The sequence below is a fragment of the Paenibacillus sp. FSL E2-8871 genome, assembly GCF_038000345.1.
In the GTDB taxonomy this organism is placed as follows: Bacteria; Bacillota; Bacilli; order Paenibacillales; family Paenibacillaceae; genus Paenibacillus_AQ.
In genome coordinates this window covers 1614799-1730141 of record NZ_JBBOBV010000001.1, presented here as the reverse complement: position 1 = coordinate 1730141, position 115343 = coordinate 1614799, and the positions used below count along the sequence as shown (strand labels likewise).

The following is a 115343-nucleotide window of genomic DNA, read 5'->3' as shown; positions in this document are numbered from 1 at the left end:
ATGCCATAACGGCTACCGGGAAGTACAAAGCGCAGATTCCCTTGTTTCTGTGTTCCGTGATCACTAATGGGCTTTCTTGTCTAATATTCGTGCCTATTTTCGGGGTGATAGGTGCTGCGGTGGGGGCTAGCTTGGCCTTATTCGTTCAGATGATAGGTAGTGTGATCGTACTTTTCTTGGTAATCCGCCAGGCAAGGAAACAGGTACAACGGGAATTGGCCGCATAGAAGCAATTTCTCATAGGAAAGTAGGGGCTTGTATGACATCTGTACTCGTTGTAGGGAAACCCTACACCATGCGTAATTTATTTCTGTTTGCGGTTATGGGTTACATCATCTGCCTTCCGGCTCAAATTGATTTCGGCGGCGCATTTCGAATCGCACCCTCTGACCTTTTCTTAATGCTTGGTTTGTTTGCAGCAGGTTTACACCTCAAATTGGACCCGAGGCAGTTCAGTTCATGGCATTGGGGGATGTTGTTTATTTTCGTCCTTGCTTCATTTGTATCCATTTGGCGCAATGGATTCATTACGCAATACGCTCTATTGCAAAAAGATTTTGGGTTTATACTCCTACTGCTGACTTACATCATGCTTGTTCAGGCTGTAGACAGCTGGGATCGGTTATATAAAATGCTACGAGCTTTTTTGATCAGTGTGCTGATCTTCAATGGCGTCGCTTTGTTCGATTTTTTTAGTGGAGTAAAGGTTCCGTTTATGGTGCAAGACGGTCGCCTCTCCGGGATGCTAATTGATCCGAATGCATACGGCGGATTACTAGTTACGGCTTTTGCCATTCATATCATGACGAGTGGAGACGGGGTAAAGCTGCTTAGAGGATGGGTGAGTACGCTAGCGACGATCACCTTAGCCGGGGGCATAATAATGACTTTTTCGCGTTCGTCATGGATAGGATTGTTCCTTGTCCTGCTTACATTACTGCTGACTAATCCTTCTCGACTTCTCAAGATCGGTATGGGGTTTAGCGTCGCGTTTGGAGCATTGCTGTTGTATAAAGGTACAGCTTATCTGGATGTGCTTGGGAATATGGCCAGCAGACCCTCGCAGATTCAGTCGCGTCTAGACATCATTGGGAAGGCTGTGGAGTGGATCGCTCAAAGTCCATTATTAGGGATTGGACTCGGTAGCTATAACTATGAACTGCGGATTATTATCCATAATACTCCGATCTGGTTTATGACAGAATTTGGCTTGTTGGGCTTGATTGTGTACGGCGGATTCATGATCTGGTTCTTCATCGTTGGGATCCGTTCTTATCGCGCGGCAGATAGGGTGAACAGACCGATCATTATGGCATTATTGCTGTCTCACGCAGCGATGATTGGACTTTCGATGGGTATTGAAGCCTTATTTCAGCGGTATTGGTGGTTCATGATGGCTATGAACGCAGCTTGCATCCGATTAACGAATACGGGATGGAAAGGAGTGAAGCGATATCGAACCAAGGGCACTGAAAAGTCAACGGGTCGTAACCTACGACAACAAACAGAACAAGCGCAACAAGCGCAATAATAAGAGGTTCGGGAGCATACCTGCTGAAGACTGTGGGCCGGTAAGAGTTGCTTTTGTAGCCTCCATTTTTGGGCATTTTGAGAGTTTCCATCTACCTTACATGGCGTTATTGCAGCAAAAAGGTTGTGAAGTGCATGCTTACGCGCAGCCCGGGGAAGCGAGATTGCGATTAGAAGAGAAGGGGATCGTGTGCCATGATGTGCCCATTCAGCGTAGCCCTTTACAGATGCAGAACTGGGCAGCGCTAGGGATACTAACGGAAAGCTTCAAGGAGGAGGGGTTCCAGTTCATCCATGTACATACGCCAGTCGCTTCGATTCTCGGACGGATTGCGGCCCATAAAGCAGGTGTACCTTGCACATTGTATACAGCGCATGGTTTTCATTTTTTCAAGGGAGCTCCTTTTCTGAACTGGATGCTTTATTATCCGCTCGAGAGGTTAATGGCCCGCTGGACAGATGTGCTAATCACCATAAATAGAGAAGATTATGAACGTGCCCAGAAATTTTCTATACGGAAAAAGGTGACTTATGTGAGTGGTGTAGGACTTGATCTCCAGGTTTACGGCAGTGAACAGGATCATCCTGAAACTGCGTCGGAGAAGGCAGATAGGCGACGCCAACTGTTTGATCTGCCGAAGAGTGAGCATGATGAACCTCCCTTCGTCATCCTATGCGTTGCGGAATTGAACGCCAACAAGAACCAGAAGCAGTTGATCGAAGCGCTGGGTCAGTTGGGGTCTCAAGCAGGCAACATCCATCTGGCTTTTGCGGGTACAGGACCGTTCGAGCAGACTCTATTGGAACTTGCTAATCGGCTGGGTGTCAGCGATCGGGTGCATATGCTTGGGTACCGTAGAGATATTCCGGATCTACTCAGAGCATGTGATGTTGTAGCACTTGTGTCTTATCGCGAGGGGCTACCTCGGGCGATTATGGAGGCGATGGCAGTAGGAAAACCCGTTATAGGTACGCATATTCGGGGGATTCATGATTTGATCGAACATGAGTCAACAGGCATGTTGGTTCCTGTTGGTGATATTACCGCTACCGCTAAGGCTTTTACTCAATTACGAGATGATCCAGCATTAACTAGGGCAATGGGAGAAGCAAACAAGGAGAGGATCATTCGTTACGGGTTGCCTGCGGTGCTCCGTGAAATGGACTCGATCTATATAGAAGCGCTAAACAAGGAGGAAAGAAAGCGGGTTCCGTCTGAAATGCATGCCAGCCTATCGGGGGATTGAATATTCACTCTCACTTAAAAGGCGAGTAAATGAATTTTTAGTTAATTAGGGAGAAAGAAGTGATGAAAATGCGGATCGTCCGTTTGGTCATGTTGGATGCAGGGATTATTGCGGCTTCAGTGTGGCTTGTGTTTTTACTTCGGTTTGATTTTCAAATCCCTGAGATGTACGTGTGGATGCTTCCGTGGGCAATATTGATTCACATTGCGGTGTATGCGGCCTTCTCATTTGGATTCAAAGTGTATAACAATATCTGGCGATACACCGGAATGAGAGAGTTACTGCAGCTTCTAAAAGTGAGTGTATTAACCCTCGTTGGAGTGATTGTTGTCAACGTATCCACCCATGCAGTAATTCCTTCCTATCGACTACCGATTTCTATCTATTTTGCAGCGGGTTATGTGTTTCTGGGCATTGTTGGGTTACGAATGGTTAAACGTCTTCTAAATGATGGATTTGAGACAACGGGTGTGAAGGATGCCTTCGAAGGTAATCTTCTAATCGTTGGGGCTGGTAAAGCTGGAATCCTCGTTACGAAAGATATCAAGCATTCAAGGTTCAAATTTATGCATCCCGTTGCCTTCATTGATGATGATGCATCTAAACAAAAGCTGGAAGTAATGGGGCTGCCGATTGTGGGTAACCGAAATTTCATTCCCGAGGCCGTGAAACAGCTGGACATTGCATTCATTATTATTGCCCTTCCGACAGCGCCACATAACGACTTAATGGAGATTATTGAGATCTGCAAATCAACAAAAGCACAGATTAAGCTAATGCCTAGTATGACAGAAATTTTGGACGGGAAAATGGCAGTCAATCGAATTCGTGAAGTGTCCGTAAATGATTTGCTGGGTAGAACTCCTGTTGAGATTAATACTGAAGAGATTCATGAGAATTTAGGGAGTGAGTGTATTCTCATCACGGGTGCAGGAGGCTCCATTGGCTCAGAACTGTGCCGTCAGCTAGCTGCGTATCGTCCGAAGGAAATGTTGCTGCTTGGTCATGGTGAGAACAGCATTTACCTGATTGAACAAGAGCTACGCCAGTTATATCCCGATCAGAAGATTCAACCTATCATAGCTGATATTCAGGATGTGTCGCGGATCGATAGTGTTTTTCAGAATTTCCGACCTACGATTGTGTATCACGCCGCTGCGCATAAACATGTGCCCCTTATGGAGATGAATCCGGTGGAGGCGGTAAAGAACAACGTTATCGGAACAAGGAATGTAGCGGAAGCGAGTGCCAAATATGGTGCTAAGCGGTTCATTCTGATCTCTTCGGACAAAGCGGTTAATCCAACAAGTGTCATGGGAGCTACAAAGCGAGCGGCAGAAATGATTATTAATGATCAGAATTCATCTAGCAAGACGGTTTTTGCTGCTGTCCGTTTCGGTAATGTTCTCGGTAGTCGGGGAAGTGTTATTCCGTTATTCAAAAGACAGATCGAGAGTGGTGGCCCGGTTACGGTTACCCATATGGATATGGTGCGGTATTTCATGACGATCCCTGAAGCAGTGCAATTGGTTATCCAGGCGAGCGTACTGGCACAAGGTGGCGAGGTGTTCGTGCTTGATATGGGTAAGCCGGTTCGGATATACGATCTAGCAAGAGATTTAATACGTCTGTCGGGCTTAGAACCCGATAAAGATATCCCTATCGTGGTCACGGGCATTCGTCCCGGAGAGAAATTATTTGAGGAACTCCTGACAGAAGAGGAGGGATTGATGGTCACCAATAACTATCGCATCATGATCAGTCGGCCTCAAAGTGTTTCCAGATCCGAATTGAATTTGGTCCTTGGTGTGCTGGAGAATTTGTGCAAACGGTACGAATTTGTGCCAAGCAGTTATCAGATTAAGAAATTATTAAAGCAGCTTATTCCAAGCTATTCGGGCTTTCAGGAAGAACCACAGGTGGCTACTCATGAGCTTGAACGTATCAAATCCGAAGTTCATGCGGGGATCTAAGTGATGAAGTCGTTTATGAGTAGATGGAACAAGAAATTGCGTTTGCGTGGCAAGAGTGACAAGGAATTCACAAGAAAGCAAATAGTCATGCGGCGAATTGGAAGATTCGCCCTGATTGGTTTTCTGATTGTGATTGTAATTGGTGGCATTTGGATTAGAGGGGTATTAAATGCTGAGCAGCGATTTCAAAAGGCTGCCCTTAATCCATTAACGATACCTAACTCTAAAATTTCTGCAGTACCTGTGGGGAAGACGCAGTCGGATGGGACTACGAAAAGTCCAGCAAATTCGGATGGCGTGGTACTACCATCGACTGAACCAGCAGCATCGCCAGAAGCAACCGATAAAAAAACTTCATCCTTTAATGTTGTATTAATTGGAACAGATACGTGGGGTGGGGAAATCTCGCGTGCAGACACGATAATGGTTGTGCATGTAATGCCGGAACAGCGGAAGGTGAACATCGTCTCTGTACCGCGCGATACAAGGGTTTATGTACAAAATGTTGGATACACCAAAATTAATCATGCTCATATTGTTGGTGAATCCAAAGGTGGGAATGAGCAAGGAACGTTGACGCTCATTCAAGCGGTGAGCGACTTTATGAATATTCCCATTCATCATTACATCAAGACGAATTTCTCTGGAGTTCGTGATTTCATCGATTCAATCGGTGGGATCGACATGGTAATCGATCAGGATGTCACAATAACCCCAGAGATTACCATCAAAAAAGGCGAACAGCATTTGGATGGTGTGCATGCTCTCTACCTTGCTAGGGCGCGTTACTCTACTCCGAACGGTGACTTTAGTCGTCAAGAGGAGCAATTCAATATCGTTAGAGCTGTGGCCAATAAGCTGTTGAGCCCTGAGCATCTTCCGGATCTGGCGGGATTATTGCTCCATGAAAAGAAAGACATTATCGATACAAGCTTCAGTGACAGTGATTTGCTCAGCTTAGCTTGGTTATTCAAGGGAATAACTTCCGAGGACTTTAAATACGAGCAGATTCCAGGCAACAACAGTTTTGGTACTGATCCGCTAGTCAGAACTAAGGTGTACTACTGGAGTGCTGATTTAAAACAGGTGAACTCACTGAAGGAACGTCTTTTTACGGATTAAGAGAAAGGCGGGAGGAGTACTAACATGTATCGCCATATGAAACGAGGCTTCGATCTTGTGGGAGCGATCGTTATGTTATGTATATTTAGTCCAGTCATGGCTGTGGTGGCGTTGTTGATTCGAATGAAGCTTGGAAGCCCAATCTTGTTCAAGCAGCAACGACCAGGGCGGGGAGAGAAACCCTTCTTTATCTACAAATTTCGGACCATGGCTGAACTGTATGACACGCAGGGTCAGCCGTTACCAGATGAGCGACGATATATCAAATTTGGCGGAATCATCCGGAAGCTAAGTCTGGATGAACTACCACAATTGGTGAATGTTGTGAAGGGAGAAATGAGTCTGATTGGTCCAAGACCCTTACTCATGCGTTATAGCCCATACTATTCCGAACAGGAGAGGTTGCGTTTCTCAGTAAGACCAGGAATTACGGGATTAGCACAGGTTTCAGGACGCAATACTTCGTCGTGGAAAGACCGGCTTTCGTATGATGTCACCTACGTCGAGAATTTAAGTTTCAGACTTGATGCGCTGATATTGTGCAAGACCGTCTTGAAGGTGATTCGCCAAGATGATGTTGTAGCCAATCCAGGTCGGCATAGCCTGCCTCTGGATGAGTATAGGTTGAATAAAAAGGAGGGCCAGGCATGAGTGTGCAGTTTAGACCGCTGCATGAAGACGATATACATCATGCATGCCGGCTCTTGAAGAGCAACTTACCGGAGCATGTGTACAATCAAACGATATTTGCTTGTACGGGTTATCCAGCATATCTACAAGCGGCTTGTAAGTGTGGAGGTCATTCGGCCACATTGTTGATTGGAGCCTATATTGGAGAAGTGCTCATTGGATTCGCGGAATGGCGAAGAATGGAACAAATATTGGTTCTGAATAATTTAAACGTGGATGCGGCGTTTCGCAAGGACGGTATTGGCGGAATGCTCATGGCGTACGGAGAGAAATTAGCCAAGAAGGACGATATTAAGAAGTTGGTACTGGATGTGTTCTCGTGGAATGAACAGGCGCATGCTTGGTACCTTCGCCTTGGCTTTGTAGAAGAAGGACGTACTTATTGGTATGTGAGGGATCTGGATCGTTCATTAACGGCTAGCGCAGATGTTATTGCTTCTGGAGTGGATATAGATGATGAAGAAGTGACTTACATTATTGATGATTACCCAATGGCAGAGGCTCATCATCTAAAATACGGATTTTCTTCATTTAGGATTAGAACGAAGCAGAAGACTTCAGTTGTGGGCCGGCTCGGCGAGCAGTATTTTCGCATCCAACTGCAAAGTGGGGAGTGGGACGGCGGATATCCACTAACCGATGTGTTACTCGACCTTGACCGGGAGAGAAAGCTGTTATTGCTCTCATCCGATGCATTCTTACGTGAGAGAGACCCAGCGCTAAGCTTAAGCACTGAAAGTATACGTATGATCAAGATATTGGATTAGCAGCGAATGCTTCCAAAGTAAGTTTTGTCGAAGTACCTCAAGGAAGCGTACGCTAACATAACTTTTAGGAGGTGACGTATGAGTGATTTCATTGTGCTTAATAGCTCGCATTCTGAAGAATGGGATGCTTATTTGAATCAGATGGATAGTAAGGATATCTATTTTTCTGCAGATTTTTTTCGGCTGTTTGAGGATGATGATCATCAACAGGCAGAGCTGTTTGTTTTTAAGCAGGGTGAGAAGCTCATCATTTATCCTTACTTACTTCGCTCCATTAGCCATCTTCCCGCAGTCATCCAGCTGGGACTTGAAGGAGAATGGTATGACATCAGCACACCTTATGGATACGGGGGGCCAATATCTAATGTGCCTAAAGGAGCGGAACGAACAGAGTTGTACCGACAATTCAGTGATACGTTTACAGATTACTGCAGAGAGAAAAAGATCATGACCGAGTTTGTAAGATTCCATCCTTTCATAGGCAATGCCGCTGAATACCAAAAAGGGCTTACTACGGAGCTCAATCGGAATACAGTATACATGGATTTGACAGTTGGCTCAGAGTCAGTGCTAATCCAGAACTATGGCAGCAATCATAAAAGAAATATCCGTAAATTAAAGTCAGCTCCATTCACCATTCGAAAGTCGGATCTTAAGGATCGGATCGAGCCTTTCATCGAGTTATATTACGGGACGTTAAATGATTTACAAGCAGATCCCTTTTATTATTTCCCTCGAAAATTTATAGAAGATACAAGCCTTATGCCAGAAGGACGGGTAGCACTGTTTGAGGCGATGGATGGGGAGAGAAGTGTAGGGGCAAGTATTGTACTCCTTGATCGACCATGGATGCATTATCACTTATGCGGTTGGGATCGAGCTTATCTGCAGTGGTCACCCACCAAATTTCTCATCCACGCAGCAGCCGTGTGGGGGATGGAGAATGGATACGACAAATTCCATCTCGGTGGGGGATATAAGGGGAATGACGAGTTGTTTCAGTTCAAGCTAAGATTCGCTACTCAACTAGAACCACTAGACTATTACTTAGGTAAGCGAATATTTTTCCCCGAGGTGTATGAACGAATGATTGCACTCTGTGACACTGGGGTTGCGGGAAATTATTTTCCGCTCTACCGGCATCCATCTCTGTTGAATCAAAATATCATGGACCACGCTCTGAAGTAAGACAATAAGATATGTATTCCATTTGGATTAAAGCATCCAAATGGAGAAAGGAGCAAGGCATGAGTATTCGTCAACCACGCATTCTACCACGAATCTTGTTATCCCCACCGCATGTAAGTGGACGTGAACACGCTTATTTGGAGGATGCAATTCACTCTGGCTGGATCGCTCCCATCGGACCACAAGTCGATGCTTTCGAGCAGGAGATGGCCGACTATACAGGTTCAAAGGGTGCACTTGCATTAAGCTCTGGAACAGCGGCAATTCATCTCGCACTACGTCTAGCTGGCGTTTCTCAAGGAGATTACGTGATTTGTTCGACGCTCACGTTCGTAGCTAGTGCCAATCCTATTTTATATTTGGGGGCTACACCTGTATTCGTAGACTCAGAACCAGAGACATGGAATATGTGTCCACTAGCCTTTCAGAGGGCCTGCCTGGATTTGAATGATAGAGGGATACTGCCTAAAGCAGCTGTTGTTGTCAATTTGTACGGGCAGAGCGCAGACATGGAACCAATTGTAGAAATCGCGAATCGTTACGGTATTGTTTTAATAGAAGATGCTGCGGAATCCCTCGGTGCCTTTTATCACGGAAAGGCCAGTGGTACTTGGGGCCGCTTCGGAATCTATTCTTTCAACGGGAATAAAATTATTACAACCTCAGGTGGAGGTATGCTTGTATCGGATGATACCGATGCATTAGATCAAGCCCGTTTCTGGTCTACCCAAGCACGTGACACTGCTCCACACTATCAGCATTCCGAAATGGGTTATAACTACCGGCTAAGTAACCTGTTGGCAGCCATAGGACGAGGGCAACTGGAGCTACTTGAGGAAAAGGTCGAACGACGTAGATATATTTCTCAAGTGTACTCAGATCGATTGGGATCCATTCCGGGTCTTCATTTCATGCCGGAAGCGCCAAATTGTCGCAGTACACGCTGGTTAAGTGCGCTAACGATTGATGAAGAAATCGCAGGCTTCTCCGCTAATCAACTCTTAAAGTGCCTGGAATTCAACAATATAGAAGCTAGACCTGTATGGAAACCACTACATTTGCAACCGCTGTTCGAGAACGCCTTCTATTATCCATACATGGAGGGACATAGTGTATCTGATCAATTGTTCACAAAAGGTGTATGTCTACCTTCCGGTAGCTCTTTATCGGATGATGATCTGGTACGCGTAATGGATGCGATAGAGTCTTGTATTCAGAACCGCTGAAAAATCACTTAGCAATCCATCCGTTAGCACCGGTTCCGCTTTCCTTCACATAAAAAGTTGCTTTCGCTACACCATCTGTTCGCATAGCCAGACTGCCAATCGGAGCGGTAATCGTTCCCTCAGGCGATCCTTCCACGATAAATACTGCAGGAAGTAATGTTCCACCAACGAGTCGGACTGCCCGTTTGAAGTTACCATAGGTAGAGAACCATTCAGTTAAAGCATACGGATTATACAAGGTACCAAGAGAAGTACCCTGCATGGCAACCAATGTTTCGAATTCTAGAATGCGTTTTACCTTTACAGAACGGGTATCAAACACTGCTACATTGTTCAGGTGCAGGAAGGGCTTAGCTGCACCATAAGATGACGCTAGCACGACTTGATTGGTCCCGCTGTTACGGACAATCATATTGTCGACAGTAACCATCGCGTCAGACTCTGTTGTGAATAATTGTAAGGTACTGCCCGTTAAGTCCTGTGCATCTATCGTCCCCACATAAAGATCTCCTCCGTCGATTCGGACTCCGCTTGCTAAGGTGGAACCCGAGCCGTACATCCCTAACGAGCCGATATGCAATCTTGGTTTTCCTCCAGCAGCATTAAACGCAGCAAAGATCGCAGGACCTCCGATGCCATCGAAGCTCGCACTAGCGATATCAATAAATTGTGAATAGATCGTCTGTAGACCGTAACTAGCTTTATGATCGGTGGAACGAATAAATAAGTTACTGATTTTCAGCGTTAGTCCATAAGACAGTATAGCAGGACTCACTGATCCACTAACACGCATATCAAGTGAACCGATGTCGAGGGTCCAAAGTCTAGCGATTTCATCTGTAAGCCCTGCAGACAGATCATTCCCAAAACCAATGGTAGTCAAGGAATCGAAGCGTTGATAGAAGCTGCGAGTTCCTTTGAATTCATCGGGTTCCAAGTCTAGAGAGTTGGCTCCAGTGAAGCTAGGTGCTCCACCGCGATTGTTGTTTAGGACGGCTCTGTTGACATGAAGTTGATCTACAAAATGGATGACGAAGTTCTTTCGGCCAGCCGTTTCACAGCGCGCATACCCAATCTGCACATTAACGGATGGAATTTCTTCCGTACCTCCAATAAAAATATTATCACCGTAGCAATCATGGGAGTACACCGATTCGATGGATATATTTTGCGCAGAAGAAATGAACAAGCCGTGAAGCTGATCGTTGACGTTTGATTTCACTGTCGAAGCACTTCCATCAATTTCGAGAGCGCCCGTTATCGTGATATTAGAGGCGTTTAAGATGACAAGTACTCTTGTATCTGATGGAGGGTTCGAAGCCAGTGACAGCTTAGACCCCGCTTCAAAGCTCAGGTTAGTTCCGGTTGGAATGCGAAGACACCACCATTCAAGGCTGGAAGGATTACGCATGCGACCTGAAGATACTTTATATACACCAGGCGGGAAAATAACAACCTTGCGTTTGGTATTTCCAGCATTGATTGCATTTTGAATCGCGACGGTGTCATCTTTGATACCATTCCCTGTAGCTCCATAGGATCGAACATTCACGTAACCGTTAGTCTCAGGATCTAATTTAATAGAAGTGACCGCGCCGTCTGAAATAACGGACGTTGTTACAGAATTATCTGGAATAGGTGCAGTTGCCATATACTTCACTCCTTTATTTTTTAATTTGAAATATAAGGCTAAGTTTCACGTTGTATATCATCCCTATACTTCTACGAGTAACGGTTGTCGTCCAAAAAAGGATGGCAACATCGTTTCTTCTTAAGTATTTTATGTGAACTTTTCTACAGATGCACGGTACAAAGAGCACTCTTAAAGGGCGAAAGGAGTTTTTTATTTGAAGGTATTAGTAACTGGGGGGCTTGGTTTTATTGGGTCACATGTTGTTGATCGGCTTATCAGAGAGGGGATCGAAACTGTAATTGTAGATAATGTATCGGGTGCTTCCGGCTCATTCTATAGAAATCCTTCCGCACTTTTATATCCGTACGACATTCGGGACGAGACACTGGGTGAAGTCTTTAGCCGTGAGAAGCCGGATGTGGTCATTCATCTGGCTGCACAGATTGACGTAAGAGAATCTCAGCGCAATCCATTGTTTGACGCGAATGTGAATATTGTTGGCACACTAAACGTCCTGCGGATGTGTGAGGCCCATCAGGTTGAAAAGATCGTGTACGCCTCGTCGGCCGCTGTATACGGTAATCCTGAATATTTGAGCATTGACGAGAAACATCCCTTAAATCCTGAATCTTGTTATGGGGTATCAAAAAGCGTTCCTGAGTCTTATATTCGGATGTTTGCCAGCATGCATGGGCTGAAGTACACCATTCTTCGTCTTGCGAATGTATATGGACCTCGACAAAGCTCGCATGGTGAGGCAGGTGTCGTTTCCATTTTTCTGGATCGCATAAAGCAAGGCAAGGAACTTGTGATTTATGGGGATGGAGAACAGACCAGGGATTTTGTCTATGTTGAGGATGTTGCACAGGCGTTTGTAAATGCGGCTTGTACAGATGAGAATGCGGATAATCAGATCATAAATATTAGCTGCGGGGTGGCGACCTCCATTAATACGATTGTAGAAATGATAGGCGGTATTACAGGTCGGGAATCCCAGACAACCTATGAACAGGCTCGACCGGGAGATATTCTTCACAGCTACTTAAACAATAGTAAAGCAAACGAGTTGATGTCCTGGTCACCTCACCATGATCTTCACCAGGGACTCAAGAAGACGATTGCAGCCCGATTGACTGTAGGCAGTGCTGTGGACCATTAATCGCAAATATCGAAAGGGGTTATCCCCATGGAACGAAAATTAAATTCGGAAATGTTTGTTCTACGAAGTATTGCCTGCTTAAGTATAGCGCTGTTACATGCTTTATATCGAGTCTATGACGATGGGAACACGCCTTGGGTAGAGTCAGTGGGTCTACTGCTTACATTTGGCACACCGGTATTCGTATTTATCTCGCAATTCGTATTGTCTTTTGCATATCCGGACGGAATTCCCGCGAAATTTTGGGAGAAACGGATCAAGTATATTTTGCTTCCTTACTTTTTTTTCGGAGCTTTGTACGCAGGGTTAAAAGGATTGGATATGGCGGGCAGTGAGGGGATTCCGCTTCTTCAAGCTTTTTGGTACTTTCTCTGGCGTCATTGGTTACTTGGCGATTTTCATGGCTACTTTATCCTAATTATCTTTCAGTTTTATGCCTTGTTCCTCTTATTTCAAAAGCATGCCAAAAAATTCACTCCACGCTCTATACTGATTGCGTCATTCGTTATTAATGTGGCTTACTTAGGTTTTTTCAATTTCACCAAACCCGTAGATACGGTAGCTGCTCAATATATTTGGGATAAATTGTATTGGGTTTTCTCTCCGGGGTGGATTTTCTACTTTACTGTGGCTTATTACTTGGGGCGAAATGAGGCTTGGTTCCGGGAAAAATTAAAACAGTTCCGTTTAGCTGTCTACGTGCTTCCAGTTGTAACAGGCGCGTTTGTGCTATTCGTGAATGGGCAAGGCTGGATTACGGCACATAGTTCCAAGAGAATTGATATGTTACTTTTCGCCATGAGCATGATTCTACTACTATTCACAGTGGCTTCTTCATTGAAAAAAGTGCCGCGTGTGCTGGAGTGGAGCAGTAGATACTCCTTCGGCATATATTTGCTCCACCCGTTGTTGTTGGCTTTATTCGTCAAACTTCCTTCTTCGTTCGGGTTGCAAAACCTTGGACTATTCAGTGTGCTTCTCCAATTTGTTGGATGTGTGGTAGGATCGGCGATCATCATGAACATAGCGAATCGTATTCCAGGCGGAGCCTTTGTGTTCGGTCGAGTCGGGATTGGAATCAATCAGAGAAAACCCCCGAAACCGCTGGATAAGCCCATAAGCTCGAGTATAGGGAACATGAACTAGCTAAAAATAGACCACTAAACTTCCGTTTTTCAGGTGATTAGTGGTCTTTTAATATTGTCTTGGCTCTTACATCGCACTAGTTTCGGACCGTATAGTTGTTATTTCTATAAAAACACACATTTTGGTATTGGTTTTGAGCAAAAAGCAGCATCTGAGTCCAATAATCTCGCAAAATGGACAAAACCATTAAAATAAGGGCACCTCAGACCGATCAATAATCGAGGGGATCTGAAATAGTTGGAATTATCGGTGAATCCTATTATAATGGGTTTCTTGATTAAATGTAATTATGAATATTCAAACATTTACATCCAGAGAATAATGCATCGTGCAGAACTTTAGGAGGAAACGAAAGTGGAACTTGGAATAAGTACCTTTGTCGAGACAACGCCCGATGTCCAAACGGGTGAGACAATAAGTCATGCAGAACGACTACGTGAAGTAGTGGAGGAAATTGTACTTGCCGAAGAGGTGGGACTAGATGTATACGGAGTGGGCGAGCATCATCGTAATGATTATGCGGCTTCATCACCTGCGGTTGTGTTAGCTGCAGCTGCATCGTTGACTTCGAAAATTCGTTTGACCAGTGCCGTAATGATCCTGTCTTCAGCAGATCCCGTACGTGTATTTCAAGATTTTGCAACACTAGATGGCATTTCGAATGGACGTGCAGAAATTATGATCGGCCGCGGCTCGTTTACAGAGTCTTTTCCATTATTCGGCTATGATCTGAAAGATTATGAAGAACTCTTTAATGAGAAGCTGGAATTGTTATTAGCCATCCAAAAGTCAGAAAAAGTAACCTGGAGTGGTAAACATCGAGCGGCCATAAAGAATTTGGGGATTTACCCGCGTCCGGTTCAAGATCCGTTACCGATTTGGATTGGGAGTGCAGGTAGTCCAGAGTCTGCGATCCGCACTGGAGCATTAGGTTTACCTTTTGTATTAGCTATTATTGGAAATGTTCAGCCGCTTGATTATGCGAAGCATGTGCAGCTTTACAAAAAAGCAGCGGCTGAAGCCGGATATGATCTTTCAAGCCTGCCTATTGCCTCACACTCACACGGGTTTATTGCTGAGACTAATGAGTTAGCACTGGAGAAATTTTTCCCTTCAACGCATGCTCGGACCAATGTGCGGGCGAAGGAAAAAGGGACACCGCCATACCATCGTTCCGATTATGATGCAGCATGCAGCTTTGATGGCGCTCTGTACGTAGGTGATCCAGAAACCGTTGCGAACAAAATCATTCATCTTCGCAAGCATGTGGGAATTACGCGATTCTTTTTACATATGCCCCACGGTACAATGCCTCATGAGGATGTTATGCAGGCGATTAGACTGCTGGGAACGGAAGTAGCTCCTCGTGTTCGTGAAGAAGTAGCGCGCTGGGAAGCAAGTAATCGTTAACGAATAAGCTGCGTCCTTAGGACGTGGCTTTTTTTGTGCGGTATACTAAAATAACGAATAACGTTATATAAGGGAGGGGCAATGGAGACTATTCATTATTTATCTCAATTCAATTTGCTTCAATCGTTAGCGCTGGAAGATCTAATGGAAATGGAAGAGTTAACTCGAATAACAGTAGTTCCGAAAAATACATATATCCAGACACCGACAACCTTCTCTGAAGGATTATTTTTTGTGAAAAAAGGAAAGGTGCGTTTATACCGATTGAATGCGGATGGGAAGCAGTTTACTTCGGATATTCTGAGTGAGGGTAATGTTTTTGGTGAAATGAACGTGATTTCGTTTGGAACCAAAGATCATTACATTGAAGCCATGGAAGAGTGTCATATCTGTACAATTGATCCTGTAAGATTTGAAGAATTCGTAGCTACTCGACCTAGATTTTTGATGTCATTAATGCAAGTATTGAGTGATCGTATAAAAAGTATGAGTCAGTTAACTCAAAACCTAGCCATCGGAAATCTGCATGATAAAATATTGTGCGTTCTTTTAAAGCTATCTGATCAACTAGGCGTTAAAAGTGAGGATAATTATTATAAAATCAATGTTCCACTGTCACATCAAGAAATCGCCAATTTGATTGGTGCGAGCAGAGAAGCGGTTACTGTGGCATTGCAAGAATTGGTAAAAGCTGAGGTGCTTCAGACTGGGTTCAAAACTATACGTATCCATCATGATAAGATTTTGGAAAGAAATTTATAAAGATTATGAGTTGTAAATGAGATTACATCTTTGTGGTTAGAAATACCCGTATCCTAGATATAAGAAGAAGGTTATCCAAGCCTTTAAAATCATAGGTGAAGGGAAGATTTCTATGGAGCATAGGAAGGGAGCTCGAAAAGTTAGCGATATTCCTGCTGATGTTGTAGGACTATTGCATAAAGGACAATTACAGACTGTAAATCTAACGGAATGGCTTGCTGTCGACCATATGGTTTTGTTGGAAAATGTGCTGGACGAGCTAGGTTTTGGACAGGAATCCGAACTAATTTTACAAAGGCTTCGCGATTCATCGGAAAAGAAAATCATGAAGCTCATACCGGCTATCGCGCGGGAGTGGCAACAGGTATTGGAGTGCAAATCAGAGGTGGAACAAGTCCGAGTATTCTCAGCTTTAGCGCAGCATCGTTCCGATAGTGTCCGCTGTTGGGCTGCCTATATGATCGGTCTAAATCAATCTTTAAGTCTATCGCAAAAGCTAATGGATATCCGTCCCTTTGCAGCGGATGATCATTTTGGGGTACGTGAGATTTCATGGATGGCTTTAAGGGAATCGGTCATTGCAGAATTGGATGAATCCATTAAGTTCTTAGAGAGCTGGGTTCATGATCAAGATACGAACATAAGGAGATATGCAATCGAATTGACGCGGCCACATGGGGTATGGGCGAAGCATATTACTGCGCTAAAAGAAAACCCAGCAATAGCACTTCAATTATTAGAACCACTTAAGTCAGATCCGGCAAAATACGTTCAGGATTCTGTAAGTAATTGGTTGAACGATGCGAGTAAAAGCAATCCAGACTGGGTGCAACAGCTTAGTGAGAAGTGGTTAATTTCTTCGGATTCCAAGGAAACGAAACGGATTGTAACACGGGCAACTAGGAGTATTACTGATCTACGTTGAAAATGAATTGTCGCTTTAGAATGGATGATAAACGTCAAACACTATGGCTAATTAGCTAATAAGTGTTGGCGTTTTTTTATTGTAACGAAGAAGGGGGCTTGGATAATTAAAGATATCTAATAGTTCTGATTTATTATTTAAACCTAGAAGCGCATAAATATTTATATTGTTAATCTCGTATCCTTATGTTATACTCAAAAACACAAAATGTTATAAAAACTAACACAAAATTGAGTTGAGGAGGATTTGACTATGAAAATACAAATATTTCTGAAGGTTAGTGTCATTTTATCGGCGGTTTTGTTAGCTGACTCGTCAGTTAATGTTATTTTTGCTGACGCGATGGAAAGTGCGTATAAACCGAAAACGCATGTTCTAAAGGCGAATTCGGAGACTGTTCGCTGGGGGAATATTGGTAAAGGTGATCCAGCTTTAACAGTACAATCGGGAGATATTGTGACGGTTGAGGCCATTACGCATCATTCCGGTGATGATTACGATCGGATGATTAAAGGGGATGCGGGTGTTGAAGATGTTTTTCACTGGATAGAAGGGGAGAAGAACGAAGCGCTTCGTGGACCAGGCGTACATATTTTGACGGGACCTATCGCAGTAGAAGGCGCTGAGCCAGGGGATGTTCTGGAAGTGAAGATTCTGGACATGAAGCTGAGACCTAATGGAAATGACCAATATGCAGGCAAAACCTATGGCGTGAATGCCGCGGCGAACTGGGGTTATCTATACGGAGATATGGTTGAGGAGCCGAAAAAACGTGAAGTGGTCACCATCTATGAGATGGATACTGAAGGTGGGACGGATTATGCAACAGCTGTTTATAACTACAAATGGACAGTGCAAACCGATCCGGATGGTCAAGTGCACCCGACAATCGACTACCCAGGTGTAATTGTAGACCATAATACGATTGATAAGAACTTTGATGTATTGAAAGGTATAAAGATTCCAGTACGTCTCCACTTCGGCACGATGGGTGTGGCGCCTAAAGAAGCGGATATTGTAGATTCAGTACCTCCTTCATACAATGGTGGCAACGTTGATGATTGGCGGATTACTGAAGGTGCAACGATGTATTATCCTGTATCCGTACCGGGTGCGCTACTGTCAATTGGTGACCCGCATGCCGGCCAAGGGGATTCAGAGATTAACGGAACTGCGATCGAGACATCAGTTACTGGTGATATACAAGTTATTCTTCATAAAAAAGCAACGCTTAACCAAAAACTGAGTGGGTTAAGTTTCCCATTACTTGAAAATGAATACGAATGGGTTGTGCATGGCTTCAGCTACGCCAATTATTTGGAGGAGCTGGGGGCTAGTGCTCAGACGGATATTTTCAAAAACTCGTCCATCGACAAAGCAATGAAGGATGCCGCTCATAAAACAAAAGATTTTTTAATGGCTGGAATGGAATTGAGCGAGGATGAAGCGTACTCACTGATGTCTGTGTCCGCGGATTTTGGAATTACACAGGTGGTGGATGGAAACTGGGGTGTGCATGCTTTGATCGATAAAGGCCAATTCGGTGATTCGGAGCGCAAGGCAGTGGGATTACGTAGCAGCTTTGAAAGCTTTGGTGCGAAGGTGAGCTGGAAGCTGACTACTCAGACAGTAACTATAAGCTACAATAATAATGTTCTAGAGATGAAAGTCGGGGCGACGACAGGAATGTACAATGGAGAGATCGTTAAGCTTGTTGCTCCAATAGAAGTTGTAAAAGAGAAGGTTCAGGTCAGCGAATATTTCGCGAAATTTTATAAAGCTAAGTTATCTAAAACAGAGTAGGTTGAATTAGCAATCATTTCATAAACATAATAAGATCCAAACCAGAGAAGAACCGTCTTAAAGTCGGTTCTTTTTTTTATATATTTAGACCATCCTGATTTTTGTGGCGTTTTAATAAGATTTGGTTTTCTACACGGACTAGACCATCCAGACAGTAGATGGATTCATGCATAAACCGCTCCATCTCTTCAAGGTTCTCAACTAGAATATGAATGTGAAGAATGCATGGCCCTGTCATTTCATAAAGTACGGCTACGCGTTCATTTTCTTTTAGGACTCTGACAATATGATTTAAATGGGCAGGCTCCACTTCAAGCTCTAGATACGCCGAAATTTTCTTTCCTAATTTTTCTGCGTTGATGACGATTGAGAATTGCTCAATAATTCCTTGATTGACGAGCCGATCAATACGATCCTTAACCGCGACACTTGATAAATTAACTTCTTTAGCTAGATCGGTGTAGGAAATTCTGCTGTTTTGAGTTAGGCGTTCTAATATATGATTATCGATTGGATCAAGCATACGGAGTCGTTCACCTCTTTTTTCGTAATTGTAACAGAAAAAAACAGGCAATGACTAGTAGTGCGTCACAGCAGGAGTGTGTCTCAGCATTCTCAGCTTAAGATGTTGACATTGAAGAATTATTTCACTATACTGGCTGTAATCTTATATACGATATACGTTGAAGAAGCCCAGTAGTAGCTTAGTCCCTGTTTCAGAAAGCCGGGGGTTGATGAAACCCGGTACACACTAAGAGTACGAATTACACTTTGGAGTATCTCGGCTAACACCGAGCGGAATGGCGAACGATATCTCGTCACGAGTGGCATCAATGCTGTGTTTTAGCATTAGCGTTTCATTGGTGCAATCTGGGTGGTAACACGGTTATTCAATCGTCCCTATGTCTACAATAGACAAGGGGACGATTTTTTTGTTTTTAAATATAAGGGTTTATTTGTTTCACTTCATCAACTATCCTTATATTCGATTGGCGGACTGATGATTCGTTATAGGATATCTACTAATTTAAGGGGTGTTAGGCAATGAATATTATCGATGAACTAGAATGGCGCGATGCCATCAATCAACAAACCGATGCCGAAGGGCTTAGAGAATTGACCAACCAGAAATCCGTTTCGGTGTACTGCGGTGTAGACCCGACGGGTGACAGTATGCATATTGGTCACTTGATTCCGTTCATGGTACTCAAAAGATTCCAGCTTGCAGGACATCGTCCGGTTATGCTAATTGGCGGTGCTACGGGTACGATCGGTGATCCAAGTGGACGACAATCCGAGCGTTCATTGCAGACGCTGGAGCAAATCCAAGCTAACGTAGATGCGCTTACCGCACAAATGAAAAAACTGTTCGTTACTGATGGCGACAATCAAATTCGTATGGTGAATAACTACGATTGGACGCATAAAATCAATGTGATCGAATTTTTGCGTGACTATGGTAAGAACTTCAGCATCAATTCGATGCTTGCCAAAGATGTTGTAGCGAGCAGATTGGACAGCGGAATTTCCTTTACTGAATTCTCCTACCAAATCCTTCAATCCCTAGATTACCTGCATCTGTACCAGCATGAAGATGTGCAGCTCCAAATTGGTGGCTCCGATCAATGGGGCAACATTACAAGCGGTCTGGATCTGATCCGTAGAAAAGAAGGACCTGAAGCAAAAGCATTCGGTCTAACGATCCCGCTTATGTTGAAAGCTGATGGAACAAAATTCGGTAAATCAGCTGGAGGGGCAATCTGGCTCGATCCAAACAAAACGACTGCGTTTGAGTTCTACCAGTTCTGGGCGAACACTGATGACCGTGATGTTGTGAAATACTTGAAGTACTTTACATTCCTATCTAAAGAGCAAATTGATGCACTTGCGGAAAAAGTACAGACTGAACCGCATAAACGCGAAGCACAAAAAACACTTGCTGAAGAAATGACCAGATTCGTGCATGGTGAAGAATTGCTGGAGCAGGCTAAACGTATTACTGCTGCTCTGTTCAGTGGAGATATCAAATCCCTAACTGCTGATGAGATCGAGCAAGGCTTCAAGGAAATGCCGACCTACGAAACTACACTGGAATCTAAAAATATCGTAGAGTGGTTAATTGATCTCGGTATCGAGCCGTCTAAGCGTCAAGCACGTGAGGATATCACCAAAGGAGCAATCTCCATGAATGGTGAGAAAGTTAGCGACGTAGCACTGGAAGTTACAGCTAGCGAAGCTATCGGCGGCCGGTTTATCATTATCCGTAAGGGTAAGAAAAACTACAGCTTGGTGAAATTGTCCTAAAAATAAGAGCCTTCCTTATGAATAAGGGAGGTTTTTTGTTGTATTTTAAGTATAGAGGCGGATCATTTGCATATTAAGTGAAATTTGAAAGGTGAAATAGCGAAAATTATGGTAAGCTTAGGATTCGTGTGATTTATGGATTAACATGATATTCTACAACTATAACAGAAAATTAGGAGTGGTAATTTGAGAAGACAAAAACCAATGACCATGGAAGAATTGATGAATGAGTTACAAGGACAGAAAACGTATCAAGAAGATCCCAATCACATCTCTTTCGAGAAATTGTTTAATGAAGCGTTTATGAGTAAGTATTCCAATTACAAAAGTTTCGATGAGTTTGTAACCAAAGGAAACTTTCAAGTAAAGACAGAAGAAGATGTTGCTGACATACCTGATGAACTTTTTGATCGTCATGTAGTTAGAGAAACTAAATTTGCGGATTGGAAATCAATGTTGGAAACAGCGAATAAGGAATACGTCCGTAATTAAAGAAACAGTGTCTGGTAATGCTCTATTTATCTTCAAAGAAAATACACTCCCCATTGTTTTAACAGACAATGGGGAGTGTATTTTTTTATCTCTAGATATTCGACAAACTATGATGTTTTACTCATCGTTGATGCACATACCTATGATTTAATTGAAGAAATAGGAAATAGGTTTCATAAAGGTTGTATTTATATAGGAGGGGCAGAATCGTATGACAACTTGCATACAGACCTCGAGGCCTGAGACTCTTCATGTCATGTGGAAAACCGTCTCGGAGGATTGTAATTTAACCTGTGATTATTGCTATTACAGCACAGCAGGGGGACATCCTCATCATCCGATCCGAGTGATGGATACGGATCTTCTGGAGCGGTTTATCGCTCAGTACATGAAAAGATCATCTGGTATAGCGACTTTCTCTTGGCAAGGAGGGGAGCCGCTATTAGCCGGACTTCCATATTTTGAACGCGTGATTTCACTCCAAGCTAAGTACGCTCCACCTCATACGATGATCAGTAATGCGCTGCAGACCAACGGAACGCTAATTCATGAGAAATGGGCGAAATTTTTTAAACGGTACAACTATTTGGTTGGGATTAGTGTGGACGGTCCTGAGCCTATTCATGATGCACATCGTATAACGGGTTCGGGGAAAGGTAGTTATGATCTAGTTATGCGTGGGATTCGCCATCTACAGAATGAAGGTGTGGACTATAGTATTCTGACGGTGATTCATGAAGATAATGTGATGAAACCAGACGAATTGATGGCATTCTACCAGGAACAACAATTTCCTTATATTCAGTTTATCCCTTGCATGGATTTTGTTTCACAGAAGAGTGATATGCCTGGCCGCTTTCGAATTACACCTGAACAATACGGAGCGTTTCTATGCCGTACATTTGATCTGTGGTACAACGATGGGTATCCGGAGCTTCCCATTCGTATTTTTGAGAATATGCTTCTAGTATTCATGCATCATGAGGCGGAGTTATGCGTCCACAACTCATGCTGCCCGAAGATGATGGTGCTTGAAACGAACGGGGATGCCTATCCTTGCGATTTCTTTATAGATGAAGAGCACAAGTTAGGAAATATCGGCCATACCGACCTTGAAGCATTGCTTACCAGCCCCATATATGATGACTTTTTGTTAATGAAACCCAATATGAATGAATCATGCTATAAGTGTGAGTATCTTAGCTTTTGCAATGGGGGATGTCCGCGCAACCGGAATTGGCTTGATGTTCATGATCGTACTGAGGTTGATTATTTCTGCCGTAGTTATAAAATGTTCTACTCATATGCCTATGAACGGATGATACTGCTAGCAAACCGACTTAAATCGGAGCAGATGCTGGAGTTCAGGAAAAGTGCCAAACCACTTCCAGGTAGAAATGATCCATGTCTCTGCGGAAGCGGGAAAAAATTTAAGAGTTGCTGTCAACCACTATAGCTCAAATTAAAAAAAGGCTGTCCCAACAATCATGCAAATGGTTGTGGGACAACCTTTTTATTATGTTAAAGAACCATTTGATTTCTCACCATAATAGCCGCGCCAGTCACCACAGCTTCTTCTTTTAATGTACCTAGGGAGAAGTGAGGTTGGTATTCAGGATAACGGTAAGTGTTTCGCTGTGCCACTTCAACCGCCGTTTGGAAAAACAACTCGTGAGAGTGGATGAGCGCACCACCTAGAATGATGGTCCCAGGATGAAACAGGTTGATAACGTTGGCGAGGCCAATACCGAAGTGAATGGCGGCTTGAGTAAATAATTCACGCGCATGTGGATTACCGTCTCTAAAGGCTTGTACCAATACATCATAAGTTAGTTTCTCAGGCGCCACTTTATATCTTTGGAAGATCAGATCGTTGTCTATTTTCGCCTCTGAGCGCGCACTTTGTTCTAGCGCCTGCACAGATACGAATGCTTCCAGAGCTCCGTAGTTCCCTTCATTATTTAATCGGGGTCCATCTGTCTGGATGATCATTTGACCAATGGCATCTTCCATATCCATCGTGCCATGAACAATACTTCCATGCGACATCATCGCATAGCGGAGTCCTGCTCCAGCATGAACATAGAGCATATGTTGAATGTTAGCGTGACGGATGGACCATCGTTCTCCAAGGAGTGCGGAATTGGCACCGTTGTCGAGTAAAGCTTTGAAGCCCGTTCGTTCCTGCACCAGTTTGCAAATAGGGAGATTGTTCCATCCAGAAGAAGGGAAGTGTAGCGGTTTTAAGATTAAACCATTTTCCCGGTCAAGCGGTCCCACTGCTCCTATTCCTATCCCAATAATTTGACTGTCCTTCAGCTGATGGTCTCTAAGGAAGGCGCGTATTTGATTACTTATGTGATCCATAAATCTTTCAGGTGTGAATGCCTGATCCATTCGCCAGTGAACAATTGATTTTGGGTTCATTTGCATATCAAATAAACCAAGGGAAGAATACAGTCTGGAAATCTCTAAACCGATGATGTAGCCGTAGGAAGGATTGATCTGGTATAAAATAGGTCTTCTGCCTCCGCTAGATTCCCCGAATCCGCATTCTATCAGCAAGCCTTCTTCCGTCATCTCATCTAATATTCGGGTCATTGTGCTTTTGGTAAGTGAAAATGTCTGTAGAAGATCTAACTTGGAAACAGTGCCTTGTTCGGCGATTCGGTCGTATAGGAGTTTTTTTGGTGATGGAATGTGTGTCGAGCGCTTTTCCACGATATACCTCCAAGCTATATATAGGATGAACTAGTAAGATCGTATTTTATAAAGTTTGTATTTATTAACATTAATATAGTATAACGCATAAACCATAGATTGTATTTTACCGTTCAAAAAACTTAATTCCATTTTGGGAAAAAGTGATATAATGAAATTACGACAGAAAACATAAGGGTGGAATCCATGAGAACAACTATGAAAACAAATGTGACTACGAATACAGACCTAAGGATAAGTCTATTGTTCCAGTTGTTTTGGGTATTTGTTCGAATCGGTCCCGTAACTTTCGGGGGAGGTTATGCGATGATCCCTATGATCGAACGGGAAATTTCCACTAAACGGAAATGGCTGGCTGAAGAGGAGATGGATGAAATTCTATCTTTAGCTGGCGCAGCACCAGGTGGGGTAGGTGTAAATGCGGCGGCATTCATTGGTTATCGTCTTGCTGGTGTGAAGGGTGCGATTGCTGCAATCGCTGGGATTACGATTCCAACCTTTATCATTGTTTGTTTGCTTAGCGCCGTTTACTCACAACTGGCCGACCAACCAAAAGTTATTGCCGCCATGAAGGGGATTCATGGTGCTGTTATTGCTTTGATCCTAGTAGCAGCATATCGAATGGCCAAGAACGCTATATTTGACAAGACTACGGCTGTTACAGCGTTGGTTATACCGATTGTTTTATTAGTTTCCGGAATCAATCCCATTTACGTGATCGCAGTTGGATTGATTATTGGTTTTGTATATATGCCAATCAAACAGCTCTTAGGGCTCCAAGTTCGGACAGAGAAGGATTCCTTGAAAGCTTCTGATGAAGAATCGAATTATCCGGAGTATTACATCTAGGGGGAAGCGATGTGATTTGGAATTTATTTTTTATCTTTATAAAAATTGGACTGCTCTCCTTTGGAGGAGGGTACGCCATCATTCCGATGATTCAGCATGAAGCTATGGCTGGTGGTTGGTTATCTGAAAGGGAATTTCAAGAGGTAGTTTCCATCGCAGGGATGTCACCGGGCCCTGTTGCTACGAACAGTGCAACCTTGATTGGATATCGTGTAGCCGGAATAGAAGGAGCGATTGTGTCCACATTAGGCATGGTTCTGCCTTCATTAATCATCATCATTGTTATTTCCATCTTTTTTTATCGGGTGAGGGACAGTCAATGGATTAAAACGTTATTTTATGGTTTGCGACCAGTGATTACAGGCTTGATTGCCTATGCTGCGATTCGATTTGGATTAAATAGCATGGAACACGCTTTCATTAGTTGGCAGACCATTGGCACGTTGATCATTGTATTCGCTGCACTTTATGGTTTAATGAAATATAAGCTGCATCCACTCACCATTATCGTTGCCTCGGGCATTCTTGGTGTAGCCTTTTTTTAGACAGAGCCGGGACGATCCCAGATTGGAGGTAAGTACATGTCAGAGAATATACGGGCTTGCTGTTCAGCTAGTCGAAATCAAGTCGAGAAACAAGGTTCCATCGATGTTTGTAAGGAGAACACAACTATCCAAAGACCAGAAGGGGATAAAGATTTCTCGGACATGATCCTTATTCCTGGAGGCACTTTTCTTATGGGGACGGATGACAAAGAAGGGTTCCCCGCAGACGGAGAAGGTCCCGCTAGGAATGTTACCTTATCTCCCTTTTTGATTGATGCAACGGCAGTTACGAATAAGCAGTTTGCTGCTTTTATCAAGGAAACAAACTACGTTACAGATGCGGAGCGTTTCGGTTGGTCTTATGTGTTTCATTCTTTTGTTTCCATGGAGACAGGGAAAAAGGTGATCCAAGTAGCTACTCAAACTCCCTGGTGGTGGGTAGTAGAGGGCGCGAATTGGTGTCATCCGGAAGGTCAGGATTCTCATATAGACGAACGCCTTGATCATCCGGTGATCCACATATCTTGGCATGATGCTGATGCATATTGCAGCTGGGCCGGCAAACGTCTGCCTACGGAAGCGGAGTGGGAGTATGCCGCACGAGGGGGTCTAGTTCAGAAACGATATCCTTGGGGGGACGAATTAAAACCGGGCGGTGAGCATCGCTGCAATATTTGGCAAGGAAAGTTCCCTGATAAAAATCATGCCAGCGACGGTTATGCAGGTACGGCACCTGTGAAATCCTATCTACCTAACGGATATGGTCTTTATAATATGTCAGGAAACGTGTGGGAATGGTGCGAGGATTGGTTTACTAAGGCCTATCATTTAACTTCCGAATCCGAGAATCCGAGAGGCCCGGTAAGTGGTGTAGCAAGGTCGATGCGCGGAGGATCGTATTTGTGCCATAAATCTTATTGTAACCGTTATCGGGTGGCGGCCAGGAGCAAAAATACACCAGACAGCTCTGCAGGAAATATTGGCTTTCGATGTGCGGCTGATTATACCGGTTGAGAATACATAAAGACTACTACATTAGAAGGAGGAACTTCTTTGTCCTCTATCATTCATAGTCAGTTTGATATCACCGTGCTGGACGTCATAAAAATTCAATATCAGAAGCGGGTCTTATTCGATTACGTCCAGTCTTGTTATACCGTCTCGTACATCCAAAAAGGTGAGGTATTGACGACATCCTCCGAGGGAGAATATGTTGCTTCTGCCGGAGACGTGATGATCCACCGTCCTAATGAGCCTTTTAATGTGATCTCCAAAATGGAAGGCGTACATTATCTGTTTAATATTAACGCTAAAGTTAAAGACGGAGATGATTTCTTCAAGTTATTCCCGCTAGGCAAGGTGATTCGGATTCGGGATCAAAGCGAATATGAGCGAAGGTTTGACGAGCTGCGAAGCCTGTGGTTGCAGGAGGAGGAAGATTTCAGAAATGTTCAGGTCGGTTCATTGGCATTTTTTCTCCTTTATGAAATTATGGAGAGCACCAAGCTTGGCGGGCGCCGCTCATCACGAGATCCCTATGTCACGGACCGCTTTAACGAGGCGTTGAAATATATGGAGGAGAGACTTGATCAGGAGATTAGTAGAGAGGAGCTTTCCAAGCTATATCATATGAATCCTGTTTATTTTAGCCGGGCGTTTCAGAAAATATATAAATTGACACCTATGCAAATGTTACGGAAATTACGGCTGCAGCAAGCTAAACAAATGTTGGAGTATACGGATTATACCATCGAGCATATCTCCCAGAGATGTGGTTATTATGATGCTTCGCATTTCAGTAAGGTATTTCGTGGCGAATACGGCAGGGGTCCGGCAGAGTACCGAAAAAGTATCGAATATACAAAAACAAACATCGCTACTCCATAGCGGAGCTTTCCATATTCATTTACTCTATAAGCATGAGCAGATCATTCTGAACTGCCCGAATCGATGCGTAACCATTTCGATTAAAAGGAAAGGCAGGTTATAACTCATGAGAATCTTGTATTTGGATTTGGATTCGCTTCGCCCGGACCATCTGGGATGTTATGGCTATCATCGGAATACCTCCCCGAATATCGATTCAATCGCTAAAGAAGGTGTCACCTTTACCAACTACTATTGTTCAGATGCGCCGTGTCTACCGTCCCGTTCTGCTTTAATGTCGGGACGATTTGGCATTCATAATGGGATTGTAGGACATGGCGGGACCGCTGCTGATATGCGTAGAGAAGGGGCGAAACGCGAATTTAATGACCGGCTGGGAATGGAGAGTCTTCCCGCTATATTAAGGCAAGCAACCATGAAAACCGCGTCGATTAGCACCTTCGCCGAACGGCACTCGGCCTGGACCTTTAATGCCGGTTTTCAAGAAGTGTTCAATGTTGGTGGAAGGGGGCATGAGACGGCAGAGCAGGTACTTCCTGTGGCACTTAAATGGCTTGAGGATAATGGGGAGTCCGAAAATTGGTTTCTGCACCTGAATTTCTGGGATCCGCATACGCCTTATCGTACACCCGAGAGCTACGGTAATCCGTTCGAGAAGGAGCCTTTACCCGATTGGATCACGGAAGACGCGTTTGAGCTTCACCGGAGTAAAAAGGGGCAGCATAGTATTGAAGATATGAATGCACTCGCGAAATCGCATTATCATCAGCATTTTAGGCATCATCTGGAGATAGAGAATCGTGATGACCTGCGAGTTATCTTTGACAACTATGATGCTGGAGTTAAGTATCTGGACGAGCATCTCGGGAAAGTATTTTCTAAGCTGAGAGAACTTGGCGTGATGGAAGATACGGCTATCTTGATCTCAGCGGATCACGGAGAGAGCCTGGGCGAGCTAGGGATTTACTCCGAGCACGGCACGGCAGACGAGGCGACTTGCCACATTCCGATGATTATTCGCTGGCCAGGCGGCAAGAAGGGAATAGTGGAGGATGGGCTACATTATCACCTTGATCTCGGACCGACATTAGCAAGCCTTCTGAATTTGAAAGGGGCTCCTTCTTGGGATGGTGAAAGTTATGCTGATACCATTCTGGAGGGACAATCAGGAGGGCGTGAGTATCTCGTAATCTCACAATGCGCGCATGTGTGTCAACGCAGCATCCGATTTGAGGATTGGTTATATATACGCACCTATCATGACGGACACCATGGATTTCCGAAAGAAATGTTGTTTGATTTGAAGCATGATCCTTACGAACAACATAATCTCGCCGAAGTGCGTAAAGACATTTGTATGAAGGCTGTCTATCTGTTGAATGAATGGCATGACAACATGATGAGCTCCATGGACTGTGATATCGATCCCTTATGGACGGTACTTATGGAAGGTGGACCCTATCATGCGAAAGAGTATGCGAGCTCATCCTCAAAGGATGCTTAGCGTTGTCCCTTTGAATTAGGAAAGAAAGACAACTGAGAAGGAGGCTGCCCCTGAATGGGCAACCTCCTTTTTTATTTTCTGGCTTCTTGCTGATCAATTAAAGCCCCGGGAAGCCTCAAAACGGTTTTCGTCCCGCTACCTTCCTTACTGTACAGCAGAACGCCGCAGGGATCACCGTACTTAAGATTTAGACGGTTGTTGACGTTTAGGAGCCCGATATGATCACCGGATTCTATGTTCTTACCAGCCAGCAGCTCGGTTAGCTGTTCCAGTCTCGCAGCAACGATGCCTACACCATTATCTTCTACAGCGATTTCAAGCAGTCCCGCTTCGCTTTTCTCTACTGTGATCAGCAAGACTCCCTGACCTTGAGCCTCAAGTCCATGACCAAGCGCATTTTCGACAATAGGTTGAAGGATCATTTTAGGTACGGGAATGTGTAACCATTCCTGTGGACAGAACAGCTTGTAACTGAATTTGTCAGGGAAACGGCCTTGGTAAATCCTCACACAAGATTCTGCGATTTTCAGCTCTTCCCCAAGAGTTACCTCCTCCTTGCCTTTGATGCTGTACTTGAGCATTGTGCTTAAGGCGGTAGTCATTTCGTAGATTTCCCGATTTCCTTTTACGATCGCAACGCCTTTGATTGTATCTAAAGTATTGCTTAAGAAATGGGGATTAATTTGACTTTGCAAATACGAGTATTCGGCACGTTGCTTTTCCAGATCTGTCTGGTAAAGCTGGGTGTTTGCATCGATTAATTGGTCCGTCAAATCGTGAATCCGTGTTGTCATATCATTGAACTGTCGAGAGATGATTTCAATTTCAGCATAGCCTTTTAAATCGACCTTATTGTTCAATATTCCTAGACTTCCGCCTTTTAATTGATTCATATAGCGCATAAGCCTAGACAACGGTCTTAAGAGATTCATCATGAGTACAGAGTAGGGAATAGAGACGACCAATAAGATTAATGCTAGAAGAGCATAGCTGACCTTCTTTAATTTCTCCAGTTCTTTCATTAAATTATGGACAGGAACAGCGGTTATAATTTTTCCGGAGATCTCCGGTAAGATAAAGGACTGAATTGCATATTTCTTTCCGTTAACTGTTTCGACGATTGACTCTCCATCCCTTCCAGTTGCCCGAGTTTGAAACTGCTGGAGCATGTCCTCCGGCTCATCACTATTTGAGTAGATCAGCCCTTTATCATCCATCATAAAAAAGCTGGTTCCGACTAATCGAGGGTACTCTGAAATTTCAGTTTGAATAGCCTTCATATCCACAATAACTGCGATGTAGCCGATTTTTTCGCCATATAGGGACGTGTCACCTGAAGCAAAGATGTTCATCCCGAACAGTAATTTTCTCTTGTCGATGACCTTGTCTGGAGGACTGTATCCGCGATAATGAACGATTCCATCATCCCCAGCCGTCTTCATAAGATCGACGGCATATTTGGTTCTTCCCGCTAATGAAATACGTGTGTTAGAGCTACCAATAACAATAATATCTAAAATGTCCGTATTCATATTTCGCGCGATACTCAATAGCCCCTCTACCTTTTGGGATAGGTCGTAGCCACGAAGCTTATCATTCTCGACTAGGAACTTTTGGACGGTCGAATCGTATCCTACATTCATCATCATGGAAGAAACGTTGGCATAGTTGTTAGAAATCCGTTGCTTGAGAAGGGAGACCAGCTCCGTATTGTATTGCGTATTTTGATTAATGATGGTCTCGCTTGATAGTTGGTAGACTCGTGAAACGATGATTGGGATAATGGCAACAATAAATAAACCAAATAACAGAACCTGAGTACGGATGGATAATCTCTTAAATGTCTTCATTGCTTTGTTCCCTATATTGCGTAGGTGTCATTTTGAGATGCCGCTTAAAAATTCGTGTGAAGTAAAAATAATCCTGAAAACCGCATTTCTCACCGATTTGGTAAATGGAAAGGTCGGTCTCGACCAGCATTTTACAAGCGTATTCAATTCTTAAACGACTGATATGTTCGATGATGGTCTCGCCGACTTCTTTCTTGAATAGTTGGCATAAGTAATTTGGACTTAAGAAGAACTGATTGGCTAAATGCTGAATCGAAATTTCTTGATTGAAGTGGTTGCGGATGTACAACATGATTTCTTTGACTTTGTGGTTTGAAATTCGTGAAATATCAGTTTCGTTTCTGTTCATAAAAATATCAAGTGTCATAAGAATCAAATCATCGATCATAGCTTCAGCCGTACCGTATCGATAATAGAGCTGTTCATATCCTTCAAAAAAACGGCCGTTAACCCGAGTCCCTTCCCGAGGAAATAAGTAGAGGATCGATGTGTAGAGCAAATAGGCTTCTTTAATGGTGAACGTTCCCTCTTTGAATAATTTCTTTATCGATTCCATGGCTGCTATAAAACCGAGTCGGTCTTTATTATGAAGAATCCGGGAGATCTCTTTGAGCTTCTCGTCGATCGGTATTTCCTGTTGTGGATTCACCCGATAACATCCAGGCATCCCCGTTGCGAACATACTGAAAGCAGCATGAGAAGCGGATTCTAAAGCCGCATCCAGTTGATGTATATCCGAAATAGGAGGACCGATCCCGACCCCGCATTCTTGTACAACCTCTGTATGTTCAAGACCCCGAAGGAAGACTTCGTATTGGCACTCTTCCAATAAGTAACCATAACGTCGGCGGCTCATCGGGAAGACCAAGGAAGAGAATTGCCCGACATTTGCGGGCGAACTTAACCCTTGGATAACAATGGGGATATGAGGGCGATCTTCCGACAAGGGTATTCGCTTCTCGTCCAACCATAAGCTAATTCGTTCAAGATCTCCGGAACAAACCGCTTCATATAGTTCGAAGTCATGGACAGGGATTTCTTTAGCCACCTTCGATTCGTGTTGCTGGGCTATTCGGTTAAGCATTCCTTCAATTTCTTCGATTTCAAAAGGTTTCAGGCAGTATCCGAACGTACCATAATTCATCGCTTTTTGTGCATAAGCGAACTCTGCATGTCCGCTGAGTACGATGAAAATTGTATCAGGTGCGATGGCTTTGCCACGTTGAATGAGCTCTAGCCCATTCATTACAGGCATTTTAATATCTGTTAGAACAAGGGTGGGGCGAAGCGATTGAATTAATTGCAGGGCTTCTTGCCCGTTTTCGGCATCGTCGATCACTTCAAAGCCGTATTTCTTCCAATTCACTCCTGCTTTAATTCCCTCTACAATCCACTTCTCATCATCTGCAATAATCACTGAACGCATAAGTGAATCCCCCTTTCTATATGGAGCTCTTAGATTTATCCTAGCGATTGTGGATCAAGGGGGGTATGGACTATCTTACGCTCACTATGTCCGATATTACGTGTCACAGGAAGGTCACCCACAAAGGTGTGAAAAATCCACATGACCGGAGTTGTATCCTCTATACAAGAGAATTTACACTCCCGATATAATTTACCATATAAACCGCTTACAAGCATAAACAATCTCATACAGAAAGGTGGGGAGAAGATTGGCTGATTCTGTAACCGCTCGTACGCCTAAGCGAAGCTTAAAGACTCGTACTCCTAAGCAAAGCCTAGGAAAAACGATTTTACAGTACAAGTATTTTTACCTCATGGTTCTACCGGTGTTAATCTGGTACGCCCTCTTCAGCTATGCTCCCATGTACGGTGTAACGTTAGCATTCAAATCCTTTGATTACAGTAAGGGGATCCTGGGAAGTCCCTGGATTGGCTTAGAGAATTTTCAAACGCTGTTGACCGACCCCGATTTTCGCAGGGCATTTTGGAATACGGTCATTATCAGCTTGATGAAGCTGATCACTCATTTTCCGATGCCCATTATCCTGGCGATTGTTTTATATGAGTTTTCCAGGACAAAAATGAAGCGGTTTTTTCAGACGATCCTGACGTTTCCACATTTTATTTCGTGGGTTGTGCTGTCAGGGATTATCATCAATATTTTAAGCAAGGACGGGATTTATAACCAGATCATCATGTTGTTTGGCGGGGATCCAAATTCTCCGCTTGTAGATGAAAGTGCATTTAGACCCGTTCTGTATATCACACATGTGTGGCGAGAGATCGGTTGGGATTCAATCATTTACTTAGCGGCGCTTGCAGGGATCAATCCTGAGCTGTTTGAAGCGGCGGAAGTGGACGGAGCGAACCGGTTTCGCCGTCTGCTAAACATCGCATGGCCGGGCTTGAAGAGTACCGTCGCAGTTTTGTTAATTCTTCAAGTTGGACAATTATTGACGCAAGGTTCGAGCTTCGAGCAAATATTCAATCTGTATAGTTCACCGGTATATTCGGTTGCCGACACGATCGATACATACATTTATCGGACTTCATTCACGATTGGAGGCGACTTTGGATATATGACCGCCGTGGGTGTCGTCAAGTCCATTATCAGCCTAATCCTTTTATGGGCGGCCAATACGTTCGCTAAGAAGATGGGCGAGGAAGGACTGTATTAATTTGGCAGGAAAAGGGGAGAAGCAAGTGACCGACACAATGGTTAAAAAGAGAAAAAAATGGAGTGTCTTCGATATCGTCGCATTCGTGGTTCTGGGGCTTCTAGCACTAGTAACATTTTTTCCCTTCTATAATGTTCTTATTATCTCAGTTGCAAAGTTCGAAGCGATTAGTAAAAGCGACTTTTATATTTTTCCGCTTTCGTTTGACCTGTCGGCATACAAGCTGTTGCTTCAGGATATGAAGTTTTGGACTTCGATTTTAAATTCTGTCATCGTAACGGCGGTTGGCGTGTTGTTCAGCATGACGATCTCTGTAGCGGGAGCATACGCATTATCCAAGCGGGGCATGCCGGGAAGAAACATAATGCTTAGTTTGATCTTGTTCACTATGTTTTTCAATGGCGGTTTAATTCCCTTTTATCTAGTCGTTAAAGATCTAGGATTCGTAAACAATATACTCGTCATGATCATACCCGCCGGTCTCAATACGTTTTACCTGATCATTATGAAAAACTATTTCAACACGATTCCAGAAAGTCTGGAAGAGTCAGCTAAGCTGGATGGGGCGAATGATCTGTACATCCTTTACAAAATCATTATTCCGATCTCTGCCCCATTCATGGCGACCTTTGCTTTGTTCTATGCTGTGGAAAGATGGAATGAATGGTGGTACGCGTTGATCTTTATCAGTGACGCTTCAAAGGCCCCGCTTCAGATTTATTTACGTGAGACACTCATTACTTCGAATTCCTTGCTAAGTCAAATGGCACAGACGATGGCCGAGCAGGAGCAGACGGGGAAGGTCTACACACCTGCACTTCAAATGGCAGCAATTGTAGTTTCGAGTATTCCGATTATTGTTGTTTATCCATTCCTGCAGAAGCATTTTAATAAAGGCATTATGGTTGGTTCGATAAAAGGATAAGAAAGATTTTAAATAGATTGATTCTATCCTAAAATAGTATAAAGGGAGGTTTCAAGCATGCTTAGAAAGAAAATGATGACACTGGCATTATGCATAACTTTATTGGCTTCGGTGCTCACGGCTTGTGGTGGAGGCAATAACGACAAAGGGCAGGCGGCATCAAACGGTGAAGTATCTCCGGATTCTTCTAATTCCACGGACAACCCTTACAAGGATCCAATGACCATTTCTCTTGGTTTCTGGGACGCGGATGCTGAAATTGCTAACATCGAAAAAGACCCGATCGCCAAACAAGTATTAGAAAAATTCAACATTACATTAAAACCTGTCAATATGACCTGGGATGACTATACCCAGAAGATTCAAATGTGGGCTGCTTCCGGTCAATTGCCTGATATTTTCGCGATCGACGCTGTCGGTACGCAATATCAGCGTAAATGGGTTGAACAAGGTGTTGTCAAAGCACTTCCGGATCTTTCTAAGTATCCTAACCTTGCAAAATACTTCGAATCGCCGGACATTAAAGGTTTAGGTGTAGACGGAAAGTATTATACCGTTCCTCGCCGGATGTTCCCGAGTGTCGATTGGAGCGCGCTGGATCGTATGGTGTTCTATCGATGGGATCTTGCTCAAAAAGCTGGAATCACAAAAGAACCCGAGACCTGGGAAGAGTTTGAAGCTATGCTTGATGCAATCGTCAAGTCGGATCCGGAAGGTAAGCATATTACCGGTCTTACGACGACAACTACCAAGATGCTGGGCGGATTCTTCTGGTTGTACGGTAACCCGGTCGCCACGAGTGATGGAAGCGGCAGTGACTTTAAATGGATCAAAGAGGACGGTAAGTTTATACCTGCTGTATTTTCGAAAAATGCACTTCCGGCGTTACAAAACATGAAGAATATGTACGAAAAAGGTTTGATCGATCCAGACATCGCGCTTGTAAAGCCTGCAGAGTCTTATGACAATTTCGTAGCAGGTAAAGCAGCTGCTCTTCTAAGCGGTGGCGGCTTTATAAATTTAAATAGCGATATGTATGAAAAACGCTGGAAAACAGCTTATCCGGATAAAGATATCATGGAGAGCGTAAAGGCACTCAAGCCACTTATTGGACCTGATGGTGAACGCTCACATGCTATTTTTAAAACGTACTGGTCGGAAAGTTATTTCAGCAATAAGGTTGACGATAAAAAGATGGATCGCATCATGGCACTCTATGATTATGTGTTGTCTCCTGAAGGTAAGGACCTGTTGACTTATGGCATTGAAGGTGTCGATTACAAGATCGAAAATGGGCAGAAGGTTGTCATTGAAAAGGGTTCATTAAATGAGAAGTATCCTGCTAGCAGATTTCTAAAAAATTTGGTGGCTTATGAAACTTCAGATAGCTATAACATGGATAACCCGACGATCGCTAACGAAGGGATCCGCAAAGAAGCTGTCGATTATATCGATTGGATTCAGAACAATACGAAGGTTCCAGAATACGACATTCGGTTAACGTATTTGTCCACCCCAACAAAGGATAAATTTACTGTGCTGGACCATGATGATCTGCTTAAGATCATGCTTTCCAAAGAACCCGTTGAGAGTTACTGGAATAACATTGTGAACGATTATAAGGCTAAAGGTCTTGATAAAATGATAGAAGAAGTAAATGCGAAGGCCAAAGAACAAGGTATTGAATAATTGATGGATAGAGAAGATCCGGGCTGAAGCAGCCCGGATCTTCCGTTTAATGATTTGAAGAAGAACCAAGAATGTGCGGCGCTACTGATCGCATACTTATAATAAGATTAGGAGGGGAAAGTCTATGATACATAGCATTCACTTGACAGGGTTAACCGAGAAACAGTTAGCAGCTGTTTCAGAAGTAGCGGGAATATTGAGTATCCGAATAGAACGGTCAGGGATTCCAGTAAATTGTAAGAAACAAGGGAAGGGCATTCGAATATCTTACGATGAGATTCAGGCCACTATTGAGTATGAACAGGAACATCAGTTGATCCGGGCACTCAGCCGATTGCTAGAGAATTTACGTCGTGGTGAGAGAGTTGGAATTAATGAAATGTCGGTTTATGAACAGCTAGGTTTCATGGTAGACTGCTCAAGAAATGCTGTTCTTAACCATGAAGGATATAAGGAATTGATTCGGCGCTTAGCGCTTATGGGATATTCAACGGTTCAACTGTATACGGAAGACACCTACGAACTTGAGGGGTATCCTTATTTCGGTTATTTAAGAGGTCGATATACAGGGGAGCAAATTCGGGAGATGGACCAGTATGCCGCGTTATTTGGTATAGAATTAGTTCCTTGTATCCAGACGCTGGCTCATCTGGGCCAAGCATTGAAATGGCAAGCACATGCACCGCTAGTGGATTTCCAAGACATTCTCCTCATTGATGATCCGAGAACTTACGAGTTAATTGATCGAATGTTCGCTTTCATGGCGACCCATGTAAGCAGTCGTCGCATAAATATTGGGATGGACGAAGCGCATATGATGGGACTTGGTAAATATCTAGACAAGCATGGGTATCAAGATCGATCCTCCTTGATGTTAAAACACTTTAGTACTGTTATGGAAATCGCAAGGAAATATGGTTTCCGTACGATGATGTGGAGCGACATGTTTTTCCGTCTGGTCAGTTCCGGAGAATATTACGATGCTGAAAGTCCAATCAGCCCCGATATTGTTAAGCTGATTCCTGAAGATGTTACCTTGATCTATTGGGATTACTATTCGGAAACGCAGGAGAAATACGACGGAATGTTACGCAAACATAAGCAGCTGAATGATCATATTGGATTTGCAGGTGGTGCTTGGAAATGGATGGGCTTCGCTCCAAACAATGAATTCAGCTGCAAAGTCAGTCTGCTGGCTCATGATAGCTGTGTTAAGCATGGAATTCAAGAAGTGCTGATTACCGCATGGGGAGATAATGGTGCTGAAGCTTCCGTCTTCTCGGTTCTTCCTACCCTTCAACTTTGGGCGGAGCTGTGCTACACGGGATGTTTCGTGGAGAATCATGTCAAAGAAAGATTCAGTAGCTGCGTGCAAGGCCATTATGATGACTTTATGGCACTCGATGCGGCTAACCTGGTTCCAGGTAATTCGGTTCCGGGGGGGTGTTCCATCAATCCGGCTAAATACTTGCTTTATCAAGACATTTTGTGTGGTTTGTTCGATCGACATGTTATTCCTAGCGTGTATTCGAAGCATTATCAGCAAAGTGCGAAAATGCTCGAACAGGCGATTACTCGGAATTCGCCTTGGCAATCCTTATTCTCTGTACAAGCCAGCTTGTGTCGCTTGCTTGCGATAAAGAGCGAAATTGGGATTTCCATACGTGATGCTTATCATCGAGGGAATGTTGAGGAATTGGCTCATCTTGCCAAGGTGACTTTGCCAGAACTATCAGATTTAGCCGTTCGATTTATGGATGACTATCGGGTGCAATGGGAGCTGGAAAATAAGGTGTTTGGTCTTGATGTTTTTGATCTTCGTATGGGAGGTATGCTTCAGAGGATTAGGACGGCTATTCATCGAATCAATAGTTATGTCGAAGGGAAAGTGGAACAGATAGCTGAATTAGAAGAGGAGCTACTTACGTTCGACGGTCTCGTTGACGATGACGGCCCAAGGGCGATAAGTGCGAATTTGTGGCACACGATCGCAACACCGTCCGTCATCGCAGGAGTATAAGAAGGGAGTGAGGTTATGATTGACACTAATCTGGACCATCAAAATGGCTCAAAGCGGCCCAACCTTATGCTTATCACAGTGGATCAGATGCGTTTTGATTGCCTGAGCATCATGGGACATCCCGTCGTTGAGACACCCAACCTGGATTCTCTTGCATCAAGAGGGATATTATTTGAACACGCTTACTCAGCTACCCCGAGTTGTATTCCCGCAAGGGCTGCTATCATGACAGGAATGGGCCAACGATCACATGGGCGGGTGGGGTATCAGGATAAGGTTGAATGGAATTACGCCCATACGATTGCCGGAGAGCTTGCTCAATCTGGTTATCATACGCAGTGTGTTGGCAAGATGCATGTGTATCCTGCACGTAATCTATGTGGATTTCATAATGTAGTGCTTCATGATGGATATCTTCACTACAATCGGGACAAGAGCCAAGCCATATATGATGAACACTATGATCAAGTAGATGATTATTTACAGTGGCTGCGAAGACAAACCAATGCCAATTCGGATATCACTGACTTAGGACTTGATTGCAATGCCTCAACGGTTGCCCGCCCCTGGCATTTGCCGGAATCGATGCATCCAACGAATTGGTGCGTAACCGAATCGCTAGACTTCTTACGAAGAAGAGACCCTGGAAAACCATTTTTCCTATGGTCCTCCTTCGTTCGCCCACATTCCCCCTTGGATCCGCCGCAATGTTATCTAGATATGTACATGGATTTGGAAATTCCTGATCCTCCAGTCGGAGATTGGGTGGACGAGAATGCAGCTTTAAACAGCGCTAAGGATCCAACATCTTCGTTCACTCATTTGCCAAAGCGCAGATTGGATCGTGCCCGTGCCGCATATTATGCACTAATAACGCATCTTGACGACCAAATTGGGAGGTTGATCAATGGGCTGCAGGAATATGGAGTTTTAAATGAAACTTTGATTCTATTTACTTCTGATCATGGTGAAATGATGGGGGATCATCGTTACTTTCGCAAATCTCTTCCTTATGAAGGAAGTGCTAAGATTCCTTTCATAGTGTTTGATCCGGGAGAAACGCTTGGACTTCTTGCAGGCTCCCGGCTTGATTCCATTATAGAGCTTCGCGATATTATGCCGACGTTTCTTGAAGCTGCTGGCGTCCAAATACCAGTTACAGTAGAAGGGCAAAGTGTGTTGCCGCTGTGTAAGGGAGAACAGATAGTGTGGCGGTCTTATATTCATGGGGAGCAAGCCTATGGAGAAAAGTCTCACCACTTTTTAACGGATGGAAGAGAGAAATTCATATGGTATTCTCAGACAGGCGAAGAGCAGTACTTTAACCTAGTGACCGATCCCTTAGAGAAGGTTAATGCAATCGGATGTACCGATAATTTAGAGCGTATACGTGAATGGAGAGAGCGTCTTATTCACGAGCTGGAGGGACGAGAGGAAGGGTTTGTAAACAACGGCGAATTGATTGCCGGACGTCCAATTTCTCATATTCTAAAGGCATCCGAATTGGGGAAATGATCTTAACGAAGGACAACCTGAACATTCAGGTTGTCCTTCGTCTGTTACGGAAAGATTAAGGAGTTTAGCATGTGTTTTGATTTACCAGCTACTCCGGCGCTGAGGCAATGGGTCCTGATCTTGAATCATTCGATGGACGAGCAATTCTACCATCGAACTGCGAATTTCACTATAATCGGGATCTTCAAAACGATTGTAGTTTTCATGAGGATCCTCTTTCAGATCATATAATTCACCGTAGGTCTCTCCTGCAAAGATAACTAGCTTATAACGTGTAATTCGCAAACACTTAGCGTTTATGCCTCGATCATGAGCAATATAAGCGGTTAGGGCAGAATTACGTACATGGGACTCCCTGCCAGCTAGCACTTCCATCTGTGACACGCCTTGAATTCCGTAGGGGAATTTGAGACCTGCGGCTTCAAGCAGTGTGGGGACAATATCAACATGTTCCATCAAAGCAGAGACCCGTTGCCCGGAAGCAATCCCAGGACCACGTACGATCATCGGGATCCGTGTTAACCCTTCATAAAACCACGGTCCCTTGTAAATTAGTCCATGGTCACCGAGCAGTTCTCCATGATCGCTGGTAAAGAGGATGACAACATCATCGTACATTTCTTTTTGACGCCAAGCTTTTATAATTCGTCCGATCTGCTCATCAATGAAGGTAATCATCGCATAATAATTTCGAGTGAGTCGTTTCATATGCGCTTCATCAAGAGAATGCTCCTCACCGCCACCAGGCCAATATCCTCCCTGACTCTGACGCAGCAAATGTGGAGGACGAAGATGAACGTCGTCAGCTTTTCTGGTTGGAGACGGAATGTCAATGTCCGCGTACATATCCGTATAAACTTCTGGAGGGTCAAAAGGATGATGCGGATCAACGAAACTGGACCATAAGAATAACGGTTGCTCGGTTTTGTGGGCGAGGATAGCATCGATACTCCGTTCAGCAATCCAGTAAGTCTGATGCAGCTCCGGAGGAATTTCGCTCTCCCACACATCGTGTTGAGCATCGGAGGCTCTGAAACGGTCTTTACTGAATCGTTCTGCTACTTCCGGGTTGCGTTCCCTAAGCCACTCCATATATTCCCCGATACAATTGTCTTCAGTAATATGATGCTCATCAAATCCGTAGTACGTTCCATCGGAAGCTCTTCCGCGATCTCGATAATCAGGATCTTCATATTCTTGTGAAAAGTCCCCCTTCATTTGTGGACGGAAGTGCATCTTTCCTATACCGATGGTTTTATAATTCGCTGTCTTTAAATGATCGCACAAGGTAAGTTCGTCTTCTCTAAGCGCAGTACCGATGTTCCAAGCACCATGGACATGAGGGTACCTTCCAGTAAAAATGGAGGAACGTGAGGGCGTGCAAACGGGACTAGCGCAGTAAGCTCCAGTGAAGAGCGTGCCTTCTGAAGCAAGCTTGTCAAGCTCAGGTGTCAGTACGGAAGCGTTCTCGATACCTAGTGCATCCGCACGCATTTGATCTGTGGTAATTAACCAAATATGAGTTCTTTTTGACATCCGTAAAACCTCCTATGAATATAGTTTATAGCATCACAAAAGCCTCTAGCAACCAATGAATTCTCCATATATTTCATTAGAATTGTCCATATGGGTTGATATTTTTATTACCTATAATTGAATAGTCTATCTCAATGTTGGAGGAGAAATTATATGCGGAAGTTATCCATATCAGGGGATCATTTTATATTAGACGAACAACCCATCCGGTTGCTTTCTGGTGCGCTTCATTACTTCCGGATCGTTCCGGAATATTGGCAGGATCGTTTGCTGAAGCTGCAGGCTTGCGGATTAAATACTGTTGAAACCTATATTCCTTGGAATTTACACGAACCAGAGGAGGGGAACTTCAATTTTGATGGATTTGCTGACATCGAGGCTTTCGTTAGACTTGCTGGAGAGCTTGGTTTGCACGTGATTTTGCGGCCAAGTCCTTATATTTGTGCGGAATGGGAATTCGGTGGATTGCCAGCTTGGTTACTTGCGGACGATAACATCCAGCTGCGTTGTAATGATAACGTCTATTTATCTAAGTTGGATGCCTATTTCGATGAGTTGCTTCCACGTCTGCGGCCTTTGTTAAGCACTAACGGTGGGCCTGTGCTTGCCCTTCAGGTAGAGAACGAATATGGAAGCTTTGGGAGTGATAAGACTTACCTGCATGATCTAAAAGCAGGAATGATCGCCCGCGGCATGGACGTTCTGCTGTTTACTTCAGATGGAGCTGAAGATCATATGCTTCAAGGCGGTATGATCGACGGAGTGTTCGCCACCGTAAATTTCGGTTCACGGGCAAAGGAAGCCTTTGCTAAATTACGTGAATATCAGCCTACGGGGCCGTTGATGTGCATGGAATTCTGGAATGGATGGTTTGACCACTGGATGAAACCGCATAATGCCCGCCCCGAATCCGAAGTAGCGGAGACTTTGGATGAAATGCTGGCTCTAGGAGCCTCTGTTAACTTCTACATGTTTCATGGGGGGACGAATTTTGGATTTATGAATGGGGCAAATCTTTTTGACAAATATGAGCCCATCGTAACCAGCTACGATTATGATACACTGCTGGACGAATCGGGTAAGCCAACTGCAAAATTTTATGAAGCTCGAAAAATTATTGAGAAATACGTAACGTTGCCGCCACTGGAATTACCGCCGTTAATAAAGTCACAAGCCTATGGTAAAGTGTTGATGACAGAAGCAGCACCACTGTTCACTCAGTTAGACGTTTTGTCTCGTCCAGAACGTAGAGCATGTCCCGAGCCAATGGAGAAACTGGGTCAAGATTATGGATTTATCTTGTATTCAACGAAGATCAGTGGACCCCGCAGCAGTACGGAGCTCGTTCTTCAAGAAGTTCGCGATCGTGCGCTTGTATTCGCGAATGGGGCCTTTGTCGGTACAGTTGAACGCTGGGATCCGCGAGGAATTTCATTAGAGATCCCGATTGAGGGACTGCAAATCGACATTCTTGTGGAGAACATGGGACGCGTAAATTATGGCCCTCTGCTTCGTGATCCGAAGGGCATAACCTGTGGCGTTAGACTCGGCTATCAATTTTTGCATGATTGGACCATTCGTTCCTTGCCATTAACAGATCTTAAAGGATTATCATTCACATCGATAGATTGCGAAGAACGTCAGCGGCCCACTTTCTACCGGGGGAGCTTTCAAGTCAGTAAGCCTGAGGATACTTTTTTGCGGCTGGACGGATGGAGTAAAGGTCAAGTTTTTATAAACGGCTTTAATCTAGGTCGTTACTGGGAGGAGGGTCCGACAAAAACGCTTTACATACCGGCACCGCTTTTGCGTCAAGGCGGGAACGAACTAATCTTGTTTGAATTACATGGCGTAATGGAGCCAGTGGTTACTTTTGTAGATACACCAGAGCTCACATGATATTTAAATATTTAATGGGTGAGTAAGTATCATGATTCTATAGTATGGGTCTGATGATTTTTAATATATAATCAAAACAGCCCAACAATTTATAGGAACTGAAAATGCACGATTAGGGTGGTTTAGAGGAGGATTTTAAATGAGTTATGATTTGATGGCGTTCGAGACGTCTAAAGCACCGCAAGAGAGAGCAGCGTTTATGAAGTGGTATGAGCAGCAAGTGCAGTGGTCGGAAGACCATGCCTATAATGATCCATCAGTTTTATCGGAGGCGCTGCAACGCTTTTATAGTGAGTTGTCCGAGCAATTTCCTAATATGAATGTAGAGGATGAGATTTTTGAGGCGATGGAGGAAGCCGGAACGGATAACCGGTTGACTGACTACTCGCTTGGCACATCCGTCATCTATGCGGCGTTCGCGTATTCCGTAGCTGACGAAGCTTACTCGGCGATGCGGGAGTTGGCGATAAAACACAAAGTAGGATTTTTTGATGTAAGCAGCAACGAAGGCGATATTATTTTTCCTTGAAGCAAAATGATTTAGAGTGTAGACAGCTGGTTGCTCTCCTAGTTGTTAATGAAGTAGTGGCAACCAGCATGTTTTCTATCTTCATTACTCTACTACAGACGGAATAATACAATCCTTAATCAGAGGCCACCGGTCACGAGGCTGAAGTGTGAATTCTGAGGCGATAGCTACGACAAGTTTTTTTTCTGGAATGCAGCAAATGACATTACCACCATCCCCTAACGCTGAGTAGGTGTAAATCCCATCTTCTTCGCGTAGCCACCACAAATAACCGTAATGATTAGGGTTCATCGCTGTTGATTCTTCAATCCATGTCTCCGAAATAATCTGATTATTCTCCCATTTTCCACGGTTCAAATATAATAAACCAAAACGCGCCATATCACGTGGAGACAACGTAAGTCCCCATCCTCCTGTGGTGATACGATTGGGGTCTTCCACCCATCCCTTCACATTTACCCCAAATAAATCATCAAACCCAAATGATTTCATCTCATAATCCGGGATTTCCGTCACGCCGATAGGTCTGAATAATCGCTCGTTAGCGAACTCACGGGCACTTTGTCCTGTGGAACGAGTGATGACAGCTGACAGTAAGTGCGCCCCTGCGGTGGAATATTTAAAATCACCAACATTCCCTTGGTGGCCAAGGATATCAAGTGTGTATTTGACCCAGTCGGACGATTTACAGAGTTGCTCCAGTGGCTCGTGCCAGTCTTCAAAAGCATAGGGAGCTGTCATGGTGAGTAAATGGCGTATAGTGATTTCTCGTTTTTGTAGATTGGCAGCAGCATCGTCGGGAACATAGTAGGGGAAAAAATCCAGCACCTCCTGATCAACATGCTTGATAAAGCCGGCTTCAATGGCAATACCTATGAGGGCGGATAAGATGCTTTTCGTTACAGAAGCCACATGATGCAGATCATCCAGGCCATAGTCATTGAAGTATTGTTCATAGGCAATATATCCATTTCTCACCACTACAATTCCGTTTATATTACTATAGTCGGTTTTAATCTTAGCTTCTAGTTGTGAAAGTTGTTCAGCATCCATTCCTAAGGTAGCCGGATCTGAAGTTTGCCAGTCTTTTGTAGGCCAGTAGTTTCTGTGCATATCGATAACTCCTTTAATCAAATTTTTGTGTGAATATGAGTGTGGCTACGCTCTTTTTTTAACTGGAAAATACACCTCAGTAACAAGATCCTCAGGATCAGAAGTTTGCGTGGGGTCTGTTATATATTTTTCATAGGGTGAGTTCGCCATTTCATAACCTTCATTTTCTATCCATTCTGTGAGCTTCGCATAAACCGATGTTAATTCTGAATAAGGGCCCTTATAAACAGACTTCGCACACAGCCCTTCACGTAATTCCCTCGTTCCATTTACGATTTCCTCAATAGGTAGGGCAAACTCTGTATCATTCCCGGCAGGATTATATTCCTCACTGTGATAAATTGTTATTGGCGTGCCCAGCAAGGTCAGCTTTTCAGTGGCAATAGTTTCATACAGTTTGCTAAAATACTTACCATATCCAAGCGCATAATCATCACTGCTCAACATTTGACGTGTATATAGGATATACATTGGTTTGGTTTCAACAAGTTGCACTTCTATCTTATTTAGGTAGGACATCATCGATAAGCCTTTTTCTAAATTTAGAACATCACGATTAATTTGCTTTAATGTATATTCGTAAGTTCGTAGTTTCTCTTGTAGTTTTCTTTTTTTGAGATTTAGGGATGCACTAAGCTTCTCTTCAAAATGATCCTGCTCCCATTCCAGAATATCTTTGATTTCTTCAAGTGAGAAATGATAAGATTTCAAACGATTGATAAAGAGCATTTTTGTTAGTTGTTTGATGGAATAATACCTATAACCGTTCTCGGGATTAATCTCATCGGGATGAATTAATCCAATTTCATCATAATACCGCAGCGTTTTAGTGGACACTTCGCATATCTTCGAGAATTCTCCTATGGACAGCAACAATCACATCTCCATTTCTTCGATATTTAATGATATATAAACTTTGAATTTCGATGGTTTGTTCAATTCCACTATGCACCTTCCCCTAAGGGTAAAGTCAATAGCCAGACTTCTTATCTGGAAATAGGTTTACGGTTGTGTCTTTACAAATCGGCTTAGATCATCTAAATATTGATCTTCCACCAATTGTCGTGGAAAGAAAACAGCGGTTAAATAAGTCCTTAAGGGGGATGCGGCATTCTTCTTTGACAGCATAGAGTGGTCAGCGTTGGGAAAATAAGAGACTGAGAGCAAGCTGGCAGGTATTTTTTCACGATAAATACGTTCGGTTTCCTCAATATCTACATTGATATCTTGACCGCCGAGTACTAAATGGACAGGAGCATTGAAGTAACTAAGGTCTTCTGTGGCATCAGACTGATAGTTTTTGGCGATAAATCCCCAGCGTTCCTTAGAAATCAAGTTCTCGGAATGTGCAATACGCAAGTAATCCTCGTAAGATGCTCGTTCGTTAAGTAATTGTAATACTTGAGCATTATAATGTTCTTTCGCTTGGATCTCATTTTCCGAGAAGCCTTCTTGTTTCATTTCTAATCTTGTATTGTATTTACCTTGAGAAATCCAGTTCACCGCAGGCGATACAAGAATACTGAACGCGAGATCAGGAACTTCTTTTACAATCTTGGGAATCACCCAACCGGCCTGACTTGCTCCCCACAAGCCAATAGACTTCTTATCAATCATTGGTAAGTTCTTCGCCCAGTTAATCGCAGATATCGTTTCCTGAGCACGATCTTCCATGCTTTGCTCCAACCAGTTACCAGAGGAACCACCAATACCAGGCTTGTTAAGAGACAAAGAAGCATATCCGGCAGATGCGAATTTCTCCCATAAAGGTTTATATCCGTCATCGTATGTGTCATTTATGGGACCATCACCATGAACAAAAACTATTAGCCCTACGTTTCCAGAATAGTGCTGGGGTAGAATTAAAGTTCCTGTTAGTTTACCCTGAGGGGTTTCGATTTCTATCTTTTGCTCATTCATTGCATATGAATGCTGATTTAATACGAATAAGACTGAAGCTGCCATTAAGCCAATGATCAAGCATGCGGTTAATTTAATATTTTTTTTCATTTATTGAGCTCCTAGGATGTAGTGGTAAACGCCTCGTCATGTAATGCCAATTAGCCTCTTTAAAAAGAAGGTGTCTAATCCCGCTATAGTTTGATTGATCGATAGCAAAGTCCATCTGTTGGTACATATGAATAGCTCGTTTATTATTTTTAGCAACATGTAGCGTTAATTTGTCCACTTCGGAGTGACTGTTTACAAAATCTATTGCCCAACTAAGCAACTGCTTACCGATTCCTTTATTACGGTGGCTAGATCGAACGGCCAAATGATCGACATAACATTCTTTTGCGCGAGGCTGATAATTCAAAAAATGTAATCCAACCATTAACTTACATACATTTAGATATCCAAATTGCTTAAATAATTGTGAAAAGGAACTATGGTGAGGTGATATAAATTTACTTCTGTCTGAGGCTCGGCTGTCCTTCCACTTAATGCTGAGCGTACCGACAACCTCTCCATTTTCTTTAGCTACGATTTGTTGTGATGATGCGGACGGTTGATCATGCTCCCAGAGCCCAAAAAGTAGTTCAGCAATATCATCGTCCTCTAGTGAGATGAGGGAGTGGAACTTACCGTGGAACGCATCCACTAAAAGATTGCACACTGCTCTATGATCTTGTTCTTGGTAGTGAGCGATTGTTATCTTGTTCGGACTTATCATGCTACACCGTCAGGGTCATGCTTGATATTAATTTGGATTTCATAATGAAGCTTGTCATTGTTGAATAGGGATAGATATGATTTTTCCAAAAGGATCAATGGTCCCTGAATTGTATAGTGATGTTGTGTTATATAGTGTTCCAGTTGAGCAATCTCAAGTTCAATATCATGATCATCCGTCACGAAAAATGCTTTATATAAGTAGCTGCCTTTTTCTAGGATGATGTCCGGTAAGTGAGTGCTTTCAAAACATAAGGTTACTTGTTCAGTACCGTATAAATAATGCAGATCTGTTTCAAATAAATGAGTTGGTTGCGGCTTTTTTTCATACAGACTTCGAGCGGTGAGTGACTCATCTTGCTCTATTTCCATCCATTTTTTTAAATGACGAGTATCCAATTGTTTAATGTGATATTTGTCTTCTAGAATGTCGGAGTGCTCGTATTCCTTAAGTACCTTTTGTAAAAACTGCTGCAACAACATTAGCTGGTTTATTTCAGAGTTTATTTTACTTAGAGACTGCTCCAAAAGTTGATGGTTGTCATTTTTGGTGAAGTTATTCATGCTTTTGTTAATCGTACTGACAGGCACGTTCAATTTGCGGAGTAATAGGATCTGGGCCAACTGATAAATCTCATTAATTCCGTACATCCGGTATTGATTGCTATCGGTATAGGCTGGAAATAAAATCTCTTTCTCTTCAAAATATCGGATTTGATGTACGGATACATTCATAAGTTTTGAAAGTTCACCAATCGTAATGTAATGATTCAATGGAGGTGCTCCTAACTATATTGGTATTTGTTGATTTAACTATAAACCTTAGGTCTGACCTAAGGTCAAGCGTGGATCTCAGTTTCGTGTAATCGCTAATCACCATTTATTTTGTCGAAACATGAAGGAAAACAGAAAATTTTATAGAATTATCTATCGTTATCTATCCTATATAATCCAAGTGTTGCACGATGCCCCAAGCGTTTGCGCAGCTTAACATCACCATAGAAAAGGGGCCTACGATGCTCAAAAGGACGTTACTTATTTATTTAATTGCTTTCATCTCGTTAGCAACAATCCCACTATCCATTTTTATAGATAATGATCAACATGAGAATTATCTGCAAGTTCAGAAGGGGAGCATGGATCTTTCAACTTGGGATTATGGGCAACAAAAGATCATCAAGTTAGATGGTGAGTGGGAATTTTATTGGAACCAGCTGCTAATGCCTGAGCATTTTATAGAATCAAGCACAGACAAACCTGCTCCTACAGCATTAATGGAGGTCCCCTCACGATGGAATGGCAAAGTGGTTGATGGACAACCTTTACCTGCATTCGGTTCTGCTACTTATCGGATGGTGCTGAAAAACTTACCTGTAAACGGTGTATTCGCTTTGAAAAAAACGAATATCCGCTTTTCGAGTGCGATTTATGTGAATGGGCATTTACTCATTAAGGATGGAAACCCCACTATGAGTACTGCCGATTACCAGTCGGGGAATATTCCGCAGATTGGGCTTTTTTCGTCTGAAAAAGGTGATGTAGAGATTATCATTCAAGTTTCTAACTATGAATATGTAAATGCAGGTATTCCGGTATCTCTTACTTTTGGCGAGGAAGCCGCTATGCTGGAGAACCAGCAGAAGAGTACGGCTCGTGAATTTAGTACAGTTGCAATATTGGGAACATTATCACTTATTTTTGTCATCTGCTTTGTAGCGGCTGCTTTATACCGTAAGAAGGATTACTCCTTACTTGTATTTGCTATTATTTGTTTACTGCTTGCGATCTATCATGGCTTGATTGGAGAACGTTCGCTGTTACTGTTTTTCCCAAACCTTTCGTTCATTGTGTTATACAAAGTGAAGGATATTAGCTCCATATCGTGTTTTATTGTTCTAGCTATATTTTTCTACCAAATGCACAAAAGCATAATCTCTTTAAAACTTACGCAAGTCGTAACGATTATACTAGGCAGCTTTATAATATTGGTAGCAATCCTGCCTATTCGTACTTACACGCTTTTCTCTACCTATGTGATCATAGTATATGAATTGATGTTAATTTGGATGTTGTTTAGAGTGGCTATCTTGTATATCAGAAGTCCAGAAGTAAATCGAATCAAATCGTTGCTGCTGTTCTTGGCGATTCTTGCTATCAATCTGTACTCGATAGACATCATTTTGTTTGCTCTTTCGATGAAAGAAAACCTTTGGCTAGGACAGTTTTACATTGTAGCCTTTAATATCATTATGATCGTTCTGATTGTTCTCCGTTTTTTCGAGGCTTATCATACGATAGATGAAATGAAAAACCAACTGATCGGTCTGGACAAAATTAAGGACGAATTTCTCTCCAATACCTCTCATGAGCTGAAGACACCACTAAATGCCATAGTGAACATTACTGCTACACTACTTAATGGGGTTGAAGGTCCAGTTACCGAAAGGCAAGCGCAGAATCTAGCGATCGTAATGGGAAGTGGTAGAAGATTAACTTATATGGTAAACGAATTACTCGATTATTCCAAAATGAAGCATGGAGATATCACCTTATATAAAAGCACCCTAGATCTGAAAGCTGTTGTAGATTCTGTTATCGGTATACATTCGTTTCTGCTCGGAGAAAAGTCGATCTTTCTCGTAAACAATGTTGCTCCAGAGTTTCCACCTGTACATGCAGATGGCAACCGTTTGATTCAGATTTTGCACAACTTGGTAGATAATGCGATTAAATTCACGGAGCAGGGTGAAATAAATATTAGTTCCAGATTTACTCATGAATGGGTTGAGGTCCGTGTGGCAGACTCGGGAATCGGAATTGCACCGGATATGCAGAAACGTATTTTTATGGCCTTTGAGCAAGTGGACGAAGCTGAAATTCATAGTCATGGTGGGACAGGTCTCGGACTAAGCATTACCAAGAAGCTGGTTGAGTTACATGGCGGGAACATTAGAGTGGACTCTGTTGCTGGTAAAGGATCGGTCTTTATATTTACTCTTCCACGATGGGATCGAACATCTAATCAAGTCACGGGTCCAATCGTGGATAAGACTCTTCCTTATAGAGAAGTTTTCTTTCCGCGCCAGGAGTATCCTATATATATTCAAGGTAAAATCAATGAGCCGATTTTGGTCGTGGACGATGATTTTGCCAACCTGCAATCTATGATCAACTTGTTCAAGCTTGAGGGATATTCCATTGTTGTTGTGAACCGCGGGCAGCTGGCACTTGATGAGTTATCGAAGAATTCAGACTTCTTTCTCGTTGTACTGGACATTACAATGCCGGATATTTCTGGCTATGAGGTTCTGCAAAAGATTAGAGAGAGATTCACACCCTTTGAGCTGCCTGTGTTAATGCTAACGGCGAAGAATAGAGTTAACGATATGAAAATGTCCATGGATAATGGGGCAAATGATTATGTGGGGAAGCCGTTTGAAGCGGAAGAACTAATGGCGCGTGTGAAAAGTCTGACCCGATTGAGAGCTTCTGTGAAGAAAGCTAAAGATGCCGAAATTGCCTTTTTACGTTCTCAGATCAAACCTCATTTCTTGTACAATGCCCTGAATTCAATTGCTGCATTATGTGTGGAAGAACCTGAGCAGGCGGAAGAATTAACGCTGGAGCTGTCACAGTATTTGAGAAGCAGCTTTGACTTCAAACAGTTGGATTCGTTAACTACCTTGGAGGGTGAGCTAGAGCTGGTTAAAGCATATATTAATATTGAAAAAGTGCGCTTTGGTGCTAGATTACAAGTGGAATATGATATAACCGCAAATACGGATAGCCGGATTCCCCCACTTATCCTACAACCATTAGTAGAAAATGCTATAAGACATGGACTGATGTCCAATTTACGGGGAGGAAAGGTAACTATATCTGTGAAAGAGTCGGATCCTTCTGTGGTCAGCTTTGTTGTAGAAGATAATGGACGCGGAATGAGTGAGCACAAGCTGGAGGAAATCATGAAATCAGATGTAGATAAAAGAGGCGTAGGGCTTTGGAATATTAGTCAACGCATCAAACTTCTCTATGGAAAGAACATTCGTATTCAAAGTGTTGAAGGAAAAGGCACACGGGTTTCTTTTGATATCCCCAAACAACACATGAAGCGGATAGGAGGTTGAAGTATGCTGCGAGCCATTATCGTGGATGATGAAGAATTATCAGTAAAGCGCTTAAAAAGGATATTATCTCAGAGTGGAGAGATTGAAGTATACGATACTTTTCTGGATCCGACGGAAGCCTATGAATTTGTGAAGGGGAATTCGATTGATGTAGCTTTTTTGGACATTTCTATGCCTGACACAAATGGAATGAAGCTTTCCACCCTTTTGCATGAACTAGATGAATCGATTAATGTGGTTTTTGTTACAGGGTATGACGAATACGCACTGCAAGCCTTCGAACTGAGTGCTGTGGATTATTTGCTGAAGCCTGTAACTGCACAGCGTTTAACTAAAACTTTGGATAAGATCAAAAAAATGAATAGAGGTGTGACGGTTCAGCCCGTCATAGAAGTTCTCTTATTTAATGGACTAAAGATATACCGCCGTACGCAAGACAGAGAGCCCATCAAGCTAAGGAGCCCAAAAACCGAAGAATTGTTTGCCTTTTTGATTAGTAAAGGGACGGTTAGCCGAGATGAAATTATCGATACCTTATGGAGCGGGCTGGAGCCTGATAAAGCGTTGAAGAATCTGAACTCAACCCTATACTATATTCGAAAAGCAATCGGAACTAGCTTTATTAAAGCCAGCAGAACCGAAATTAGTATAGAGGAACGCAGTATTTATTGTGATTTGTATGAGTTTAAGCGACAGCTGAAGCAAATTAGGCAGGTCTCGAAAAAAGATTCTGAATGGTTCAATCAAGTAGAAACATTGTATACGGGGTCCTTTCTCAAAGGTAAAGCATACGATTGGGCTAGTGGGAAGACACGCCGACTTGAACAGGATTTTATTGGACTGCTGGAACTAGCTGCTAGATTTCATATGGAGCAGAACGAGCGTCAACAATCGCTGCACTACTTTGAGAGAATCTTGAAATTGGATCTCTTGAGAGAAGATATCCATCAGGAAATCATTCATTTGTATATTGAACTAGGGCGTATGAATGAAGCTTATCGGCGATATGGGCAATTGGAAGAGACCCTTCAACAGGAGCTTGGAACTTCACCTGATCCTAAGCTCAAAGCTCTGATTAAGAAGATGATGAACTAGTATAAAGAAAAAGAGAACCGACGAATCGATAAGAATTCGAAGGTTCTTTTTTTTGTTTATTTTTCGTTTATCATAATTTTGTATAATACTCTCGATTATTGTCGAAATGATGACATGATTTAAGCTAGAGGGGGAAAAAGAGTTTGAAGCCATCATTTATGAAAATAGGCATTAGTATTTCGTTAGCCACTGGAGTTGTGGTGCAAGGTGTGGGGCCGATCCACACTCAAATAGTGAGTGCAAAATCGGACTTTGGTTGGATCGTGAATAGCCCAGCTGTGATACCGTCCATCAATGAAGACGATTCTTCCAACGCAGGCGTTGTTGTGTCTAGTCTTTTGTCGGGTAAGGTAACTGACCCAGCTTCAACAGGAATTGCTGTGGTGTCATTTGATAATACCAATGGGGCCTGGCAATATTACAACACGCAAGCAAATATTTGGTATAATATCGAGCCAGTGTCTGACACTAAAGCTTTTCTGCTGCTGAAATCGGAGAAAATTCGTTTTGTCCCCGCTAAAGACTGGAACGGAACAGCTTCCATTGACTTTAAGCTATGGGACACAACAGCAGTCGGCTATCAAAATTATCAAAAAAATGCGAATACCACTGTTTCTGCAGCATTCAACCCAGATCTAGGTACTGCTACAATTACTGTAAATCCAGTGAACGATGCACCTTATCTGACAGAACTGAATGGTGGGGACTATCTTAGTTTTGACGGCAATGGGGATTATGTGACGTTCCCAGATCAACTGTTATACAAGAATTCTTTTACAATTGAAGGTAATTTAAAAGTCAATGGTTTTAATACCTGGATGAGATTCTTCGAATCTTCGATCGCAGAGCAGAACCACAATATTTTTGTGGGTTTTAACGGCAAAAAAATGCATTTCATCGCTTACACCAATAAAGGAGATATTAATGTCACAGACGATTTCCCGATATCCAAGTGGGTACATGTCTCGATTGTTTACGATCACAGTCAGAAGAAGGGGCGTATTTATTGGGATGGTGTTCTTAAGGCAGAAGGGGCTATGGATTTAAGTACAGTTGGAAATATGGCACGTCCGAACAACTGGCTTGGTAAAAGCACCTGGAGACAGGACGGAGATTACAGCGGTGGGATGAGAGACGTAAGGTTTTGGAGTAAAGCTAAAACCCAGAGCGAAATTGTTCGCGAAATGAACGTCGATTTGAATGGATCAGAGCCTAATCTGGCTTTAAACTATAAATTAGCAAATAGTAAAGATGGTAATGTTGCTGTCAATACAATCACCCCACTTAAGAACGGTTCAATCACTGGTGCTAGCTGGAAGCAGGACACAGGCTTCATGGGAAGTACTACAACGGAAAAAAATAAATCTGTATCACGCTCCTTTAAGGTCATTGATGTGGATGGGGATGACCTAAATGTATCAGCTACATCTTCTAATACTTCCCTAATTCCGAATAATGGACTGAAAGTAAGTGGAAGTGGGGATGTGCGGACGTTAGAAATAACACCAGCGAAGAATGCCTACGGAAACAGTGTGATTACTGTTACTGTAAATGATGGCATTTTAAGTAGTTTATACACCTTCAATGTGCAGGTAAACGATGTGGGAGATGTCCTCGTAACTGGAGTGACTTTGAATAAAACATCACTTAGTTTAACAGAGGGAGAAGCAGGAGATACACTAAATGCTGTAATAGAACCTGCTAATGCCACGAACAAAACCGTGATCTGGAGCTCCAGTGATGCAACTGTGGCGACAGTTGTGAATGGAGTGGTCACCCCAGTTGGCGTTGGAACGGCAACGATAACAGCAACAACAACAGACGGAAGTTATACTGCGACATCCACCGTAACTGTGAGTGCTCCAATTGTGAACGTAACCGGAGTGAAGCTTGATCAGGAGACGCTCGACTTAACTGCTGGTGAAGCAGATGCCTTACTAAAGGCGACAATAGAACCTGCAAATGCGACAGATACAGATGTGATCTGGAGCTCCAGCGATGAAACTGTTGCAACAGTCGTGGATGGAGTGGTTACACCAGTTGGTGAGGGTATAGCAATTATTACTGTAACGACTAAGGATGGAAGTTTTAAGGCTTCAACAACTGTGAATGTGGCAGCACCTAAGCCACCAATTGTTATAGTAACCGGAGTAACCTTAGACCAGCCAACACTTGATTTAACAGTTGGAGAAGGTGATAAAACGCTACAAGCGACAGTCGCACCTGCCGATGCAACCAATAAGGGGGTAATCTGGAGCTCCAGTGATGAAACAGTAGCTAAGGTTGTTTACGGAGTAGTAACCCCGGTTGGTGTTGGAACAGCCACCATTACGGTTACGACTAAAGATGGAAGTTTTACTGCTTCAACAACAGTACATGTAAGTGAACCAATTCCACCAGTTGTGAATGTAACTGGGGTGAGGCTAGATCAGGAGACGCTCGTTTTAACAGCTGGTGAAACTGTGGGAATACTAAAAGCGACAATAGAGCCTGCAAATGCAACAGATCCAGACCTGATCTGGAGCTCCAGCGATGAGACTGTAGCCAAGGTTGTGAATGGAGAAGTAACTCCAGTTGGTGAGGGAACAGCCATCATTACAGTTACAACGAAAGAAGGAAGTTATAAAGCTTCAACAACCGTTACTGTGAAGGCTCCTGCTAAGCCAATTACAGCACCGGGTATTCCAACATCCGTAACTGCAACTGCAGAAAATGGTCAAGCGATCATCACCTTTACACCGCCGGTAAACGATGGTGGAAGTGAAATCACAGGATATATTGTAACGGCTCATCCGGGAGGGCTGACGGTTACGGGTAATGGAAGTCCGCTTACAATCAGTGGTCTTACGAATGGTACAAGCTACACCTTCACGGTACAGGCTATCAATAAGGCTGGCTTTAGCGAATCATCTGCTGAATCCAATACAGTCATCCCGAGCGCACCATCCAGTGTTGATGTTCCTTCTCAACCAACTCCATCAGCAACGCCGGCACCTGTGGCAAATGATGCTTCCATTTTAATCAATGGTAAAGCGGAAACCGTGGGAACTGCGACGAATGGTAAACGGAATGATCAAACGCTAACCACCATTGCTTTAGACCAGAAGAAGCTGGAAGACAAGCTCGCCGCTGAAGGTAAAGGTGCTGTGGTTTCTATCACTGCCACTAGTAAATCTGATGTTATCGTTGGCGAACTAAACGGACAAATGGTTAAAAATATGCAGGGAAATCAAGCTGTACTTGAAATCAGAACGGGAAATGCGACATTTACACTGCCTGCTGGGCAGATTGATATTGAGGCCTTATCCGCGCAGATTGGTAAGTCTGTAGCTTTACAAGATATTAAAATACAGATTGAAATCAGCGCACCAACTGCCGATCAAGTTAAGGCATTAGGAGCTGCTGCACAAAACGGATCATTTTCATTAGTCGGCGCACCAGTAAACTTTACAGCTAGAGGTATTTACGGAGATAAGAGTATTGAACTATCCCAATTCAATACGTATGTGAAACGTACGATTGCTATTCCGGATGGGATGGACCCGAATAAGATTACAACCGGTGTGTATATTGATGCTGATGGCTCAGTGCATCATGTACCTACTAAAGTGATAGTCATTGAAGGCAAATATTTTGCTACAATCAACAGCCTTAGTGGCGGCACTTACTCTGTAATCTGGCATCCGCTTGAATTCAGTGATGTTGCTAATCACTGGGCAAAAGATTCAGTGAATGATATGGGTTCCCGTTTAGTTATCGAAGGGACTGGTAATGGTCAATTTACACCTGATCAAGCGATTACCCGCGCAGAGTTTGCGGCGATTGTCGTTCGCGGTCTCGGACTAGGATTGAGTCAAACAGCAACACCATTTTCGGATGTTAAAACTACGGATTGGTATAACAGTGCGATCAATACTGCATATGCATATCAATTAATCAATGGTTTTGAAGATGGCATGTTCCGCCCTGATGACCAAATTACCCGTGAACAAGCGATGCTAATTATCGCCAAAGCGATGAAAATTACAGCGCTAAAGGCTAACCTTCCTAATCAATCCGCTGAAGGATTCTTGAACCCATATACCGATGCCGGCAAAGCATCTGACTGGGCGATTAGCGCAATTGCTGACTGCTTGCAGGCAGGCGTAATCATGGGACGAAGCAGCAATGTACTTGCTCCCAAGGATGATATGACCAGAGCTGAGGTTGCAGCGATCGTTAAGCGGCTTCTTCAAAAGTCTGATTTAATTTAAAATTGGCTCACAATATACATTGAAAAGAAAGAGTATTCATTCGATAACCTTCGAATGAATACTCTTTTCTTTTGGCTATATTAAATTCTAATGTTGATATTTGACTGCTAATCATACATTTTTTGGCTTTACATCTGGGGCATTTTTTAATGGCTTTTGAAGTGCGTCCACAATGGCTGCGATGATACTTGTTGCTAAAAGAGCCATTAGACATAATGATGTAGGACCCGCTGGATCATCACTATCTGTAACTTTAGCAAGCACCCTTAAGCTTACTAGTCCTAACAAAATGAGGAAAATGACTGTAAAAGCACATTTCTTTATAATCTTCAAAGAGTTAAGGGATAATTCAGAGAAAGCATTGTTCTTTTCGATGTTGTTTAATAGTTTATATGCTTGGTACAGCGCAACAGAAAACGCAATACAGAATCCGTAAGCACATACTAAAAAGGGAATCAGGAAGTAAGCCGTATCTGGATGTACTTTTGCATCTCTTACCGCTATCTCAGGCAACCAGATACACAAAGCAAGCACTGCAATTCCAACCAGAAAAATAATTACTTTTAAGAAAGTGGTTGAACCTCGTTTAACATTCATTTAAAACACCTCACTTATTTAATGACTTCATGATTTTAGCATTTAATTTATTGATTTACAATAAATTTGTATTGTTTTTGTGTTTGTTATTTTACGAGAAATGGTTATCGTCTTTAAAAGACGACAACATCATTTCTTCTTGTTAGCAGGAGAATGGCTTCACTATCCAGAAAAAATAAGCTAAATCATTTCTTCATCAATTGAAAAGAGGCGAAATCTAATGGAACTACGGCAAAGTATTAATGAAGTTTTTCAGTCGGCACAACATGGCGATGCTGCACGGCTAACAGAAATTTTAGAATTCCATCCGGCTCTTGCAAATACGGAAAATAACGAGGGCCTTACACCTTTGGGATATGCAGCACATTTCGGTAAAGAAGCAGCGGTGCAGGTATTGATAGACCATGGTGCTGAGGTTGATGCAGTATCCCATTCCAAGATTAATTTCATTCCTTCTAATACTGCACTTCATGCTGCAATTGCTGGGGAGCGGAATATGGGTGTTATCCAACTGCTATTGAACAAGGGTGCTCAGACACATATTTTTGATAGCGATGGGCACACTGCCTTGCATTCTGCAGCTTTTCATTCGGATAATGTGGAGCTGATACGCTTGTTAATCGAACACGGAGCTGACATCCAAGCTAAAATTGAAGGTGGTGAATCAGTATTAGCTATAGCTATCCAACAAGGAAACCACAACGTAAAAGAATTTCTTATTGAAAAAGGAGCAATTTAGAATGCAAATCACATTAAACCGTAAAGACAATTCAACAGTAGCTTTGATTTCCAGCGAAGGTATTGTAATTAATAATGTAAATGATGCACTCGATCTAATGGCAAACGTGAGATATCAAGAATGCGATAAAATGATTCTAAGAAAAGAGCAAATCACAGATGATTTTTTTGAGTTAAAGACGGGCCTTGCCGGAGAGATTCTTCAAAAGTATACAAACTATCAGATGCGAGTTGCTATTGTGGGAGAATTTACTGGCTATAATAGTAAAAGTCTGAATGATTTTATTTACGAATGTAATCAGGGGAATAAAATATTGTTCAAGAGTACAGAAGACGAGGCATTGGCAGCACTTCATCAAAGTTAAATGTGAACTTGAAACAGAGAGGGGACTTATTGTGGAGGCTAAAATCACGTATGAATCGATCGATGACTATATTTCCAAGTTTCCATCTGAGATTCAGGAAATCCTTAGTACAATAAGAAAAGTAATAAAAGAAACGGCACCTGATGCGATTGAAAAGATTAGCTATCAGATGCCTACTTTTACACTGCACGGAAATCTGGTGCATTTTGCGGCTTTCAAAAACCATATTGGATTTTATCCAACGCCTAATGGTATTGACGCTTTCAAAGAAGAATTATCAGTCTATAAAGGAGCAAAAGGATCCATTCAATTCCCTCTTAATCAGCCGATGCCCTATGAATTAATTAGTAAGATCGTGAAGTTTAGAGTGGCTGAGAATATCAAAAAAGCTGAAGATAAGCGTAAGTAATTGGTGTGTAAAGAAAACATTGTCCACTGGCACATCTGAAGCTTTCGATCTACTCTGGTTTCAGGTGTGCAATTCTTACGTGTTATCATGTACCCGATACTGAACGACGCACAAACGACAGGATAATATCCTGTGAGTAGTCTCCGAAACCACTTCCGAATAGATTAAGTCCTCGTCTATTGAGGGCATCCTCGCGAATCTCAAATCGTACTCGAATGGGCTCATTAAATGCCAGCTTCAGTGAGCTAATTGTAGTAGGGGAAGAAGCAGTTCCATTTATTTTGCTACCCTGTTCTGAGATACTCCACTCTGTCAGCATTCCATATTCTGTACCACCCTTCCATCGTTCGGGTGTTAACTTTCCTTTCCGGTTACCGAAATCTGATGGACAAGTCCAAGTACCGACATGCAGGTCATTTATAGTTAATGTGATGTCACTTGCCCAATCTTCCCGAAATGCAGGTGCTTCAGAACAAACCTCAGCCGAAATCCGAATCTCATCAAGCTCGACACCAGGGGGTAGTGGATTGGCAAAATAGTATTCGACATAGCCAGAGTCAGCGAACCATAAGAGAGATGCATCAACTCGTTCCGGCATGTAGAATACCCGTGGATCATCCTGAGAACCGATGACTCCGCCGTCTTTTCCAGTCATACCACAAGAGGGTTGAATAGAACAGTGGGAGAACATCCCGATGGGCATATGTATTTCTTCCGTTTGATGCAGACCATCGCCTAGCTTCGAAGGAAGATCGAGATGGATGGATCGGCAGGTGACCGCACATATTTTCTCGCGATTTGCACCCTGTGTAGATGAGATTAAGTTAACTTGCTCAAGGGTCTGTACATTGATTGAAATTGTTGGTTGAGCTACGCCAAGTGTCTCGGCCAATTGACTGACACTCATGGGCTTGTCACCAAGGGCTTCAAGAATACGGACTCTGACATCTCCAGAAAGTGCTTTAGCAACATCTAAGATGCGTGATGCGGGGTACCGTATCGTTTCTTGCGAAATATCATTCATTGGTTGTATTCCTTTTCGTTAGGATAGGTTGAGGATATTGTACACTGAAGATTCTATATTGTAAAATTATAATATACATTGCGAATTTTATATACTGGTGCTAAAATGAGCTCAACTTCTTATTTTGAAAGGCTGTGCTCATATCATGACAACTTCCGTACTGAATGTTGAGAGTCTTCCGATTCCTCGTCCCGAACATCCGCATCCACATTGGCAGCGCAACGAATGGATGAATTTGAATGGGGAATGGTCATTTAGCTTTGATCCGAGCAATGAAGGAATTAGCGAACATTGGTATTCCAATTCCGAAATCGCTTACAGTTCGATGATTACTGTTCCTTTTTCTTGGGTAAGTCCATTATCAGGTATTGGCAGTGATCATAAAGGGATAGGATGGTATCGGCGGACTTTGAAATGGCAGACTACCGACTCACAGACACGACTATTTTTGCGATTCGGGGCAGTAGATTATTCATGTGACGTTTGGATTAACGGAGTGCATGTTGGTTCACACCAAGGTGGATATGGTTCATTTGAGTTCGAAGTTACTCAGTACTGGGTTGAAGATTTAGACAATACAATTGTCGTTAGAGTAGAGGACTTCGATCATGATTACCAAACGCGTGGCAAACAAGGTTATGGAGAAATTCGCGGAATCTGGCAGCCCGTATGGCTAGAATCTCGGCCTCAGACTTATATGAAAGATGCTAAGTTTGTGACCACTATTGATGGGCAAGTGAACGTGACCACAAGAATCTTTGCACAAGAAAATGGATCGGCAGATTTCACGCTGAAATTCGCAGAGAATTCTATATTGCATACTGAGAAAATAGATCTTATCGCAGGGGAGAATGAATTTAAGCTCTCTATTCATATAACAGATCCAATTTTGTGGAGTCCAGATACACCTTATTTGTACGAAGGCGAACTACAACTTAACGGATCTTTTGGCACAGACACAGTCAGTACCTATTTCGGAGTTCGAGAAATCCAAACTGTGCGTTTTGATGAGCGTGGTTATCGCTGGATTACCCTCAATGGTAAGCCGATTTATTTAAATGGTACCCTTGACCAGTCTTATCACAAAATGGGATATTTCACTTATCCGTCTGATGAAGATATGCGGGATGAAATCTATCTAATGAAACGTTTGGGACTGAACTTTGTGCGTATTCATATCAAGCCAGAAGAACCACGCAAACTATATTGGGCGGATAGACTGGGTATTTTGGTGATGGAAGACATGCCTTGCTTTTGGGGAAATCCCGATGAAAAAGCACGTAACGCGTATGAACGTGAAGCACTTGAGATTATTGAACGAGACTATAATCATCCATCGATTTTCTCATGGGTAATGTTTAACGAGACTTGGGGCTTGAAGACGAACGCTCAGGACACTAGTCTGACGAGTGATGTACAACAGCAGTACAGTTATCTCAAAGTAACACAGGAATGGGTTCGGGAACAATATCGCTGGGCAAAACGACTAGATCCATCTAGAATCGTTGAAGATAACTCGCCTTGTAACTATGATCATGTGGAATCTGATATCAATACTTGGCATTTCTACATTAATGGTTATGATCAGCTTAGAGCTCATTTGAATGAGGTTGTAGACAAAACTTTCCCAGGTTCAGACTTTAACTGTATCGGAGGTAATGTACAATCTGATGCCCCGCTGATGAACAGTGAATGTGGAAACGTATGGGGTATCGAAGGCGGTGCAGGGGATAGTGATTTAGCATGGCATTACCGCTATATGATGAATGAATTCCGGCGGCATGATAAGCTATGTGGTTTCGTATTTACCGAATTTCGCGATGTTACGAACGAGTTCAATGGTTATTATCGGTTAGACGGCAGCGATAAAGATTTTGGTTATGATGCCTTTGTTCCAGGGATGACGATTTCTGATCTGCATTCTCCGGACTTCATCGTGATCGATGCACCGCCGTGTCAGACAGTAAACGCAAAGGATGAAGTTAAAGTTCCGCTTCTTCGTTCCAGTTTCTCAGATAAATATCATGGACAGCATTTACAGGTGAAGTGGGAACTTTGGTACGACAATTTGGGAACACGAGTTGTTACACAAAGTGAGCATATGTCAGTGAATTGGGACGGATATGGAGTAGCAGATTTACCACCACTATTTATCATGATGCCCGATCAGGATGCAGTTGCAGTGCTGGCAGTTTCTTTGATAAATAATAAGGGAGAGGTAATCACTCGCAACTTCATTACGTTTGATGTAAGAAGCGGTAATCAGGGTGTAAGGTTTGAAGGGGATGGAGATTGTATTAGTATCCCTGTTGGTGCGTATAAAGAACACAACTTTGAACAACAATGGGAAGCTATTCAATGCGCAAAAATCAATGGAGCTGGGCAAGGCCGTTATGCATATGATGTAACTCTTCCAGATGGTTTGGAGAAAAAGATGATTGGCGAGATCGAAATCATGTTCGAAGCCAGCGCAAAGCGAGTATTGGCTCGAAATGTTGAAGGTGCAAAGCAAAATGAAATGGGACTTGATCTCATGCATGGTGCAGATGCTAGGGTGGAGTATAATCCGAATACGTATTATATGACCGACGAAGAACGTCATCCTTCACGTGTGAATGTTCTGATAGAAGGTCAACGGATTGGCTCCTTCTATTTGCCAGATGATCCGGCCGATAGCCGAGGTGTATTATCTTGGCATTATCAGCCATTAGCGAATAAGTTGGATGAGGCGGGCTCTTACGGCTATCTGTGTAAAGTTTGTGTACCGGGGCAGTTAGCAGCTAAACTAGATCGCAATCGTACTTTCCGTTTGGAGCTTCAAGCAGAGGGTGGAGGCTTAGTCTTATATGGTCGCAATGCGGGTCGTTACCCTATAGATTTATTGATTCGTTATCGATAACATACATGGGTGAAGTTGGATCATTCAATTTTAAAAAGCAATCCAAGCCATAAGGCAAGGATTGCTTTTTTTGTGATGAGCTTATCAGAGTATGGATTAAAGCTCTTTATCATTAATGCTGTTCAGCCAACCTTCAATATCCCCAATAACGGAGCTAATGCAGCCATCTTCAAATGGTGAAATCAGACCCGCTAGTTCAACCAGTTTAATAAAGGACTTGCTTCCACCAGCTTGGCATAGCTCCAAATAATCGCTCCAAGCAGATTTGAAATCTTCGTTCGAACGTTTCCAGAATTGGAAGGCACATAGCTGTGCTAGTGTGTAGTCAATGTAGTAGAACGGTGAGGCAAAGATGTGGCCTTGTTTATGCCAGAAGCCCCCTTGTTCCAGATAAGAGTTACCTTCATAATTACGATGTGGTAAGTATTTCTTCTCGATGTCTCTCCAAGCTTGCTTGCGTTCAGCAGGAGTTGCTTCAGGGTTGCTATAAACAAAATGTTGGAATTCATCGACAGATACCCCGTAAGGAATAAACTGAAGGCTATCAGATAAGTGATTAAAGCGGTATTTATCTGCATCTTCTTCAAAGAACAAATTCATCCAAGGCCAAGCGAAAAATTCCATACTCATGGAATGAATCTCACATGCTTCATAGGTTGGAAAAGCATATTCTGGCACATTAATATTGCGGCTTTCATAAACCTGGAACGCATGACCCACTTCGTGAGTTAAGACATCAATATCCCCAGAGGTTCCGTTGAAATTTGAGAAAATAAAAGGGGCTTGGTATTGGCTGAAATAGGTGCAATATCCGCCGCCTTGTTTTCCTTTTTTGCTTACTAAATCCACCAGATTATTGTCCAGCATGAAGGTGAAAAATTCATCCGTTTCAGGGGAGAGTTCTTTGTACATCTTCTTACCGTTAGCTACAATCCAGTTTGGATCCCCTTTAGGGGTAGCGTTCCCGGTCTTAAAGCTAAAGTTCTCGTCGTAATATTTCAATTCATCTAGACCCAGTCGTTCAGTCTGACGTTTCTTTAACTGCTGGGAGACAGGTACGATATATTCAAGAACTTGTTTGCGGAAATTAGCAACCATTTCAGCATTATAGTCGGTACGCATCATACGGTCATAACCTAGCTGAACAAAGTTACTGTACCCAAGCTTTTTAGCTATGCGGTCACGGACCTTTACGAGCTCGTCATAGATGCGGTCAAATTCAGTCTCGTGTTCGGACATAAAACCAAAACGAGCTTCAGAAGCACTTTTACGCATATCACGGTCTGTAGACAATTCGAAAGGTGCGAGTTGAGGCAGTGTACGCTCTTCACCTTCGAAAAGAATCTTGGCAGATGCGATAAGCTGGGAGTATTCAGTTGATAGTTTGTTCTCCAATTGTAAATCTTCAATGATTTCCGGACTAAACGTCCGCAGCGAGACTTCAGCAAGCTGGAGTAACTGCGCACCCCATTCCTTTTCAAACTCGGCTCTATATTTGGAATGTACGAGTGCTTTGTAGTAGTCAGTTATGTATTCCTGAACGACAGGCCCGATTTCGTCCATGAATTCTTGTTCGGCTTTGTAAAATTCATCTGTCGTGTTGATAGAATGACGAACGCTAACCAATGTCTGCATCGTGTCAAACTCATTGCGAAGCTTGTTAATGGCAGTGACGGAAGCTTTTTGCACCTCTAGTGGTGATGTGTCGTTGAGATCTTTCAGCAGGGCGTTAAAGTCTTGCTTGAATTTCTCTACATCCGGTCGCTCATAGCGGTAATCATCAAATTTCATAAAAAAATCAACTTCCTTTCTATACCAGATAGTCTCTATTATATAATCTGAACAGCCATTTACGATAGACCTGTGTAAGCTTTTTATGGTCGAAAAAAGAACAAATGTACAAAAGTGTAAAAACTTGTTAAGCGGAATGTGGTTTGATATTATCTATGAATATAGTAGATCTTATCAAGAAAAAATGGTCCATCCGGATATGCGAGAGCAGATGAAGATGCATTGGGAAGAAGTACTGAACACAATTAATGAGCGCACTCGTACAATTTAACGAAGCGAAAATAGGAGGCTTGATATAGATGAAACCCCGAATTACAGTAATAACACTAGGCGTGGATAATTTGGAGAGAGCTTTGGTTTTTTACAGGGATGGATTAGGATTTCCCACCGAAGGGATCATTGGCAAAGAATTTGAACATGGAGCGGTTGCCTTCTTTGATTTGCAGGCAGGCTTGAAGCTGGCACTTTGGAATCGGAAAGATATGGCCTATGAGGCAAAGGTTCCATTATCCCCAGCCAGTTCAACAGAAATAACGATTGGCCACAATGTAGGAAGTAAAAAAGAAGCAGATCAGGTTATGGAGCTAGCTCAAAAGGCTGGTGCGAAGATCGTTGACCCTTTACATGATACCTTTTGGGGAGGGTATTCCGGTCACTTTATGGACCCCGATGGGCATTTGTGGGAAGTCGCATGGAATCCCGACTGGGAGCTCGAGAATTAAAGGAGTCCATTCAGAGCTTTGTTACTTAGCCTCTCTTAAACCGTATTCTCAGAATACGGTTTATCTCTGTTTCCATACGAATCTTAGAATTTTTTCGCTTTACACTCTAAACCCTTCCTCCCTCTTTTTTCAACTGCTTCAGTACAAATGTCGACAAACTTAATATATCATGATATATTATTATGTATAAAGATGAAAAAATTAGAGTCAGGAGATAACGAAAGTTATGAATGAGACAACGTCATCCAAACCGATGTATGAAAAAATATTTGATGAAGTGAAGCAGCTTATTGTAAATAAATCCTATGGACAAGGGGAGCGAGTTCCTTCAGAAAAAGAACTGGCCGAAACCTATAATGTAAGTCGGATTACGAGTAAAAAAGCTCTGGAAATGCTAGCCGCCGAGCATTTGATTGTGAGAAAACCGGGAAGAGGTTCGTTTGTGGCTGATCCGGCAGTTGACTACATAGATTCAGCTATGTCTCCTGAGACGACCTCCGACGGGACTGTTTTTAATGCCTTTAACCATGAGGAAAAGACGATTGGTCTGATTATTACCGACTTTGGCAACAGTTATGGAACAGGCTTGATTTATGGGATGGAACAGGCTTCCCGTGATAATGATTGCTTCCTCGTTCTACGAAGAACATTTGGCGTACCAGAGAACGAAGAACAGTCTATTCAGAAGTTGCTTAGCTTGGGTGTAGATGGTCTGATTGTTTTTCCAGCTCAAGGCGAATTTTTTAATGCTGAGATTCTAAAATTGGTGATCGGGCGTTTCCCATTAGTTCTGGTAGATCGCCATCTGAAAGGAGTAGCGGCTGCTTCGATCGGCACGGATAACTTAAAGGCTGCACTTAAAGGGACGGAGTACTTATTTGATCTCGGGCATACTCATATCTCTTTCCTCTCTCCACCTCCAGCGGATACGACGGCTCTTGAGGAGCGGGTGGAGGGATTTATACAAGCACATGCGGAGCGGGGGATAGCAGTAGATAAGGGGTTGTGGGTTAGTGATTTAACCTCAACATTACCAAATTCTTTTAATGATGAGAATATTGAACACGATATCTCACGGCTAGTTTCTCATTTACAAGAGAATCCAACAATAACGGCGCTTTTTGCCGTGGAATATAATATTGCCCTGCTGGCTAGAACTGCGGTTGAACGTCTTGGGCTGCGGATTCCAGAGGATATTTCAATCATTTGCTTTGATAGTCCACCAACTCCACTCGGATCGGGTTATGCGTTCACTCATTTGCGGCAGAATGAAGAAGAAATGGGGCGACTGGCAGTTGAGAATGTCCTGCAAATTATGAACGGACAGACTGTATCGAATAAGATAATGTTGGAAGCTGAGTTGGTTTCTGGTGAATCTACGGGTTCTGCTAAACTATCTAATTCTAATTAATTTTATGCGATTATCCATAAATTAGTTGTTATAAAAACCTATCTTTTTGGATGGGTTTTTTTGTTTGTTTTAGATAGATGTTTATCATTATAGAAGTATTGATATATCATTATCAATAAATAAACATATTGACATACTAATCACATGACAATATACTAATTTGTGAAAGCGCTTCAAAGGAAAAAGAAAAAGGGGGTATTATAACTGAAAGCAACCAGAGAAATCCCTGAGTCGATGAAGAAACTGGCATCTAATGTAAAAGCGCAGCTGAGTGATCGTCCAAAATTAGCCGAAATGTTCGAGAAATGTATGGCTAACACCTGGAATACAACCTTAAAAAGAATGGCGAATGGCACCACTTTTGTCATTACCGGAGATATTCCAGCGATGTGGCTGCGGGACTCGGCCGCTCAGGTTAGACCCTTTCTGATCCTTGCCTCCGAGGATGAAGAAATTGCGGACATGATTGAGGGACTTGTACTAAGACAATTCGCCTGTATTCAGCTTGACCCTTATGCGAACGCGTTCAATGAAGAAGAAAATGGGAATGGCCATCAGGAGGATCTTACAGAGATGAGCCCAGGAGTATGGGAAAGAAAATATGAGATTGATTCATTATGCTATCCGATCCAACTGGGTTATCTGCTCTGGAAGAATTCGGGCCGAACTAGTCAGTTTAATGATTCATTTGTTAAGGGTGTAGAAAGAATTATTGCATTATGGACTACTGAACAGAAACATGAGAGCGATTCCAATTATCTTTTTCAACGGATGAACTGTCCACCTACGGATACATTAGCGCGTGAAGGCAAAGGAACGTTGACAGCATATACAGGAATGACTTGGTCTGGATTTCGTCCTAGCGATGATGCCTGTGAATACGGGTATTTGGTTCCTGCAAATATGTTCGCTGTGGTTGTTTTAGAGTATGTGTGTGAAATTGCCCGAGAAATCCTAAGGGATCAGGAAACGGAATTGAAAGCTAGAAGACTTTCTGAACAGATTAATGAGGGAATACGCCAGTATGGAATCGTAGATCACCCAGAGTTTGGGTCAGTCTATGCATATGAAGTAGATGGCCGTGGACAGGTGAATTTGATGGATGATGCAAATGTGCCGAGTCTGCTCTCAATCCCTTATTTGTCTTATGTGAGTGCCGATGATCCTATCTACAAAAATACCCGAAAGTTTATTCTAAGTAGCAATAATCCTTATTTCTTCGTTGGAAAGGAGGCTTCAGGTATTGGAAGTCCACATACGCCTAGTCGTTATATCTGGCCTATAGCTTTAGCGATCCAGGGTTTGACATCTACCAGCAATGAGGAACGGGAATCCTTGCTTAATCTGCTGGAGAAGACGGATGCGGGCACCGGATTTATGCATGAAGGGTTTCATGTGGATAACCCTGACGAATTTACACGCCCATGGTTCTCTTGGGCAAATATGATGTTCTGCGAGCTGGTGCTTATGCGCTGCGGGTTACAAGTTAAGCGAGGTTAATGTCTACAAGTTTTTTTAATCGACTCTAAAGGGGATAGAGAACATGAAAAAATGGCTGGTTACCACACTTACTTTGGTTATGACAGCTTCACTTGCATCGGGCTGTGGTGGCAATAATGGGTCTACCGGTAAAGAGTCCGGAACTGCAAGTAAACCTGGAAGCGGTGATGGGAAAAAGACGGAGCTTACCTTCTGGGGGGATTGGGGCGGTGAGGGGCAGAAGCAATTTGAGACCATGGTTGATGCCTTTAATAAATCGCAGGATAAGATTCATGTAAAGTATGTGCTGCAGCAGGATATGATCACGAAGTTCCTGACTTCCGCAACCAATGGCGGCACTCCTGATGTGCTGTTTTGGGATCGCTGGAGAACCTCATTGTATGCTCCAAAAAACGTCCTGCATCCGGTTGACGAATACTTAACACAGGACGGTATTTCCAAAGATGACTTCTACAGCGAATCCCTTCGTGAGCTTTCATACGATGACAAATTATATGGGCTGCCGCTTACCGTAGATGCTCGTGCTCTTTTCTATAATAAGAAGCTGCTCGAAGATGCAGGACTTCAGCCTCCAACAACATGGGATGAGCTAGAGGCTGCTGCTACGAAGCTCACCAAATGGAACGGCAATAAATTGGAAATCGCAGGTTTTTCAATGGGGGATTTGGGGCTTTTTAATATGTATCTTCAACAGGCTGGCGGCACCATGCTTACGGAGGATGGAAAGACCAATTTTAATAATGATAAAGGCAAACAGGTGCTAGAGTTCTGGGATCGCCTGATGAACAAAGATAAGGTGTATAAAGTAGGGTTTGAGCTTGGACTTGGGGAAGGGCAAGATGCTTTTGTCACAGGCAAGGTTGCTATGTTGTATTCCGGTCCGTGGATGCTCAGCACTTATAACAAATATGGTAAAGATCTAGATTATGGAATCGTTCCCCCTCCAGCTGGACCAAACGGGGATAAAGGCAGTGTTATGGGTGGATTTGGTCTGGTGATTCCAGAAGGCTCCAAACATAAAGAAGAGGCGTGGGAGTTCATTAAATGGTGGACAGCGAACAAGGATAACGCATTGCTCTGGGCCAAGACCAGTCTGAATCTGCCTGGCTATAAGCCGTCTATGGAAGATCCATTCTTCAAAGATGATCCCAAGTGGCAGCCATTTCTAGAAACACTGGAGTTCGCTAAGGTTCGTCCAAACCACCCTGGTTATTCCGTGATGGAAACCGACGCGTTGGCACCCAATTTGCAGCTAAACCAGCAGAACAAGCTGAGTATTGACGAAACCTTGAAGAAATCACAAGAAGAAGGAGACAAAATGCTTAAGGATAATGAGGTAGCGAAGTAATAAGTAAGACATTTGAAGTAAGGGGGAGGTCTTGCCTCCCTTTTGCTTAGGAGGGGGTAGCTGAAATGGCTTCCATCAGAAAGCTAGAGAAACATCAGGCGCGGACGGCTTATCTCTTTATTACACCCACGATATTGTTGTTTACAGTATTCACGGTGATCCCCGTGGTAATGGCGTTGTATTTAAGCTTTACCAATTACGATGTACTTAGTAGAAATGATTGGATCGGTTTTGATAACTATCGCCGTTTGATAGAAGATAGTTTGTTATGGAAAACATTCCGAAATGTATTTTTTTATTCTATCATTTTCGTTCCGCTAAATATCCTGATTTCGCTGCTCCTCGCGATTCTACTTAGTCGAAGCTGGCGTGGGGTGAAGCTGTTCCGCACTCTGAATTATCTGCCGACTCTTACATCCGCCGTTGCTGCTGCTACCGTTTGGATCTGGCTTTTGCATCCTGAATTTGGTTTGGTTAACGGATTGTTGTCCTATGTTGGGATTACAGGTCCAGCTTGGTTATCCGAGACCCGAACGGCGATGTTGTCCATTATTATGCTTACCCTCTGGCAGTCGGTAGGTTCTAATATGATTATCTACTTGGCAGGTCTGCAAGGTGTGCCTGACTATTTGTATGAATCCGCAAGGCTGGACGGTGCCAATAAACTGGATTGTTTCCGGTATATTACTTGGCCGCAACTACGTCCTACGACCTTTCTAGTCAGCACGATGGCAATCATTGGTGCGTTACAGTTGTTCGACCAAGCTTTTGTGCTGACGCAGGGTGGTCCGGCGAATATGACGAAGACTCCGGTTTATCTGATCTATCAACAGGGCTTTAATCAATTGCAAATGGGGTATGCGTCTGCACAAGCTTTTGTGCTTGCTGTGGCGATTCTCATATTCTCACTTATAAACATGCGGATCACAAAGGCGGAGGAGTCCATTGTATAAGCCGGGCTTGTCATGCAGAAAGGGGATAGAGGTATGGATACTAGTGGAAGTTCGTTATTAAAAAGACGCTTAAGTAAATCTATATATTATATAGTGTGCATTGTTATTGCAATCGTAATGTTTCTACCTTTCTATTGGAGTGTACTTACATCCCTGAAGCCGGACGAAGAAATATTCGCCATGCCCATTCGGTGGTTTCCTTCACATTTGACCTTAGAGCATTATCGTAAGGCGTTTACAACGGTTCCATTTGCCCTCTTTTTCTGGAATTCACTTGTGCTTGCTGTAGCGGGTGTACTTGCGAATCTGTTTTTTGGTTCGATCAGTGGCTACGCATTCGCAAAGTTGAATTTTAAGCTCAATAAGCCAATATTCCGCGTGCTGCTAGCGGCGATGATGATACCGGGCATAGTGACGATGATCCCTACAGTTTATGTCATGCGTCATATTCCATTTTTCGGAGGTAACGATATTTTTGGCAGCGGGGGGAACGGGTTGATGAACTCCTTCTGGGGGATTATTCTTCCGGGAGCTTCAGGAACTTTTGCTGTGTTCTTTATGCGGCAATTCTTTCTTACCCTACCTAGTGACATGATGGAAATGGCCCGGATCGAAGGCTGTGGAGAGTTTAAGATATTTTGGCGTATTTATTTGCCGCTGACCAAACCAGCGCTGGCGACTTTAAGCATCTTTACTTTTCAAGCGGGCTGGAACAGCTTCCTATGGCCCATGATTGTACTGAATGACCCGGATAAAGCAACGATCCAGATGGGACTTCAAGCGTTCTCCTATAATTTCCAAACGGATTACGGTCCAATGATGGCTGGTGCGCTTGTTGCGATCTTGCCGATATTGGTGCTCTTTCTGGCACTTCAGCGTTATTTTGTGCAGGGGATTGCATTCAGTGGCATTAAAGGTTAATTCAATAAAAATCGAATCAGGGAGAGAGTTTAAATGAACCAATTGGAGATCGGGATTTGGGAGGAACGGGCGAATCAAGCACAAGCCGCGCTGGATTCATTATTCTGGAATGACGCGATCAAAATGTACAATATAGAAACACCTTGTCCAAACGGAGAATGTAATACCATTTTTCATTATTGGTGGATGGCTCATGCTGTGGATGTATTGGTAGATGGATTACAGCGAACTAGAGAGGAATGGTATGCCGAACGGCTTTCCGCGCTTCATGAAGGTCTTTTGCGACGAAATGGGGGAGTGTGGCCCAACGAGTTGTATGATGATATGGAATGGATGGCTCTCGCGTGGCTCCGTGCCTATCAAGCAACAGGAGAGGAAGTTTATAAAGATACAGCCCTTCTTTTATGGGAAGACATTCAGACAGGCTGGAACGAGTATATGGGTGGTGGGATCGCTTGGCAGAAGTCACAGTTGGATTATAAAAATACACCTGCCAATGCACCAGCAGCTATACTGGCGGCTCGTTTGTATCAAGCCTTCGGTGAAGCTGAGAATCTAGAATGGGCGCTAAAAATTTATAGATGGCAAAAAGAGCAACTGGTAGACCCGACGACGGGTTTTGTATGGGATGGCATGAATCGCACGGGCAATGGCCAGATCGATAAGGATTGGAGATACTCCTATAACCAAGGTATCTATATAGGCGCAGCTGTAGAACTCTATCGTATCACTAAGGACCCATCCTATTTGGAGGATGCTCGATTAACTTTTTCCGCTGCTGCTCATGAGCTTGCTGAGGCTAAGGGCGGTGTACTTCCAGACGAAGGAAATGGAGATGCTGGATTGTTCAAAGGAATCCTGATTCGGTATACGGCAGAATGGGTCAAAGCTGATGCCGCAGCTGTTGAAGCTGTCGATTTTCTGCTTAGGAATGCTGAATCTCTCTGGGAGCAAGGAAAGTCAGAGGACGCAGCTTTGTTTGGCACAGATTGGACTTTGTCATCTACTGGTGTAATTCAGCTCAGCTCCCAACTTAGTGCAATGAAGTTATTGGAGAAGATGGCTGAATTAACTAAGGATCAGATTTGAGGTGAACTTTTAATGACACAAGCAAAAGAAGCCCTAGAAGCGCTTAACTGGCAGGGAAGGTCGGAGTGGCTCCAACAATGTCTAGAACGTAATTATTATAATGCGGAGACAGGCATCATGAATCAATGGTATCCCAGAGAGTATAACGTTGCAGGTGAGAATTTTTATTACTGGTGGCAGGCTCATGTCATTGATATTCTAGTGGATGGCTACGAGCGTAGCGGAGATCCTGCATATTCACTGAGAATCAAGGAATTGAGTGAACATCTCAAAGCTTATAACGGTGGGACTTTCAGGCATAATTACTATGATGATATGGAATGGACGGCATTGGCGCTGCTACGAGCTTATAGGGCAACTGGATATGAAGCCTACTTAGACGCTGTGCTAGATCTATGGGAGGATATAAAATCAGCTTGGAATGAACATTTTGGAGGCGGTTTGGCCTGGAAGAAGGATCAGCTCGATTATAAAAACACACCTGCCAATGCACCAGCCGTCATTCTAGCAGCTAGGTTATATGAACTTTTTCAAAAGCAGGAGGATCTGGAGTGGGCACTCCGTATCTATGAATGGAACAAAACATATTTAGTGGATCCTGCGACTGGTTTTGTGTGGGATGGAATGAACAGACTTGGGGATGGCCAGATTGATTTCGATTGGGAATTTACTTATTGTCAGGGAGTGTTTCTAGGTGCGGGCTTAGAGCTGTATAAGAATACGGGGGATGTCCATTACTTAGAAGATGCGAATCGAACTGCTAATACATGTATTGATCGTCTATGCGATCCGATGAATATGATGCTGCCTGATGAAGGCATCGATGATACTGGATTATTCAAAGGGATTCTGATTCGTTATCTGGTTCAACTTTGTGGAGAGGTTCCTGAGGCTAACAGGATTCGTGAGGTAATCATGGCCAATGCTCAGCAGTTATGGGAAAAAGGTCTGGATAAACAGCTGGGTCTTTGTAGTCCATCGTGGGAATTGAAACCGGAGCTTCCGGTTCAACTGAGCATTCAACTCAGTGGCTTGATGTTGCTGGAAGGGGCCGCTGTACTCATGGAGAAGTAACTTAAAGGCGTATAAAGAAGCTTCTCTATTTAAATGGTGCATTGATCTTCCGTTTAAAAAAGAGAGGCTTCTTTTTTGTTATTTTAAATTAATCGTTTATCTGTTAGAAAATCCTATGTTTCCAACCATTCAATTTAGCGACAGCTTCAATATAATAGTAGTCTCCATAGATTAGCGATACATCGATAAAGGAAGTGCCGCTGCCCGTTCCATGTAATAAAATCGCTTCATGCTCTGGCAGCTCCCAAGTCGCGTAATTTTCGGTCAGTGAGCGGAGAATTCGCTCCGCTGCATTAGCGTAGAGGCTTTTTTCCACTACAGGTACGATCGCTGCAAGCTCTAACAAACCTGAAGCGGCGATAGATGCCGCAGAGCTATCTTTGAACATCCGTTCGTCATCCGCTAGACGGAAATCCCAATAAGGAACTTGATCCTCAGGTAAAGCCGAGATGAAATAATGGGCAATCCGCTTAGCGGTGTTCAAGAACCATTCATCTCCACTGTGGCGATAGGTATTGATCAAGCCGTATAGCCCCCAAGCCGTTCCACGGCTCCATGAGGATTCAGCTGAATAACCTTGACCGCCAAAATTCTCAATATATGCCCCGGTCTCCGCATCGAAAGATAGAATATGTTTGGTTGATCCATCCTCGCGAATGCCATATGGCATCGTCGTCTCTGCATGGCTAATAGCAATATGCTTATACCGTGGATCACCAGAGACTTTGCTCGCCCAGAACAGTAGAGAGATATTCAACATGCAGTCGATAATTGCCCAGCCATATTTATCTTCATTCCATGCGCGGATGAATTTGCCTACAGGATTATAGCGGGCAGCGAGGAAATTCGCCGCTTCAATCCCCCTACGCAGGGCATCTTCGTCACCCGTAATCGTATGTTTGATAACAGCCGTCGGAAGGAATTGAAATCCTACATCGTGATGCATCTCAACCGTTGGTTTGATAAACCATTCCTCCAAGGTTCCGTCCCAATGCCAAGCGGCTTCCTTGTATAAGTCTTTTCCAGTCATATCATGCATGATCCAGAGGCCTGTGGTCCACCAATCTGAACCAATATCATCAAATTTTTCATCTTTCCCTGCAAAATGTGGGCATTTGTCACCAATCTGCTCTACCATCTGTTCTACTTTTGTGTCGAGTCTGCACATAAGCTCTTGCCAATAGGATGATGTCATAATTACTGCCTCCAGTGTGGTGGTTAAGATATTATGAGTATAGCTTTCCTAGTGGCTGAAAAGTTTTGTTTTGATACAATGAAATGTTTGAATATTGTCATGGTGTAGGGTTGGAGGATGGTGAAAATGTTGGCGTTAATTATTCTTTCTATATTTTAATGGCGTTGTTCCGAGGACTTTTTTGAACAAGTGATTGAAATAGGAGGCGTTCGGGAAACCGACAATGATTCCGATTTGCTCCACAGGCAGGTCTGTCGTTCCTAACAAGCGGCAAGCTTGTTTGATTCTCCGGGCTGTTAAATAATCCACGAGCCGTCCGCCGGTCTCTTGATGAAAGATTCTAGAGATATAGGATATGGACAAATGAATTTCCTCAGCCAGCTGATCCAGATTAACCTCCTCATGATAATGCTCTTCGATAAAGCTGATTATTTTTTCAGAATTGCGCAAGGTCCGCCGTTCTACTGATTGGAATATCTGCTGATCTCCAGTTTTGATACTGCTCAATAATTGAAGGATTAACATCGAAATGTCTTCGGTATTTTCGCTTGGATTGCTTTTTTTATTGAGATCATATTGCTCCAGAGTCCACTCCACAATCTCAACACGATCTTCAAGATCAATGGCGCAATGCGTGTTTTCACCTCGCCAAAGTGTTGTGAATAAAGCTTTTCTTTTCGAAAAGCCCACTAGCAGGTTCTCCGCAACATGTGGATCAATATAGAAGATGGATCTTTCAAAAGGACAAGCGGGAGAGACCTCAGAATAGATCCGGTGCAGCTGATAGGGCTGGAAAAAGAATAACATCCCCCTGCGGATATCGTACATCTGCTGATTGACAACAACATTTCCCTGACCGCCATGCACGAACATGATTTCACAGCATTGATGCCAGTGATAATAACCTTTGTAATAGTCGTCTGTATATATTTTGTAATCCCAAACTAAGGGCTTATGTTCTACAAAAACAACGGGTTCGAATAGCTGCTTCATAGGCCCTCCAAGATGACAAAATACAAACATTTTTTTATTCCATTATAACTTTAAGGGTTATGAAAGCGATACAATAAAATGAATTGAGTAATTCTATCGGGAGACAGGTCGCCATGTTAGATTACATAAACAGAAGGCCAGAATCCAGAATTCAAAATCTTAAAGCTGAACTCGACTTAAAAACTGCAAAAGTGCAGTTTTTATCAGTTAATTAGGTGTTGGTTAAGGATATTGCTGCAAATATACAGGAATATGACTCTAAATTAACCTTGGTTATCTATAAAATTAGTGAAAAACTGTATTTATGCAGGAAAACTCCTCCGTGGATGAATAAAGGACTTAAAAGATGTAAAATTGCAGGATTTCTACAAGCGGTTCATCGCGTTGGGCTGGAGTTCATACTTTACTACATATTTGCCTTCTGGTCCGGTTACAGGTGAGAGCACCCCTTTGGTGCAGAGGGAATGCAGCATTCGAACGGCTGATCGATGATTGATATTTAAATGAATCTCTACATCAATTGGGCGTAATGGGCGAGCAAGCGTATAGGCAAGTCGGATGATTTCCCGTTCCGCCACACTCTCCAGACTAACTGGAGAAGATTCTGACTGATATCGGCTAAGCAGCATTCGTAACAGTGTCATGCAAATCTCGGGACGACTAGCGACGTCGTCGTATGCAAATGAAATAACTTGAAATCCCATTACAGATAAGAAGGTTTCTCTGTTCAATTCATTACAGTATTTATTTCTATCCATATCTCGAACATGTGGACCAAACCCTTTGATTTCGATGACTAGCTTCACATACCGAGTGATGTATGCAAAGTCACAGAAATAGGATTGACCCCGCCAATCGAGCACTTCGAATTCTGGATGTAGATCGTCAAAATTCAATCGAAGAGACCACCAAACGTTGCGGCAAAATAGCTTCTCCGCTTCCCGATGTCCACGTTCCAAGCGACCTTTGCGTTCCCCTGATCTTTTTTGTAAATGGTATTGAATAAAATGAAGCATGCGCCGTTTCGAAGTTCATCTTTAATCATTCCCCCTTAATCAACAAAAGAACGTCCCGATCCATTCAAAAAGGAATGAATCGGGACGTTCTTCGTCTCGTACATTTAATTATAGTTAAGATTCTATTAGTTGACCAGACGAAAAGGACTTTAAAAACTTCATAAATCAGTAGCTTGATTTCCGCATTCTTTTGTTGATTACTAAGAAGGGGATTTGAGTGGCTTTAATATGAAAATGATGATGGAATGTACAACTTTTAATTAATATGTAATACAATTAAATTGTACACAAATTAAATTAAGAGGAGTTAATCAAATGATCATAGCAGGTAATATCATGGTCGGTCTCGTTGCGTTAATACATATTTATATTGTCTATCTGGAAATGTTCGCTTGGTCAAAGCCCAAAGGGCTTCGAGTTTTTGGAATGACGCAGGAAGTTGCGGATGCTTCTAAAACTCTAGCAGCGAATCAAGGGTTGTATAATGGATTTTTAGCTGCTGGTTTAATTTGGGGACTGGTTCATCCGAATGTGAATTTCGGCCACCAAGTTGTAATCTTTTTCCTCTGCACTGTTATAGTGGCGGCGATTTATGGTGCACTGACGGTGAAAAAATCTATTTTGTTTATGCAAGGCCTTCCAGCTTTCATCGCTTTAATACTAGTAGTTTCGACTTATTTTCCTGTGACTTAAGCAGAAGCGGCAACTAACTGTTTGCGAGCAATACCCTTAAAAAAAGTTAATCCAAATTAAAAAAAAGGGCTGTTTCCCAGCAGGTAATATCCTGTCAGGGAAACAGCCCTTTTTATGTCTTACGTCTTCACGAGGGGACGAGCTACTTATTGAATAGAGGCAGCATAAATCGCTTCGACAGATTTGGAGAGGAGCGCGTTAAACTCTTCGTCTGACTGCCCGGAACTTAATCCTTGCGATAAAGCACGTGAGAAGCTGGCGATTAATCCTTGATTATGGGCGAGCTTATCGTTGGCCTCAGCTTGAGTGTAACCGCCGGACAAAGCGACAATTCTTAAAACGTGAGGATCGTCCATTAACTCGCGGTAGAAGTTATTCTCCGTGGGTATGGAGAGCTTAAGCATGACCTTTAGTTCTTGGCCCAGCTTAGACAATTGAGCTGAAAGTTCTTCTTTTAACAGCTTTTCCGACGCTGTTTTATCAGCAGAATGGATATCAACCTCAGGCTCGATAATCGGAACCAGTCCCGCTTCTAAAATTTGCTTGCCGACTTCAAACTGCTGTTCAACTACTTTTTTGATGCCGGAAGGATTGGCTTCTTTAATCACCGAGCGCATTTTCGTTCCAAAGATATTCCGTTCGTTGGCCCGCTTCAGAAGATCACTTAAGCCGGGAATTGGCTTCATGAGCTGTACCCCGTTTTCTGGCTCAGCAAGTCCTTTATCGATTTTCAGAAATGGGACAATGCCTTTTTCCTCCCACAGATAATCAGCAGTATATTTTCCGTCGATGAGACGGTCCATTGTGTTCTCAAATAAGATTGCACCCAGTATATTCTTCGAATCAAATGCAGGGCTTTTGATAATGCGCGTTCGCATCTCGTGAACCATTGCATACATTTGATCTTCATTGGAGTAGCTGTCCTCTTTAATGCCATATTGCAGCAGCGCTTTAGGTGTACTTCCACCACTTTGGTCCAAGGCAGCTATAAATCCCTGTCCCGTCCGAATTCGATCCCATTGCTTCATATTCATGAAAAAATCTCCTTCCTTTCGTAAACTGAATGGAAATTCATGCGTTCTTTAATTATAACACTTAAAATACTGGCCTTAAACAAGAGGCAGGGTGAACAAGGAGGTAACCGTCCTACATGAAGTGGTAGCAAGCAAAGAATTAAGGACTTCTGAGTCCGATTCAACCAAGGAGATCAGCGCGAGTTGACGTAAAGGACTGCATTGCAGCTATTTGTTTAGTTGGCGCATTTTTGAGAGAAATCGGACTGTATAGCTCTTATCATCTCTCCGAAGCGTACTCTGATAATCTTCCTCGAAGATGACCTTTTTTATGCTTAAAAATCTAAGTTGAGATTAAAAGCAAGATCGATTTGTAATATTTTATGGACGTAGTCCATTTCAAAATGATCAATTACTTGAAGTTAGTTTGAAGATACGAGCGAGCACGAGTAAAGGTGGCGACTGGAAATTTTATTCTTGTTACAAAGTGGCTGTTGTGATGATTTTCTAATCGGAGGGTGTGGATGGGATTTGGCTAAAGCCGTACTGGGATTGAGATTTTTCTTTAATCAACGTGAATATCCGAGTAATTTAATGCGAATGATCCAATACTATTTTCTTTGTGACATTAATCATAATTACCAATTCATAGCTTTGTGAAAATAATAACTTTTCGTAAATGTCGAAATGAGGTTGACGTATGAAAATATCAGTCGTATGATTGATTCTACTGAGTATGTTAGTAATTAAAAGTAAGTATATAAATAATGTATAACAACAGGAGGAATGAAAGTGGAATCATCAACATTTGTGCTATTCGGCGCTACAGGAGATTTGGCAAAACGTAAAATCTATCCTGCACTATATAACCTCTTTTTAGATGGTCAAATTTCAGGTCCTCTTTCTGTGATTGGATTAGGAAGAAGAGAAGTTTCGAACGAAGCCTTCCGTAAGCAAGTACTGCAATCCTTACAGACTTTTTCTAGACAACCAGCCGTTGACTCACCGCAATTGCAGGTGTTCTTGGAGGCTTTTGAATATAGCGTACTAGACGTAGGGAATACCGAAGATTACTCCAAGCTGCTAGAGCATGTTAAACGTCGCGAGCAGTTGTTCAATATTCCGGAGAATCGGATGTTCTATTTGTCTGTGGGTCCTGAGTTCTTCAAGGAAATCGCAGCTAATATTCACTCAAGCGGTCTGGGTTCCACGAAAGGCTGGAAGCGTCTGATTATTGAGAAGCCTTTTGGCACAGATTTGAAATCTGCAAGAGAGCTGAATGATAGCTTGAATGCCGTATTTACTGAAGAAGAAATCTTCCGGATTGACCACTTCCTAGGTAAACCGATGGTGCAGAATTTGGAAGTTCTGAAGTATTCTAATCCAGTGCTAAGAGCGCTGTGGAAAAATAGATATATCGCGAATGTTCAAATTACGGCGAGTGAGACTGTCGGCGTTGAAGAGCGGGCAGGCTATTATGATAAAGCTGGCGCACTTCGTGATATGTTCCAGAACCATATGCTGCAGTTGATGATGATGATGGCAATGCAGCTTCCCAAAGGCAGTACACCTGAAGAAATCCGTGGGAAGAAAATATACGTCATGGAGCATCTTATTCCAATTAGCAAAGATGAGGTTAATAAACATGTTGTCCGTGGACAATATACAGAAGGTGAAATCAAAGGGAACCCTGTTGCAGGTTATTTGAATGAGCCAGGCATTAACCAATCCTCGCAAAATGAGACGTTTATCGCAGCGCGTTTATTTATAGATGATCCGCTCTGGAATGATGTACCTTTCTATGTTCGTACAGGTAAGAGAATGAAGGAGAAATCCACACGTATTGTTATTGAGTTTAAAGAACCGTTTAATGATAGTAATAACTTGAATAAAGGAAATGATGTACCGAATTTACTGATTATCGAGATTGGACCGAATGAAGCCATAACGCTACAACTTAACACGAAAGATCAGCTGCAAAAAGGAAAGCTTGAGCCTGTCCGCGCTACTTATGAAGCGGGTACTTCAGATGTTCCGGAAGCCTACGAGAATCTAATCTTCGATGCACTTCGTGGAGATGCTACCTTCTTCGCTCACTGGAGAGAAGTAGAACTGTCTTGGCAGTGGGTTACACCTATTCAGGAAGCGATGGAAGAGGGGCTTATGCCACTTCACACATATGCTTCAGGTTCATATGGTCCAGATGCGGCTATGGAGCTATTGGGTGAAGATCGCTGGTGGTTCGATGAGGCAGATCAGGAGACAGAAGTTCTCTCTGCTCAGGCAGAAGTTGCAGCAACGAAAGAATCTATACGGCCAGGGGCGTAAGCCCCTGCCTGTTTTTTTTACCAATTTTGGAGAAATTACATCATAAGAATCTATATATCGGAGGGGAATTACATGAAAGTAGGATTAGTTGGATTAGGAAAAATGGGCTTCAATTTGGGCCAGAATTTGCTGGATCATGGACATGAGGTTGTTGCATTTGATTTGAATGCACCTGCTGTAGAGGAAATGAAAGCTAAAGGTGCCAGTGGAGCAGTAACGCTCCCTGAGTTGGTACAACAATTGGAAACGCCTAGAATCATTTGGATTATGGTTCCACATCAGGTTGTGGACTCTGTCATTGCTGAGATCACACCTTTGTTATCAAAAGGAGATATCGTTATTGAAGCGGGCAATTCACATTATAAGGAATCCATTCGCCGATATGAGCAATTGAAGGAACATGGAATCAGCTTCATGGACGCAGGTACGTCCGGAGGGATGGAAGGAGCGCGTAACGGCGCTTGTTACATGGTTGGTGGAGATCCTGAAGCTTGGGAGGTTGTGGAGCCCATCTTCCGTGATACGGCTGTGGAAAGCGGCTTTTTATATGCCGGCAAAGCTGGTAGTGGCCATTTTCTAAAAATGGTTCATAACGGTATCGAATACGGCATGATGGCTGCCATCGGTGAAGGCTTTGAGGTGCTGGAAAAGAGTGAGTTTGATTATAACTTTGAGGAAGTCGCCCGGGTGTGGAATCATGGTTCTGTCATCCGTTCTTGGCTGATGGAACTGGTTGAACGTGCGTTCTCGAAAGATGCTAAATTGGATGAGATCAAAGGGATTATGCACTCCTCCGGAGAAGGCAGATGGACGCTCGAAACCGCATTTGATCTGCAAGCTGCAACTCCAGTGATCGCGATGGCGTTATTAATGCGCTACCGTTCACTTGAGACAGATACCTTCACTGGTAAAGTGGTGGCTGCACTTCGGAATGAATTTGGTGGACATGCCGTTGAAACGAAGTAATTAATGTTAATCATTAGCCCGAATTTCCTCGCAATTCATTCTGCGGTGAGATTTGGGCTTTTGTTTTGCAAAAATTAATAAATGGAGAGAATAGATCGAGTACGACTTTAACCTTTTTAACATATTTTAGAGTTAGATGGGGAAATTACGATAAGGGGGAGTTGACATGCAAAGTGGAATTCGAGAAAGACTTCATTTTCTGTATAAATTTCTGCATGCGCCCCGACAATTAGGAAGCGTTACTCCCAGTTCGCGCTGGCTGGCAAAAACGATGCTCGACATCATTCCGTGGCAACAAATGCATAATATAGCTGAGCTGGGTGCAGGTACTGGAGCCATCACAAGATTTATTCCAAGCGGGGAAGAGACCGGGATGAATGTGCTCCTGTTTGAGAAGGATCCTGATTTTCGTCATCAACTAAGACTTAAATTCCCTGACCGTATTTTTTTTAACGATTGCCTGCGGCTACGGCTTGCGCTTCATAATAGAAGGTTGGAGAAGTTAGATTGCATTGTGAGCAGTTTGTCTTTTAGGAATTTCTCAGCCTCAGATCGGATGCTTTACATTGAGCAAATCATATCTTCTTTAAAAGAGGGCGGCTGGTTCATCACTTTTGAATATTTTCCTCAAATGAAGAAGGAATTAATGCAGTATTTTGATATTGTGAGTGTTAAATGGGTGCTGTTAAATTTCCCGCCAGCGCTTGTTTATATTTGTCGGAAGAAGGCTTCTACACAAGTAAAGCAATCAGATCATATTCATTCTTCCATAGATGTAAAATCAATTTCTAGGGTTTCTACGGAAAGATGAGGATGAATAATACAACAAATGCCGTCACCCATAGCTCACTGGGGAACGGCATTTTTTAAATTAGGCTCAGTATGTTATTACCTCAGTTAATAGAGAACCTCAATATTGTCCTCGTTCAGACGTTTTAGCCAAGCTTCAGAAGGCTTACGGTCAGTAATCAAGAAATCAATATGGGCAAGCTCAACCAGCTTTGTAAAAGCAGTTTTATCGAATTTGGTATGATCCGCCAGGAGTATGACCTTATTAGCTTGTCGTAGCATGTACTTCTTGAGCTCACACTCCGGTTCGTTGGAATCTGTGATGCCTCGTTCCATATCCATTCCTTTGCAACTGATTACCGCTGTATCCACATTGTATCTTTGAATGGTGTCATGGGCTACCGGTCCTACCAGCGACAACGATCGGTAACGAAGTGAACCGCCAGTAGAGATGATATCCATCCCTGAATTCGAGAACTCATGCAAAATGTTAATAGAATTTGTGATGATGGTTAGATTGTTTTTGTTTCCCAGCAATTTTAGAAACTCAAAGGCTGTAGAGCTTGGATCTACCATTAATGTATCTCCATCATTGATTAAATCGAGCGCCTTCAAGGCGATTCCCCGTTTTATATCTGTATTCAAGGCATTACGTGTAACAAAAGGCAGATCCTCATTCGTATGGCGATTCAGCATAGCACCGCCATAGGTACGACTAAGGATGCCATCCTTCTCTAGCTTCTCCAAATCTCTGCGTATCGTCTCTTCAGTGACCTCAAACATTTTACTTAGATCGGAGACTAGCACTCGTTTATCTTGATGGACGAGATCTATTATTTTTTTGCGTCTTTCGGCTGCAAGCATAGGAATCACCTTTCCAAAGCTATATTTTACAATCATAGCGCTTAATATCTGTGTTTTGCAATAAAAACAACTTAAAAACCTCTGTACTTTCCAATAATATTCACAAAACAGATATAAAACAAACAAAAACAACATAATTAATATTTAAAATGTTGACAACAAAGATTTAGGAGCATACGATGAAGAAGGAAATAATTCCCTTAGAGATTAATCGAGTTAGTGTGATGCAAGGCCGGCCCAGCTGCTATTCAGAGGCCAGCCTGAGGCGCAGCAGACGGAATACAACGATTATTGAACTCATTAGGAGGCTGGTCAAGCAATGAGCACGCATGTGTATTACGTTCCATCGATCAATATTATGGGCAAGGGATGCTTACAGGAGATTGGTCCTTACATTCAAGAACTTAAATTAAAAAAGGCACTTGTGGTCACAGACAAATTCCTTATGAAGAGTGGTATTGCTGGTAAATTGCTGGCGGTATTGGACGAAGCGGGGATTGAATATGCCATTTATGATGAAGTGAAGCCCAATCCGACCTGTAAAAATGTCCACGATGGCGTAGGTTATCTCAAAGCGCAGAATTGTGATTCTCTGATTTCCATCGGCGGTGGATCGCCACAGGATACTGCCAAAGCCATTGGTATCCTTGCCACAAATGGCGGTCACATCAAAGAATATGAGGGCGTACACAAGTCGAAACATAAATCGCTGCCGATCGTTGCTGTGAATACCACCGCAGGGACTTCAGCTGAAGTCACTATTAACTATGTAATCACAGACGAAGAACGCAAAGTGAAGATGGTAATGGTGGATAAGAATAGTATTGCTACGATCTCAGTCAACGATCCAGAGCTTATGGTAGATAAACCCGCTGCACTTACAGCAGCAACAGGAATGGACGCTTTGACGCATGCAATTGAGGCACTAGTAACGCCAGGAGCATATCCGGTAACTGACGCTACGGCACTAGCCGCAGTGGAGATTATTTTCGCTAACTTGGCCCGTACCGTAAAGAATGGCCATGATATTGAGGCTCGTGAGCAAATGGTGTATGCGATTTTCCTAGGCGGACTTGCTTTCAATAATGCAGGGCTTGGTTATGTGCACGCGATGGCGCATCAGCTTGGCGGTGTATATGATCTGCCACATGGCGTATGTAACGCAATGCTGCTTCCTTATGTGGAAGAAGAGAATGCCAAATACGTACCCGAGAAATTCAGAGCTATTGCAAAAGCGATTGGATTAAACGTGGAGGATCAAACTGATAAGGAATGTGCGGACTTCGTAATCGAGTCGATAAAGGCGTTGTCTAAAGAAGTAGGCATTCCATCTAAACTATCCGAGCTTGGAGTAGATGAGGTCGATCTTAATCTTTTAGCTGAGAACTCCATGAAGGATGCATGTGCACCGGGTAACCCTTTTATTCCAACGAAGGAAGAAGTCATTACTCTATTCAAAAAAATACTATAACTCATCCCTTACTTTAGGAGATTCTTTATGAATAATCATATCGCCGTTGATATTGGTGCCTCCAGTGGGCGGTTAGTACTCGGAATACTGCAAGAGGGCGTCCTCATCTTAGAGGAGCTTCATCGGTTTAGCAATCGTTTTACAGAACAGGAGAATTCTTGTTTTTGGGACATCGATTATTTATTCGATCAGATCATTACAGGGCTTCAGAAAGCCAAAGGGCAAGGCATTACAGCGTGTACACTGGGTATAGATACATGGGCTGTAGATTATGTACTCGTGGATGCAGAGGGAACACGTATTCAAGAGGTATACGCTTATCGTGATCGTAGAACTGATAAGGCTATGGAAGAGGTAGCTAAGCATATTTCTCCTCAAACTATATATGAAAAGACGGGTATTCAACAGTTATCATTTAATACGTTGTATCAGCTTTATGTTCACAGTGAAGAAGAAATAGCCAAAGCGGATCAAATCTTACTCGTGCCTGATTATTTGTATTACAGATTAACGGGTCGCAAGATCAATGAGGTTACTAACGCATCTTCAACTCAGCTATTGAATCTAGAGAGTCGAGATTTCGACGATGACCTGTTGGATTTTCTGAATATTAAAAGAGATCAATTCGCTACATTGACTGAACCTGGAGTAATTATTGGCCCCCTCGATGAAGCACTATTTCAGGAATATGATATTCCGGATTGCCAACTGATCTGTGTAGCCACACATGATACAGCTTCTGCAGTGCTGGGTGCTCCTCTTCAAAGAGACTCCGCGTATATCAGCAGTGGAACATGGTCATTGCTCGGTGTTGAACGAACTCAGCCACTCAATTTTATGATGGCCATGAAGGCCAACTATACCAATGAATGGGGCGCATACGGAAGCTATAGATTCCTCAAAAATGTTATGGGCCTTTGGCTCATCCAAGAGGTTCGCAGGCTAATGGACGATCGTTATAGCTTTGCGGAGCTAGCAGAGCTTGCACAAGGAGAAGAAGGCTTCCGGAGCCTGATCTCCTGTAATGATCCAAGATTTCTCAATCCTTCAAATATGATAGAAGAGATTCGTAATGCCTGCGCAGAGAGCGGGCAGCCTGTTCCTGAGACGCCAGGTCAGTTGGCTCGCTGTATTTTTGACAGCTTGGCATTATCGTACCGTACTTACTTGGAAGAACTAGAAGAACTAATAGAAAGCCGAATCGAGATTCTGCAGATTGTGGGTGGAGGTGCTAACAACAGTCTGTTATGCCAACTGACTGCTGATGTTATAGGCAGAGAAGTTAAGGCTGGCCCAACGGAATCCACAGCACTTGGTAATATAGTGGTGCAGATGATTAGCACGGGAAGCATAACTGATATTAATGAAGCAAGAGATATTATCGCTGAATCATTTGAGATAAAGTCGTATACACCGCGCCCGACCGCTCATCTTGAAGACATTCTAAATCGCTGGAAAGAGCTTCAGTTGTCCAAAATACAACATCAAATCTAATTAAACTTATGCTATATGATTTTAGGAGGAACTACAGCATGGATCAGAGTATTATCACTAGCTATAATGAAGCCAAAAAATTATACGCAGCCCATGGGATTGATGTGGAGAAAGTGCTGGAGCGGCTCGCGCAAATTAAGATTTCCATCCATTGCTGGCAGGGCGATGATGTACAAGGGTTTCTTTTTAAAGATAAAGAACTAAGCGGGGGAATAGCAGTAACAGGAAGTTATCCCGGTCGAGCTGGCACGCCAGATCAATTGCGCCAAGATTTAGAAAAGGCATTATCCCTCATTCCAGGCAAGCACAAAGTAAATTTACATGCGATCTATGCAGATACAGATGAAAAAGTTGATTTAGATGAATTGGAGCCACGCCATTTCAAATCTTGGGTAGACTGGGCGAAGGAGCGGGGGCTGGGACTTGATTTTAACCCTACTTGTTTCTCACATCCTAAAGCTGCAGACGGTTTTACGCTAAGTCACTCGGACGATGAGATTCGTAACTTCTGGATTAAGCATTGTAAGGCTTCTCGGACGATTGCCGAGCATTTTGGTAAAGAACTGGGTCAACCTTGCGTGACTAATTTTTGGGTACCAGATGGATATAAAGATACACCAGTCGATCGTTTAGCTCCAAGAGTGCGGTTAAAAGAGTCACTGGATGAGATTTTTAGTGTGGAAATAGATCCTCTCTATAATATTGATGCTGTAGAAAGTAAATTGTTCGGAATCGGTTCTGAGAGTTATGTGGTTGGTTCACATGAGTTCTATATGGGCTATGGTTTAACTCGCGGCAAAGCTATCTGTTTGGATGCCGGACATTTCCATCCTACTGAGATGATCTCAAATAAGCTATCTTCGATTCTTATGTTTAGTGAGCAGCTGCTGCTGCATGTAAGCAGACCCGTCCGTTGGGACAGTGACCACGTTGTAACTATGGACGACGAGCTGCTGGAAATCGCCCGTGAATTGGTACGTGGGGATTTACTCTCCCGAACGAATATCGGACTTGATTTCTTTGATGGCAGTATTAATCATATCGCTGCTTGGGTGATTGGTACACGCAATACCATTAAGGCGTTACTTCGCGCAATGCTCGAACCGGTGGAAAAATTGAAGCAAATCGAGCAGATAGGTGATTACACTTCACGACTAGCGTTGGTGGAAGAATTCAAATCGTATCCGTTTGGAGCCGTGTGGGATTACTATTGTGCATCACAAGATACACCCGTTAGGGAGCAATGGCTGGCTGAAGTAAAGCGTTATGAGCAGGAAGTTCTGTCTGCAAGATAGAGTGTTAGAGTGGATGTGGAGAGCAACATATACAAAGGAGAGATTGACAATGAGTACATCTGTATTAGAATCCAAAGGGTATATTGCCAGTAGTGAGGCTCCATTTATTCAGGAAATGTCAGAGATTACCCGTCATATGTGGGAGCTTGGCTGGGATGAGCTGAATGGCGGTAATGTCAGCTATCTGCTGGATGAGAATGAGGTTGCTAAATATATTAACGTTCTAGAGCCACTACGCACCATTAAACTTACCTTCCCTGTAAAAGAATTAGCCGGCAAATACTTCATCGTGACAGGTTCTGGCAAGTATTTTAGAAATGTGATCAAAGACCCGGAAGCCAATCTCGGTGTGCTTCGTGTTAGTGCCAATGGTGAAAGCGTAGAAGTGTTATGGGGATTACGGAACGGTGCTGTACCTACTAGTGAATTGGCTTCCCATTTCATGAGCCATATTGAGCGACTGAAGGTGGACCCTACGCACCGTATCGTACTGCATACACATGCTACGAATGTTATCGCGATGACCTTCACGCATGATCTGGATGAATTGAAGTTTACGAAGACGCTTTGGGAAATGTGCACAGAGTGCCTTGTTGTTTTCCCAGATGGTGTTAGTGTCATTCCATGGATTGTTCCTGGCAGCAGCGAAATTGGCCGCGAAACCGCGAAGAAAATGAAGGATCACCGCCTAGTGATCTGGCCGCAGCACGGGATTTTCGGCACTGGCTCCACTATGGATGCCACCTTTGGTCTAGTAGAGACTGTAGAAAAGGCTGCTACGATCTACAACCTGATTGGTGGAAGAGAAATTAAGCAAAAGATCACAGATCAGCAACTGTGGGATTTAGCTAAGGCGTTTGGAGTAACTCCAAAAGCTGGTATTCTTGAGGTTTAAAAAGTTCGTAATGGAATGAAAACCGGGCGTTCGCAGATTTTGCGGGGTCCGTTTTTTTATGATTTTTTCCTACATAAAGATCTTAAAAATTTGCATTTTCCATCTTCTGGGGAGATAATTAGCCTTACTTAAAGTAATCAAATAATCAATTGGAGGTAATATGTATGAACACTGAGCTATTATTTTCACCTATTCAAGTGGGGAATCTTTCGCTGTCAAACCGAATCGTCATGGCGCCGATGACTCGGGTATACTCACCGGATGGTGTACCAGGAAGTAATGTTGCCGCATATTACCGTAGACGGGCAGAGGGTGGAGTAGGATTGATCGTTACCGAGGGTACAGCTATTAATCATCCTTCGGCAGTCAGCCACGCCAATATTCCCAATATACATGAAGAAGCAGCTTTAGAGGGCTGGAAGCAGGTAGTAGAAGAAGTTCACGCAGCTGGAGGTAAGATCATACCCCAATTATGGCATGTGGGAATGGCGCGAACTATAGGGGAAGGTCCAAATGTTGAAGCCCTTCCTATTGGCCCTTCTGGTCTGAATTTAGCAGGAGAACCTGTGACAGAGCCACTTACTACAGCTGAAGTTGAAGGCTTAGTCTCAGCATTTGCTCAAGCAGCAGCGAACGCGAAAAAAGTGGGTTTTGATGGTATCGAGATTCATGGTGCACATGGTTATCTGATAGACCAGTTCTTCTGGGAAGGAACGAACAAACGTACTGATCGTTACGGTGGCGATTTGGTTGGTAGAACTACATTTGCAGTAGAGGTTATTGAAGCGTGCCGTAAAGCGGTTGGGCCAGATTTTCCGATCGTGCTACGCTTCTCTCAATGGAAATTGGGTGCCTATGATGAGAAGCTGGCAAAAAATGCAGATGAGCTCGAAAGATTCCTTACTCCACTTAGCGATGCTGGCGTTGATATTTTCCACTGCTCCACTCGTCGCTTCAGCCAACCTGAATTTGAGGGATCTGAGCTTAATCTCGCAGGGTGGACCAAGAAAATCACGGGGAAACCATCAATTACGGTGGGTTCTATCGGTCTTCACAGTGATTTTTTTGCAGAAGACTCAGCTCAGAAGACAGAAGATAACATTAATGAATTACTAGAAAGAATGGACCGTGAGGAATTTGATTTGGTTGCTGTTGGCAGAGCATTAATTAGCGATCCGGCTTGGCCTGCCAAAGTTCAAAGTGGAGCAATAGACGAGATCATTCCATTCACGGCTGAATCGACAAAAACTCTATACTAAAGGGAAAGAACAGCGGGTTATGGACAGCTCTGTTTTTAGAATAATTTTCATTAAGGGCTAATATTATCATAGATATTAAAAAGCGTAATAGGTAAGGAGGATATGGGTTGATAGATATCACAGAAGTCTTCATAGATACTCTAGCACCGAACAGTGCAGCAATTAAGAACGGGCAAGGACTAGTTAAGAAGAGACGATTCGTACATTTGAATCAGTCGGAAGACGGCGTGGTTCTGTTTGGTGAATGTGGTGGTAGCGGTAGCAGCAACTATTATCCTTCTGCTGATTTTGTTGTTTCTGACAAACCGGTGATGCGTTGTACTTGTCCAAGTAGGCAGATTCCTTGCAAGCATGTCCTCGGATTGCTATATGCCTATGTAGGCAAGGAGACTTTCGTATCTGCAACGATACCTGAAGATCTTGCTGTTAAACGAGAGAAGATGAGTAAGCGTGAAGAACGAAAATCTGAGCTTGCTGCGGAAGGGGCTAATGTTAAGCCCAAGAAAGTGAACAAGTCCGCACTTAAGAAAAAGATTGGAGCTCAACTGGAGGGCTTGGCTGTATTGGAGAAATTGACCCAATCGCTTATACGTGCAGGACTTGGAACAATAGACGCCAAAGGTGTAAAGGATATTCAGGTGCACGTGAAGATGATGGGCAATTATTATTTAACTGGTGCACAAATTGAATTAAGACGATTAGCTTTATTGCTCTCTTCTTCTGACAATCGTGAGAAAACTTATTCATTAGCAATAGAGCAGCTAACCCGAATTCATGCGTTCATTAAGAAAGGGCGCGCTCATCTAACAATGAAGCTGGAAGATCCGGATATGTCTTTGAATCATGAATCTACGATTGAAGAATGGCTTGGTCATGCTTGGCAGCTAACGGAGCTTAAGGAATGCGGTCTGATGAGCTCGGATGTAGAGCTGATCCAGCTTTCATTCCTCAGCTATGATGATGAAGCTAGACAGGAATATGTAGACCTCGGCTACTGGATAGAAAAATCTACAGGTGATATACATCGTACGCTCCAATATCGTCCTTATAAAGCAGCTAAATATATTCATGAAGAAGATAGCTTCACTGATGTTGCACTTATTCCTTCCTTCTATCGTTATCCTGGTGACCGGAACCGGAGAGTTCGTTTCGAGAATATGTCAACACGGCCTCTGACTAATCAGGATGTAGAGTGGATCGCTTCTAAGGCAGTTCATTCTTATTCCGACAGCTTCAAGCAGATAAAAAATCAGTTGAAGAATCCGCTAGCGGACAAGAATCCTGTGTTGCTGCTGCATGTGAATAAGATTAGCAAATCTCAGCAAGATCAGTTCGTCATTATGGACGAATCGGGCCAGCATTTGGTGTTAGACCAAATAGTAGCACTCGAGCAGGATACACTTGCACTGTTACAATACTTTACACTCGAAGAATTATCGGATACTACGATGCTGCTTATGTTTGAACATCAACTCGATACAGGACGATTGAAAGCACAACCGTTAACCCTTATCAAAGGGATGGAGATGATCCGTCTCTTATATTAAAAAAATTAAGAAAACATAAGATTCACATAAACTTTGGGAGGAATATCCATGAGTACAGCTTTACTACAAGAGCTTCATCAAGAAGTAAACCGGCTGTATATAGCTGGAAGTGAGCTCGCTGCTGAGGATTTCCGCTTAAAGCGGCTATTGCCACAGTTTCAACAGTTAGGTGAACGTGCGCCCATATTCAAAAGGTTAGGAGAGGGAATCGTTGCGGTCATTGAACCAGATCATTCCGAGGGATCTTACTCTGCTCAGAACCTACAGGAGCTCAGCGTGCTGCTTAGCTCGGTGCTATATACACAGGGGGCGACTTCGCCTGATGGTGAACTGCTTGAGGTGGAAGTCCATCCGGTGAGATTGCCTACTCAGTTCTCATATCGTAAGCTGTCAGCGGTACAGACGGCATTAAAGACTCGTGGGGGAGGACGATATGAGATTATCAAGGAAGCTTTTGAGACAGGATTGTTTCAAGATCTTCGAATGATTCATCCCGCGTTAGCAGCCCTCCAAGATCCATATGTTGAGATCGCCGAGCTTGTGATGAAGCAGATCCTGCCAGCTTATGGGCCTCAGATTATTCCGATCCTTATCGATCAATTTGATCCTGCTGGAGGAATAGTAGAGACGAGAAAGCTGTACGTGATCGCAGTATTAGGTGGTGATAGCGTTCAGGATCTGATCTATCAAGCTGCAGATTCAGGATCAGAAGATGTTCGAGCCATGGCTATTTCTCTGCTCGCAGGTCAGGGACAATATGAAATCGAATTACTGGCTTGGAGTACAGATAAGAAGAAAAAGATTCGCGAAGCTGCCTATAATGCGCTGGCTAAGAGCGACTCGGTAAATGTGGTGAATCGGCTGCATGAGGCGTTTACGGGAAAAGATAGTGAACTTGTAGTTCCTGCATTGAGACAATGTCAAGCCCAAGAGCTCACAAAACGACTTGTTGTAGAGTTATCAGATATGCTTCAAACTGTCTCAGAGATTATGGGCGATACGAAGAAAAAAGACGGATTATGGAATAAGGTAGTCCAGTATCTTCGGGTTTTATCTTACAAACGCAGTCCTGAACTAGAGAAACTATATTTTAATGTTCTCGAGCAGTATCCATTATATATGAATCAGCTAAAGTGGAATTCATTGATCGAGGAAGCAAACTCCTATTTTAGACAGATAGATTCTATCGAAGCGAGACGTATATTACAGCAAACACTTGAGCGTGATCTTGTCTACTATAGAAACAATAGAAGATATGTGAATGATGTTTTTAAAGATGCGTATCTCTACTTGTCACCAGAGCGTGTGTATGAACAATATGTTGAAGTTCTAAAGCATTATGCGCCATCTTCAACTAGCCATGCTTCTTCAATGGCGCAGCAACTGCTACGCACCATATCTGAAGTTGTAGTTCAACGATATCATGGAACTTATGATGCAGTTTGGAATTCACCTGTAGACCTGATTCAATATATGTATAAGGTCGAAATGCAGCCGCCCGAGGTACTGGCTGTTCAATGGGATTCACGGTGGCTTGACGCTTTTATAGAGCTGGATCAATACGAACTGGTAAGTGCCTTTGCAAGGCCGGGACATGCCGAAGCAATGCAGTATTTGCTTCGTAAATTGACCGATAATCCTGAATTCCGACATCGGTTTTCCAATATTCTCTTGATGGGCTTAGCACGTACAGGGATAGGTAAACAACGCTTGCAAGAAGCTCTCCTAGTGGCTTTGGAAGATGATAGAAATACAGAATGTCGATTAATTGAACCGTATACGTTTGAACAGCTATGTCAGCTTCCAGCGAGTTTTGCGAGTCGAATAATAACTGTTCTACCTCGATTTAGTGAGGTTGCAGAAGAACAACTTGAGTATGTCATTCGTCTCATGCAAGGACCATCAAACCCAATAGAAGAGGTGTAGCTACCGATGAGTCAAGAACTATTACAAGATATTATGAGGCTTCCAGCAGAAAGATTGTATGAGCATGAGTTGGAAGCGCTTCGTAAAGCGGACACAGGTAAGGTTCCAGCAGGATGGCAGATGTCGCCCCAATCTGTACTGAAGTTTATCGTTGGCGGTAAAGCAGGGAATACCGAGATTACACCTAAGTACATTGGTAACAAGCGATTAATAGAGATGGCGATAGCCACGCTGGTAACTGATCGTGCGCTGCTGTTAATCGGTGAGCCGGGTACAGCAAAGTCATGGTTATCTGAGAATTTATCAGCTGCTATATATGGACAATCAGGACTTGTCGTACAAGGTACTGCGGGTACGAGTGAAGAGCAGGTGCGCTATTCGTGGAACTACGCAATGCTGCTTGCACAAGGCCCTACGCCGGAAGCGCTAGTGAAGAGCCCCATTATGCGAGCGATGGAGGATGGGGGCATTGCACGTTTTGAGGAGATATCTCGTTGTGCATCTGAGGTACAGGATGCGTTGATATCCATCTTATCGGAGAAGACGATATCCGTTCCTGAGCTAGGTAAGGAGATGAGTGCGCGCAAAGGCTTCTCGATCATTGCAACAGCTAATACGAGAGACCGTGGTGTAAATGACATGTCAACTGCCTTGAAGAGACGGTTTAATATTATCGTCCTTCCAGCCCCTGCAGATTTGTATACTGAAGTTGAGATTGTGAAGAAACGGGTTCGTGAAATTGCCTCTTCCTACGATTTGCAAGCGGCGCTCCCTGCAGACGAAGCTTTACATAAGGTCGTGACCATCTTCCGTGAGTTACGTAGCGGGATGACATTGGATAAGAAGGAGAAAGTGAAGTCTCCAGGAGGTGTGATTTCCACAGCTGAAGCGATCTCGCTCTTAACGAATAGTATGGCGCTGGCCGCAAGCTTTGGTAATGGAGAACTGACGGACGAAGATCTGGCCGCAGGGCTGCAAGGTGCCATTGTGAAAGATGATGATAAGGATCAACTTGTCTGGAGAGAGTATCTCGACAATATTATGAAAAAACGTGGCGCAGATTGGCGGGGGTTATATACGGCTTGTAAGGAGATGAACTAGTGGAGAGCGAAACTACTGGAGCAGGCGTGCATATTTTTGGGGTGCGGCATTTGTCTCCTGGTGGTGCGCAGCATCTATTGAGCTTCCTTCATGAAATAGAGCCCACAGCTGTGTTAATTGAGGGTCCATCGGATGCCACACCTGAGATTCGCCATGTCATCAACATGACAACCAAACCTCCTATTGCCATTCTAGCTTTTACGGAGGAAGTTCCTGTGCGTACAGCCCTTTGGCCGCTTGCGCTATATTCCCCAGAATATCAAGCGATGAGATGGGCGGAGCAGCAAGGGGCTTATACAGCTTTTATAGATTTACCTTCATCAGTGGTCATCGCGTTACAGGATATACGAACCAAAAGTAGAGATTCTGTTGAACAGAGCGATGAATCTGAAGTTAACAATACAGGTGAGAAGGCTCCTGAAGAAGCATCTCTATATGATAGAGTAGCTGAGCTGGCTGGTGAGCTTGATTATGATATGTATTGGGAGCGCAATTTCGAACACAACACTAACAAGGGTGCATATCAGGAAGCAATTATTTCTTTCTCATCCCAAATGCGTCAGATTTCTGAAGAAAATGAGAGACATAACAACGTAGTAGAATATGCACACAATACGATACGTGAAGCTTATATGCGTCGTCAGATTCAGGATACAATCGCTGCTGGCCATCAACCAAATAAGATCGTTGTTGTATGTGGAGCATACCATGCAGCGGCGCTTGCTGATCTGGCATCTGGTATGTCGGATGAGGAAATAGATGCTCTTCCTTCTCTAAATTCGAAGCTAACACTTATGCCCTACACGTACTATAAGTTATCTTCTTTGTCTGGCTATGGAGCAGGTAACCTCGCTCCTCATTATTATCAAATGATGTGGGAACGTATGATGAATGGCTCACTTGAAGACTTGCCGAATCATTATCTGTCTACCGTAGCCAGATACTTGCGTAATACAGGGACACACCGTTCCACAGCGGAAATTATCGAAGCCGTTCGCTTAGCTGAATCATTAGCTGCCCTTCACGGTGGAAGTGCTCCGACGTTAAGAGATCTAAGAGATGCTGCGCTGACTTTACTGGGGCGTGGAGAGCTTAGTGTGATCGCAGAAGCGCTTGCTCGTACGGATATCGGTACTGCTATTGGTGAGTTGGCAGAGGGGATTAGTCAGACGCCGATTCAAGATGATCTGAATCGGCAATTAAAGCGCTTGAAGCTTGAGAAATATAAAACCCCAGTGGCAAATGATCTTGAACTAGATCTCCGAGAGAACCGAAGAGTGTCTTCTGAGGAAGCAGCTTATTTAGACTTAAATCGTTCCTTTCTTTTTCATAGGCTCAGATTACTTGGGATCGATCTAGTGAACATAAGAGCAAGTGGTCAGACTGGCGCAACGTGGGCAGAGCATTGGGTAATGAAGTGGTCTCCTGAAGTTGAGATCCAGGTCGTTGAATCTACGCTACTTGGGGAAACAATTGAGATTGCTTCAGCTTATGTATTGCAACAAAAATTAGATGGCAGCAGTACCATTGCGGAAGCGTCAGCACTTATTCGAACGGCTTATGAGTGTGGAATGATACACCAGATGGAAGCGGGACGGCAGACGCTTCAGCGTCTAGCTGTTGATACTCGAGATGTGGTGCAGATTGCTGCTTCCATTCATGAGTTATCTCTTCTGATTCAATATGGCGATGTTCGACGGATCGATACCAAGCCGCTCATTCCTTTGCTTGAACAACTGTTCAGACGAGCCTGTCTGTTCTTGCTGGATGCGAGCCAATGTAACGATGAGGCTTCAGGTGAGATGCTTAAAGCTATGAACATACTGAATCAGGCAGCTATTGCGCATAGTGAGGAAGTAGATGAGCTGTTGTGGATACAAGAGCTGAAACACTTGTCAGAGAGGGATGACTGCAATCCGCGTTTATCTGGAGTGGCGTGTTCCATTTTATTGGAGCGTAATGCGATGACTGCACAGCAATGTTCAGAAGAAGTATCGAGGCGCCTGTCGCCAGGTATACCCGCAGAACTTGGAGCAGGCTGGTTCGAAGGGATGTCTATGCGTAATCGATATGTACTGTTGTCTCGATTAAGTCTGTGGGAACAATTGAATGAGTATATTAATTCATTAGATGATGAAGAATTTGTACGTGCATTAGTATTTTTACGGCGTGCTTTCAGCACCTTTGAACGAAGAGAAAAGACGATGATTGCCGAACTTCTAGGGGAGTTGTGGGGTGTGAACACCGAGCAGGCTGCTGAGATTCTGACGGGTGAGCTGAAGGAGGCCGAAGCGAAGATGATTGAGGATTTGAATGAATTTGACTTTGGAGATATATGACGATGAGTACATCCGTGGATTCAAGTGTTGTAGCTCGGTGGCGCCTTATTCTTGGTCAGTCTGCAGAAGCGCAATTGACGGTTTCTAGCGGAAACGCAAGTATTCACCTGTCTGAAGATGAACTCATCATGGACCAAGCACTGGCTGCTATCTATGATGAGACGAGCGATATCGTAAATAGTGGTGCTGCTAACTCTTCGGCTACGGGACAAAGAGGAGCGGGATCAGGTAAATCTGCACCCCGGTTGGCAAAATGGTTAGGAGATGTTCGCAATTTCTTCCCAGAGGATATCGTATCGGTTATTCAACATGATGCGATGGAGCGGAAGGGCTGGAAGCAATTATTGTTTGAGCCGGAAGTTCTGGCAACAGTGAAGCCTGATATACAGCTAGTAGGTACACTACTTTCGCTAAAAGGGAAAATTCCTGAGAAGACAAAAGATACGGCTCGCCTGTTAGTGAAGGCAGTTGTGGATGATCTTGTAAAGCGTATGGAGGAAGATCTGCGTCGGGCGGTGACGGGTGCACTGAATCGCAGAGAGCATTCTCCATTACCGTCACTTAGTGGTATAGACTGGACACGGACGATAAAACGCAATCTGAAGCATTATGATGCAGAGCGACAACAGATTATCCCTGAGAGATTCTACTTTTATGATCGGGCAAGACGCAGTAAGGAATGGACAGTCATTGTGGATATCGATCAGAGTGGTTCTATGGCAGAATCAATTATTTGGGCTTCAGTAGTTGGTTCTATTTTTGCAAGCATCCCATCGCTTAGTACCCGAGTAGTTGTATTTGATACAGAGGTCGTTGATCTGACAGAGCAATGTGCGAACGATCCTGTTGACATGTTATTCGGGATTCAGTTAGGTGGCGGTACAGATATACAAAAGTCTGTTGCTTATTGCGAACAGTTTATTGATCAACCGAAGAAGACATTATTTATCGTGATTTCGGATCTTTATGAAGGTGGGAACCAGGCAAGCTTAATCCGTCGTATGCGTCATCTGAAGGAATCTGGAGTTAGAACGATGTGCTTGCTGGCTTTATCTGATGAAGGCAAACCTTTCTATGATGAGCATGTGGCGAGATCTTTGACTCGCGATGGAACGCCCTGTTTTGCGTGTACACCTGCACTGCTGCCACAGTTAGTAGAAGGTGCACTAAAAGGACAGGATCTTACTGAATTAGCAAAGAAACTTGGTACAAAAGGGATTTAACAAGAGTCGTGCTATTACAAGTTTCATAAAAAGTGATATTCAGACAAGAACTGTGATTCATAACAGTTTTTGTGGCGTATATAAATATCATACCCCCCTTTATAGAATATAATTTGGCCCTGTCGCTCGTCGGCAGGGCATTTTTTTATGAAAGTCTTTAGAAGAGCAATTATCCTGACCTATTAAAATTTTCATTTAGAGTATGCTCTGCTCTCACGCTGTGGTAAAATAGACCTGATTTTTCAAAAAAATACGCAAGTTAAGTTTTTGCTTTGCTTGATAAGCCTAAATCAGTGCATATTGGAATTGACATCTAAGATGGATGTAATGTTATAGAATGTGCTATAATTTTATATTAGGTTAAAACAACAATAAGCTACATTTTAGATAGAGGACGTGAAAACAGCATGACTAAGGGGAACCATAACTCACCGGACTTAAAATCCGGCAAGGGTTCGAAAGATTATTCGAAATATTTTGATTTTAGCGATGCGAAGGTAATTAGTGAAGAAGAAGGTAAGATTACTTATCGGATTAAAGGAAGAAACGTTCAAATTAATAGCCAGCCTGATTATAAAGAAGGAAAACGGCGTGGCAAGGAAGAAATAGAAGTGCATTATGATTTCGAAATTCCTGAAGAGATGCAGAATTTCGGAGTAGACAAATATTATCATATAACAACTTATGGCTGCCAAATGAATGAGCATGACACGGAAACGATGAAGGGCCTGTTGGAACAGATGGGCTACAAAAGCGTCGATGATCGGAATCATGCGGATCTCATTCTGCTCAATACTTGTGCGATTCGCGAGAATGCCGAGGATAAGGTGTTTGGAGAGCTTGGTCACCTAAAGAACTTGAAGATTGAGAAGCCAGGTCTTTTGCTGGGCGTGTGTGGCTGCATGTCACAGGAGGAAGGCGTAGTTAATCGAATTATGTCTAAGCATGGATTCGTGGATATGATCTTCGGTACGCATAATATTCACCGTCTGCCACATCTCATTAAAGAAGCTGTATTCAGTAAAGAGCTTGTGGTGGAGGTATGGTCTAAAGAGGGCGATATTATTGAGAACTTACCGAAAAAACGTGAAGGTATGCGGGCTTGGGTAAACATTATGTATGGCTGTGATAAGTTCTGTACGTACTGTATCGTACCTTTTACACGAGGAAAAGAACGCAGCCGCCGTCCGGAGGACGTCATTGCTGAAGTAAGAGAGCTCGCGCGTCAAGGATTCAAGGAAGTGACTTTGCTGGGGCAGAACGTAAACGCATACGGTAAGGATTTTACAGACATCGATTACACCTTTGGTGACCTAATGGATGATATGCGTTTAATTGATATCCCGCGCATCCGCTTCATGACATCGCATCCACGTGATTTTGACGATAAATTGATTGAAGTACTCGGCAAAGGCGGCAACCTGGTGGAGCATATCCATCTGCCGGTTCAATCGGGAAGTACTGCCGTACTTAAGAAAATGAGTCGTAAATATACTCGTGAAGCTTATCTGGAGTTAGTTCGTAAGATCAAGATAAGTGTGCCTAATGCGGTATTAAGTACCGATATTATCGTTGGTTTCCCTGGTGAGACGGATGAGCAATTCGAAGATACTCTTTCGCTGGTGCGCGAGGTTGGGTATGATATGGCATATACGTTCATTTATTCACCTCGTGAAGGTACCCCTGCAGCTGCTATGGAGGACAATGTACCGATGTCAGTGAAGAGCGAACGTCTGCAAAGACTCAATGATCTCATTAAAGAGAATAGTCGGATCATTAATGACCGTATGCTAGGTGAAGTCGTCGAGGTACTGGTAGAAGGCGAGAGTAAGAATAACTCGGAAGTCCTTTCTGGCCGTTCCCGTGCGAACAAGCTGGTCCATTTTGAAGGTTCGAAGGAGCTTATTGGCACATTTGTAAAAGTGAGAATTACAGATACCAAAACATGGTACATCAAAGGGGATATTGTGGCAGAAGCTGCTGCTGTTCATTAATCATCACATACGAATGGGGAGATGGCTTGTGAGTACAGAGGAACAACGTTTGAATAAATATGGAATGAAGACTTATAATACCCGTGACTTGATCGTACGCGAGGATATTATGGGTAAAGCCAAAGAACTGGCTACATTGATCTCGACAAGTGAAGAAGTAAAGCATTTTCAGCAGGCTGAGCAAAAAATCCTGAACCACGAGCGTGTACAAGGTCTGATTGCAACGATTAAGAAAAAGCAGAAGGAGATTGTCGCCTTCGAAAGCTTTAAAAATAAAGATATGGTAGCCAAGATCGAGCGTGAAATTGAAGTGTTGCAGGATGAAATTGACGGCATTCCAGTCGTGAACGAATTTCAGCAGAGCCAGAGTGACATCAATTATCTACTCCAGCTTGTCATTTCCGTGATTAGAGATACCGTTTCGGAAAAAATAAATGTGGAAGCCGGCACCGAGGCGCCTCCGACCACATGCGGATAACCCACACTCAGTTTAGGGGGCGGATGCAGATCCGCCCCTTTAAGTTTCACACTATACATAATCCTAATCTTTCTATGTCCAGTTGTTGATTTTAGAAGTTAAGGTTTGGTACATTTAAAGATACGATTTAGTAAAATTATAGCTTCGGAAAAGGATGGGGCAAATATGAGCGAAAATGGGGAACAAACCTATAACGCCAAAAAATATCGTACACCGGACGGAGTTCCGGCCGACATCGTAATGTTTACACTGACCAAACGCGAACGTAAGACGGTCACGAAGACGCTTCCCTTACGTGAGCTTAAGGTAATGTTAATTAGACGAAAGAAATGGCCATGTGCTGGAATGTGGGCTCTCCCAGGCGGATTCTGTCAGGAGGATGAGTCCATTTATGCTGCGGCTACACGTGAACTCAAAGAAGAGACTGGTGTAGATGGTGGTCATTTGGAATATCTGGGCGTTTACAGTACACCAGGTCGCGACCCTCGCGGATGGATTATCAGTCATGCTTTTTTTGCCCTTGTAGAAGAATGGATGTTGGAGCAAAGACAAGCTTCGGATGATGCTGGCGAGGTAGGTTTATTTACGTTGCAGGAAGCACTTGAAGAGCTGGAGCTCGCTTTTGACCACCATGATATCATCAAGGATGCATACTTGCGTATTCAACAACAAATGCTCCAGACTACGATCGCAAGACAGTTTTTACCTAGACATTTTACCCTTAGTGAGCTCTATCAAGTCATTCAAACGGTAGTGCCGGAATTTAAGGAACCGAATTTTATTCGTAAAATCACTTCAACACGTAGTCGTCAGGGTATATTAAAAGAAGTAAGAGATGAAGAGGGAAATGCGCTTAGTTCAAATCAATACTCCCAGCGTCCCGCTCAGCTCTATATGTTCACAGATCATGAGCCTTTGTTATCCATCTACACGTAGTGGCTTAAATCAGGAGAGGGGATTAATCTCATGAGAGCACTAATAGTGATCGACTTTACGAATGATTTTGTTAACGGAAATCTGCCGGTTGGTCAGCCAGCCGTAGATATCGAGCCTAGAATCAGCCAATTAACGTCGGAGTTTGTCCAAAGTGGCGATTATGTCGTTATGGCCGTGGATTTACATGAAGAGAATGACTCTTACCACCCGGAGAGCAAACTTTTTCCTCCTCATAATATACGCGGGAGTGAAGGACGTGAGTTGTTCGGAGGTTTGAAATCTGTGTATGAGCACAACCGCGATTCCATCTATTGGATGGACAAAACGCGTTATAGCGCTTTTAGTGGAACTGATCTGGAAATCAAGCTGCGGGAGCGTGGCATTACTGAACTTCATTTAATTGGGGTCTGCACCGATATTTGTGTACTGCACACAGCAGTGGATGCATATAACAAAGGGTTTGCAATTATTGTGCACGAAGATGCAGTTGCCAGCTTTAATCCAAATGGACATACTTGGGCGTTAGAACATTTCCGGGGAAGTTTAGGAGCAGACGTTGTTAAGGCATAATACTAGAACAGAACATACACATATAGCAGCGTAGATATTAGGAGATGAGGACTTGAGAAGAGAACTTGCGCTACATACGGATAAATATCAGATCAATATGATGTACGCTCACTGGGTGAATGGAACTCATAAACGGAAGGCTGTATTTGAGGCTTATTTCCGTAAGCTACCTTTCGGTAACGGCTACGCTGTGTTCGCAGGTTTAGAGCGTATTGTTGGTTATATCGGCGGCTTGCGGTTTACCGAAGATGATATCCGTTATTTGTCTGAGCAAGAAGAAAACTATGCTCCCGCTTTTTTGGAGGAACTGTTGCAGTTTCATTTTCAGGGAACCGTTCATTCGATGAAAGAAGGCGCTTTGATTTTTCCAGATGAGCCATTAATCCGTGTGGAAGGGACAATTATGGAGGCTCAGCTGGTGGAGACAGCCATTCTGAACTTCATGAACTACCAGACGTTGATCGCTACAAAGGCTTCACGAATTAAGCAGGTGGCTCCGAATGACATCTTGCTGGAGTTCGGTACCCGGCGTGCGCAAGAAGCCGATGCAGCGGTGTGGGGGGCTAGAGCGGCCTATATTGGCGGCTTTGATGCTACTTCCAACATGCTGGCAGGCAAAATGTTTAGTATTCCGACCAAGGGAACACATGCACATTCCTGGGTTCAGAGCTTTGGCAGCGAGCAGGAGGCTTTTGATGCCTATGCTAAGGTGATGCCGGACGAAGTTACGCTATTGGTCGACACCTTCGATACACTCCGTAGTGGGGTGCCTAATGCAATCAATACAGCCAAGAAGCTGGAGGCACAAGGTAAAAAAATGGTTGGTATCCGTTTGGATAGTGGTGACTTGGCTTATCTATCCCGTCAAGCGCGTAAGATGTTGGATGATGCTGGCCTGGATTATGTGAAGATAGTCGCTTCCAACGATTTGGATGAGAACACGATCATGGATCTGAAGCTGCAAGGCGCAGCGATTGATACTTGGGGTGTGGGCACACAACTGATCACCGCCTCTGACCAGCCCTCTCTGGGTGGCGTCTATAAGCTGGTGGAAATTGAGTCCGCTACTGGAGAAATGATCCCGACGATCAAGATTTCTTCCAATCCTGAGAAAGTATCTACGCCTGGCAAGAAGGACGTATTCAGGATTATCGGTAAAAATGGCAAAGCGCTTGCGGATTATATCTGCTTTCCAGAAGAGGAAGCTCCACGTAACGGAGCGCGGTTGAAGCTGTTTAATCCGCTGCATCCATACATGCATAAGTATGTCGAGCGTTACGAGGCATTGCCTATGCTAGAACCGATATACGTTAACGGATTCCAAGTGTATACTTTGCCGGATTTGAATGAAGTTAGACGTTATCATCGGGAGCAAAAGGACCTATTCTGGCCGGAGTATCAACGTAAGCTGAATCCCGAAGTATATCGGGTGAATTTGAGTGAAAAGGTCTGGACTAGCAAGCAGCAGTTAATCGCTGAGCATATACGACCGGATATTGAATAGATTTTGCAGGATTAATTCTGTCAACAGTGTTAACGCGGGAGAGTGATATACCCGCGTTTTTTTTGTTTTTTCAGAGGCTTGTAAATAAGGAGGAGAACTTAATGGAAAAGGGGAAGCTTGCTTTAGCGCCGAACAGGAACGTTAAGCCAGGTGAAATCATTACTTTCGGTAAGTATTCACAATCGAAGGATGGTAAAGAGCTGCCGATTGAATGGCGTGTTCTCCATAATTCAGATAGCGAACTGTTCGTTTTGAGCGAGTACATTTTGGAATGTAAGAGGTATCACGGCAAGAGAGCAGATATTAAATGGCGTGATTGCGTGGATATTACGTGGCACGACTGTGATTTGCGTGAGTGGCTGAACGATGAATTCTATAACAGCGCATTCAATGCTGCCGAGAAGGAATTAATAAAGACGACCCGTTGCTCAGATAACGGAGAGGGTACCCCAGATACAGAGGACAACGTTTTTTTGCTTAGCGTTGATGAGATAAAGGCATTCTCAGAGATACACGGAAAAGAACTACGGCGTGCGGTTGGCACGGAATTTGCTAAAATGAAAAAGCACGATGGATGCAGCTTATACGTATATGATAAAACGGATAAAGATAACTATATAATCAAAGACGGCGAAGAGGTTGGCTGCTCTTGGTGGTGGCTGCGAACACAGGGAAACAAACCTTCGCGTGCGTTTTTTGTCGGACCGAGTTACAGTATTCGCAGCTATGCGAATGTCAGTGTAGCCCGTGACGGCGTCCGTCCCGCTATGGTAATTAATCTTCCACGATAAAGACAAGCGGTTTAGAGTGGCAATAATTAAAAAGAGGCGTGTCCCTCTCTTCGCTAGTGTGAAGAACAAGGGATACACCTCTTTTTGATAAATCGGTCCGTGCTAGAACCTTTAATTCTTTTTCTTGAATTTTACGAACGACCAAATCGTAAGCATCAACAGAACTGCTAGGCATGTTCCTATGCTGATACGGTTCTGAACATCGAAGAGAAAAGAAACCGCGATAACAGTTAAACAAACCAGTGTAACAACGGTTATATAAGGGAACCCCCATACTTTAAAGGTTGGTTCTTTCGGATAAGATTTTCTCAGTTTAAGTTGTGACATACAAATGCTGATCCATACGAGAATAACCACAAAGCCTGGAACCGCCATTAGCAAACGGAACAATCCATCCTGGGCGAAGTACGCTAATAAGGAACCAATAACAAGAACAACGGCACAGAGCTTCAGGCTGTTGATGGGTACACCTTTTGCAGAGGTTTTTGCCAAGCTGCGTGGTGCTTCGCCCTGTGACGCCATAGAGTGCAGCATCCGAGTGGCGCCATAAATACCAGAATTGGCAGCAGAGAGCACCGCTGTAATCAGAATAAAGTTCATGATGTGATCGGCACCCTTAAGTCCTGTTGCGGCTAATACCTGAACAAACGGGCTTGTATGCTCATTCAGTTGATTCCATGGTATTAATCCACAGATGATTAGGATCGGCAAGGTATAGAACAGAATAACGCGCAGAATGAAGCTTTTGACAACCTTAGGTAAGACCTTCTCTGCATCTTGTGTCTCCGTCAAGGTAAGTCCAATCAACTCTGACCCACCGTAGGAGAACATAACGACAAGAAGGGCAGAGAAGATGGGGGTCCAGCCTCGTGGGAGAAATCCACCATAGTCTGTAAAGTTGTGTAAGTAAGGCGTAGCTTCAGTCATTGGCAACAGCCCGAAAATTAATGAGCTTCCTAAGATAATGAAGATGATGATCATAGCAATTTTGATACCGGCCAACCAAAACTCCGTTTCTCCATAACCACCTACACTCATCATGTTGATGCCGATAATTAAAGCGCCACTTGCAAGACTGAGCAGCCATAAAGGAACATCCGGTAACCAGTATTGCAAGAAGCTGCCTGCTGCCAGCACTTCAATCACACAAACGGTCAACCACATGAAGCAATATAACCAGCCCACGATAAAGGAGAGTCGTTCTCCAAAAGCCTCACGTATGAAGTCCTTCATATTCCTATTCGGGTACACCGTAGCCATTTCGGCTATTGCCCCCATGACCACTAAGAGTAGCAGGCCTGCTAATACATAAGTAAGAATAACCGCAGGTCCGGCAATGCTTATGGTCTCAGAACTTCCTTTAAAAATCCCTGTACCGATTACTCCGCCCATCGCCATAAAGCTGATATGCCGAGGAAGCAATTTCTTCTGTAATGATGCTTCGTTTGACTTCACAATTAATGCCTCCTAAGCTGTCTTCGAAAAATTACACCAAGCATCAGTTTATCCTGAAACGGACTAGTTGAAAAGTAAAAATAACACACATTTTTATGAAGAGGCGCGACTTTTCACTGGAGTGTGATATTTATCATGCAGAATGTGATGAATTTAACATCTTAATTTTTAATTTTATTGCTAAATAAAAGTAGCTAAATAAGCTTAGGTAACACATGGAAAATGCAAGATTTGTCACTTCGCGACTTGCAAAATCAAGATACAATCGTTGAAAAAGTCAAAAGGATATTATACTGATGACATTCTGAAAGGGGCTATGTCGGTGGTACAGTTACCAAAAGTGAACGAACTCGGATTTTTTGAGATTCGTCTGGAATCAATTGGAGGGCTAGGCGCGAACTTAGCTGGTAAAATGCTTGCAGAAGCAGGCGTTGTCGGTGCTGGAATGAATGGAGTGAGCTTTTCATCCTATGGTTCTGAGAAAAAGGGATCAGCGGTAAAGGCACATATCCGTTTTTGTGATTTGAACACACATATTCGTGACACTTCACCGGTAGAACGACCTCACGTCGTAGGCATATTCCATGAAGCGTTGGCAAAGACCGTCAACGTGACTAGCGGAATTTATGATCATAGCACGGTGCTAGTGAACTCGGCTAAGTCGCCAGAAGAATTGAAGTCCTCCCTGAACATGATGGCAGGAACTATAGCTGTCGTTGATGCTACATCGATCGCATTAGATGAGAAGAACCGCGTAAACATGGCAATGTTAGGTGCGTTGTTCCGGATGTGTGATTTCTTGGATCCTGAAATTATGAAGGGTGTTATCGAGAAATCACTTGGCAAAAAATATCCACAGGCTGTTCAGTCAGCACTAACTACTTTCGAACGTGGATTTAATGAAGTTACCTTCATGCATTTCCCATTACCAGAAGGTGCGATTATGCCTGAGTTCGTTCGGTCCGATATTTCGGCCTTAGGTTATGAAACTCAGCCTATTGGTGGTACCATTACGAATCCTGGCAGCAGCTTTTTAAAGAATCTAAGCATTTCAAGATCCGGTTTATTGCCTCATTTTAAATTAGAGGATTGTATTCATTGTGCGCAGTGCGATACGGTTTGTCCTGATTTATGTTTTGTTTGGGATGAGCAGCCTGATAAGAAGGGACGTCCGCAAATGTTCCTGCAAGGCATTGATTATCAATACTGCAAAGGCTGCTTAAAATGCGTAGAAGCTTGTCCTACAACGGCTTTGTCTGGCGAACGCGAGGAAGATGGCTACGCTGAGAGCCATACGGTCCGGCATATTTTTGATCTTGTTACTGAGGCTTAATTAACGGAGGAAAGGTGGAACACACGTGGCTATTGATTATGAAAAAGAAATAAGCTCTAAGAAGGTTGAGCAGAAATTCCTATATGAATCCGGCAATGAAATGGCAGCTTATGCTGCCCATCAAATAAATTATCATGTCATGGGTTATTTTCCGATCTCCCCATCGACAGAAGTCGCTCAATTTCTAGATACCATGAAAGCGAACGGTCAGCATGATATTATGCTTATTCCATCAGATGGCGAACACAGTTCTGCAGGAATCTGTTATGGAGCTTCGACGGCTGGTGGACGTGTATTTAATGCTACCAGTGCTCAAGGTTATATGTTCATGCTAGAGCAATTGCCGGTACAAGCTGGTACACGGATGCCTATGGTAATGAATTTGATCTGCCGCTCGATATCCGGTCCGCTTAATATTCATGGTGACCATTCTGATTTGTATTTTGCGCTAAATACGGGCTGGCCGATTCTGATGTGCCGTGATCCACAATCCGTTTATGATATGAATCTGATGGCACTTAAGCTTGCTGAGCACGCCAAAGTGCGTCTTCCAGTAATGGTAGCATCAGATGGGTATTTTACTTCTCACCAGAAACGTCGAGTACAGGCATTTACTCACCGTGAGGATGTTCATAAATTCGTTGGCCCACAACCACCGGTAGGCTTCACAGATACACTAGACCGCAATAATCCAGTTACCGTAGGTCCTTACATGAACGAACCTGATTATATCAACAACCGTTATCAGCAGTCGGTAGCGATGTATAATGCGGGTGAAGTCTTCGAAGAAATTGCTAAGGAATTCGCTGAATTGACTGGACGCCACTATCCAATGATCGAAGAGTATCGGATGGAAGATGCGGAAGTAGCCGTATTCTTGATGAACTCTGCCTCAGAGATTATTAAAGATGTTGTGGATCAGCTTCGTTTGCAAGGGATCAAAGCAGGTGCAATTTCGCCGAATATGATTCGTCCCTTCCCGCAGAAGCAAATGGCTGAAGCGCTGAAAAATGTTAAGGCAATCACCGTAGGCGACCGTGCGGATTCGGTTGGTGGTCACGGCGGTAATATGGTAAATGAGATCAAGGCAGCCTTGTTCACCTATGGTAACACTACTACAAAGGTAATTAGCCGTATTTACGGGTTGGGCGGTAAGGACTTCTACGCAGAAGATGGTCATGCATTCTTCCAATTAGCATTGGATGCCGTTGCTGCAGACCGTGTTGAAGTTCCATTTGACTACTATGGTCACAATCCAGGTGCACCGGACAAAGCGCCACAGCGTCTATTGAAGCCGATGGACTTTGATTCGCTGAAGACAGGATTAATTACGGTTAAACAGGATGAAGCAACAGGGAAATTAAGTGTGCGGATACCCCCACTGCGCAGCTTGACGAAGAAACCTAAACGGCTTGCACCAGGTCATGGCGCTTGTCCAGGCTGTGGGATTTTCTCAGGACTGGAGACGTTCTTCAAAGGCATCGAAGGGGATATCGTAGCGCTTTATCACACGGGTTGTGCGATGGTAACAACTACGGGTTATCCATATTCTTCTCATAAATCTACGTTTATTCATAACCTGTTCCAAAATGGTGCAGCTACCTTATCCGGTGTCGTAGAAATGTTCTGGGAACGCAAACGCCGTGGTGAATTGGACGGACTTGGGCTTCAAGACGACTTCACATTTGTAATGGTAACTGGTGATGGCGGTATGGACATCGGAATGGGACCTGCAATTGGGGCTGCACTACGCGGTCACAAAATGATTATCGTAGAGTACGATAACGAAGGTTACATGAACACAGGTGCACAGCAGTCCTATTCCACACCACTGGGTCATCGTACATCTACATCCAGCATTGGTAAGAATCAGCAAGGTAAAGTTACACAGCATAAGGATACTGCGCAAATCATGGCAGCTACTAACATTCCATATGTCTTCACAGGTTCCGAAGCTTACCCGCAGGATCTTGTGAAGAAAGCGGCAAAAGCACAATGGTACGCTCAGAACGAAGGACTTGTGTACGGTAAAATCCTGATCGCATGCCCACTGAACTGGATGTCTGAGGATAAAGAGGGTACCAACATCGTTTCGCTGGCTGTTGAATCTTGCTTCTTCCCTCTATATGAAGTGGAGCACGGTTCTACGAATATTACGTACAATCCAGAGGATAAGGGCAAACGCGTTGAGCTCTCCGCTTGGTTGAAGACAATGGGCAAAACCCGTCATTTACTGAAGCCTGAGAATGAGCCGGCTTTACGCAGCTTCGAGGCAGAAGTGGAGCGTCGCTGGAATCGTCTGAAAGCGAAACATGAGCATCCTGATTTGTAAAATATAATGATTGATAACCCGACAGATTCGTCTGTCGGGTGTTTTGTATATAATGAAAGAAGGGAGGACTGATACTATTGAGCTGGATTTTATGGACCTGTTTTTTTGTTTCATTACTGTTGTCTTATTTGGATTAGCGAAAGATATTAAAGTTAAAAGACTGGGTGATCATAATTGCAGCTTTTTTACTTTGTGAATTGTATGTCGATTTATTTGGGTTACTGATTCCTGTGGGTTTTATCATGGGCTTGATTTATATGAATAAAAAGAAAAAGTTTCTTTACGCAAAGGCGCTAATGTTTGGGTTGATTACCGTCTTCGTCATTTTCTATACCCCTAAGATTAGTTTTCAACAAATCAAAGCGCTTTCGGAGAGTAACAAATATACGGAGCAATTTAATCAGGTTAAAGCCGTTTCTAATTTTAAAATTGAATCAGATGTTAACAATGTACTTCAGAAGGCAGCAAATCATTTAAAAGATAAAAATCCAAACTCAGAAATACCTGTAGACGATCCTCATGTAGTCTTCAGTATATGGGTTCTCCAACACAGAAATGTAGCTCTTCAAGATTTAGATTGGTTATGGTACAAGGCGCCGTTAGAATTACATTATTATTGGCAAATTAATCGTCCCGATCCATTGGTTACTCTTGAATATGTTGTATTTAATGAGGTTGGGTACATGGGTGTTTTTGAAAGAGAGCATGAAAAAGAACCCTATCATCTCCGAACGATCTATGAGTTTGACCGCCTTAAAACATGGACTCCGATGATACCCTGATTCTGAGTTTAACAAAGATAAATCGTGAGCACCGACTCACAACCTAGAATGGAATTTATTTCTCATAGTCATACAAACCTTTCGCTAGACAAAAGAAAACTGCAAATGTGCATCTTTTTGCGCAGATTTTTTCTTTTATTAGGTCGAAACCTGCGAATATACAGGAATATCCATACTTATGACACGAAGACTTATTCTTAAGCAATAATTACTGTAAATTTGCAGGAATCTATACTTTAGTCCGCCACGTATCATTTAAAGATGTACTTTTTCAGGTTTATTCGACATTTCGTCATTTATAGTGAGCGATTAGTCGACCCAGCGGTGGATTTGATTAACTGCGCTTATAAGCCGCTTAACAACGGTCTCTCGATTTGCCATAAGGACTCATTGAAAACGGACAGAATCTTCGTACACATAAAGATGCCATCATCTCTGTTAATTTTTCCTCTCCAGCGCTCAGAACTTCATCTGAGGTAGGGAACGTCAACAATGTTTTCAAAGATACAACAGAATGTAAACCCCCAAATAGACCCTTATATTCAGGAAATACCTGATCTAAAACAGCTTGGAATTGCAGCTTAACTCCATATGGATGTTATAAAAAAGACATTCACAATACCTCTGAAAATGGGTAAGATGCAGTCAAGGAAATATTCGTTCATGTGGTGTTGAGGGATTTTAATTTGCATTTCATCCAAAAGCTATCTATACAAAGTCAAAAGGTTGTATCATGTTTATATGGAGTTTTAGAATAAAGGTATAGAAAATGAGAGGTGTATTATTTTTGTATAGAGTGGCTATTTGCGATGATGAGGAAAAACAAAGAGAGCTTGTCAAAAGTATCCTGATTACTTTGTCGATAAAGACTAATATAGATTTTGAAATTGAATTATTCGGCTCGGGAGAGCAATTGGTATCCCATTATGAGCGCTATGAAACTCCATTCCATATTTTAATTTTGGATATTGAAATGGGGGGGATAAACGGGATTCAAACAGCCCGAAAAATAAGAGAGTTAAATAACCTAGATGAACAAATTATTTTTCTGACAAGCTATCCTGAATATATGGTGGAAAGTTTTGATGTCATGACATTTCAGTATTTGATAAAACCCATTGCTCCTTCGATCTTGGAGGAGAAAATAATCAAGATATGCCAATACTTTCAAGCACTTGATAAAAAGTTTATGGTTATCAAGTCAACCTATGAAGAAATCATTTTAAAATATGATGACCTCATTAGTATTCAAGCTGCCAAAAGCTTAACTATAAAAAGCAAACTACATTTTACGACCACTAATCAAACCTATGAAAGCAAAGGCATCATTTCAGATTATGCTTTGGCCTTAAAAGACTGTAACTTCTTGCAAATCCATCGTTCTATTATTATTAATCTGCTTCATGTGAAGAAATTTTCTAGCGGAGTTGTTCTAATGTCCAATGGGTTGGAATTACCTATAGGTCGTTCTAAAATTAATGAGGTTAAAGATACTTACACCAAATTTATGATTATGAAGGTCGATTGATATGATTCAAAATAATTTTCTTATTGTCTTTAGCATTGTCCTTGTGATGGGTGTTCAAATTAATTTTTTCTTCAACTCGGTGTTTGATAAATCAGCTAAAAAACATAACCGATTTATTTATTTCATTATGTTTGGGTTGCTTGATTACATGTATCTGGTTATTCCCATCTCTCCTATTTTATCTTTGATTCTACCTTTGCTCATGATATTTAGTTTTGCACAATCTTATCAAGTAAAAATTAAAGACAAGATCATTTTTTCTATGTTTTACGGTGTTTTAATATCTCTCGTTAATTTTATATCCCTTTATATTTTTTATACCCTATATTCAATTGAGTTTAGCTTTGACCCTGTAAATGAATATGATCAAATAGCCTACACAAAAGCTATTTTACTCAGTTGCATGATCATGTTTGCTATCATTCAGATCATACGTCTACTTGCAAAACGTAGAAGTTACTCTTTGGATTATCGTTACTACATATTTTTTTCGGTTATTCCTATCGTAAGTATAAACCAACTAAATATTCTAACTTATAAGGACGCCTATTCTTTCATATCCGTCATTGTATTACTATTCTTAAACGTTATGATTTTCTATGTTTTTGATAATATCATTGATAAATTTCAATTCATGCATGAGAATGCTCAGCTGCAACAGCAGATGGACCATCAGGATGCGAATTACGAAAAAGTCGTTCACAGCTTTAAATCCATTAAAAGAATCATTCATGATACGAATCAACAGTTTTTGTATATTGAAGAGTGTATTGAGCGAAATGAGTTAGCAGCAGCAAGGGAACATATTAAGACTACATTAAATAAAGTTGAAGGGGCTTATCAACGGGTAAACACAGGGAATCTAGTTATAGATGCCCTTGTCACAAATACACTTAATATTGGACAAGCCAATGGCATAAGAATAGATACAAAGCTTAGCTTATGTTCACAAAAAGTCCATATTGACCGTTATGACTTATGTGTTGTCATTGGAAATATGCTAGATAACGCAATAGAGGCTTCTAAAAAGTTGAAGATCGCAGAAGATAGGTACATTCTTATAAAAATACATTCTACCGAGTCTACCCTTCTCATTCACATCATGAATCATATGGAGAATGAAGTTACCCACTTAAACAGCCAAAAATCAAACCCGGAATTTCATGGTATCGGATTAACGAACATAGCTAGAATCTGCGACAAGTACGGTGGTCATATGACCATTGAAACGAAACATAAAGTATTTAATAATATGGCACTAATACCATTATATACCAACAATCCCTAAACAACCTGTTGTTTAGGGATTGTTTTTTGCGTTTCAGGGCGATTTTCATTCTAACGGCGTTCTTCCTTGTATGATGATTTCAGTAAGTCACATCTAGAAGGAATACGAGGAGGGATTAATAATGAAGAAGATGGTTTCCGTAGTAATGACTGCAATACTTTTTGCAATACCAGTCACCCCTGCTTTTGCTCTAACGAATAATGATACTGTAAAAGAAAAGGCACAGGAGCTGGCTGCGAAGATTGTGTCCGATTATGGTGCAAGTGGATTACAGTATGCAATTATGGATCATGGATCCATTGTTTTATCGGATAGCGCTGGTGTCTACGATAAAGCGACCAAGAGTCCGATAACCAAAGAGACGATGTTTGGAATAGGCTCAGTAAGTAAAACGTATGTGTCTGCTGCAACGATGATGCTAGCTGATTTTAATCAAATTGATATTGATCAACCACTAACCACGTACATTAAGGACTTTAAAATGGCAGATGAACGATATAAAGAGATTACGCCACGCATGTTGATGAATCATTCTTCAGGAATTTACGGTAGTCACTATGGGAATAGTTTTTTGTTTGATGATAATGATACGAAAAATCATGATGAATTATTGGTCAAATTACAATCAGATAACTTAAAGTCAAACCCCGGCGAATTTTCGGTATATTGTAATGATGGTTTTCAACTGCTTGAAATCTTGGTTGAAAGAGTGAGCGGTTTAAGTTACAGCGAATTTCTTGAAACCCATATTAGCAAGCCTCTTCAATTAACCTCTACCCAAACACCACGTGATTCGTTTGATAGAGACAGACTCACAAAAACTTATTTTCCCGGGATCGATCAAGCTTTACCCACCGAGAATGCCAATCTCATTGGGACAGGAGGCATCTACTCCACGGCCGAAGAAGTAAGTAAGTTTGCTGAAGTATTAATCGGGAATCGAACGGATATTTTATCTGAGAAGTCAGCAATGGCTATGCAAAGTCATGAGTATAGAAAGGGTGTGTGGGTTTCTGAAGAGACAAACACCATTAATTATGGCCTGGGTTGGGATGCCGTCCGTTTAGCACCATTTAGTGATTACGGAATAACCGCATTATTCAAAGGTGGAGATACGTATATGTATCATGCTGCTTTGACTACCCTACCCGAACATGACATTTCTATAGCTGTACTTTCATCGGGAGGTAGTGGTATTTACAATAGTATATTTGCATCTAATATTTTATTAGAATATATAAGCGCCAAAGGCATCATTAAAGAAATCCTACCTAAAAAAACATTTGAACCTCCATTGAAAGTGGAAATGCCATCCGATTTGCTTGCTTACTCTGGATTATACGGTACCGTAGGTAAAACGGTAAATCTGGAGATAAAGAACGGAGAGATTGATTTACCCGATCTAGGATTTGGATCGATACCGCCTCAAAAATATGTATATACGGGCAATGGACAATTTAAAAACAACGATGGGAATGCAACCATAAGCTTTGACCACCAGAAGAATGGAACAACCTATTTAAAACTTAACGCTTATACGGATACTCCAGGATTAGGTCAAACAGTTGCGGTAACCTACGAATATCAAAAATTAGATTCCAATCCTCTAAGTCAGTCAACTAAAACGATATGGGAACATAGAAATGAAAAAAACTACTACTCTTTGGATGAAAAGATAACTTCAATGTTGTATTTGAGCAAATCGCTTTTGGCAAAAAATATATCCGTTGATATCAACCATGGATACGCATCCGGCACTAAAATTGTTGACGAGAATAAAGCAGTAAATGTAATTGAGATTCCTACTTTGAACGGAAGAGATGCTTTCGATTTGAATTTCTATAATGAGAACCATAAAGAGTATTTAAAGATCGACGGACAATCCTATATAAGTGAAGATGCTATTCAACCCATTTATGAAGGGAACGACTCGTTTTGCATCATACCATCGGGTGGTCAGGCTGTATGGTATAAAATTGATGATCAATCAGCCAATCGAGTCATGAACGTTGAAACTCCAGTGAGTGGAGGGTTTGCCGTTTATGACGCAGATGGAATCGTTGTGAACTTTTCAAAGGCAACGAGCACTCATTCGGTAGTTCTACCTGAAGGTGGGATGATCGTTTTTGGTGGTAATGAGGGCAATATATTTAAAATTAATTTGATGAATAAATAGACGACTCAACTTTGTAAAACAACAATTAGGAAGATGATTACAAACTTACAATATTAATTGAGAAGAGGAATGCCTTATGAAAATACGTAGTCAAATTACATTTGCAAGTCTGGCCCTTTTAATAACTGGAAGTTCCCTGCTATACACATCGCCAAGCTCAATTGTAAAAGCAGAAC

General features: G+C 42.9%; 92 protein-coding genes and 1 other annotated feature (2 of these 93 only partly in view). Of the genes, 72 read left to right on the top strand and 20 right to left on the bottom strand.

Features of this window, described 5'->3' with window-relative positions:
- The 9 genes from NYE25_RS07940 to NYE25_RS07900 form a co-directional block, all read left to right on the top strand.
- Window positions 1–227: the end of an oligosaccharide flippase family protein gene (locus NYE25_RS07940; RefSeq protein WP_341145626.1), read on the top strand. 1009 nt of this gene lie to the left of the window's left edge; the window shows 227 of its 1236 coding nt (coding positions 1010–1236); its start codon lies beyond the left edge, outside the window; the stop codon is at window positions 225–227.
- A 32-nt stretch (window positions 228–259) separates the two neighbouring features.
- The gene (locus NYE25_RS07935) at window positions 260–1531 is read left to right on the top strand and encodes an O-antigen ligase family protein (protein ID WP_076286729.1); all 1272 of its coding nucleotides are present in this window, start codon (window positions 260–262) and stop codon (window positions 1529–1531) included.
- A complete protein-coding gene (locus tag NYE25_RS07930; protein ID WP_341129569.1) occupies window positions 1455–2777 on the top strand; it encodes a glycosyltransferase family 4 protein in 1323 nt (440 codons plus the stop codon). Before NYE25_RS07935 ends, NYE25_RS07930 begins: the two co-directional genes overlap by 77 nt.
- A 62-nt stretch (window positions 2778–2839) precedes the next feature.
- Entirely contained in the window at window positions 2840–4750 is a 1911-nt protein-coding gene (locus tag NYE25_RS07925; RefSeq protein WP_341145625.1) for a polysaccharide biosynthesis protein, read from the top strand.
- Window positions 4751–4753: 3 nt separating this feature from the next.
- A complete protein-coding gene (locus NYE25_RS07920) occupies window positions 4754–5872 on the top strand; it encodes an LCP family protein (protein ID WP_341145624.1) in 1119 nt (372 codons plus the stop codon).
- Between the two features lie 24 nt (window positions 5873–5896).
- Complete coding sequence (locus NYE25_RS07915) at window positions 5897–6523, top strand: sugar transferase (RefSeq protein WP_143759584.1); 627 nt, start codon at window positions 5897–5899, stop codon at window positions 6521–6523.
- Window positions 6520–7329 (top strand): GNAT family N-acetyltransferase, encoded by an 810-nt coding sequence (locus tag NYE25_RS07910; protein ID WP_340970572.1) that lies wholly within the window; start codon window positions 6520–6522, stop codon window positions 7327–7329. Before NYE25_RS07915 ends, NYE25_RS07910 begins: the two co-directional genes overlap by 4 nt.
- Before the next feature lie 78 nt (window positions 7330–7407).
- A complete protein-coding gene (locus tag NYE25_RS07905) occupies window positions 7408–8517 on the top strand; it encodes a GNAT family N-acetyltransferase (RefSeq protein ID WP_341145623.1) in 1110 nt (369 codons plus the stop codon).
- Between the two features lie 59 nt (window positions 8518–8576).
- Window positions 8577–9743, top strand: coding sequence for a DegT/DnrJ/EryC1/StrS family aminotransferase (locus NYE25_RS07900; protein WP_341145622.1), 1167 nt, complete (start codon window positions 8577–8579; stop codon window positions 9741–9743).
- A 4-nt stretch (window positions 9744–9747) separates the two neighbouring features.
- Here NYE25_RS07900 and NYE25_RS07895 read toward each other — a convergent pair whose 3' ends face one another.
- Complete coding sequence (locus tag NYE25_RS07895) at window positions 9748–11394, bottom strand: glycosyl hydrolase family 28-related protein (protein WP_341145621.1); 1647 nt, start codon at window positions 11392–11394, stop codon at window positions 9748–9750.
- A gap of 196 nt (window positions 11395–11590) precedes the next feature.
- Here NYE25_RS07895 and NYE25_RS07890 point away from each other — a divergent pair, with 196 nt between their 5' ends.
- The 6 genes from NYE25_RS07890 to NYE25_RS07865 all read left to right on the top strand — a co-directional run bounded on the left by NYE25_RS07890 (window position 11591) and on the right by NYE25_RS07865 (window position 18581).
- Window positions 11591–12535 (top strand): NAD-dependent epimerase/dehydratase family protein, encoded by a 945-nt coding sequence (locus NYE25_RS07890; RefSeq protein ID WP_341145620.1) that lies wholly within the window; start codon window positions 11591–11593, stop codon window positions 12533–12535.
- A gap of 27 nt (window positions 12536–12562) precedes the next feature.
- On the top strand, window positions 12563–13681 hold the full coding sequence (locus NYE25_RS07885; RefSeq protein ID WP_149647129.1) for an acyltransferase family protein: 1119 nt from the start codon (window positions 12563–12565) through the stop codon (window positions 13679–13681).
- 354 nt (window positions 13682–14035) lie between these two features.
- Window positions 14036–15091, top strand: a complete 1056-nt coding sequence (locus NYE25_RS07880) for an LLM class flavin-dependent oxidoreductase (protein WP_076286738.1) — start codon at window positions 14036–14038, stop codon at window positions 15089–15091.
- 81 nt (window positions 15092–15172) lie between these two features.
- Window positions 15173–15853, top strand: coding sequence for a Crp/Fnr family transcriptional regulator (locus NYE25_RS07875; protein ID WP_076286739.1), 681 nt, complete (start codon window positions 15173–15175; stop codon window positions 15851–15853).
- 112 nt (window positions 15854–15965) lie between these two features.
- Window positions 15966–16778, top strand: a complete 813-nt coding sequence (locus tag NYE25_RS07870; protein WP_341145619.1) for a DNA alkylation repair protein — start codon at window positions 15966–15968, stop codon at window positions 16776–16778.
- Window positions 16779–17030: 252 nt separating this feature from the next.
- Window positions 17031–18581, top strand: coding sequence for an acetamidase/formamidase family protein (locus NYE25_RS07865; protein ID WP_076286741.1), 1551 nt, complete (start codon window positions 17031–17033; stop codon window positions 18579–18581).
- 76 nt (window positions 18582–18657) lie between these two features.
- On the opposite strand, the gene NYE25_RS07860 is transcribed toward NYE25_RS07865, so the two are convergent.
- Window positions 18658–19104, bottom strand: coding sequence for an Lrp/AsnC family transcriptional regulator (locus NYE25_RS07860; RefSeq protein ID WP_076286742.1), 447 nt, complete (start codon window positions 19102–19104; stop codon window positions 18658–18660).
- A 151-nt stretch (window positions 19105–19255) separates the two neighbouring features.
- Window positions 19256–19486: a binding site (T-box leader), on the top strand.
- 139 nt (window positions 19487–19625) lie between these two features.
- On the opposite strand from NYE25_RS07860, the gene tyrS reads away from it, so the two are divergent.
- From tyrS to NYE25_RS07845, 3 genes are all read left to right on the top strand, one after another.
- On the top strand, window positions 19626–20885 hold the full coding sequence (tyrS, locus tag NYE25_RS07855; RefSeq protein ID WP_341145618.1) for a tyrosine--tRNA ligase: 1260 nt from the start codon (window positions 19626–19628) through the stop codon (window positions 20883–20885).
- A gap of 204 nt (window positions 20886–21089) precedes the next feature.
- Complete coding sequence (locus NYE25_RS07850; RefSeq protein WP_042189061.1) at window positions 21090–21377, top strand: hypothetical protein; 288 nt, start codon at window positions 21090–21092, stop codon at window positions 21375–21377.
- Window positions 21378–21588: 211 nt separating this feature from the next.
- Entirely contained in the window at window positions 21589–22833 is a 1245-nt protein-coding gene (locus NYE25_RS07845) for an anaerobic sulfatase maturase (protein ID WP_341145617.1), read from the top strand.
- Window positions 22834–22898: 65 nt separating this feature from the next.
- On the opposite strand, the gene NYE25_RS07840 is transcribed toward NYE25_RS07845, so the two are convergent.
- Window positions 22899–24098 (bottom strand): ROK family protein, encoded by a 1200-nt coding sequence (locus tag NYE25_RS07840; protein WP_341145616.1) that lies wholly within the window; start codon window positions 24096–24098, stop codon window positions 22899–22901.
- Between the two features lie 186 nt (window positions 24099–24284).
- On the opposite strand from NYE25_RS07840, the gene NYE25_RS07835 reads away from it, so the two are divergent.
- The 5 genes from NYE25_RS07835 to NYE25_RS07815 all read left to right on the top strand — a co-directional run bounded on the left by NYE25_RS07835 (window position 24285) and on the right by NYE25_RS07815 (window position 28883).
- Complete coding sequence (locus tag NYE25_RS07835; protein ID WP_256716245.1) at window positions 24285–24947, top strand: chromate transporter; 663 nt, start codon at window positions 24285–24287, stop codon at window positions 24945–24947.
- 11 nt (window positions 24948–24958) lie between these two features.
- Complete coding sequence (locus NYE25_RS07830) at window positions 24959–25492, top strand: chromate transporter (RefSeq protein ID WP_076283424.1); 534 nt, start codon at window positions 24959–24961, stop codon at window positions 25490–25492.
- A gap of 36 nt (window positions 25493–25528) precedes the next feature.
- Complete coding sequence (locus NYE25_RS07825; protein ID WP_076298783.1) at window positions 25529–26506, top strand: formylglycine-generating enzyme family protein; 978 nt, start codon at window positions 25529–25531, stop codon at window positions 26504–26506.
- A 39-nt stretch (window positions 26507–26545) separates the two neighbouring features.
- A complete protein-coding gene (locus tag NYE25_RS07820) occupies window positions 26546–27379 on the top strand; it encodes an AraC family transcriptional regulator (protein WP_341145615.1) in 834 nt (277 codons plus the stop codon).
- A gap of 106 nt (window positions 27380–27485) precedes the next feature.
- Window positions 27486–28883 carry a sulfatase gene (locus tag NYE25_RS07815; protein ID WP_341145614.1) on the top strand — a complete coding sequence of 466 codons (1398 nt, stop codon included), beginning with the start codon at window positions 27486–27488 and terminating at the stop codon, window positions 28881–28883.
- Window positions 28884–28954: 71 nt separating this feature from the next.
- Here the strand turns inward: NYE25_RS07815 and NYE25_RS07810 are convergent, their stop codons facing one another.
- Together NYE25_RS07810 and NYE25_RS07805 are read right to left on the bottom strand one after the other, a co-directional pair.
- A complete protein-coding gene (locus tag NYE25_RS07810; RefSeq protein ID WP_076298786.1) occupies window positions 28955–30733 on the bottom strand; it encodes a cache domain-containing sensor histidine kinase in 1779 nt (592 codons plus the stop codon).
- On the bottom strand, window positions 30720–32159 hold the full coding sequence (locus NYE25_RS07805) for a response regulator (protein WP_341145613.1): 1440 nt from the start codon (window positions 32157–32159) through the stop codon (window positions 30720–30722). Before NYE25_RS07805 ends, NYE25_RS07810 begins: the two co-directional genes overlap by 14 nt.
- A gap of 250 nt (window positions 32160–32409) precedes the next feature.
- Between NYE25_RS07805 and NYE25_RS07800 the strand changes: the two genes are divergently transcribed.
- The 5 genes from NYE25_RS07800 (at window position 32410) to NYE25_RS07780 (ending at window position 39527) form a co-directional block, all read left to right on the top strand.
- Window positions 32410–33378 (top strand): ABC transporter permease, encoded by a 969-nt coding sequence (locus NYE25_RS07800; RefSeq protein WP_341128518.1) that lies wholly within the window; start codon window positions 32410–32412, stop codon window positions 33376–33378.
- A gap of 25 nt (window positions 33379–33403) precedes the next feature.
- Window positions 33404–34303 (top strand): carbohydrate ABC transporter permease, encoded by a 900-nt coding sequence (locus NYE25_RS07795; RefSeq protein WP_341145612.1) that lies wholly within the window; start codon window positions 33404–33406, stop codon window positions 34301–34303.
- Window positions 34304–34360: 57 nt separating this feature from the next.
- The gene (locus NYE25_RS07790) at window positions 34361–35992 is read left to right on the top strand and encodes an extracellular solute-binding protein (protein ID WP_076298789.1); all 1632 of its coding nucleotides are present in this window, start codon (window positions 34361–34363) and stop codon (window positions 35990–35992) included.
- Between the two features lie 124 nt (window positions 35993–36116).
- A complete protein-coding gene (locus NYE25_RS07785) occupies window positions 36117–38012 on the top strand; it encodes a family 20 glycosylhydrolase (protein WP_076298790.1) in 1896 nt (631 codons plus the stop codon).
- A 15-nt stretch (window positions 38013–38027) separates the two neighbouring features.
- Window positions 38028–39527 carry an arylsulfatase gene (locus NYE25_RS07780; RefSeq protein ID WP_076298791.1) on the top strand — a complete coding sequence of 500 codons (1500 nt, stop codon included), beginning with the start codon at window positions 38028–38030 and terminating at the stop codon, window positions 39525–39527.
- 81 nt (window positions 39528–39608) lie between these two features.
- Here the strand turns inward: NYE25_RS07780 and NYE25_RS07775 are convergent, their stop codons facing one another.
- Window positions 39609–41063, bottom strand: coding sequence for a sulfatase family protein (locus NYE25_RS07775; protein ID WP_341145611.1), 1455 nt, complete (start codon window positions 41061–41063; stop codon window positions 39609–39611).
- 153 nt (window positions 41064–41216) lie between these two features.
- On the opposite strand from NYE25_RS07775, the gene NYE25_RS07770 reads away from it, so the two are divergent.
- Complete coding sequence (locus tag NYE25_RS07770; protein WP_341145610.1) at window positions 41217–42962, top strand: glycoside hydrolase family 35 protein; 1746 nt, start codon at window positions 41217–41219, stop codon at window positions 42960–42962.
- Window positions 42963–43101: 139 nt separating this feature from the next.
- Complete coding sequence (locus NYE25_RS07765; protein ID WP_341145609.1) at window positions 43102–43491, top strand: hypothetical protein; 390 nt, start codon at window positions 43102–43104, stop codon at window positions 43489–43491.
- Between the two features lie 84 nt (window positions 43492–43575).
- On the opposite strand, the gene NYE25_RS07760 is transcribed toward NYE25_RS07765, so the two are convergent.
- The 5 genes from NYE25_RS07760 to NYE25_RS07740 form a co-directional block, all read right to left on the bottom strand.
- The gene (locus tag NYE25_RS07760; protein WP_341145608.1) at window positions 43576–44604 is read right to left on the bottom strand and encodes a serine hydrolase domain-containing protein; all 1029 of its coding nucleotides are present in this window, start codon (window positions 44602–44604) and stop codon (window positions 43576–43578) included.
- A 45-nt stretch (window positions 44605–44649) separates the two neighbouring features.
- On the bottom strand, window positions 44650–45477 hold the full coding sequence (locus NYE25_RS07755) for a MerR family transcriptional regulator (protein ID WP_341145607.1): 828 nt from the start codon (window positions 45475–45477) through the stop codon (window positions 44650–44652).
- A gap of 129 nt (window positions 45478–45606) precedes the next feature.
- The gene (locus tag NYE25_RS07750; protein ID WP_341145606.1) at window positions 45607–46614 is read right to left on the bottom strand and encodes an alpha/beta hydrolase family protein; all 1008 of its coding nucleotides are present in this window, start codon (window positions 46612–46614) and stop codon (window positions 45607–45609) included.
- On the bottom strand, window positions 46598–47278 hold the full coding sequence (locus NYE25_RS07745) for a GNAT family N-acetyltransferase (RefSeq protein ID WP_341145605.1): 681 nt from the start codon (window positions 47276–47278) through the stop codon (window positions 46598–46600). Before NYE25_RS07745 ends, NYE25_RS07750 begins: the two co-directional genes overlap by 17 nt.
- On the bottom strand, window positions 47275–48051 hold the full coding sequence (locus NYE25_RS07740) for a MerR family transcriptional regulator (RefSeq protein ID WP_341145604.1): 777 nt from the start codon (window positions 48049–48051) through the stop codon (window positions 47275–47277). Before NYE25_RS07740 ends, NYE25_RS07745 begins: the two co-directional genes overlap by 4 nt.
- A 242-nt stretch (window positions 48052–48293) precedes the next feature.
- Between NYE25_RS07740 and NYE25_RS07735 the strand changes: the two genes are divergently transcribed.
- The 3 genes from NYE25_RS07735 to NYE25_RS07725 all read left to right on the top strand — a co-directional run bounded on the left by NYE25_RS07735 (window position 48294) and on the right by NYE25_RS07725 (window position 56752).
- Window positions 48294–51404, top strand: a complete 3111-nt coding sequence (locus NYE25_RS07735; protein WP_341128511.1) for a hybrid sensor histidine kinase/response regulator — start codon at window positions 48294–48296, stop codon at window positions 51402–51404.
- A 3-nt stretch (window positions 51405–51407) separates the two neighbouring features.
- Window positions 51408–52499 carry a response regulator gene (locus NYE25_RS07730; RefSeq protein ID WP_341145603.1) on the top strand — a complete coding sequence of 364 codons (1092 nt, stop codon included), beginning with the start codon at window positions 51408–51410 and terminating at the stop codon, window positions 52497–52499.
- 143 nt (window positions 52500–52642) lie between these two features.
- Window positions 52643–56752 carry an S-layer homology domain-containing protein gene (locus NYE25_RS07725; protein ID WP_341145602.1) on the top strand — a complete coding sequence of 1370 codons (4110 nt, stop codon included), beginning with the start codon at window positions 52643–52645 and terminating at the stop codon, window positions 56750–56752.
- A gap of 111 nt (window positions 56753–56863) precedes the next feature.
- On the opposite strand, the gene NYE25_RS07720 is transcribed toward NYE25_RS07725, so the two are convergent.
- The gene (locus tag NYE25_RS07720) at window positions 56864–57349 is read right to left on the bottom strand and encodes a DUF2975 domain-containing protein (protein WP_341145601.1); all 486 of its coding nucleotides are present in this window, start codon (window positions 57347–57349) and stop codon (window positions 56864–56866) included.
- Window positions 57350–57569: 220 nt separating this feature from the next.
- Between NYE25_RS07720 and NYE25_RS07715 the strand changes: the two genes are divergently transcribed.
- From NYE25_RS07715 to NYE25_RS07705, 3 genes are read left to right on the top strand one after another with little or no spacing between them, the layout of a single operon-like run.
- Window positions 57570–58088, top strand: a complete 519-nt coding sequence (locus NYE25_RS07715; protein WP_341145600.1) for an ankyrin repeat domain-containing protein — start codon at window positions 57570–57572, stop codon at window positions 58086–58088.
- Between the two features lies 1 nt (window position 58089).
- A complete protein-coding gene (locus NYE25_RS07710) occupies window positions 58090–58452 on the top strand; it encodes a DUF4180 domain-containing protein (RefSeq protein WP_076283444.1) in 363 nt (120 codons plus the stop codon).
- 28 nt (window positions 58453–58480) lie between these two features.
- The gene (locus NYE25_RS07705; RefSeq protein ID WP_042194061.1) at window positions 58481–58861 is read left to right on the top strand and encodes an iron chaperone; all 381 of its coding nucleotides are present in this window, start codon (window positions 58481–58483) and stop codon (window positions 58859–58861) included.
- Window positions 58862–58946: 85 nt separating this feature from the next.
- On the opposite strand, the gene NYE25_RS07700 is transcribed toward NYE25_RS07705, so the two are convergent.
- Window positions 58947–59885, bottom strand: coding sequence for an ArsR/SmtB family transcription factor (locus NYE25_RS07700; RefSeq protein WP_341145599.1), 939 nt, complete (start codon window positions 59883–59885; stop codon window positions 58947–58949).
- Between the two features lie 145 nt (window positions 59886–60030).
- Between NYE25_RS07700 and NYE25_RS07695 the strand changes: the two genes are divergently transcribed.
- Window positions 60031–62784: a glycoside hydrolase family 2 protein gene (locus tag NYE25_RS07695; RefSeq protein ID WP_341145598.1), complete on the top strand. Its 2754-nt coding sequence runs from the start codon at window positions 60031–60033 to the stop codon at window positions 62782–62784.
- Between the two features lie 96 nt (window positions 62785–62880).
- Here NYE25_RS07695 and NYE25_RS07690 read toward each other — a convergent pair whose 3' ends face one another.
- Window positions 62881–64575 carry a M3 family oligoendopeptidase gene (locus tag NYE25_RS07690; protein WP_341145597.1) on the bottom strand — a complete coding sequence of 565 codons (1695 nt, stop codon included), beginning with the start codon at window positions 64573–64575 and terminating at the stop codon, window positions 62881–62883.
- Between the two features lie 299 nt (window positions 64576–64874).
- On the opposite strand from NYE25_RS07690, the gene NYE25_RS07685 reads away from it, so the two are divergent.
- The 8 genes from NYE25_RS07685 (at window position 64875) to NYE25_RS07650 (ending at window position 73593) form a co-directional block, all read left to right on the top strand.
- On the top strand, window positions 64875–65297 hold the full coding sequence (locus NYE25_RS07685) for a VOC family protein (protein WP_341128505.1): 423 nt from the start codon (window positions 64875–64877) through the stop codon (window positions 65295–65297).
- Window positions 65298–65523: 226 nt separating this feature from the next.
- On the top strand, window positions 65524–66708 hold the full coding sequence (locus NYE25_RS07680; RefSeq protein WP_341145596.1) for a GntR family transcriptional regulator: 1185 nt from the start codon (window positions 65524–65526) through the stop codon (window positions 66706–66708).
- 234 nt (window positions 66709–66942) lie between these two features.
- On the top strand, window positions 66943–68208 hold the full coding sequence (locus tag NYE25_RS07675) for a glycoside hydrolase family 125 protein (protein WP_341145595.1): 1266 nt from the start codon (window positions 66943–66945) through the stop codon (window positions 68206–68208).
- 43 nt (window positions 68209–68251) lie between these two features.
- Window positions 68252–69556: an ABC transporter substrate-binding protein gene (locus tag NYE25_RS07670; protein ID WP_341145594.1), complete on the top strand. Its 1305-nt coding sequence runs from the start codon at window positions 68252–68254 to the stop codon at window positions 69554–69556.
- A gap of 65 nt (window positions 69557–69621) precedes the next feature.
- Complete coding sequence (locus tag NYE25_RS07665) at window positions 69622–70509, top strand: carbohydrate ABC transporter permease (protein WP_076298808.1); 888 nt, start codon at window positions 69622–69624, stop codon at window positions 70507–70509.
- Between the two features lie 33 nt (window positions 70510–70542).
- Window positions 70543–71430: a carbohydrate ABC transporter permease gene (locus NYE25_RS07660; protein ID WP_340970470.1), complete on the top strand. Its 888-nt coding sequence runs from the start codon at window positions 70543–70545 to the stop codon at window positions 71428–71430.
- Between the two features lie 33 nt (window positions 71431–71463).
- Window positions 71464–72519 (top strand): glycoside hydrolase family 76 protein, encoded by a 1056-nt coding sequence (locus NYE25_RS07655; protein WP_341055453.1) that lies wholly within the window; start codon window positions 71464–71466, stop codon window positions 72517–72519.
- Window positions 72520–72531: 12 nt separating this feature from the next.
- Complete coding sequence (locus NYE25_RS07650) at window positions 72532–73593, top strand: glycoside hydrolase family 76 protein (RefSeq protein ID WP_341145593.1); 1062 nt, start codon at window positions 72532–72534, stop codon at window positions 73591–73593.
- 103 nt (window positions 73594–73696) lie between these two features.
- On the opposite strand, the gene NYE25_RS07645 is transcribed toward NYE25_RS07650, so the two are convergent.
- From NYE25_RS07645 to NYE25_RS07635, 3 genes are all read right to left on the bottom strand, one after another.
- A complete protein-coding gene (locus tag NYE25_RS07645; protein WP_341145592.1) occupies window positions 73697–74788 on the bottom strand; it encodes a glycoside hydrolase family 88 protein in 1092 nt (363 codons plus the stop codon).
- 135 nt (window positions 74789–74923) lie between these two features.
- Window positions 74924–75781: an AraC family transcriptional regulator gene (locus NYE25_RS07640; RefSeq protein ID WP_341145591.1), complete on the bottom strand. Its 858-nt coding sequence runs from the start codon at window positions 75779–75781 to the stop codon at window positions 74924–74926.
- 365 nt (window positions 75782–76146) lie between these two features.
- Window positions 76147–76740 (bottom strand): DUF559 domain-containing protein, encoded by a 594-nt coding sequence (locus NYE25_RS07635; protein ID WP_341145590.1) that lies wholly within the window; start codon window positions 76738–76740, stop codon window positions 76147–76149.
- A 372-nt stretch (window positions 76741–77112) separates the two neighbouring features.
- On the opposite strand from NYE25_RS07635, the gene NYE25_RS07630 reads away from it, so the two are divergent.
- Window positions 77113–77490: a DUF1304 domain-containing protein gene (locus NYE25_RS07630; protein ID WP_042188986.1), complete on the top strand. Its 378-nt coding sequence runs from the start codon at window positions 77113–77115 to the stop codon at window positions 77488–77490.
- 146 nt (window positions 77491–77636) lie between these two features.
- Here the strand turns inward: NYE25_RS07630 and NYE25_RS07625 are convergent, their stop codons facing one another.
- Window positions 77637–78524, bottom strand: a complete 888-nt coding sequence (locus tag NYE25_RS07625; protein WP_341145589.1) for a fructose bisphosphate aldolase — start codon at window positions 78522–78524, stop codon at window positions 77637–77639.
- 771 nt (window positions 78525–79295) lie between these two features.
- Between NYE25_RS07625 and zwf the strand changes: the two genes are divergently transcribed.
- The 3 genes from zwf to NYE25_RS07610 all read left to right on the top strand — a co-directional run bounded on the left by zwf (window position 79296) and on the right by NYE25_RS07610 (window position 82608).
- Window positions 79296–80831, top strand: coding sequence for a glucose-6-phosphate dehydrogenase (zwf, locus tag NYE25_RS07620; protein ID WP_341145588.1), 1536 nt, complete (start codon window positions 79296–79298; stop codon window positions 80829–80831).
- A gap of 72 nt (window positions 80832–80903) precedes the next feature.
- Window positions 80904–81797 carry a phosphogluconate dehydrogenase (NAD(+)-dependent, decarboxylating) gene (gene gnd, locus NYE25_RS07615; RefSeq protein WP_042188983.1) on the top strand — a complete coding sequence of 298 codons (894 nt, stop codon included), beginning with the start codon at window positions 80904–80906 and terminating at the stop codon, window positions 81795–81797.
- A gap of 166 nt (window positions 81798–81963) precedes the next feature.
- Complete coding sequence (locus NYE25_RS07610) at window positions 81964–82608, top strand: class I SAM-dependent methyltransferase (RefSeq protein ID WP_341145587.1); 645 nt, start codon at window positions 81964–81966, stop codon at window positions 82606–82608.
- A gap of 86 nt (window positions 82609–82694) precedes the next feature.
- Here NYE25_RS07610 and NYE25_RS07605 read toward each other — a convergent pair whose 3' ends face one another.
- Window positions 82695–83450 carry a DeoR/GlpR family DNA-binding transcription regulator gene (locus NYE25_RS07605; RefSeq protein WP_076283464.1) on the bottom strand — a complete coding sequence of 252 codons (756 nt, stop codon included), beginning with the start codon at window positions 83448–83450 and terminating at the stop codon, window positions 82695–82697.
- A gap of 319 nt (window positions 83451–83769) precedes the next feature.
- Between NYE25_RS07605 and NYE25_RS07600 the strand changes: the two genes are divergently transcribed.
- The 16 genes from NYE25_RS07600 to NYE25_RS07525 all read left to right on the top strand — a co-directional run bounded on the left by NYE25_RS07600 (window position 83770) and on the right by NYE25_RS07525 (window position 104273).
- On the top strand, window positions 83770–84921 hold the full coding sequence (locus NYE25_RS07600) for an iron-containing alcohol dehydrogenase (protein ID WP_341145586.1): 1152 nt from the start codon (window positions 83770–83772) through the stop codon (window positions 84919–84921).
- Between the two features lie 27 nt (window positions 84922–84948).
- A complete protein-coding gene (rhaB, locus tag NYE25_RS07595; RefSeq protein ID WP_341145585.1) occupies window positions 84949–86415 on the top strand; it encodes a rhamnulokinase in 1467 nt (488 codons plus the stop codon).
- Between the two features lie 38 nt (window positions 86416–86453).
- Entirely contained in the window at window positions 86454–87710 is a 1257-nt protein-coding gene (gene rhaA, locus NYE25_RS07590) for an L-rhamnose isomerase (protein WP_341145584.1), read from the top strand.
- Window positions 87711–87759: 49 nt separating this feature from the next.
- Window positions 87760–88605 carry a rhamnulose-1-phosphate aldolase gene (gene rhaD / locus NYE25_RS07585; RefSeq protein ID WP_042128469.1) on the top strand — a complete coding sequence of 282 codons (846 nt, stop codon included), beginning with the start codon at window positions 87760–87762 and terminating at the stop codon, window positions 88603–88605.
- A gap of 164 nt (window positions 88606–88769) precedes the next feature.
- Complete coding sequence (locus NYE25_RS07580; RefSeq protein ID WP_341145583.1) at window positions 88770–89864, top strand: NADH:flavin oxidoreductase; 1095 nt, start codon at window positions 88770–88772, stop codon at window positions 89862–89864.
- A 107-nt stretch (window positions 89865–89971) separates the two neighbouring features.
- The gene (locus tag NYE25_RS07575; protein ID WP_341145582.1) at window positions 89972–91411 is read left to right on the top strand and encodes an SWIM zinc finger family protein; all 1440 of its coding nucleotides are present in this window, start codon (window positions 89972–89974) and stop codon (window positions 91409–91411) included.
- A 48-nt stretch (window positions 91412–91459) separates the two neighbouring features.
- Window positions 91460–93337, top strand: coding sequence for a HEAT repeat domain-containing protein (locus NYE25_RS07570; RefSeq protein WP_341145581.1), 1878 nt, complete (start codon window positions 91460–91462; stop codon window positions 93335–93337).
- 6 nt (window positions 93338–93343) lie between these two features.
- Window positions 93344–94438, top strand: a complete 1095-nt coding sequence (locus NYE25_RS07565; protein ID WP_341145580.1) for an ATP-binding protein — start codon at window positions 93344–93346, stop codon at window positions 94436–94438.
- On the top strand, window positions 94438–96777 hold the full coding sequence (locus NYE25_RS07560; RefSeq protein ID WP_341145579.1) for a DUF5682 family protein: 2340 nt from the start codon (window positions 94438–94440) through the stop codon (window positions 96775–96777). The genes NYE25_RS07565 and NYE25_RS07560 overlap by 1 nt, the downstream gene beginning before the upstream one ends.
- Before the next feature lie 2 nt (window positions 96778–96779).
- Window positions 96780–98000, top strand: coding sequence for a VWA domain-containing protein (locus NYE25_RS07555; RefSeq protein WP_341145578.1), 1221 nt, complete (start codon window positions 96780–96782; stop codon window positions 97998–98000).
- Window positions 98001–98407: 407 nt separating this feature from the next.
- Complete coding sequence (gene miaB, locus NYE25_RS07550) at window positions 98408–99994, top strand: tRNA (N6-isopentenyl adenosine(37)-C2)-methylthiotransferase MiaB (protein WP_042188958.1); 1587 nt, start codon at window positions 98408–98410, stop codon at window positions 99992–99994.
- Window positions 99995–100022: 28 nt separating this feature from the next.
- Window positions 100023–100472: a RicAFT regulatory complex protein RicA family protein gene (locus tag NYE25_RS07545; protein WP_042188957.1), complete on the top strand. Its 450-nt coding sequence runs from the start codon at window positions 100023–100025 to the stop codon at window positions 100470–100472.
- A gap of 165 nt (window positions 100473–100637) precedes the next feature.
- Entirely contained in the window at window positions 100638–101408 is a 771-nt protein-coding gene (locus NYE25_RS07540; protein ID WP_042128449.1) for an NUDIX domain-containing protein, read from the top strand.
- Between the two features lie 30 nt (window positions 101409–101438).
- A complete protein-coding gene (locus tag NYE25_RS07535; protein ID WP_076283475.1) occupies window positions 101439–101978 on the top strand; it encodes a cysteine hydrolase family protein in 540 nt (179 codons plus the stop codon).
- A 52-nt stretch (window positions 101979–102030) separates the two neighbouring features.
- Window positions 102031–103482 (top strand): nicotinate phosphoribosyltransferase, encoded by a 1452-nt coding sequence (locus NYE25_RS07530; protein ID WP_076283476.1) that lies wholly within the window; start codon window positions 102031–102033, stop codon window positions 103480–103482.
- A 101-nt stretch (window positions 103483–103583) separates the two neighbouring features.
- A complete protein-coding gene (locus NYE25_RS07525) occupies window positions 103584–104273 on the top strand; it encodes a DUF6273 domain-containing protein (RefSeq protein ID WP_341145577.1) in 690 nt (229 codons plus the stop codon).
- 111 nt (window positions 104274–104384) lie between these two features.
- Here the strand turns inward: NYE25_RS07525 and NYE25_RS07520 are convergent, their stop codons facing one another.
- Window positions 104385–105728 (bottom strand): amino acid permease, encoded by a 1344-nt coding sequence (locus NYE25_RS07520; RefSeq protein WP_076298829.1) that lies wholly within the window; start codon window positions 105726–105728, stop codon window positions 104385–104387.
- A gap of 322 nt (window positions 105729–106050) precedes the next feature.
- Here NYE25_RS07520 and NYE25_RS07515 point away from each other — a divergent pair, with 322 nt between their 5' ends.
- The 7 genes from NYE25_RS07515 to NYE25_RS07480 all read left to right on the top strand — a co-directional run.
- Window positions 106051–107061, top strand: a complete 1011-nt coding sequence (locus tag NYE25_RS07515; RefSeq protein ID WP_076283479.1) for a 2-oxoacid:acceptor oxidoreductase family protein — start codon at window positions 106051–106053, stop codon at window positions 107059–107061.
- Between the two features lie 25 nt (window positions 107062–107086).
- A complete protein-coding gene (locus NYE25_RS07510) occupies window positions 107087–109393 on the top strand; it encodes a thiamine pyrophosphate-dependent enzyme (RefSeq protein WP_341145576.1) in 2307 nt (768 codons plus the stop codon).
- Window positions 109394–109650: 257 nt separating this feature from the next.
- A complete protein-coding gene (locus tag NYE25_RS07505; RefSeq protein ID WP_341145575.1) occupies window positions 109651–110175 on the top strand; it encodes a hypothetical protein in 525 nt (174 codons plus the stop codon).
- Window positions 110176–110962: 787 nt separating this feature from the next.
- Window positions 110963–111703 (top strand): LytR/AlgR family response regulator transcription factor, encoded by a 741-nt coding sequence (locus NYE25_RS07495; protein ID WP_341055406.1) that lies wholly within the window; start codon window positions 110963–110965, stop codon window positions 111701–111703.
- A gap of 1 nt (window position 111704) precedes the next feature.
- On the top strand, window positions 111705–112991 hold the full coding sequence (locus NYE25_RS07490) for an ATP-binding protein (RefSeq protein WP_341145574.1): 1287 nt from the start codon (window positions 111705–111707) through the stop codon (window positions 112989–112991).
- Window positions 112992–113112: 121 nt separating this feature from the next.
- Window positions 113113–115167 carry a serine hydrolase domain-containing protein gene (locus tag NYE25_RS07485; protein WP_341061026.1) on the top strand — a complete coding sequence of 685 codons (2055 nt, stop codon included), beginning with the start codon at window positions 113113–113115 and terminating at the stop codon, window positions 115165–115167.
- 76 nt (window positions 115168–115243) lie between these two features.
- Window positions 115244–115343: the 5' portion of a serine hydrolase domain-containing protein gene (locus tag NYE25_RS07480; RefSeq protein ID WP_341145573.1), read on the top strand. It continues 1070 nt past the right edge of the window; the window shows 100 of its 1170 coding nt (coding positions 1–100); its start codon is at window positions 115244–115246; the stop codon falls past the right edge of the window.

What these genes read in the sequence shown, in the direction of transcription:
- NYE25_RS07935 (WP_076286729.1), top strand. Translation starts at nt 260, where the DNA reads ATGACATCTGTACTCGTTGTAGGGAAACCCTACACCATGCGTAATTTA.
- NYE25_RS07925 (WP_341145625.1), top strand. Translation starts at nt 2,840, where the DNA reads ATGAAAATGCGGATCGTCCGTTTGGTCATGTTGGATGCAGGGATTATT.
- NYE25_RS07920 (WP_341145624.1), top strand. Translation starts at nt 4,754, where the DNA reads ATGAAGTCGTTTATGAGTAGATGGAACAAGAAATTGCGTTTGCGTGGC.
- NYE25_RS07915 (WP_143759584.1), top strand. Translation starts at nt 5,897, where the DNA reads ATGTATCGCCATATGAAACGAGGCTTCGATCTTGTGGGAGCGATCGTT.
- NYE25_RS07910 (WP_340970572.1), top strand. Translation starts at nt 6,520, where the DNA reads ATGAGTGTGCAGTTTAGACCGCTGCATGAAGACGATATACATCATGCA.
- NYE25_RS07905 (WP_341145623.1), top strand. Translation starts at nt 7,408, where the DNA reads ATGAGTGATTTCATTGTGCTTAATAGCTCGCATTCTGAAGAATGGGAT.
- NYE25_RS07900 (WP_341145622.1), top strand. Translation starts at nt 8,577, where the DNA reads ATGAGTATTCGTCAACCACGCATTCTACCACGAATCTTGTTATCCCCA.
- NYE25_RS07895 (WP_341145621.1), bottom strand. Translation starts at nt 11,394, where the DNA reads ATGGCAACTGCACCTATTCCAGATAATTCTGTAACAACGTCCGTTATT.
- NYE25_RS07885 (WP_149647129.1), top strand. Translation starts at nt 12,563, where the DNA reads ATGGAACGAAAATTAAATTCGGAAATGTTTGTTCTACGAAGTATTGCC.
- NYE25_RS07875 (WP_076286739.1), top strand. Translation starts at nt 15,173, where the DNA reads ATGGAGACTATTCATTATTTATCTCAATTCAATTTGCTTCAATCGTTA.
- NYE25_RS07870 (WP_341145619.1), top strand. Translation starts at nt 15,966, where the DNA reads ATGGAGCATAGGAAGGGAGCTCGAAAAGTTAGCGATATTCCTGCTGAT.
- NYE25_RS07865 (WP_076286741.1), top strand. Translation starts at nt 17,031, where the DNA reads ATGAAAATACAAATATTTCTGAAGGTTAGTGTCATTTTATCGGCGGTT.
- NYE25_RS07860 (WP_076286742.1), bottom strand. Translation starts at nt 19,104, where the DNA reads ATGCTTGATCCAATCGATAATCATATATTAGAACGCCTAACTCAAAAC.
- tyrS (WP_341145618.1), top strand. Translation starts at nt 19,626, where the DNA reads ATGAATATTATCGATGAACTAGAATGGCGCGATGCCATCAATCAACAA.
- NYE25_RS07850 (WP_042189061.1), top strand. Translation starts at nt 21,090, where the DNA reads ATGACCATGGAAGAATTGATGAATGAGTTACAAGGACAGAAAACGTAT.
- NYE25_RS07845 (WP_341145617.1), top strand. Translation starts at nt 21,589, where the DNA reads ATGACAACTTGCATACAGACCTCGAGGCCTGAGACTCTTCATGTCATG.
- NYE25_RS07835 (WP_256716245.1), top strand. Translation starts at nt 24,285, where the DNA reads ATGAGAACAACTATGAAAACAAATGTGACTACGAATACAGACCTAAGG.
- NYE25_RS07825 (WP_076298783.1), top strand. Translation starts at nt 25,529, where the DNA reads ATGTCAGAGAATATACGGGCTTGCTGTTCAGCTAGTCGAAATCAAGTC.
- NYE25_RS07815 (WP_341145614.1), top strand. Translation starts at nt 27,486, where the DNA reads ATGAGAATCTTGTATTTGGATTTGGATTCGCTTCGCCCGGACCATCTG.
- NYE25_RS07810 (WP_076298786.1), bottom strand. Translation starts at nt 30,733, where the DNA reads ATGAAGACATTTAAGAGATTATCCATCCGTACTCAGGTTCTGTTATTT.
- NYE25_RS07805 (WP_341145613.1), bottom strand. Translation starts at nt 32,159, where the DNA reads ATGCGTTCAGTGATTATTGCAGATGATGAGAAGTGGATTGTAGAGGGA.
- NYE25_RS07790 (WP_076298789.1), top strand. Translation starts at nt 34,361, where the DNA reads ATGCTTAGAAAGAAAATGATGACACTGGCATTATGCATAACTTTATTG.
- NYE25_RS07785 (WP_076298790.1), top strand. Translation starts at nt 36,117, where the DNA reads ATGATACATAGCATTCACTTGACAGGGTTAACCGAGAAACAGTTAGCA.
- NYE25_RS07780 (WP_076298791.1), top strand. Translation starts at nt 38,028, where the DNA reads ATGATTGACACTAATCTGGACCATCAAAATGGCTCAAAGCGGCCCAAC.
- NYE25_RS07775 (WP_341145611.1), bottom strand. Translation starts at nt 41,063, where the DNA reads ATGTCAAAAAGAACTCATATTTGGTTAATTACCACAGATCAAATGCGT.
- NYE25_RS07770 (WP_341145610.1), top strand. Translation starts at nt 41,217, where the DNA reads ATGCGGAAGTTATCCATATCAGGGGATCATTTTATATTAGACGAACAA.
- NYE25_RS07765 (WP_341145609.1), top strand. Translation starts at nt 43,102, where the DNA reads ATGAGTTATGATTTGATGGCGTTCGAGACGTCTAAAGCACCGCAAGAG.
- NYE25_RS07760 (WP_341145608.1), bottom strand. Translation starts at nt 44,604, where the DNA reads ATGCACAGAAACTACTGGCCTACAAAAGACTGGCAAACTTCAGATCCG.
- NYE25_RS07750 (WP_341145606.1), bottom strand. Translation starts at nt 46,614, where the DNA reads ATGAAAAAAAATATTAAATTAACCGCATGCTTGATCATTGGCTTAATG.
- NYE25_RS07745 (WP_341145605.1), bottom strand. Translation starts at nt 47,278, where the DNA reads ATGATAAGTCCGAACAAGATAACAATCGCTCACTACCAAGAACAAGAT.
- NYE25_RS07735 (WP_341128511.1), top strand. Translation starts at nt 48,294, where the DNA reads ATGCTCAAAAGGACGTTACTTATTTATTTAATTGCTTTCATCTCGTTA.
- NYE25_RS07730 (WP_341145603.1), top strand. Translation starts at nt 51,408, where the DNA reads ATGCTGCGAGCCATTATCGTGGATGATGAAGAATTATCAGTAAAGCGC.
- NYE25_RS07720 (WP_341145601.1), bottom strand. Translation starts at nt 57,349, where the DNA reads ATGAATGTTAAACGAGGTTCAACCACTTTCTTAAAAGTAATTATTTTT.
- NYE25_RS07715 (WP_341145600.1), top strand. Translation starts at nt 57,570, where the DNA reads ATGGAACTACGGCAAAGTATTAATGAAGTTTTTCAGTCGGCACAACAT.
- NYE25_RS07710 (WP_076283444.1), top strand. Translation starts at nt 58,090, where the DNA reads ATGCAAATCACATTAAACCGTAAAGACAATTCAACAGTAGCTTTGATT.
- NYE25_RS07700 (WP_341145599.1), bottom strand. Translation starts at nt 59,885, where the DNA reads ATGAATGATATTTCGCAAGAAACGATACGGTACCCCGCATCACGCATC.
- NYE25_RS07695 (WP_341145598.1), top strand. Translation starts at nt 60,031, where the DNA reads ATGACAACTTCCGTACTGAATGTTGAGAGTCTTCCGATTCCTCGTCCC.
- NYE25_RS07690 (WP_341145597.1), bottom strand. Translation starts at nt 64,575, where the DNA reads ATGAAATTTGATGATTACCGCTATGAGCGACCGGATGTAGAGAAATTC.
- NYE25_RS07685 (WP_341128505.1), top strand. Translation starts at nt 64,875, where the DNA reads ATGAAACCCCGAATTACAGTAATAACACTAGGCGTGGATAATTTGGAG.
- NYE25_RS07680 (WP_341145596.1), top strand. Translation starts at nt 65,524, where the DNA reads ATGAATGAGACAACGTCATCCAAACCGATGTATGAAAAAATATTTGAT.
- NYE25_RS07675 (WP_341145595.1), top strand. Translation starts at nt 66,943, where the DNA reads ATGAAGAAACTGGCATCTAATGTAAAAGCGCAGCTGAGTGATCGTCCA.
- NYE25_RS07670 (WP_341145594.1), top strand. Translation starts at nt 68,252, where the DNA reads ATGAAAAAATGGCTGGTTACCACACTTACTTTGGTTATGACAGCTTCA.
- NYE25_RS07665 (WP_076298808.1), top strand. Translation starts at nt 69,622, where the DNA reads ATGGCTTCCATCAGAAAGCTAGAGAAACATCAGGCGCGGACGGCTTAT.
- NYE25_RS07660 (WP_340970470.1), top strand. Translation starts at nt 70,543, where the DNA reads ATGGATACTAGTGGAAGTTCGTTATTAAAAAGACGCTTAAGTAAATCT.
- NYE25_RS07655 (WP_341055453.1), top strand. Translation starts at nt 71,464, where the DNA reads ATGAACCAATTGGAGATCGGGATTTGGGAGGAACGGGCGAATCAAGCA.
- NYE25_RS07650 (WP_341145593.1), top strand. Translation starts at nt 72,532, where the DNA reads ATGACACAAGCAAAAGAAGCCCTAGAAGCGCTTAACTGGCAGGGAAGG.
- NYE25_RS07645 (WP_341145592.1), bottom strand. Translation starts at nt 74,788, where the DNA reads ATGACATCATCCTATTGGCAAGAGCTTATGTGCAGACTCGACACAAAA.
- NYE25_RS07640 (WP_341145591.1), bottom strand. Translation starts at nt 75,781, where the DNA reads ATGAAGCAGCTATTCGAACCCGTTGTTTTTGTAGAACATAAGCCCTTA.
- NYE25_RS07630 (WP_042188986.1), top strand. Translation starts at nt 77,113, where the DNA reads ATGATCATAGCAGGTAATATCATGGTCGGTCTCGTTGCGTTAATACAT.
- NYE25_RS07625 (WP_341145589.1), bottom strand. Translation starts at nt 78,524, where the DNA reads ATGAATATGAAGCAATGGGATCGAATTCGGACGGGACAGGGATTTATA.
- gnd (WP_042188983.1), top strand. Translation starts at nt 80,904, where the DNA reads ATGAAAGTAGGATTAGTTGGATTAGGAAAAATGGGCTTCAATTTGGGC.
- NYE25_RS07610 (WP_341145587.1), top strand. Translation starts at nt 81,964, where the DNA reads ATGCAAAGTGGAATTCGAGAAAGACTTCATTTTCTGTATAAATTTCTG.
- NYE25_RS07605 (WP_076283464.1), bottom strand. Translation starts at nt 83,450, where the DNA reads ATGCTTGCAGCCGAAAGACGCAAAAAAATAATAGATCTCGTCCATCAA.
- NYE25_RS07600 (WP_341145586.1), top strand. Translation starts at nt 83,770, where the DNA reads ATGAGCACGCATGTGTATTACGTTCCATCGATCAATATTATGGGCAAG.
- rhaB (WP_341145585.1), top strand. Translation starts at nt 84,949, where the DNA reads ATGAATAATCATATCGCCGTTGATATTGGTGCCTCCAGTGGGCGGTTA.
- rhaA (WP_341145584.1), top strand. Translation starts at nt 86,454, where the DNA reads ATGGATCAGAGTATTATCACTAGCTATAATGAAGCCAAAAAATTATAC.
- rhaD (WP_042128469.1), top strand. Translation starts at nt 87,760, where the DNA reads ATGAGTACATCTGTATTAGAATCCAAAGGGTATATTGCCAGTAGTGAG.
- NYE25_RS07580 (WP_341145583.1), top strand. Translation starts at nt 88,770, where the DNA reads ATGAACACTGAGCTATTATTTTCACCTATTCAAGTGGGGAATCTTTCG.
- NYE25_RS07570 (WP_341145581.1), top strand. Translation starts at nt 91,460, where the DNA reads ATGAGTACAGCTTTACTACAAGAGCTTCATCAAGAAGTAAACCGGCTG.
- NYE25_RS07565 (WP_341145580.1), top strand. Translation starts at nt 93,344, where the DNA reads ATGAGTCAAGAACTATTACAAGATATTATGAGGCTTCCAGCAGAAAGA.
- NYE25_RS07555 (WP_341145578.1), top strand. Translation starts at nt 96,780, where the DNA reads ATGAGTACATCCGTGGATTCAAGTGTTGTAGCTCGGTGGCGCCTTATT.
- miaB (WP_042188958.1), top strand. Translation starts at nt 98,408, where the DNA reads ATGACTAAGGGGAACCATAACTCACCGGACTTAAAATCCGGCAAGGGT.
- NYE25_RS07540 (WP_042128449.1), top strand. Translation starts at nt 100,638, where the DNA reads ATGAGCGAAAATGGGGAACAAACCTATAACGCCAAAAAATATCGTACA.
- NYE25_RS07535 (WP_076283475.1), top strand. Translation starts at nt 101,439, where the DNA reads ATGAGAGCACTAATAGTGATCGACTTTACGAATGATTTTGTTAACGGA.
- NYE25_RS07525 (WP_341145577.1), top strand. Translation starts at nt 103,584, where the DNA reads ATGGAAAAGGGGAAGCTTGCTTTAGCGCCGAACAGGAACGTTAAGCCA.
- NYE25_RS07505 (WP_341145575.1), top strand. Translation starts at nt 109,651, where the DNA reads ATGAATAAAAAGAAAAAGTTTCTTTACGCAAAGGCGCTAATGTTTGGG.
- NYE25_RS07490 (WP_341145574.1), top strand. Translation starts at nt 111,705, where the DNA reads ATGATTCAAAATAATTTTCTTATTGTCTTTAGCATTGTCCTTGTGATG.
- NYE25_RS07485 (WP_341061026.1), top strand. Translation starts at nt 113,113, where the DNA reads ATGAAGAAGATGGTTTCCGTAGTAATGACTGCAATACTTTTTGCAATA.